Below are 115,343 nucleotides of genomic sequence, written 5' to 3' on the forward strand. Positions count from 1 at the left end.
GCCGACCAGCGCCACGGCGGCAAATCCGATGTTGTTGATCACGTTCATCATCGGCATCATAAAGCCGGAACGGATTTGCGCTTTCAATCCCACCTCGAACAGCTTCCGGTTCACCTTCTCGAATTCATCGATCGCTTTATCTTCGTGGTTGAAGGCTTTGACCACTTCCATGCCCGAAATGCTTTCCTCGATATGCCCGTTCAGCATGCCCAGCTGCACCTGCTGTTCCTTGAACAGCACCTTGGTCTTTCGGGTGACCGTCCGCGTCAGCAGAAACAGGATCGGCACGGTGATCAGGCTCGCCAGGGTCAGGATCGGGCTTAATACGATCATCATCACAAGCGAGCCGATGATCGTGATCGCGCCGGACATCAGCTGAACGGTCGACTGGGAGATGGTCGAGCTTACGTTGTCGATGTCATTCGTCAAGCGGCTCATGACTTCGCCGTGCGACCGCGCGTCAAAATACGATACCGGCAGCTTCTGCAGCTTTCCGAACAGCGCCCGGCGCAGCGAAGCGACGATCCGCTGGGAGATGCCGGCCATGAGCCAGCCCTGCACGAAGTTGAGTACCGCGTCGGTCACGTAGGCCGCCGCCAGCACGGCGATCAGCACGAACAGCAGGTGAAAATCGACGCCGCCGATGCCGGGCGACATGGCGTCGATCGAGCGGCCGATCAAATACGGCCCGACCAGCGTTACGCCGGCATCGACAATGATGAACAGCATAATCAAGGACAGCAGCTTCCGCTCCCTGCCGATATATCCCCACAATCGCCGGAGCGTTCCCGCAAAGTTTTTCGGTTTGCCGCCGGGGCCTCTGCCCATCATTCCCCGCATGGGACCCGGTCTTCCCCCGGGAACGCCCGGACCCTGGGGCGCAGGAGCCTGCGGCTGCTCGCGCGAAGCATCATGGTTCGGCATTCGGCTGCATCTCCTTTCCCATTTGGGACTTGTAAATCTCCTGGTACACGCGGCAAGTTTGCATCAATTCTTCATGCGTGCCGGTCCCGGCGATTTCGCCGCGGTCCATGACGACGATCCGGTCGGCGTCCATCACCGACGTGATCCGCTGCGCGATCAATATGCAGGTCAGTCCCTGCGCGTAGGTCCGCAAAGCCTGCTTGATCCGCCCTTCGGTCGCGACGTCCACCGCGCTGGTGCAGTCGTCCAGAATCAAAATTTCCGGTTGGCGGACAAGCGCCCTCGCAATAGAGAGCCGCTGCTTCTGCCCGCCGGAAAAATTGACGCCGCCCTGGCCGATCCGGCTCCGGTAACCTTCGGGCGAAGCCATGATAAAATCGTGCGCTTCCGCCATCCGGGCGGCCTGCTCCAGCTCCTCGTCCGTCGCGTCCTCTTTGCCCCAGCGCAAATTGTCCTCGACGGTGCCGGTAAACAGCATGATTTTCTGCGGCACGATCGCGATCGTCCCGCGAAGCTTGGCCGGATCCATATCCCGTACGTCCATGCCGTTCACTTTGACGGCGCCCGACGTCACGTCGTAAAACCGCGGAATAAGGTGAACCAGCGACGTTTTGCCGGCGCCGGTCGAGCCGATGATGCCGACGGTTTGTCCCGGCAGGCAGGTCAGCGTAAAGTCCCGGATGACCGGATCGCCCGCCGAACCCGCATACGCGAAGCTGACGTGCTCGAAGTCGATTCTTCCCCGCTCCCCGCGAGAGGGCTCCGTCCCGGCCGCGCCGACCGGCATCCCGCTCTCTTCGGCCATCACTTCGCCGATCCGGCCCGTCGAGGCTTTGGCGCGCACGAACATGTTGAACACGTTCGAAATCATCATGAGCGAAAACAAAATTTGCGTCATGTAATTAATAAAGGCGATGATGCTGCCGACCTGCATCTGCCCGTTGTCGACGCACAGGCCGCCAAGCCATAACACCGCGATGATGCCGAAGTTGACCACCAGGGAAATGCCCGGGCCGAACACCGACATGACGCGCATCGAGGTCATGGACCGGGCCGTGAGCTCGTCGTTGGCCGCATTGAACTTATCCACTTCGTATTCGAACCGGTTAAACGCCTTGACGACGCGAACGCCGGACAAATATTCCCTCATCACGCCGTTTACCCCGTCCAGCGCGCGCTGAACCCGGATAAAAAACGGAAAACCGATCTTCATATTCAGCAAGATGAGAACCGCTACCACAGGCACGACCACCGCGAGCACGACGGATAAATGAACATCGAGACGCACGGCCATGATCAAACTGCCGAGCCCCAGCAAGGGAGCTTTGACGAAAAAGCGCATCAGGCCGTTCACGAAATTTTGCACCTGCGTCACGTCGTTCGTCAGGCGCGTCACCAACGACGCCCGGTCGAACCGGTCCATGCGCTCAAACGAAAGCGACTGGATTTTGCGGAACAGATCCGATCGGACTTCCGCCCCGAAGCGCTGCGACACATGGCTTGAAATCACGTTGCGAATGGACGCGGACACGGCGCCGATTCCCGTCACCAGCAGCATCAGCCCGCCCAGCTCGAATACCTTGTTCATGCTCCCTTTCGCCACGCCGTCATCGATGACCTTGGACATGATGGTCGGCTGCAGCAGATCGCAGAAAGCCTCCAGCGTCAAAAAAAGCACCGCCACGCAAAACAGCTTCCCGTATTTCCGGACATACTTCCGCAAGAAAGACAAAGCAACACCCACCTCCCGCTCGTCAGACCTCAGTCCTTCTTTTCCGAACCCGAAACGGGTTTATGTACATATATACATACTCGCCGATCGGAGCGCTTCCGTCAATCTCTGAGCCAAACATCGAAAAAGTTTTTGTATCCTTCCTTCATCACCCGGCTCGAAAACTGGTCGAACGCATAATAACGGTTGTCCATCGAATGGGACTGCGGCAGCGCGGCCGCCATGTTCACAAGCTCGAACCAGTTCTCCTCATGCCCCGAAAACGAATGGCGGGCGTTAATATGGCGATAGCAAGGATGCTCCGGCTTCACGACGATTTTGCCCATCGCAAGCGCCTCCGTAAGCGGCATGGCGAACGTATCGAAACGGGAGCAGTTCCAATACACCTTCGCGGTGTTCATCAACGCAAACACCTCGTCCTGGCTCAGCGCGAATTGCAGGCGCACGTTATCCGGGATATCGTATTTTTTCATGCTTTCCCGGTAGCGCTCGCCGCCGAATACCATAAACACTTCCTTGTCCGGATTCCGCCTGGCGTAGTCTAGCACCAGGTCCGGCCGCCGGTTCTCCTCGTCCCTGCCGATCCATAAAATCCGGTTATGCACGACCTGCGAAGGATCAAAATGCTTTTGCGCCAAGCTTTCGCTGAATCCGATAGGGATGACGTCGACGTCGGTAATCCCGAAGTTTCTGGCAAATTCCTCTTTCAAAAATTCCGTCTGCACGATCGCCTTGTCCACGATTTGGTAAAAAGGCTTCATCATTTCGTATCCCGTCAAAGCCGGATCCGGGAAGCTGTGCGGAAAAAGGACGCTTTTTTCGATGAACATTTTCAGGTACGTAAAACCGGACACCGTGTAAATGACATGCTCGATGCCTTGTTCGTGGATCTGGTCCAGCACGATGTCGTAATTGACCAGATCCCCTTTTTCATGCTCGTATCCCGGCAGCCAATCATACCCGCTGACATGGCGCTCCGGGGAAATGAACACGATGTCCACGCCCAGCTCCTGCCCGATCGCATTCAGGCGGTCCGCAAACACGCGCGGCCCCTGGTTTTCGCGAAACTGAATTTTTCTCATGACCAGTCCGACTTTTTTCATTGTTCAATCATTCCTTTATGTCTGTATGTTTATTCAAGCCAAAAGAGGCAGGGCGAGCAGCGCCATTTCCAGGCAGACGCGCCGCTCGGGCTCCAAATAATCTTCGCCCAAAATCTCCATCAGTTTATCCAGCCGGTTGTACAGCGTCTGCCTGTGGATATACAGCGCTTTGGCGGTATCGTTTTTGGAGCCCATGCATTTCAAATACATGTCGAGCGTCTGCAGCAGATGCAGATGATGCTCCTGATCATAGGCGATCAAGGCGCCCAGCTGGTCCTGAACGAACGATTCAAGCGATTCCGCCGGGATCGCCTTCAGGAGGCGGTACACCCCGATCCGGTCATAAAAAAGGCCGTCCTGCACGGCCACCCTTGATCGCGCCACTTCGAGCACCTGCTCGGCTTCCTTGAAGCTGCGGTGCATATCCGTCATTCGGTTGCGTACGAGGCCAAAACCGGCATGCAGCCGGAACAAGGGAACTCCGGAAGCCGGATGCTGCAGCCGTTCCACGATTTTGCGAATCGTCTGCTGCAATAAAACCGGCGTATCCTCCTTGGCGGATTTATCCCGCGCGCACAGCACGTAGATCCTTCGGCCTTTTTGCATCAGCAGATTTTGAAGGGCGTATTTTTTCAAAAGCGCGCGCAACCGGACCAGCAAATCCTGCTGACCGGATTCGATCCTGTCCCGGTCCGCCTCTTCTTCTCCCTCGCCGTATTCGGTTTCGATCATCCCGCCCGCGAACCACATCTCGCTTTGCTTCGGCGGCCGCAGACCCATGCGCATCCGCGCCTCCTCTTCGTCTTTAATCTGGTGATTCAAAATGTCCTGGATGAGCTGGTTTTGATCGCGGAGCATTTTTTCCTCCAGAAAAAGCATCCTAAGGAGAAGCGAGGCAAGCGATTTGGCGGTGGAATCCAGCAGCAGCGTCAGCCGCTCCTGCACGTGCCGGTTCGTCAGCACCAGCCCGACATGCGCCAGCGTCTGCCCGAGGCAGATGACAGGCTGCGTCAGCAGCAGCCTTTCCTGCGGCAGCGCAAACATGCCGGCCTCCTGGTGGGCCGATTCGTTTCCTTCTACCCGACCTCTGTACAAGGCCGTAATTTCTTCCGCTGCGGATGCGGAGATGCCGCGGGGCATAAATTTGTTCGTATCCACGGTGGAATAGTACACAACCTGCATTCCGGTGTATTCATATAATACATGGAGGATGGCGTTTACGTCGGTGCTCTGAAGCGTAATTTGCTGAAGCCTGCGGGAGAAAGCCTCCAAATCCTTCAGCATCTGGTGCTGCTGGTTGATCAGCAGCCCGTGAATATCCTGGGTGATTTCCACGAAGCGGACAGGCTGCTCGAACACGATCAGGGGAAAATCGGATGCGTCTGCAAGCTCGATGATTTCTTGGGGAATGTTTTCAATGCTCGTTCCGAGCTCCACGCACAGCCCCGCCGCTTCCTGCCGTATGAGCTGCTGCATGTAGGACAGGCGCTCCTGCTCATAATGCCGAAGCCAAAGCCCGGTCGTCATGATCAGATCGTTTTTCGTTACGTAAGGGGCCACGTTTGCGATTTCCAAGATGTGAACCCATCCGACCTTGCGGCCGGTTCCGCCCGCGCCTGCGATCAGCCGGGCTCTTTGAAACACGGGGCGCTCAAGCACGTCTCTGATATTTAGCGTAAATCCGCCCAAAGCCGTCACATCCCCTCTCTTTAATGGAGTCATTATAGAAGTTTGGCGTCCCATTTTCAATACGGCCGAAAAGCTCGTTCCGCTGAACATAATGTCCTGTCATGTGATCTATTCCATTGACAAGACGTATGATGCTTCACCCTAAAATCGATTGTAAACTTTTACTGTCAAGGTTTTGCGCGATCCGAGAACACATGAATCTTAGGTTTGGAGAGGTGATCTGTCATGAACATCGGAATACCGAAAGAGATCAAAAACAACGAAAACCGCGTCGCCGTCACCCCGGCAGGCGCCCTGGAGTTCGTCCAGCACGGCCACAACGTCCTCGTCGAGCGCGGCGCCGGACTTGGAAGCGGATTCACGGACGAGGAATACCATGAAGCCGGCGCGGTGCTGTTGGCGGAAGCCAAGGATGTATGGGGGCAGGCCGACATGATCATGAAGGTCAAGGAGCCGCTGTTAAGCGAATACGGATATTTCCGCAAAGGGCTGATCCTGTTCACCTACCTGCATCTGGCCGCCGAGCCGGAGCTCGCCAAGGCGCTCGTCGCATCGGGCGTACATGCCATTGCCTATGAAACGGTCAACGTCAACGGCACGCTGCCGCTCCTCATGCCGATGAGCGAAGTAGCGGGGCGGATGGCCGCGCAAATCGGCGCGCAGCTGCTCGAGCGTCCGCATGGCGGCAAAGGGATTTTGCTTTCCGGCGTTCCCGGCGTCGCCCGGGGCAAAGTAACGATCATCGGCGGGGGCATCGTCGGCATGAACGCCGCCAAAATCGCCGTCGGATTGGGGGCGGACGTGACGCTGCTGGATTTGAGCATTCCGCGTCTCCGCCAGCTGGACGACATTTTCGGAAACCAGATCAGCACGCTTGCGTCCAGCCCGGCCAATATCGCCAAGGCGGTCGCGGATACCGACCTGCTCATCTGCGCCGTTCTTATTCCGGGGGCAAAAGCGCCTCGCCTCGTCACGGAAGCGATGGTCAAAACGATGAAGCCGGGTTCGGTCATCGTCGACGTGGCCATCGACCAAGGCGGCGTCGTCGAAACGATCGACCATATCACGACGCATGACAACCCGACTTACGTGAAGCACGGCGTCGTCCATTACGCCGTCGCCAACATGCCGGGGGCGGTGCCGCGCACCTCGACGCTGGCGCTCACCAACGCCACGATGCCTTTTGCGCTCAAGCTTGCAGGCACGGAGCTGCAGCAGCTATTGGCGGCGAATCCGGCCATCCGCAGCGGCGCCAACGTCATTAACGGGCATGTGACGCATGAAGCCGTCGCCCGCGATCTGGGGTATGACTACGTTCCGGCGGAAAAAGCGTTCAGCCAAGTTACAATTTAACGGCTGCCGAAACGGTAATATAATGAAAAACAGGGTCCCTTCCGGCGGCCCTGTTTTTCTTTTCGTATGATGGCGTGCACCTAGATCAAGGTGCCCTTCTTCAGCATTTTGATAGGATGATCGTTGACGACCAAAGGCAGCATCTTCGTGCCGCTGACCATGGGCGAGTTGCAGTGGGCGCAAACCGGCTCCTGCTCAAAGGCAAAGTTATCCCGCATCCAGCCATTGCAGTCCTCGTTCGTGCAGGACCAAATCGCCGTATCCGCTTGAGGAATTTCCTCAACCACTTTTTTACCGAAGTACATTTAATCCCATCCTCATCCTATATTTTCGTCAGCATCCCAGCTGTTCCCTTAGTATGACCCGGAAGAGCCGAATTATGTTCGATCCGGAAAAGAATGGCCGGCCAGCCCTTCCGCCACTAAAAAGGGATGGTCTGTCTTACTATATATATTTCGTCATCCTACTAATATTGCATCTTTTTTACGGCATGGGCGAACGCCGCGGGTTCGTCCAAAGCGAGATAGATGCTTTCGACCTGCTTCGGCATGAACAGCAGTCCTTGCACGGTCGTCGTTTCGGTAAGCGTAATTTTGACATTTGGGGTGACCATCGGCAAAACGGAATGTTTGCTTTCCGCCTTGCTTGGATGAAATTCGAGCGCGGTGTCCACGGCTGCAATCCATCGGTAAGGGATATCGGCCTGAATACGCATGCCGTAGCGAATCCGCAGCCCGTCCGGATGCATTTCGATCGGCTGAATCGCCGAAGCGCGGCAATCCGCCCACAATATAAAAATCAGCCACAAATCCGCCGCCGTCAAAACCCACGCCGCGATTTCGGACCATCGCATCACCAGGACATGGACGCCGAAGGCTTCAATGGCAATGACATGCGTAAACACGGCCGCCATCACGGTTTGTCCTGACTTGCGGTGATAGGAAAACGCGGCGATGCCGGGCTGCTCCGGCTTCACTTTTCTTTTCCATGAAAAAAATAAATAATATGCGGCCAACAGATCATTGACCACCAAAGAGGAGAAGATCGACGTTTGTTTCATGCGTTGATTGAAGCTTAGCCTCAATGCTTCCGCCGGGTCTCCGCCGGTACGAAGCCCCTCGCGAAACCGTTTGGCCAGTCCGTATACCAGCTTTGCTTCCGCGCCGATCAGCGCCGCTTCCAGCGCTGCAATCAGCATCTTCAATGGCAGCGGGGCATGTTGCAGCAGATCCCGTCCGGATGCGGGAAGCGCAAACCAAGCCAACAGAATGCACGGGATCAAAACTTGGAGAACCTTAAGCCATCCTCTTTCCTTTTTTCGCGCAATCAACAACCAATACATAAAAGGAATCACAAGGACAAAATCGAAGAGGAGCGCATAACTTAACCACTTTTGGTCGGAACCGAATGGCGTACTCCGAACAACGTAGCTGTCCGACAACATCATGAGGCACATGCAGCCTATAAATAGAGGCACGGCCCAATTGGCGGATTTGCGCGACGTCATAGCCAACCACCACCTTAGCAAGGAAAATTTTTGACGGTGTTAAAACTTCTGGAAGTCTCCTTTAAATATATAATATGCCTGCGGAATATCCCAGAGGGAATCCGTTGACGGTTCTGTGCAGCTGCAAGAAAAAAGCCACCCGACGGGGTGGCTCTTCATCTCATCATTTCTTTTCCATTTCATAATAGACCTCATCCGCATAGGCCCGGTCGTTTCCCTTCAAGTAAGCCCGCACGATGCCCGGATTTTTAACTAAACACCAATCCCCATACTGGTCGAATTTTCGGCATGAAGTCGTCATCAGCGCTTTCGTGACGGTACCGTATTTTTTTCCGTTCTGTTTGCCCCATTTGTTCAGGCGGCTGGCAAATTCGATATCTTCGGCCATGAGCATCTGTTCGTTAAAACCGCCCACCGCTTCAAAATCCTTTTTGTAACCCCAGAAGAGCCCCACGGTTAACGGCCCGTATTTAAAAAGGAGCGGAACGATCAGCACAAGCGCCGACATGGCGATACCGAGCGAATTCCGTTCAAAAGCCGAGCGGACGCCGCCCCCGATATATTTGCCTGTCTGCAGCATCCGGTCGATTTCCGTCAGCATGTTGTCCGTCACCCAACTGTCGGCGTCGATCGTGACGATGATCTCTCCCCGTGCGGCATGAATGCCGGCGTTACGGATTTGGGACAAATTTTTGTTATCGATCGGCAGCGTGATAGCGCCGTAGGATTCGGCAATGTCGGCCGTCCGGTCCGTGCAGCGGTTGATCATCACGATCACCTCGACCTGTCCCGGATAAGCTTTGGCTGCGGCAGCCAAAGAATCGAGGCAGCGTCCGATATACTTCTCCTCGTTTCGCGCCGGGATAATAACGGAAAACTTGATCTGTTGGTCGGAACCGGATGCAAATGTGCTCATTGTTCATCGCTCCTCAAGGAAACTTAAGTTTATTTTTGAATCCCTTCGAGTAAAAGCTTCGTTGCTTTGCGGAAAAACTGTTTTGCATCTGCCTTGCCCATCATCTGGATATGGTCACTGAGGCCGGAATAATAACCGAGAATCATCATGGAAAGCTCCTGCGCATTGTCGCCCTTCCACTCGCCGCGGTCCAGGCCGGTTTGCACGAGTCTTTCGAAGCGCTGCATATACCCCATCAAAATGCCCAGAAACCGCTGACCCGCCTCGGAATCCGCGCCGACGCGGCTTATAAATTCCTCTCCCGCCTTATTGAGCGGCTTTTCGAGCGTGTCCACAAAATAATCCGCGTACTTATACAGCTGTTCCGTCGCCGTCATCGTTTCGTCGATCGCCTCATCCCAGTTCTGCCATGACACGGTAAACGCCTGATCGGCGATATAAATAAACAGATCCTCTTTGCTGTCAAAATGGTGGTAGAGGCCTCCCCTGCTGCAGCCGGCGGCGCTGCAAATATCGCTCATGGAGGTGGCCGCGTAACCTTTCACCGCAAACAGCCCCTTGGCGGCATCCACAATATCCTGTTTCGTTTGTTCCGCTTCGTCTTTGCTTTTTTTCATGATCTCAATGCCTTTCGAATTAATGCGACCGACTGATCGGTCTGTATAAATTGTATCCCAGGTTTTCCCTTTTTGCAATATGTATTTGTGAAACAGGCGAAAAAACAGGCCTGTTCAATTCACTTACTCACGAAGGCCATGCGGGCAACGGCAAGGAAATGCCTCCTTGTTGTCGAAGAAGTATAATAGACAAACAAGGATAGGAGCAACAAACCATGATTCGCAAACTGGCGCCGGAAGAGCTGGAGGCCATCCTCGCCTCGCTCGACCGCGAAAGACATCTTTTGTATTATTCGTATTTGACGTTCCGCAAGCCGCGCACGACCCATTACGGACAATTTACGGACCAAGGCGAGCTGCTCGGCGTTTTGGCTTACCTGGAAGGGCTTCCGTTCTATGCTTTTTCCGTATTCCCCGTGCAACCGTCGTTTGATTTCCCGGCCGTTCTGGCGTTGATGAAAAAAGAGCTCCGTCTGCCGGACGAGGCGATCGGCAGCTTTATCGTGCACGAGGAGGACATGGCCGATCTTTGCGGACAAATAGCATTCGCCAAACCCCCGGAAAAACTGCTTCTCATGAAGCATATACATCATCAGATGCTGCCTGCGGCCGATCCGCGGGTGCAGCGCTTGGGACCGCCCCATTTTGAACGGATTGAGGCTTTGATGAAAACGATCGGCACCATGGCATTTTCTACCGAAGAGCTTCATTACCCTTTCTATGGTGTAATGGACAATAAACGGCTTGCCGCCGCAGGAGGGTATCACATTTACGGCGGGGATTACGTGGAGCTCGGAAATATCGGAACGGATCCCGCATTCCGGAGACAAGGCTTGGGGAAAATGGTTTGCGCACAGCTCACGCGCGCAGGTGCAGCCGTTTCTCCGAACGTTTACCTGAATGTCTTTGAAGAGAATGAAGCCGCCATCCGGCTTTATCGATCCATTGGCTACGAGACGGTCGCCATTCAGCACATCATCCAATTTTTCATGCCCGCTGATAGCCATAAATAACGCTTGCGAAAGGAAGTGAACCCCGATGTCCGATTTCAACGACGAATTCAGCTCCATGCTCATTCTGGACCGGATGAACCCCGATCCGCAGCAGGACGCGCTGTACCCCTTTGCGCTCGACGAGCTGCTGTGCAAGGAGACCGGCAGGGGCGGACCGCCCTTGCTGCATATTTGGCGCCATCCCCGCTCCTTTATTATCGGGCTGCGCGACAGCCGCCTGCCGGGAGCGGCCAAAGCCTGCGCCTGGCTGGAAGCGCTCGGGTACAAGACGGCCATCCGCAATTCCGGCGGGGCGGCCGTGCCGCTCGACCTTGGCGTCGTGAACCTGTCGCTCATCCTGCCCAAGCAGGGCAAAGGCGACGAGCGTTTTCGCGGCGATTTCGAGCGCATGTATGCGCTGATCCGCGAGGCGCTTGCCTCAACCGGCGTGACCGTCGACAAAGGGGAAATCGCCGGCGCGTATTGTCCCGGCGATTTCGACCTGAGCATCGGCGGCCGAAAATTTTGCGGGATCGCGCAGCGGCGGCAGGCGCATGCATTCGTGGTGCAGGCCTTTGTCATCGCCGACGGCTCGGGGCAGGAACGGGCCCAGCTCGTGCGGGAGTTTTACGACCGGGCGGGCAGAGGGGCGGACCCCGGCGATTTCCCGCAGGTGGACGGCGGCAGCACCGCCTCCCTTGCCGAACTGGCCGGTCTTGGCAAGGGAGCCGCGGCAAGCTTCGCAGAGGCGGTCAAAACCGTCATCCGCAGCCGTCAATCGGCCGAAGGCATCGCGGCTTCGGCCGCGCGGCTGACGCTCCCGGGCACGCGGGAGGTCACGGCGATGGCGGAGCAGCTCAAGCAGCGGTACGCCCCCAAGGAGCAGGTTTGACCCCGGAAAAAGATACACTTCGTTAGGCTGCATTCGATATCGGATGCAGCCTTTTTTCATGCCTTTCGCCTTCATCACGCACCGGGAAAAACCGTTATTGCATAGGCTCCACTTGCGGAGTTATTTGCGAGGTTGCTTGCTGGGTTGCTTTGCGCTGTCGGACCTTCATCTCAGACCACAGACCGAGAATGATTTCCTTCCCGCGCCGTTATCCGGAAAAATCAGGATATTGTACACTCATATCAAATCCTGCGGCCTGGGGATTGTACGGAAGTCAGCCAGGACGCCAGTACCGGATAACATTTTTAAAAAGAAATGAGGCATATCCGTATGGAACTTTTCCGCAACGCTATGTTTGTCAGAATGTTTCTGGCCGCCTTCGCGTCCCAGCTCGGCTCGATGGTCGGCAGCATGGCCTTCGCCTTCTATTTGGTCGACCGGTTCAGCAATCAGCCTGCTTACGCTTCGGTCGCCGAACTGATGTATTCGCTGCCGACGCTGGTCGTCTTCCTGTTCGTCGGCGTGCTGGCCGACCGGCTGGACCGCAAGCGGATCGCCGTGCAGAGCGACTGGATTCGCGCCGTCTTGTCCGTCGTGCTGCTGCTTTGCATTCATCAGGACTGGATTATCCCCGCCTTCGCCATCCTGTTCCTGCGCAGCGCGATTTCGAAATTTTTCACTCCTGCCGAAATGAGCTTGATGCAGGGCATCATGAAACCGGAGCAATATGTGAAGGCATCCAGCCTGAATATGTCGATCATGGGCATCTTCATGCTGTTCGGCATGAGCCTGGGCTCCGCCGCTTACTATTACCTCGGCATTGAAGGAGCCATCATTATCGATACCGTAAGCTTCATCGTATCGGGCATCCTGCTTACGACATGCCGTTTCCCGGCCGAAGTGCGCCAGCCGAACGGCAAAGCGAAGCTGAGCGACCTCAGCCTGAAAAGCATGGCGGCCGACTTTGGCGCAGGCTTCAAATATATCCTCCGTTCCCGGCTGCTCCTGGCCATCATCCTCGGATTCTTTTTCTTCGGCATCGTGAACGGCGTGTTTTCCATTCTCCCCCTGTTCACGATGAAATACGAACTCAGTCCCGACCATTATCAAGTGTATACCCCGCTGGTCATGGTGTTCCTTGGCATCGGCTACCTTGTGGGCAGCGCAATCAGTTCCCTGCTCATTAAAAAATGCGGCAAAGTCGCCGTGCTTATCACCGGGCTTTTCCTGACCATGGCGCTGACGCTCGCTGCCGGCCTTTGCGGAAACATTCAAATCTACCTGGGATTCATGGTGCTGCTCGGCATCATCCTCGCGCCGATCAACGTCGTGCTTGGCGGGTGGCTTCCGGAGCTGGTCGAACCGCAAAGCATGGGCCGCGTCAGCGCCTGGATCGAACCGCTCAACACGACGGGGCAGGCGATTGCCCTCGGCTTCATCTCCGTGGCGTTTCCCGCTATCGTGGGCGTTACTGCGCTCTACTGGATTTTGGCCGTCAGCATGCTGATCGTCAGCGTATATTACCTGATCACCCTTCCGGGGCTTCACCGCAAGCACCAAAACGCTGTAAAGGCCGAGATGACCGCATAAACCGCATCTTGTCCGAATGCAACATTTGACTTTCCGGGAGAAATGTTTATGTTTAGATATCAGGATGCCAACTTTTAAACTCAATAAAACGCAATTCTGATACCGCAACAAAACATGACTCCCGGACGCTTATCCGCCTTTTTTCGGTAAAGAGCAGGCAGGCGTTTGGCTTCGGGAAGCAAAGAGCAAACGGGGTGAACCGGCATGCGGCTCCTGGTAATAGAGGACGATAAGCATTTATCCGACACGATCTGCGCAACGACGCGGGATTTATACGAAACGGAGCAGGCGTTTGACGGCGAAGAAGGCCTGTATCTGGCAGAGCAGAACATTTATGACGCCATCCTTTTGGATTTGATGATGCCGGGTCTCAGCGGCTACGAAGTGCTCGGACGGCTCCGGCAAAAAGGCATTCTGACGCCGGTGCTCATCCTCACGGCCAAGGACGGGATCGACGATAAAATCCGCGGCTTCAAGCAAGGCGCCGACGATTACCTCGTCAAGCCCTTCCACCGCGAAGAGCTGCTGCTGCGCCTGGAGGCGATTTTGCGGCGTTCGGTCGGCGGGTTCAAGCAGCATACGCTTCTGTTCAAAGAACTCAAGCTGAATTTGAAAAGCCGGGAGGTTCAGATCGGCGAAGACCTGATTGCGCTAAACGGCAAGCAGATCGATTTGCTTGAATATTTGATCAACAACAAAAACATCATTTTGACGAAAGAGCAAATTTTCGACCGCGTCTGGGGGATGGATTCCAGCACCACCAACACCGTCATCGAAGTATACATCAGCAATTTGCGCAAAAAATTCAAGCCTTTCGGTTACGACAAATACATCAAAACGATCCGGGGCATGGGCTACATGCTGTCCGAAAACGGAGACGACCATGAATAAAAACAAAGTCATCCGCAGCCAGCAGCTGCGGTTCATGGTCTATACGCTGATTGCCTTTACCATGTTGTTCGGCATTTTCGGAACGATCATTTTCGGTCAGATCAAAGCGACGCTGTACGCCAAAACCGATTCCGACCTGCTTGCGTCCAAAAGGATGCTCGAATCGGGCGGAGCCGCCGTGGAAGGCGGCAACGAGCCGTTCCCGGACAAATACGGCTTTATTCCCCGCTCCAAAGGCCGCTGGCCGCTTACACCGCGGGTCATTCCGCTTTTGTGGAGCGACGGGAAAATCGCCAACGCCCAGCAAATCGGATTTATCGTTTACAATCATTATTTTAGCGACATGACCTTTAACCCCTCTACGATCGGCGTGATTTCCAACGTGACCGTTCAAGGCAAATACCATTTCCGGACCGTCTCCATCCCCTACCCTGAGGCTGACGGAGCCTATGTCCAGCTGTTAATCAACGTGGATTCCGAGCAGAATTTGATCGACAACTTCAGGCGGATCATTATTTTATGCTCGGCGGTATTCATTTTCCTGTCGATCAGCGCGAGCTATATTTTGTCGCGGAAAATGATGAAACCGATCATCCGCTCCTGGGAGAAGCAGGTGGAATTCGTGGAAAACGCCTCGCATGAGCTGCGGACGCCGCTCACGATCATCCAGAACAAGCTGGAGCTGCTGCAGACGATGCCGGAGAAGCGGATCATCGACACGTTTGAAAATATCGCGCTCTCCCTCTCGGAAACCCGGCGGCTATCGCGCATGACGTCCGACCTGCTGACGCTGGCCAGGGCCGATTCCACCGAAACGCAGCTGGAGAAACAAACGATCGAGCTGGACGAATTCGTGGATAAGGTATGCAGTCCTTATAAGGAAATCGCGGAGCTGTCGGAGAAACGAATGTGGCTGAGCCTAAACAGCGGAACCCGGCTGAACGCCGACCCGGGGCGGCTGCATCAGCTGCTGGTCATCCTGCTGGACAACGCCCTGAAATATACCGGCGAGCATGACAGCATCGGCATCAGCACGTACGTCAAGGAAAACAAAACGTTCATCGAGGTCAGCGACACCGGCATCGGCATCAGTGAGGAAGGCCTCTCCCGCATCTTCGACCGCTTTTACCGCGAAGACCGGGCGCGCTCGCGCGAACAGGGCGGCTCCGGACTCGGCCTCTCCATCGCGCAGTGGATCGTTCACAGCCATCACGGCACGATCCAGGCGCTGCACAACGAGCCGAAAGGCGTCATATTCCGGATCCGGCTTCCGAAGCAGTAATCTCTGGATCTTCGAATATCCTGCCGTCTGTTCCAGTTCTTTCCGAGCATGGAACAGGCGGCCTTTTAGCTTTGCCAAGTTTGCCTGGCGATCCTATTTCCCTGGCGGCCCAACAAATAACCCCGCAAAGTGGGACCTATGGCTTCAAAGCCGATCAGGTACTTTGCGGGGACACCGGAAATGATTAATGCTTTTAGATGAGGATTTTGCAAAATCTTGAGATAAGAAAAACGTCTATCGACGTATTTTCCTGGAAGACAGACCGCGAATCCCGTCCGTAGCAATAAGGATCAGAAGGTTTCACGGTCTGCGTGCGGACAGCCGTCCTGACGAGTGCCGGAATCTGCCGCGGGGGCGCTTCATCGCTTTCCGCCTTCCCGCACTCTTCTCGACACCAGTCTAACCAGATCGACGGTGAGCACCGGCAGCGACACCCAGTTGGGGTAGGCCAGGAAACGCGGTTCCCATTCGGGGGCGAATTTTTCTTTGTATCTCCGCAGCCCTTTGAACCCGTACCAGTGCCCGCCGTATTGGAAGACGAGCGCGGCAAGCCTTTCCTCGCGCAGGGCGCTTTTGCTTTCTCCGACGCTGGAGAGCGGCGCGTTGCCGAGGTTGAAGATTTGATACCCCCGCTCCTTGCACCATTCCAGCAGCTTTATAAAAAGGTAATCCATCGTACCGTTCGGTGTGCCGCTGCGGTGCCGCATCAAGTCGATCGACATCGTGCGGCCTTCGTCATACCCCGGAGCAAGCGAAGCGAACGCCAGGATGAGCCCCTGCGGGTTTTTCAGGAGCGCGACCGGAGCCTCCTCCAAATAGATACGATCGAACCAGCCAAGCGAAAAGCCTTTTTCCCGCCTTCCCCGGATCCACTCATCCGATACGGTCTTGAGTTCTGCAAACAACGCATCGGCAAAAGGCGGCGTTACCACTTCAAAAAGATAGCCTTCGCGCTCAAAGCGGTTGCGGACGCTGCGCAGATCGGCCGCTTTTTTGCCGCTGAGCGTGAAGTTTTCCAAATGAACCAACGCTTCTTCTCCCAGCTTGAAAAAACGGTAGCCGTATTCATGATAGATGGGCAGAAACTCGGGTGTCGCCTGATAAAACACGACGGACATGGCGTATTCATCGGCATATTGCTGGAATTCGGCGATCGCGTCCGGCACCAGCTTCGTGGGACCAAGCGGATCGCCAAGCACCACCAGTTTGTCCCTGGCCCTGGCATAGGGAATCAGCACCTGATCCTCCCGGGCCCAAAAAAAGCTTTTGTCTCCCGTAAACAGCATATGGGTGAGCAAATTGCCGTGGTGATCCTGAAGGAACAGCCGCAGCTTCCGAAGGTCCTCCGGCCCGGCTCCGGCCGCCATGCGCCGGTTCGGACGCAGCAGCAGCAGCATCGTAAGCAGCAGCCATGCGCCGGCCAATCCGATGCAAGCGGTCATCGCATAAGGTTTCGGTCCGAACATCCAATGGATGCGGTCCGCCGTCGGAAGATGCCGAAGCCACCCGTGGTGGACATGGCTTCCGATCCAGAAATACAGAACAGCGATAATCGCGGACAACACGTACCACATCAAGTAGCTCCGAACGTCGATGGCGGCGCCTTTGCGGTAAAATCTCGATCGGGCCAGCCAAAGCGTGACGCCGACGATGAGCAGAAAAATCGCCTCCTCGAAATCAAACGCCTTGGTAAACGTGAAAATCGCTCCGGCAAGCAGCAAAATGCCCGTCCAGACGTAGGCCCGGCGAATCCGCAGCGAGATGCCGCGCGAAAGAATGATCAGCATGAAACCGATGATGACCGACAGCAGGTGGGAAATCCGCATGATCGGCATCGACAGGATTTCCTCCGACAGCTTAAGCCGGTACAGCAATCCCGGGGTCGCCGCCGACAGCAGCAGGACGATGCCGCTTATAAACACAAGCTTGCCTAGCGCCCATGCGCCCAGATCGCTGAGGAAGCGGAACTGGCCCGGCCAGCGCCACAGCCGCTGCCAGGCGTTCAAAGGCAGCTCCGTGGCCGGGTCCGCGCTCTCCCCGGCGCGCTTGGCCGCGCTGCCCAGCTCGAAGGCGGAGAGGATCAAGCCGATGAGCCACGGCACGATATAATAAAAGAGCCGGAACAAAACGAGCACCGCCATCGCCCGGCCGGATGGAAAACCCATCTGCTCCAGCCCGAGCAGCACCGTCAAATCGAACGCGCCGATGCCGCCCGGCGCCATGCTTAAAATGCCGGCGATCGCGGCAACCGAATACATGCCGATCACGTCCCGAAAGGCTACGTCATGCAGAACGCTGGCGGTAATCAGCCAGAAGGTGACGCCGGCGCAGGCCCATTCCAGAAACGAAGCGCTGAGCGATACGCCGACGGTCGTCCACGGCGTTCTCCCCTCGCCGCGGTTAAACCATTTCGCAAACAGCGTGGACCGCTGCATCAAAACAAACAAGGGCAAATACAGCGCCATTCCCCACACGGCGAAAACAAGCCATCGATGCTCCTGCAGCAGTCCGCCCACGGTAAACCATCCGAAGATGATCCCCCAGGAAAGGATCGACAGCCCCGTCACAACGACCGGGGAAAGGAACACGACGGCGGAAGCCATCAATGCAGGCGAAATCCCGCTTCTTTTATAAAGGATCGTTCGAAGGCCCGCTCCCGTCAATCCGGCGAATCCGATAATGTTGTTGAAGGTATTGGCGATCCACGCATACCGAAAGGTGCTCCAAACCCCTACCTTTAACCGGAAATGGCGGCGGATCATGAAATCGTAAAGGCTCATCACCGCCACGGAAAAAAGGGCAAACAGGAAAATTTCCGCGACCGAGGAGGCAGGCAGCCTGCGCAGCTCGCCAATTGTTCGGCCAAAGGAAATCTGGCGCAGCTCCCGCTGGCCTTCCCAGTATACGAACCCGATCACGGCGATCGGGATCAGCAGGCGAACCGCCTTGATCCGGTATATAGAAGCCAGAATGCGGAAGATTCTGTACCGCTCCAGCTTTTCCTTCATATCAAGCACCCTTTCACTTGAAAAGATTGGAATTCCAGTCCCCTCCTATCCTAACATAAAGCCTGTCCGATACAAATATTTGGTCATTTTTCGGAATGGATATTTACATTTCTATAAAAATAGATATAATAAGACCCATGGATATATTATTAACGATCAAAGCATTGTCAAACGAAACCCGGTTCAACATTTTGGAATGGCTGAAGCATCCGGAAGAGCATTTTGGACCCCAGGAGCATATGCCGGCATCCTGCGATTTTAAAGGCGGCATTTGCGTCGGTTCGATTTCGGCGAAAACGGGGCTGGCCCAATCGGTGGTTTCGGGTTATCTCGTCAAATTGCAGAAGGCAGGCTTGCTGGAATCCCGCCGCGCGGGACAGTGGACTTATTACAGACGCAATGAGGAGGGAATAAGCCGCTTTATCGAACAACTCAAGAAAGAGCTTTAGGCTTAAGAGCTTTCATAATCATGGTCTGCCGCTAAGCATAAAGCTCCTTCTTTTGATCTTATATATCTATTTTTATAGAAATGCAGAAAAATAAAACCTAAACTTGGGAGGATACCATACATGAGCAATCAGCAGCAAAACGTCCGTTCTACCGCATCTCTATTTGAGCCCTACACGTTGGGCGGCCTGACGATTCCGACGCGTGTCGTCATGGCGCCGATGACCCGCAGCTTCTCGCCGAACGGCGTGCCCGGTCCGGATGTGGCCGCTTATTACCGCCGCCGTGCCGAAAATGGCGTCGGCCTCATCATTACCGAAGGCACGCTTATCGACCACCCGGCAGCTACCGACGACCCGAACGTGCCGAACTTCCACGGCGAAGCGGCGCTGAACGGCTGGGCTGAAGTTGTCAGACAGGTCCATGAAGCCGGCGGCAAAATTATGCCGCAAATCTGGCACATCGGCATGACGCGCCCCGTTGGCGCCCAGCCAAACCCCGAGGCGCTGCCGATTGGTCCATCCGGACTCGACTTGAACGGCAACCCCGTAACCGAGCCGATGACGCAAGCGGAAATCAAGCGCGTCATTCAGGCTTATGCCGATGCGGCTGCGAACGCAAAACGAATCGGCTTTGACGGCGTGGAAATCCACGGCGCCCACGGATACCTGATCGACCAGTTCCTGTGGGAAAGAACCAATCGGCGTACCGACGAGTACGGCGGCGACATGATGAAGCGCGCCCGCTTTGCCATCGAAGTCGTGGCAGCCGTTCGCGCCGCGGTGGGACCGGACTTCCCGGTCGCCATCCGCCTCTCCCAGTGGAAGACGACCCATTACGACGCAAAGCTGGCGGACACGCCGGAGAAATTGGAACAGCTGCTGACCGCCTTGTCCGAAGCCGGCGTCGATATTTTCCACTGCTCGACGCGACGCTTCTGGGAACCGGAATTTGCAGGCTCTGACCTCAACTTCGCCGGATGGGCCAAAAAACTGACCGGCAAAACGGTAATTACCGTCGGTTCCGTCGGCCTGGACGAAGCGTTCACCAGCCTTTTCACCGAAGGCAAAGGCGCCGGCAAAAAGGACATCGACGAACTGCTGAAACGACTGGAGGACCAGGAATTCGACCTTGTAGCCGTCGGACGGGCGCTTCTGGCCGATCCCGAATGGGCTGCCAAAGTCCGCGAAGGACGTTTCGACGAGCTTAAGGCGTTTACGCCGGAAGCGTTAAAAACACTGGTTTAAGGCAGCCCGCTCCCCCTCTGAGGCATCGCCTTAAACCTTGACATAGATTAAGAACCGGAAAGAGCCGAGGCTCCTTCCGGTTCTTTTGCTTTTTGCCTTCCTTACATAGGTTTGCCCCCGGCATCCTTGCCGCTTACATGGGCGACGTGCAGCTTGTTGCCGCTCCGCTTTTGCATCTGCTCCGGCAGTGTGATCATCGCCGGAACGAGCATCGGCAGCAGAATGAAGCACAGCACGACCAATCCCACGATGACCGCCGATGCCAATTCGATCAAGAGGACCAAACCGGACGGAATCAAGGTGGCGAACGTTCCGCCCAAAATCACCATGGCGGAAATGATGACGCCGCCGACGCTTTTGGCCGCTTTGACGATCGCTTCGCCAGGAGCCATGTCGCCATGCTCCCGGTACCGTTCCATCAGGAAGATGCTGTAGTCGACCCCTACCGCAACGATCACGATAAAGGAGAAAAACGGCACGAAGGAGGAAACCCCGTCGGCTTTAATGATATAGGTCGTCACGAGATTGGATGCGCTCATCGCCACATAATAGGAAGCGACAAGCGACGCCACGATGAATACCGACGGCCAGAAAGAACGGATGACAAACAAGAGAACGACAAACACGCTCACGATCACAATCACGGCGGTGCTGTTAAAGGAATTCAGCTGCTCCTTGTTCATATCGTACGTCGTCGAGCTTGGCCCGGCCGCCCCGTACGTGGCGTTGCCCAGCACGGTTCCTTTCAGGCTGCTGTCGACCGTATCGTTGATTTTTTCGATCGTTTTCAGCGCCGCCGGAGAATAAGGATCATTGTCCAAAATGACGAGCAGCTTCGTGATTTTCCGTTCTTTGGACATAAAGCTGTCCTCGGCCTTCTTGAAGTCCTCGCTTTCCAGCGCTTCGCGCGGGATAAAGAAGGTCTTCGAACCGCTGAGCTGGGTCAGGAAATCGCCGGTTTTGCCCAGCCCCTCGGAAATGTCCCCGAGCCCGTTCCCGCTTTTGCCGATGCCGTCCTTCAGCTGCGACATGCCGCCCGTCAGGCCGGACAGTCCGTCGATCAGCCGTTTTTGTCCGCTTTGCACCTCCTCGAGCGCCAGATTCAGCTTTTTCATGTTTGCTTCGATTTCCCGGGAGCCGCTGCTGCCCTGCTGAAGCCCTTTTTGCAGCTCATCCGCGCCTTTTTGCAAAGCCGCAAGCCCTGCGGACATCTGCTTCTGGGCCGCCTGGATTTGACCGAGTCCGCCCGAGGCCTCGCCGAGGGAAGCATTCAATTTCGTGAAATTGGCTTCCAGCTGCTGCAGCCCCCCATTCAACTGGGCCAAGGAAGAGGCCAGCGTCGCACCCGTCGCCTTCAGCTTTGCATAATCCGGATCGTCAGCCAGCTCGCCGTGTTTTGCGCCCAAGCCGTCGATCAAAGCGTTCATGCCCGTCAAACCTTGCTCGATTTGCGGAATTTGTCCGCCGATCTGCTTATAGCCAGCCTCAAGGCCCGCGTAACCTTTGGCGATTTCCGACAGGCCCGCGCTGATTTTGCCGGTATTCGCGCCGACCGTATCCAATCCGCCTTTTAAACCGGCGATTCCTTTGCTCAGCTCGCCCGCGCCGCCGGCACCCTTGCCGATGCCCGCGGCAACCTGGCCGAGGGCGGCCGTAATTTGATCGTAGCCGTCTTTGACCTGTCCCGTGCCGTCCACGAGCTGATTGGCGCTCGACGTATCCGGCGTCGTCAGCTTGCCTGCGATCTGGTCCAGGCCGCTTTTGATTTGGTCCACGCCTTTTTTGGAGGCCGAAATGCCGTCCGTTACCGTTTCCGACTGGTTGCTGATATAAAACTCGTCGATCGGCTTCGACTGCGGCTGCGTCACGCTCGCCACCTGTTTTACCCCGTCGATGGCTTTCAGCTTATCGGTCAGCTTGTCGATGACGCCCAACGCGTCGTTATTGTCCATGGCCTTGTCGGCTTCGATCACGACGCTTGTAGGCAGCGCCTGCCCGCGGCTGAAGTGTTCGGCCACGATGCTGAAGCCTTTGGTGGACGGATAACCGTCGCCAAGCTCCTTGAGCTGGTCGAAGGAAAGCTTTTGGCTGCTCGTAAGCAGGGCCGGAATCATCAAAACGACGATGATCACCGTTACGACGACCGGATATTTAACCGATACGGACGTAAGCTTCGCCCAGAACCGGCTCTCTTTATGCCCCGCTGCCTTTTTCGAAGGCCAAAACAGCTTGGGACCGAACACCTTCAGCATAAACGGCGTCAGCGTCAGGATCTGCAGCACGAGCACGACGGTGCCGATGGCGACCACATTGGCCGATTTGTAGATGCCGAAGCTGGAGAAGCTCAATCCCGCAAAGGCGATAAAGACGGTGGCGATGCTGTAAATGATCGTTTTGCCGGCCGTTTTGTACGATACGATGATCGCCTCGTCGACGGTGCGCCCATGCGACAATTCCTCTTTGAAACGGTTGAACAGCAGGATATTGTAATCCGTGCCGATCCCGAACAGAATGAGCACGAGCAGCATCTGCGTCACGCTTGTGATGGGAAAATTAAGCTTGTCGATGATCTGCGCCGCAATTCCCATGGAGCACAAATACGTGATGCCGACCGTCAGCAGCGAGACGAACGGGGTCAGGATCGAACGGAACATCAAGACCAGCACGACGAGAATGAAAATGACCGTAAGGGCGGCGCTTTTTTCCACGCCCGCGGTCGTCGCTTTAATATAGTCGTTTTGGATGAAATCCTCGCCGCTCAAATAATACGGCACGTTGACGTCCTTCAAGACGTCTTTGAACTGTTTATCGATTTCATCCACGTTGCGTCCCATTTTATCCAGGCTGAAGCTGACCATCAGCGTGGTGTTGTCCGCGGATACGAGGGATGATTTGGCGTCGGGCGTCGTCACCGGATCGATCAGCTGGCTGAAGCCAAGCTCCGATTGGTGCCGGATCATGTTGTTGATCCCCGCCTCGATCTGCTTCATGTCTTGGTCCGTCAGCTTGCTTTCCCGATGAAATACGATGATGTCGCTGGTCCCGGTGGTGCCCGTCATTTTGTTCAGCAGCTTCCCTGCGACCTTCGACGGACTGTCTTCTGTCAGAGGGTCCTGCCCCCGCTCATGCAAAATGGCGTTTACGTCCGGCTGAAACACGGTCAGCAGTACGGTAGCCACAAGCCAAAGCACCAGGATCGCCCAGCGCCATTTGATGATTTGCCGCATGCTCTTGAATTTCCTCCTCGGCTGAAGTGTTAGTAAACAGGTGTTCATTTTTCAAACAAAAAAATAGAGCTTCCTATGCATCATATAAAGACGCCAAAAAAATTATTCGTGCCGAGCCCGGGCGGGGCGCCGCTTTATTCCGGACGCCCGCACATCAAGCCCGTATGGTACAGGCAAATGAACTCGTTGACGAGCCGCTTGACCGTCTCCCCGTCCTCGTGCTCCCGCAAAATCAGGCAGACGCCTTCGACAACGGTGCCCGCAAGCATCCGCGCGCTTTGGCGCTGCTCCGGCGTGAGCTTATCGACATGTTCGCGGCCTGAGGCAAAGGCATCCTCCAAAATCGTGGCGACCAGCTTCACCATGTCGGCCTTCACTCCAGCGTATTTTGAACCTGTGCTGCGGTTCATCAGGATCGTCAGCTCCGCGCTGTACGCGTCAAACAGGCCAACGACCGTATCCTCGATCATGCCAAAATACTTGAATCCGTCGTTTCCGTTAACGTAGCTGCGGTCCAGCTCCTTTTTCAGGTCAAGCAGGTATTCAAGGAGCTTTTCGTAAACGGGTTTGACGAGCGCTTCGAACAATTCCTCTTTGTTTTTGAAATACCGGTAAATGTTGCCCGTCGTGATGCCCGCCGCCGCCGAGATCCGGCGCATGGAAGCATCGGCGTAATCATGGGATTTGAACTCGGTCAGGGCGGCCCGCAAAATGTTGAGACGGACGTCTTCTTTCAGCGTTTGCATAAATAAACACCTGTTTACTATTATTTTGATAAATTTTATTATAAAGCGTCCGATGCCTGTTGGCAAATCGCGGCCCAAGCCGCAAATCAAAAGCGGCATACGAAGAAGGGCTAAGCCCGGCAGCCGCCGGGTTTAACCCTCTGTCGGGGGAGGAATACGTTCATGGGGAACGACCGGGGAGAAATCCGGGGCGCATAGGAGGCGACTTAAGCTTGTTTGCTTTCTTACCATCAGATTAACAAGAAAACGCCCTGAAAAAAACGAACTAAAGTAAGATATTTAAACATCATTTCCTTTTTCCAGGTCATAACTATGCCAATCCTCTCTCTTCTTCATTTCCGCTCGATGCCGTCCATCCGGTATTTCCGTCATTCCGAAAGATCCAAAAACCGGCCGGTACCTTCACGGTATGGCCGGTTTTGAATGCTGGCATTTAAACATCTTCAACATCGATGTGATATCTTCTTTTTAGATAGCGGTGTATCCGTTTGAAGTCTTCCGGCGTCAGCTCCTTCAGCTGCTTCCGGTCCGATTCGTACCCGAGGATAATGCCGATCGTCTGCGCCGCCAGCGCGTTGTTCGCCATAATCCGGGACGAGCCGTAGGCTTTGATGTCGGCCCCGATGTTTTTTCCGACGACAAGCACGTTGTCATACTCCTTCAGCTCGAAGGAGCGCAGCGGAATCCCGTAAGGACCCGGTACGCCTAGCCCGATCCCGTGCGGAATATGGACCGTGCCCTGCAGATCGACCGGATAAGCGCCGATGCTGACGTTATCCCAGAACATTTTGCCGCCCATCACATCCTCGTATTTCAGCACGTATTCCGTTTCGAACCGGTTGAAGTCGCGGATATACAGGTAGCTCGGAAATCCGTTTAATTCCGCTTTTTCGAATCCCGGCAGGTGGGTCCGCAAATAACCAAGGATACGCGGCGCTTCCGCTTCGCCCTTCCGCAGCGCCTCCTTGACGGAGGCATCGCTGGACGGATCGACGTTGTACATGATCAGCCCGTTGATGATCACCTTCCCGTCTCCCTGGTTCGCCATGTTCAAGCCGCGGAGCCGGACGAGCTTCTCGGACGGTGTATATTTGGCCATGACGTTGCTGAATCCCACCGCGAAATTCCAATCCGCATAGGTGTTGGGGCCGTATACCTTCTGAACGTTGGACAACGGGTAATGCTTCAGCACGTCCTTATTCAGCTCTTTCCAGTCCACGTTTTTCAAATTCAGCATGTAAGTCGCACCCATGTAGTCGGGGCTATTGCTTTTTTCGATCGATTCCATGCCCGGAATCCGTTTCTTATGTTTCAGCTTGGCGGTGAGCGCGTTAAAATCGGTGTTTTCCACCCAATACCCGGCTTCCACTTTATACATCTGATGGTTCCGGTCCTTATAGACAAGCGATTTTAAAATATGGCTTTTGCCTGCCGCCGCTTCTTCCACGCCGCTGATCGTAATGCCGCTTTTCAGCGTGACGTCTTGGATCAGCTTATCGTAATAAGCCTGGAATTCGTGCAAATCGCGGATTCGGCCCTTGTTGTAGCCGTCAAACAGGTTTTTGATCTCGCCTTGAACCAGGCTTTGCCGTTTTTGATCCATGGGTTCGTCGAGAAAAAGCATTTGGCCCTGGATCAGCTCCCCGCCGGGTTTCTCCCGGGGGTCGAGGATCAGGACGCTCCGTCCGAGATTTTGGGCTTCCCTGGCCAGAAGAACCCCCTGAATCTCGCTGCCGATGACCACGATGTCATAACGGCTGCAGCCTTCCCCGCACGAATCGGGCTGACTGATTTTCGTCAATCCGCGAGGAAGGAAAAAGGTAAGGATAAGCAGGAATATCATGGCCAGGAGCATAAGCTGCCAAGTTCTTTTTGACCGATGCACAGGCTATAATCAGCTCGCTTCTTGATAGAATGAGAATGAGAGCAGGTTTGCAAAATCATAATGTTCAAGCGTTTATTTCTATTTATTACTTTTTCTTCAAATCGCCTCCGTTCCCAATATACAATATTTAACACTCCGCTTACAATCATCGGGATGATTGTTAAAAAGTATATGCTAATTTTAGGGTTTACCTTCCATTTTGCGAGCTAAAAAAGCCATCCTGTTAACAGGACGGCTTTTATCCGTAAAAAGTTACGTGAATGTAAAAAATATGAAATCATCAGCTTGGCGTTTCTCTTTGTTGATCGCCTTTCTTTTGCCGCGCAATGCGCCCGAAGACGCCCAATACCGGGAGAAGCAACACTCCCGCAGTCAAAATCGATGCCCGAACGGACGCCCTGCTGCCGATCCAACCGACCACGGGTCCGCCTGCGGTTTGGCCGAGCGCGTCGGATTGGCTGACCATGGACAGCACGGTGGCGCGCGTTTGGCTTTCCAGGTTCATGTTCAGCCAGGTATCGTATACGGGCTCGCTGACCGAACGCGCCGCGCTTACGACGAGCACCGAAAGGATCGCCCAAGCAAAATTGGTCGCAAAAGCCAGGGACAGAATCGCCGCAATCCGGATCAGGGTGAACCAAAACATCGCCGCCGATATCGCGCGCCGGCTTCCCATGTCCATTTTTTTCTCGGCAAGACGGACCCCGATCAACCCGATCAACGTGGCGGCCGCGGAGACGACGCCGAACCAGACGGCTATCGGCACGGGCAGACCCGGCATTCCAACGCCGGTGATGAGAAAACTCTGCCACAACCGGTCATATCCCTCGGAAGCCGCACCGCTAAGCAAAGTTACCGCTATCATCGCCAGGAGCAGCGGCTGCCTGCGCACCACTCCGGCTCCGTCAAGCCAAGTGCCAAGCATCCGCCTGAAATGGGATTCGTGCGAAGCATGTCCCTTCCGTACGAACCCGGTCTCCTTCATCCAAAAGAAAAGCGCAATCCCGAGCGCGGCATACAGAATGCCTCCCGTCAAAAAGGTCAGGTTCGGGGCGGCCGCGGACAAGCCTACGCTGCATGCGATGCCCAGAAGCGTAGCGATCAGCGACATGCGCTGCGACTTCATCAATATGGCGCCGGCATGCTCCTCGCCTGCTTCGTCCACCATCCAAGCGGTATTGGCTCCGCTGACGAACGTCCATCCGATCCCGAACAACAATTGCGAGATGACTACCCAAGCAAAAACAGAGATGACCGAAACAAGGCCATGAAGCCACAAAATGCTCCCTTCCACGGCAAAACCGGCACCAAGAATGAACATGCCGATAATGACGGAGATTTTGCGGCTGTAAGTGTCGGCTACAACACCCGTGATGCCCTCAAAAATGAGTACCGTCAACTCCAGTACCGTTCCCATCAATACCAGCTCAAACGGATTCAGCCCCAAAGTCGAGACATGATAAATCCCGCTGGTGGTAAACATGATGCTGTTGCCCAATGCCATCATAAAACTCATAAATATATAGATTTGCGACGCAGATTTACGATTCAAAACAAACTCCGCCCTTCCGGCAGGCGGTGCGTCACGTGAACACATATCGCGAATATCTTTTTTACTTAAAGATCATAAACACTTCTGCTATGACGTGCGCATCACGCTGCCTGTTGTTTTTTTCAAAAAACGATTCCTTTGCGTATGGCATCCGTATAGCTTTTGAGACATGTAGATAACCTCCTGTCGGGATTCCAGGAATCCCTCTGATATTAGGACCTTGCGTAAAAGAAACAACCGATTTACTTTTTTGGCAAAATCCTCAAATTAATTTGATTATAAGCGATTTTATATCGGGGTCACAATAATGTTTCGATCTCTTCCACCGTCAGCGAGGAATACGCCGCCCGGCCAGGATTCGCCATCTTGGACAGCACGTCCGTATCTTTGAGCAGGTTTCCCGTCAATATGCAAAGCGCCGTCTCGTCTTTATCGATGACTTTCTCGGCCAAAAGCTTGCGGAGGCCGGCCAAGGAAGCGGCCGACGCCGGCTCGCAGCCGATCCCGCTTCGATCGATGATTTGCTTCGATAGCAAAATCTCCTCATCCGTCACGCTGCAGGTGACGCCCCGGCAAAATTCCAATACGCGGCGCGCAGCCTTCCAGCTTGGCGGGTTCCCGATGTTCAGCGCGGAAGCGACCGTCTGCGGTTCCGGTTCGGGGCGCAGCTTCTCCGCCCCCGCCGCCATCATTTTATGAAAAGGGCTTGCCCCTTCGGCCTGAACCAGCGCGATCCGCGGGCACTTCGGGATCATCCCGAGCGTCCATAAATCCTCAAGCCCTTTGCCGATTGCAGTGACGTTGCTGAGCGCGCCGCCGGGTACGATAATCCAGTCCGGCAGCTCCCAATTCAAATATTGGGCCGCTTCATAGATGATGCTTTTCTGGCCCGCGATCCGAAACGGATTGATGGAGTTGCAGACATAAAGCCCCAAATCCTTTGCATACTGCTCCAAAAAAACGATGCCGTCATCATATGTGCCGTCAAAACGGATCACCTTCGCCCCGTACGCCAAAGTTTGCATCACTTTATTTTCGGAAATGCCGCTTTCCGGCACGAATACGAACGAAGAGCTTTCCCCCATGGCGGCATACATGGCCAGCGATGCGGACGTGTTCCCGGTCGATGAGCAGGCAAAACGCGTATAACCGAGATGCCGGCCATGGGAAACCGCTACGGTCATTCCGTTGTCTTTAAAAGAACCACTGGGGTTTTCGCTTTGGGCTTTGAAGTGCAGCCCGCGAATCCCTATGTTTTTCCGGATTGGTTCCGGTGCGTAAAGGCCGGTATTCCCCTCGTATTTCGTCACGATTCTGTCCTCGGGAAGCTCCGGAAAGATTAATTCCTTATACCGCCATACGCCGCTTGCGTATATCGACATCCGTTCCCTTAACCGTTCCCGAAAAATCTCCTTCAGCCTCTCCCCGTCAAGCCCGGCCACATCCCGTTTGATCTCCAGCCTGCCGCCGCATGGGCATTTTATGATGAATTGCTGCCAATTCCATGTTTGACCGCAGTTTAAGCACTCCAGTTTCATCCGCCGGTTCATCCTCTCCATTTTGGACTTCGGCTTCGGAAATAGCCCTTGCCCCAAGCCACTTGTCAGGATTAGAATAAGCAGAAACATCCTATAAATCCAATATATTATATTTCTGTTTTCATAAAATTTTGTTATGAGTTGGCCATCGAAGCTGCAAGAAAGGATGGGAAACCCGATGAACCTACATGCTCTGAGGTTTTTTAGCAAAGTGGCGGAAACCGGCAGCGTAACGCTCGCTTCCGAGATGCTTAGAGTCAGCCAACCGGCGGTAACGGCACAGATCAAGAGGCTGGAGCAAGAGCTTGGCATCCGGCTTTGGATTTCCCAGGGCCGCGGCGTGGCCTTGACCGATGCCGGGAGAATGCTGGCCGCCGAAGCGAAAAGGCTGTTTGACCTGGAACGATCGATCGAGGAACGGTTGGACGGAATCAAAGAGGGCAAGGAAGGCAGACTGCATATTTCGGCGACGTATTTGCCCGCCAACTTTTTGCTGCCGAGGCTTGTTGCGGAGTATAAAAAACGGCATCCCGCCGTGGTGCTGGAATGGACGACGACCAACTCCGCCCAGGCGCTTGAGCTGCTCCTCCATTACAAAGCCGACATCGCGATCGTCGGCGGCATTCGCGAGGAACATCCGCTGCTGGTCAAGACGCCGCTGCTGGAGGACCGTATGTGTTTCGTCGTGCATCCGAGCCATCCCCTCGCCGGCAAGAACGTTTCGCTGGCCGAGATGCTCGAAGTACCCTTTATTTACCGGGAAGAGGGGAGCTTCTCCCGGGAGCAGCTCCTGGCCTTGTGCAAAGTCCGGCGCCTGCCCGCCCCGGCCGCCGGCTTGCAGGTAAACGGGCTGCATGAAACCCTTCGGGTGGTGATCGAGGGTTACGGCGCGGCCCTTCTTTCCTCGCTCGAAACCGAAACCTTTATAACGGAGGGACGTTTGGCTGTCGTGCATGTGCAGGACGCGGAGCTGAGCAATCCGATCTCGGCGTATACCCGAAAAGAGCCGCTCTCCCCTGCCGCCCGGCGTTTTTTCGAAACGCTCGCCCGATGAGCCAAAGCATAGATCGTCCATCCGAATACCCGGGCGATGCCTGCCCTTTTCGTGCTGCCGTTTTTCATGATTTCACAGTTCAAAAAAAAAGCGTCGTACAAATTAGAACAACGCCCGTCAAAATCCGTCAAAATGACCGTTTTTGCGCGGTTTGCCGGAAGAAGGAACGAAGGGTCATCAAAGCGAATGTAAGAATGATAATATCCCGGATCGCAGGAACCGGTTGTTGAAAAACCAAATTCGTTCAAGGGATGGAGAATGAGGCATGGATTATCGGATCGTTGAAAAAGGAGCATTTACCGTAACGGGCAAAATTCGCGAGGTGTTTACGCAGGACGGCAGCAATTTGAGGGAGATCCCGGCATTTTGGCAGGAATGCGCGCAGGATGGAACGGCCATGAAGCTGGACGCATTGAATGAGGGCGGGGAAATGTACGGCATCTGCATGGATTTTACGGGGGAAGGCCGGTTCAATTACATGATCGGAGTCGAAACGGCAGCAGGGGGAGAAGAAGCGGAGGGGTTCGTTTCGCGCGAAATTCCTGCGTTAACTTGGGCCGTCTTTACGTCCACAGGTCCGATGCCTGGCGCCATCCAGCAGGTGTGGCAGCAAATTTACAGCGATTGGTTTCCGTCCAGCGGGTATGAGCATGCCGCCGGCCCGGAGATGGAGGTATATCCTCCCGGGGATACGACAAGCCCGGAATACCGGTGCGAGGTGTGGATTCCGGTGGTGAAGGGCCATTAAGTCTTTCTGGGGACGAATTGAAAGGTATGATCATCTTCGCTGAAGATTCCGCATGACTCAAAACAAGCCCCGGAACATGATCCGAGGCTTGTTTGTATCCGGAAGGGAGTAGGCTGCTCTTCCAAATATCGCTTTACGCGAACTTATTTTAATGGCGCGGCGCCTTCCCCTACCTGCAAAGCATTATGCAATTCGATCAATTCATCGCGGAGAGAGGGGGAGGAGGAAAGCTCCGGCACCTTGATCGGCGCTGGTGACTCCGACCTGCGGACTGCCTGGGACATTTCTTCAACAAGCTGCTCCAGACGGCCCAGCGTCTCCGGCGTCTCCTTCCGTTCGAGGCCCTTCTCCGCTGCCGCGATCAGCACGTACCCGAAATGCTGAAGTTCCGCAACCGCCGGCCACCACAGGCTGATCCGCTCGCGCCGGCGCATCGGTTCGGCAAGCGCCGCATTATAAAGCATGCGGACGCGCAGCAGCAGCGTCTCAAGCTCTGCGGGAGACACAAGCTCCGCTTCCGGCCGTCCGCCCGACAAAATTTGCCCGAGCAGCGCGCCTTCTTTGCGGACGGCGTCCGCGATGGCCCCGGGCAACCGGCTGGAGGACGCCCGCCGCCACAGCAACAATACGCCGGCAAGGCCGATGGCGCTGCCGACCAAAATGTCGACGACCCGGGCGGACATGAAATAGCTCATTGCCGTCTCCGGATGGCTGCTTTCGGCAATCAGCAGCGCGCTGGGCGTAATGAAAATGACGGCCAGCGCGTAGTTGCGGAGATAAATGAGCTCGACGATGAACTGCAGCACTGCCATGGCAAGCGCCACGTAAACACCTTCGGGTTTCAAAGACAGCAAAACGCCGCCGACAAACAGTCCGACGATCGTTCCCGCCGTACGCTGCAGCGCCCGGTGGACGGTGCCGATGGCAGTCGTTCCCAGCATGACCGCGGCGCAGGATAGCGGGACCCAGTAGGATCGATGAAAGCCGAATCCGTAAGCGACCGCTGCCGCAACGGCAATCGTCAAACCATAGCGGCATGCGGTGCCGAGCAAGGTCGAGTGGCGGTTGAAGGCGCCGCTAAGCATGAGGCGAAGCCGGTTATCGGGTTCAAGCGGACGGTCAACGGCAGCTTCAGTGCCGCCGAGCAGATTACGAGCCTGCCCGACCTGCACGGCCAGCCTTCCGGCCAAACCCTCGGCCTCAGCCGAGGCGCCGTCGACATGGGGCGTTTCGATTCGGCCCGGGTTACGGATGCCTGCGGCCATGCCGAGGAGTGCCGAAGCCATTTCCTTGTCACCGGTTTGATGCTGAAGCAGCATCTCCGAAACGGTTAAGTAGATTTCGTTGGCCTTCCGCGAGAGCAGCAGCAAACGCTGCGTCGGCTCATAGGAACGGCGCCACCGCAGTTCCCCGCCGGACACGGCTTTGGCTGCATTTTGCAGCGCCACGGCCGCCTGATGCTGCGCCTCGTTTTGATGCTCCGTCCCCATCGACTCCACTAAACGGGCCAACGAAGCATAGGCGCCGGCAACGGCCTTCATCTCCGGATGATGCGGGCGAAGCAGCCAGCCGGCCATGCCGACGACCCATGCCAGCGCGCCGCCGGCCAGCACGAACCCCGTACGCACGGGAACGGCCGACAGATCGAACGGAAGACTGGTGCCGACCGAAAACGTTAATATAAAAAACATCGCCGACGGGCCGGCTACCTGAAATACTCCGAAACAAAATACCGCCGCCGCCCCGATGAGGCCGAACAGCAGCACCATCAGCCAAGGCGTTGTCCCCGTCAGCGCCCCCAGCCCAAAGGACAGGGCCAAGCCGAGGGCGACAAACAACAGCTTGAGCGCCCGCTGCCTGTAGGTTTCGTTGGATACATATAAAAAAGCAAAGCCCCCGATGGAGGCGCAAAGTCCGTATTCCATGTGACCGGCGAGCGCGCCGATCAACACCGGAACGGCGGCGCTTATGGCAGATCCGACGGCCCGGAACCACTGCAGCGGCAGCGGCTTGATCCGGAACGCGTCGCTCACTTTCCCCGCCGCAGGCGCCTTCTGCGCGATTTTTCGGGGGATTGCTGCATTGTGATGCGGTTCGATGATCATAAGGCTTCTCTCCAGTTTATTTCTCTATTTTTCATGATTATTCCGTTCCCTTTGCGGCTTCGACGTTATGCTGGATTTTCGCCAGGGTCGAAACGAATGTCCGCAGATCGCCTTCCGGAATCCCCTTCACGACCTCTTCCCCAAAAAGCCGGTTTACTTGAAGAAACAGCCGCTCCCGCAGTTCTCTGCCTTCGTCGGTTATATAAATAAGAAACGAACGCCGGTCTTCCTTGTTTTTGTCCCTTCTCACAAGCTGTTTGCGCTCCAGAAGATCCAAAATTTTCGTGAGTGTCGCCTGATCTTTATCCGTTACAAAGGCCAGCTCTTTTTGCGTCACTCCGTCCTCTACGCCCAGCCGCTTCAGGACGGTCCACTGCTCGGGCGTAATGTCGTCATCCTTGAAATGCGCCGCCAAATAACGGATCAGCGCCCGGCTCGTTCTGGACACCATTTGCCCATAAAGAAACTCCTTATCCTCCATAACGGAAGGCCGGCCTCCTTTCATTTAAAGCTCACCAATATATTGTATACAAACTAATTGTTTTTGTAAATATAATATGCATACATATTATATTTACAATAACTAAATTCAATATTGCAATTTCCCGATTCGTCAGTCTAACTCCAGCGAATAGATAGATACAAAAAAAGAACAGCCTCCAAGCTGCCCTTTCGTCCTCATACGTATGATTCCCAAGTATGCATGTTTTCATAGGAAATGATCAGTGGGCCGCCTCCGCCTGCAAATGCTGAAATACGAGCCTTGCCGCTCCGATCGCGCCCGCCTTATTGCCCAGCAGCGCGGGACGCACATCCGCGTTCAGCTTCAGGTTCGCCATCGATTCCGTCAATAAAGGCCACCAGATCCGCTGCGAATCGATCAGCCCTCCGCCCAAAATGATCGCCTGCGGATTCAGGCCCAAATGGAGATGGTTGACCGCAATCGCCAAATGCTCCGCAAACCGCTTCATTACGTCGGCCGTTTGCGGCACGCCTTTCACGTAGTCATCCAAAACTTCCATACCGGATGCATACGAACGGCCCGCCGCCTCGCTCGCCGCCCGGACCAGCGCCGTTCCCGACAAATATTGCTCCATGCAGCCGCGAAGACCGCAATTGCATGGAAGTCCGCCCGGCACCAAAATGGTATGTCCAAACTCGCCTCCATTCCAGTGGGCTCCCCGGAACAGCTTGCCTTCGATCATATTGGCCCCGCCGACCCCCGTCCCAAGCGTCAGCATGGACACGTCGTCCAGATCCCGGCCCGCTCCAAGCCAGGCTTCCCCGGCAAGCGCCGCATTGACATCGTTGTCCACGAACACGGGCAGGCCGCGGGCTTGCTCCAAAACCGCCTTCACGTTCGTTCCCTGCCAGCCCGGCAAGTTGTCGGTCGCATACACGACCTCCCCCGACCGCACGTTCACCCGGCCTGCCGTACCAACTCCAATCCCTTGAACGTCCGCATGATGTTCCAGCAGCGTGTCAAGAAGCGACAACACATTGGCCAAAATCCGCCCTTTGCCTTCCCGGGCATCGGTTTTGATTTTCCCATGGTGAAGCAGCCGGCCCGCGCCGTCCAAAACCATCCCTTTTATGGAGGTTCCGCCAATATCGATGCCGATGACCTTCATCATTCCCCATCCTTTCGCCTTTTGGTCGGCCGCTAGTGCACTTGTCCCTTCCTTACGCCGCGAATCGCGTCCGCAAACCTTTCCGTGATCAGCTTCGGCCTTGTAATCGCCGACCCGACGACTACCGCGTGCGCCCCAAGCTTCAAGCTGTTGGCCGCTTGCTCCGGCGTGTTGATCCTGCCTTCCGCGATCACCGGAATGCGGATACGGCGCACAGCCTCCTGCAGCAGGTTGAAATCCGGATCTATTTGCTGCGGAGAATAAGGCGTATAACCGGAAAGCGTGGTTGAAATGCAGCTAACGCCAATCGATTCGGCATAAAGCGCTTCCTCAATTGTCGAAATGTCGGCCATCACTTTCTGACCATGCCCCTTCATGAAGGCGACCAGCTCTTCGAGCTTTTCCCCGCCCGGTCTTTGACGGCCCGTCGCATCGAGGGCAATGACGTCCACGCCGGCTTCCATCAGCTCACGCACCTCGCGAAGGGTCGGCGTAATATAGATCTCGCTGTCCTCGTACTCCCGTTTAATGATGCCGATGATCGGCAGCTTCGTCGCTTTCTTGATCGCGGCGATATCCTGAACGCTGTTGGCGCGGATGCAAACCGCCCCTCCCTGATCGGCCGCCAGAGCCATTTTGGCCATCGTGTCGCTCCCGTGAAGCGGCTCATCCTCCAGCGCCTGGCAGGAAACGATCAAACCGCCGCGAATGCTTTCAAAAAACACGTCACCCATGGATTCATCTCCCATAACATTCTACCTGCACGTTAATCGGAACTTTTTCCCATTGCGGATGGATCCATTATAGCAGTGTTTAGAGATTTTCTCCATTATTTATTTACCAAAGGGAGATTATTTCCCTTTTGTATAAACAGGCGGCCCGTCTCAAATGTTCAAAAAGAAAAGCCCACAACTCCCGAAAAAAAGGGAACTATGGGCTGCATGTTTCCATTTAACGCCGCGATTAATCTTCGTCCACGGCAATTCCTTTATCCATCAGATAATCCATCTCGGCATCAAGCACGGCTTCGACGGTCACTTCATCCAGTTTCACGTCTTTACGGCTCATGACGTAGTCGACCAAATCATCGCTGTCGATTTCCACTTCGCCATGTTCATTTGCTTCCGCCGTATTGATATACGTTTGTTCATGCTTCAGGACAACCCTGATGCTTTCGGGTTCAGCGCCCGTCTCAGCCGCTATGTACTGCACAAGCTCCTGCTCGTTGATTGTGCCGCTCATGGCTTTTTCATCTCCTTATTTCATGTCCTAGGGACCATTGTAACATAAAAAGCGCCCGGTTCCATTTTTTCATGCAGCAATTTTACAAAATTTACAATGGATTAACGATTTAAGGATTCATGATGTTCATATGTCTTATAGAGAGCTATTCCCATTCTTATGCATCTGTTATACGGCGTAGGCGGAATTTTACGCACGCCGCCGCAAAAATCATGTAAAATGGAAAGCGAAATTAGGTACAAGGAAGGCAGGAATGAACTCGTGTTCAAAAAGGTGTTCAACACATACTGGAGCCCTTACCTGGTCATGGCCGTCGCCGGCGTGCTGAGCGCGCTGTACTTTGGGGTTACGGGCACCGTTTGGGCCGTGACCGGCGAATTTACGCGTCTCGGGGGACATATCCTCGAATGGTTCGGCGTAGACATTTCGGGCTGGGCTTATTTTAACTTGATTCACATGCAAGGGACGACGTTCACCCGGACCGACGGCTGGATCGTCTGGGGCATGTTCGTCGGCGCGCTGCTGATGGTGCTGCTCAGCAACAATTTCAAAATCCGGATGCCCCGGCAAAAACGCCGTCTGCTGCAAGGGTTGATCGGCGGATTCGTGGCCGGCTTCGGCGCACGGTTGGCGCTCGGCTGCAATCTGGCGGCGTTTTTTACCGGCGTGCCGCAGTTTTCGCTTCATGCCTGGTTGTTTATCGTGGCGACAGCCGTTGGCACCTTCGCGGGAGCCAAAATCGTCGGCACCTCTTGGTGGAAAGGAAAACCGGTCCTGCAAAAAGGAAACACGGCGCGGATGATGAAGGAACGGAAAAAAATCCAGCCTTACATCGGCGGCGTCCTCGCGCTGGCCTATGCCGGACTGATCGTTTACTTTTACGCGACAGGCAAAACGATGCTTGGCACCGCCGCCTTGTTCGGCGCAGGGTTCGGCATATTGATCGAGAGAGGGCAAATTTGCTTCACGTCGGCCTTTCGCGATTTGTGGATCAGCGGGCGCGCCACGATGACCAAGGCGATAACGCTTGGCATGGCGGTCAGCTCGGTCGTCACCTTGATCATTATCGTTGCGGGGGGGATGGACCCCATCACCAAGATAGCAGCCCCAAGCACGCTGATCGGCGGCCTCTTGTTCGGGATCGGCATCGTCATGGCCGGCGGCTGCGAAACCGGGATGATGTACCGATTGATGGAAGGGCAGGTCGTTTTCCTGCCGGTGTTCATCGGCAACATTGCCGGGGCTACCGTGCTTGCGTACGGATGGGATCATCTCGGCATCCAGAAGGCGCTTGTCGCTATGGGCAAACCCGTCAATCTTATCGCGGTGATGGGGCCCGCTTGGGCGCTCGTCGTTACGCTTGTTCTGCTGGCTGCAGGGTTCGCCACGGCCGTTTTTTGGCAAAAAAATTACCGCTTCGGCGTCGGCTTCAAGAAAGGGGAAACGCACCATGTCCATTGATTACACGCTTGATCTTCGCGGGGAATCTTGTCCTTATCCCGTCATTTACACGCTGGAAACGCTGCAGGGTATGAAAAAAGGGGAGCTGCTCCAAGTGATCGCCGATTGCCCGGCGGCTTTCCGCAACGTGCCGGAGGAAGTCGTCAAACACGGTTACACGCTGGAACAGGAGCCGGTCAAAAACGGCCGCGAGCTGCTGTTTTATATCCGGGCGTAAGCCAAAAAAAGGATTAGGTGCGTCTCAATCGCCCTAATCCTTTTCAATATGGAGATGTTCCGCCACCCATGCCACAAACGAAACCCGGGCGGGCACATCCAGATCCTTCAAATGAATAAACACGTCACGGTCCGCCTTCATCGTAAAACGGATCCAATGGTCGTAAATCAGCACCTTTTCCACGTCTTTGGCCTCAAACGTTCTCGTACCCTGAATATTCACGATTTTGACCCTGCCGTCCTGAATGCGAATAAAACGGACATAGACGTACACGAACCGGAAGGACAGCAGTACGAGCGCTGCCACCAAGACGATATTCCATGCGCCTTGCATCCGCGTATAGTCGGAGGTCCACTGCAGCAGGAGCCGGATCAATGCCGCAACCAGCAGCAGCCCGCACACCGCGATATTCATCTTGTTGCCTTTAAATTGTGCAGTCATCGTCAGAAACATCCTTACCTTATAATTTCAGCCTGCCCCAAAACGGGAACAGGTCTTCACTATAACTCTATTTGGCATGCCTGCACAAGTCGATCGCGAAAAAAAGCCCCCAACCGAAATTGGATCATAAAACAGGGAGGCCCCTTTTCGTAAAAGCAAAAACCCGCATCCGATAGCGGAAGCGGGCTTCGTTTTATTGCATAATATCAGGTAAGCCGCTGATCTCTGCGGCACGTTATTCCGCGGCTGATGATGGCCAGCTTACCCTACTTTAACAAGCATTTTGCCGAGGTTTGCGCCCTCAAACAGCTTCAGGAAGGCGTCAATGACATGATCGAACCCTTCAATGATCGTTTCTTCGTATTTCAGCTTGCCTTCGGACAACCATTTGCCGAGCTCGACCAATCCTTCCTGCTGCCGGGAAGCATAATCTCCGAGGACGAAACCTTTCATCAGCGAGCGGGTTTTGATGATTTTCGCTTGAACGCGAGGACCTACATCCGCATCCGTTGCATTATACGAAGAGATGGCGCCGCACACCGGAATCCGCGCGTAATCGTTCAGCAGGTTCATAACCGCGTCCGAAACCGGGCCGCCGACGTTGTCGAAGTAGACGTCGACGCCGTCCGGGCAGGCTTCCGCCAGCGCTTTGTCCAAATCCGCCGTCTTGTAGTTGACCGCCGCGTCGAATCCAAGCTCGTTTACGAGATAAGCGCATTTTTCGTCCGTTCCGGCAATGCCGACGGCGCGCGCGCCTTTGATTTTCGCAATTTGGCCGACAAGCATGCCGACGGCGCCGGCGGCGCCGGAGACGACGACGGTTTCTCCCGCTTTCGGCTGGCCGATGTCGAGCAGTCCGAAGTATGCGGTGAGCCCCGTCAGGCCAAGCACGCTCAAGTAAGCGGACAACGGCGCGATGGATTCGTCGACCTTGCGGACAAGCTTCGCGTCCACCACGTTGTACAACTGCCACCCCAGCATGCCGATCACTTTGTCTCCCGGCTTGAACTGATCGGATTTGGACTCGACGATTTCCCCGACGATGCCTCCGCTAATCACTTCATTCAGACGATACGGCTCGACATAAGATTTGGCATCGCTCATCCGGCCGCGCATGTAAGGATCGACGGACAGGTAGATAGAGCGCACGACGACTTGTCCTTCGGCAGGAGCCTGGACGGGCGCTTCGCGGAATTCGAAATTGTCCATGGAGGGCAAACCGACCGGACGGGATACAAAAACGATGGATTTATTCATTAGCTGACTCATAAAACTGACACATCTCCTATTTTCGTTTGTTATGGTTCAAGGATGCCGTAAGAGATCCTCATTCAAAAGAAAACATCCGCAGGTTACACAAAATTCTCATGGACGGACCATCTTTAGTGTGATAGTTTTAAAACTTTAAAACTATCTGCCGGAAATAAGGGTTTCCCGTCCATCATAAGGTGTCCAGGAAACCCGGCAAAAATTCGTTAAACGTCTCTTCTTTCAGCTGGCTGAGCCGATTTTGGCCCGCCCGGCTCACTACGATCAGGTCGGCTTCGTACAAAATTTTGAGATGGTACGATACGTTGGACTTGTCCATTCCCATCGCTTCCCCGATCGTCCCGCAGGTGTTGTTGCTGCGGTGCGCATGCAAGTAACGAATCATTTCAATCCGTTTTACTTCCGACAGCGCCTTGAAAATTTTGGCCCGCTTCTCGTCTTCTTTTGATAGTTTGATTGTCATACAACTATACTAGTACTCGCTTTGAAAGAAGTCAAACCGCCAGGGCTTCCTTTTTATGGGTGCCGGGAAATGGAATGATCGGCAAGCGCCGCCGCTAGATTTTTTTATGATTAGGAATCGGCGCTTCCGTCCCGCTTTATTTTCGCTCCATCAAATATTGAACGATCTTCTGCTCCTCCGGTCCCTGGCCCGTAAATTGAGCTTGGTAGCATACGCCCTCGTCCAGCCAGAAATAGCTCACCAGATCGGTTTCGTTCGGGCTGCTTAACGGACCGTCAACTTTGTATTTGTCCGACCGTAGAACTTCCCTGCCGCCAACGAGGATCGGCTGCAGTTTAACCTGGTGACGTTCGCCGTCGATTCGCTCGAAGGAGACCGTATTGCCTTTTTTCATATCCCCATACATCTGTCCGTTCAGCATTTGCGTGAATTTGACGCTTTTAATGCCCGAAGTCTTTTTCTCTTTATTCGTTTTGTCCTGGTCCTTCCGGTTGTAGGTCACAGCAAGCAGCTTTCGCATGGAATCCGCTTGGTTTTCCGGATAGTTGAAGTTTACTTTTCTTGAAACATACGATCCGGTTGCGATGAAACCTCCGGGCAGCCGGCGCGGAAAAGCGGCGTCGTAACCGATCAGTTTTTGCGCCCGCCTAATATCATCGGTATCAAACAGATAGTTGATGGTTTTCCCGTGATAGTCATTGTTTTCATACCGATGGTTCAGCTCCGCATCCGGGGATTTCATCGACGAAATCATCGTCTCTAAATCGCTGCTCGGCAGCCGGTCTAAGCACTTCATTTGATACGTAACGCCTTGATCCTTCCAGACGTAGTAATACTGCTCCGGCTGCCCTTTCCATCCGGTCCTGCGGAGGGTAATTTTGAGCCCGTTTACGCCCGGGAGCGCAATCGGCTCTTTTTCGATGACGAGACCGGCCTTTTCATCGTAGTTGCCTTTTTCGGATACGGCAATCCTTTCATAGGCTTCCTGCAAACCGGAGCCGCGTGTCATGTTCAAGCTAATATGTCCAAAAGTCGTCGTCTCGTTCGATTTTAAGAAGTCAAACCGGATTTCGGAGCCGGCAGACGACGTGTAAGGTTTTAAATCAAACGTCACGGCGTCAAAATGATAGCCTTCCGGGAGCTTCGCGGGCACCTTAAACGGGAAAGGCGCCATACGCGCCGCTTTCTCCAGGTTATCATATTCGCGAAAGTTTTCCGGAAACAGCACCTCATTCCCGCCCCTTTCGGCATGAACCCACTCGGCACCGTCCGCTTCCGTTACCTTTCCGTTGGTCAGCGTTAAGGTGCCGATCAGCAGCATAAGGAGGATCGCCAGCATGGAAAATTTATAGGAGCCCTTTTTATAAGATTGAATCATCCGTATCCTCCTCACAATGTCTTTTTCCCCGGTCAAGCCCTTAAAATACAGCAGCTGAGGTTGGCTTTCCCGTAAAGAGTAACGTTTCAAAAAACTGATGATCGTCATGCCGTAGGCCACGGCCTCCGTTTCGCCCAGCGCCTCGAGGACGCAGGCATCGCATGCCAGCTCGCGGTCGGCCTTCATTCTCCGCATGATCAGCCACGCAAACGGGTTCATCCAATGTACGGCAAGGACCAGGCTGCCCAGCATGTTCCAGGCCGTATCTTTTCTTTTGTAATGGGCCAGCTCATGCGCGATGACATGCTTCAGCCGGGCGGCATCCTCCGGTTCACGACCGAACCCTTCGGGCAGGTAAACGGCAGGACGCCGGATTCCCGTAATGTAAGGGCTGCGAACCCATCGTCCCGAATAAACGGAAACCCTCCGCTTGATCGAAAATAAACCGCGGCATTCCTCGACCACGTTCAGAACGACCGGTTCGCTGACAGGGCTGATGTTTTTATGCTTTCTTTTCATTCGCAGCAGATAAACGAAATGATAAGTCAAGAAAACTGCAGTACCCGCCAGCCAAACGACGGACAATACGCGCACCGCGGGATGCGATTCGGTGTCGGCGGCCGCCGCTCTCTTTGGAGAGTCTTGCGGCAAGAAGGTTTGCGGGATGTTCCCGTCATGTTCTTTCGTTGTATAATGTGGTTGGATCAATGTATTTTGTTTGCTGTTTTCGGCTTCGGTAGCAGGTTCGTCCTGCGAAAACAAAAGCCCGGAAACAGCCTTTTTTATGTCTGCGGCTTCGGGCATCATGTTGAACAAACTGACCGGGCTTTCCGGAACTACCGGCAGCATCAGCCTGGCCAGAACGATCAGCCATAACGCATATCTTAGACGGGCGCTAATACGCCTGCGAAGGACATGCTGGACCGCCATGACCAGCACAGCGGCGAGACTTGCCGTCAACGTGGATAGGGCGAACCATCCGAAGAGGGTTTCGGCTACACTCATTTGGAATGACCTCATTTAATTTCAAATTTCACGGTTTTGGCCGTGATGCGTCCTGCGAACCTTTCCCCTGCTTTTCCGTCAAAATCCGCTGCAAACGTTCGATCTCCTGATCGGACAGCGGGGTTTCCTCCAGAAAATTGGTCATCATCAGCCCGGCCGCCCCGTTAAACACGCGGTTCAGAAAAGACCGGCTTTCCGCCCTCACGCATTCCTTTTCGGATATGCGAGGGAAATACAGGTAACTCCGCCCCGACTTTTCATAACCGAGCGCTTTCTTTTTCACCAGCCGGTTGATGAAGGTGCGGACGGTCTGGTCGCTCCATTCCATGCCTTTCGGCAGCATGTGCACGATTTGCTCCGCCGTCAGCGGATGCTCCTTCCAGACGATTTTCATGATCTCCCATTCGGACTCCGAAATTTTCGGCATTTGTTCCATTCTCATCCCCTCCTTCCCACTTTCGACTTAACTATTACATTCGTAAATATAACGGATTCGGCGAACTATTACAATTGTAATTTTAAAAATCCATTAAAAAAGCCATTAAAAAAGCGTGCCCGGAAAGCCCGAAAGACTTCCTGCACGCAAGAACGGATCAGTGTTTTTCTTTGACGGCAACAAAAATGTCCACGACGGCATCCGCCGGGTCAAATCCGCGCAAATCATACCGCTCGAAGTCGCCCGTATAAGCGCGTTCCGCATCACTGTTTTGGAAATAAGCCCAAATGTCCTGCCACAGCTCAGGCACCACCCGCTGAACCGGCCCCCGTTTGGACGTAAATTTGATGTATGCCGCATCCGGGGTCGTTGCGGTCGCTGCCGTATTCAGACTGGTTTCCCCAGCTAAACGAGGCTCGACCTCATGCCCGAGGAGCAGCGTATAATCTCCGTTCACGTCGCTTTCGTAGTCGGTGTATAAAGCGTAAAGAACATGCGGATTTTTAAGGCCCGGCTGCTGCTGAAGCCCGCCTGCGAAATATCTCTCCCACAAGAGCGGTATTTGCGCTTCCGGACCGCTTTCCCGCAGGTTGGACGTCCGAATGGAGACGCCTGTCAGCACGGTGGAGGGCATATGCGTCATCGTTTCATTCATGGTTACATCTCCTTTTGATCAGATGCGCCCATTGTACCCGGCTTAAGTGGACAGCATCGTGTCCGCATTCCGGTAGCGACGCAAAATATTTTCCGCGCGACGGATCACTTCCTCGGCGGCAAGCGCCGGTTCTTCGACGACCACTTGATCGCCGCAGCCGAGGACCATGCCGTAAAACCATTCATCCAGCGGAAACTCCCCTTGCACGCGCAGGCTTCCATCCTCAAGGATTTGGACTTGGTACCGATCGAAAGCATCGCCGATTCGATGCCTTGCCGAAGGCGAAAATCGAAGCGTCACGTGTCTGACCGGCGCATCGCCCGACCATTCCGGGTTCCAATCGTAGCGATCCTGCGGCGGTAACTCCCGGGGCTCGAATGTTTCATCCAGCATGTCGATCTCCTGTACGCGCGAAAGGCGAAAAAACCTGAATTCTCCGCGAAGCAAGCAATAAGCCTGCACATACCACACATTCCCTTTTAAAATGAGCCTGCCCGGTTCCACCACTCGCCTACTGTCCGTTCCGTTCATGTTGATGTACCACAGCCTAACCCTCCGGGACTGGTTGATGGCTTGCCGAAGCAGGCCCAACTTCTTTCTGGCGTCTTTTCCTTGGCCCCACGGGTTTAGATCGAACAATACATTCTCGGATAAAGCGGCCGCCTGCCCCAAACGGGGTCGGTGAAGCAGCGCCCCCACCTTTTCCAGCAGGCCGTCCAACGTACGGTCGTCGAGAGCCGCCTTGACGCCTTTGACAGCCGTAAAAATAGACGCGATTTCTTCAAGGGTCAAAAACTGTCTTGAAATCGTGTAATGCTCCATCAATTCAAATCCGCCGCTAGTCCCCGGATAAGCCGTCACCGGAATGCCCGCGCGGCTTAAGGCGTCCATATCCCTGTATATGGTTTTGGTCGAAACCTCGAACCGTTCGGCCAGTTCCTTGGCGCTGATCCTTCCCTGATTCAGCAGGAGCACCGTCATGGCTAATAAGCGGTCTATTTTCATCGGTGTTTCCTTGCTCCTTCTCCGCGATTCGTCTCCGCTTCAGAACCATACCTAACTTCGTTATACCGGTCAACGATGCGGTTGACGTCCTTCGGGTCGAGCCCGGTGTAATCACCCTTGGACGTTAGCCGGGTTCCATTCTCGGATGGAGTAAGACTCGCGCGAAACCCGTATCCCTGCTTGACGGCGCGACGAATCAGGCTTTCATAAGCCCTGCGCGGATCGCCGCCCCCGGCTCCGTCCAGGGCGTCCCCGCGCTTTCTCCGCCATCTGCCGGGACGCTTCTGCACGCGTTCGATTTTCTCCACTTCGTCGACGTAAGCTCCTTCGTCCAGCGTTGTTCGCCGGATTTCGCGCATCAGCCGCAGCCGTTGCGCCAGCCGGGCCAGCCAGGCGCGAAGGCTTTCGGGAAGCCAGCGCCGCAGCAGCCGGTACAGCAAGGCGAGAAGGACAAGCGCTACGACGGCCGCCAGCAGGTAAAACAGGATTTGGCTTGCGACCTGCACCCAATGCGGGGTAGGGGACGCCGGCGGAAGCCCCATGTCGGGCTGCTGCGGCTGAGCCGGCGGTTCCTCCACGGCCTGCGGCTGATCCCCGCCGCCCAGGCCGCGCAGCCATTCGGCCAGCCAATGCTTTACATATGCAAGCCCCTGGCCGAGGCCGTTCCATAAGCTGAGCAGGGTGATGACGGCAATCGTAAGCCATGTCATCCGGCGGTTTCGGGCCAAAATGCGGCGGAGAAGCTGACGGTCGGTTTCCTGCGCATTCGAGGCATCGCGGACACGGTCCCCGTTCCACCGCAACAGAACGGTAAACAGCGTAAACAAGCTCATGAAATAGAGCCCGATGCGGTACGGCTCAAGAGCGTCTACCCTCGATGAGACGCCATACACGATCAAAGCGGACCCAAGCCCTGCCAGCGGAAGCTTCAGATCGATTTCCCGCCACAGCTCCTTGCGGCCGACGATGAGTCCGCGAAACACGGCGATGAGCGAAGCGAGCGCCGCCAGAACGCCGGCCCGAAGGCCGGCTGCCGCAAGCGGAATCAAGGCGGCGGCGATAAGCGCCGCAACCGGCAGCAGCGCTTTTTTTCCTCCCGCCTGCCGGATGCCCGCCAGCGTTCCCAAGGCATGCAGCAGCCAAATGAGCGGCGGCAGCCAGCCGGGAACGAGATCCATGGCAAATACCATGTAAAGCAGTACAAAGGGGTAACAGGCCGCCGTCTCAAGGAGCGAGTTCCCAAGCACGGCCAGCACGCGTCGCATAACCATGTCTTTTCCCAGCTTCGTCATGCCCCGGCCTCCTCGATTCCTTCGTACAGATCGGCGATCGACACGCGGTGGCCCCGCTGCTCCAGCAGCCGAACCGCATCCCGAATGGCAGGGGACACATGGGGCGTGACCAGAAAATAATCGATCGTTTCCTCCCTCTCTGCCTCCGCTTCTCCCCTGAGCAGCTCATGAAACGGCCTTTGGACCTTCATCTCGACGGCGGCCATCGCCTCAAATACATCCTCCAGATGGGCACGGCCGTAATCCGGCGTCAAAAACGACCGGTCTGCATCGGCATGCGGCGAAAGATAGGCGTTGCTTGCAAACCCGGCTGCCATTCCCTGCCCAATGAGCGCGGCGGCGCAGGTAGCCGCATAAGACAGCGCCTCTTCGATGACCTCGGGTTTCGTCACCACGTTCCACATCTGCTCCGACACCTCGACGTTAAGCAGGATCATCGTCTTTGGATCGGCCGAATAACCATGCTGATGCACCTGCAGCTCCCCGCTTCTGGCGCTGGCTTTCCAGTGGATGCGGTTCATCCCGTCTCCGGGCGCATAACTTCTGACCCCCGTATACAGAAACGGGTCTTCGACGATCCACCGGCGGACGGCCAATTCGCCCTGCCACGTTTTCCAGGACGACGGCAGCTCGTCGTCCCTCCGCAGCGCCGGATAAACCACCAAACGTTTATTTAGGGTTACCTTCAGCGAAGGCGTGTACATCGCAAACAAATCGCTCCCGGTCATCGTTGCCGTATCCATCCGGAATATACCGCGGCTTCGGCACTGGATCTGATGCGTCCGCGTAATCCTCGTTCCTGCGGGCAGCGAAAAAAGGCTCGTATGGTTTTGGTAGATCTCGCCTTCGCTGACCCAGGTCTCTTTGCTCCGTTTGAACCCCAGCGATGCGGGAAGCATCGCTTCCAGGCGAAGCCACGGGATCGGCACGCGGCGTTTGTTTTCGATGACTTCCACCATTTCGATCCAATCCCCCGCATAACAGGTTCGGGTGCTGAAATGGCGGTCATAGTTCAGCTTGCCAAGCGCGTATTTTCCGAGAACCAGCCCCTGCAGCGCCATCACGATCCCGCAGGCCAAAAACAGCCACAGCACCGCCATTTACTTCACGCCGCTTTCAAGTTCTTTTTCGCTCGGAACCGGGATGCTGTTCAAAATCCCTGTCAGGATGCGTTCGGCCTGACTTCCCGCTTCGTGCCGCTTTCTGAGCACCAGCCGGTGCGACCATACCGGGAGGAGAAGCTGCTTGATATCGTCCGGCAGCACATAATCCCTGCCCTGCAAGGCCGCATAGGCCTGAACGGCGCGGAGCAGCGCTTGGGTGCCGCGCGGGCTGATGCCAAGCGCCGTTTCGTCATGGCTTCGGGTCGCTTCGGCCAAAGCGACGATATAACCCATCAAGTCGTCCGCTACCCGGACCTGCCCGCACAGCCGCTGCGCTTCCAGAACTTCCTCCGCGGTTGCCGTCCGCGCCGTTTCTTCAGGCTTCAGGCTGCCCGCGGCCGCCGTTCTCCGTAAAATCTCCACGCCTTCGGCAGCCGAAGGATATCCCAGCTTCATCCGGATCAGAAAACGGTCCATCTGGGCTTCCGGTAGCGGAAAGGTGCCTTGGTTATCCACCGGGTTCTGCGTGGCGAGCACCATAAACGGGCTTTCCAGCGGCATCGTGCGCCCCTCGATGCTGATTTGCCGCTCCTCCATGCATTCCAGCAGGCTGGACTGCGTCCGCGGCGTGGCCCGGTTGATTTCGTCGGCAAGCACAATGCGGGAAAACAGCGGTCCCGGCCGAAAATGGAACTCCCCGTCCTTCTGATTGAAATAATGAATGCCCGTCAAATCCGAAGGGAGCAGATCCGGCGTAAACTGAATCCGCTGGAAGCTGAGGCTGAGCGATGCGGCCAGGCTTTTGGCCAGCAGCGTTTTGCCCGTTCCCGGCACGTCTTCGAGCAGCACATGCCCTGAGGCAAGCAGCGCCGTCAGCAGCAGGTCGACCTCGCGTTCCTTGCCTACGATGACGTTTGCGATGTTTTGCTTCAATTTTTGCCCAAGCTGGCGAACGATCTCCATATGTTTCCCCGTCCTTCCTTCCCTTTCTCCGTCCCGAACGCCTTCATTCAAACCACAGTGCGGCAAAACCCGCCTCATTAAAGCGTTTGCAAAAAGCGGAGAAGGTTTCCTGTTAAGATCGGCAGTGCCGTGTCTTCCGTTTTCCTCTCCCAACCATTTTAACAAATTATTCTCTATAAATGGAGATGGCTTAAAAATACCGGCAGCATTGACGCCTGCCCCATCCCGTCGGTAATATGGGCTTAAGAGGTGATATCATTTGAGTACGATGCTGATGCTTGGCGGGATCATGCTGTTTCTTGCGGTGGCGCTCGGCGCTTTCGGGGCGCATGCCCTGAAGGAGCGCCTGAACGAAAGCCAACAGAAGACATACCAGACCGGCGTGTTATACCATTTGGTCCACGGGCTTGGCCTTGTGCTGATCGGGCTTTATGCGGGAATGGCGCAGCATGCCTCCATGGCCGTATTGGCCGGATGGTTTATTTTTGCGGGGATGCTTCTGTTCTCCGGCAGCCTGTACGCGCTGAGCCTGACCGGCATCCGGAAGCTTGGCGCCATTACGCCGCTGGGCGGCGTGGCTTTTTTGGCCGGATGGGTTCTGTTTATCGTGGCGGCGGCACAAGGGTGAGCGAAGCTGCAGTATACGCTTTAACCGGAAAAAGCGCATCCCGGCTTGAGGGAATGCGCTTTTTTCATGGAAATGTTCATCTTCCCGTTATTACTCGTTCGCGGCCCGGCTTGCTTTCGCGCTGCGCCCGCGTTCGCTTTGGATCTGCTTGCTGCGCAGCTGTCCGCAGGCCGCATCGATGTCGGTGCCATGCTCGAGCCGGACGCTTACGCTGATGTTGTTTTTCTTTAGCGTATCGTAGAAGGCGGTAATCGTCTCCTTGGAGCTCCGCTGATATTGGCTGTGCTCGTCTACCGGATTATACGGGATCAGGTTGACGTTGGCCAGGTGTCTGCGGCTGCTCACCAGCTGTGCCAGCTCTAGCGCGTGCTCCGGCTGGTCGTTGACGTCTTTTAGCAAAATATACTCCAGCGTAATCCTGCGGTTCGTTTTCTCCAGATAATAATCGATCGCCTCCATGAGCGGCTCGATCGGGTAAGCCCGGTTGATCTTCATGATGCGCGTCCGGATTTCATTGTTTGGCGCGTGCAGGGAAATCGCCAGATTCGTGCCCAGATCGCTGTCGGCGAATTCGCGGATCTTCGGCACCAAACCGCTGGTGGACACCGTGATATGCCGCGGTCCGATGGCCAGGCCTTTATGATCGCGAATAACCCGGATGAAATTCGACATATGCTCGAAGTTGTCGAACGGCTCGCCGATGCCCATGACGACGATATGGGTGACCCGCTCGCCCTTTTGCCGGCTGTCCAGATAAAGCTGGACCTTCATCACCTGCTCGACGATTTCGCCGCTCGTCAAGTCCCGGCTTTTGCTCAGCAGACCGCTGGCGCAGAAGCTGCACCCGATATTGCAACCCACCTGCGTCGTCACGCAGACGGACAGGCCGAATTTATGGCGCATCAGCACGGTTTCGATCAAGTTGCCGTCCTGCAGCCGGAACAAAAATTTGATCGTGCCGTCGGCAGATTCCTGCCGGGTATGCTCCTCCAGCGTCTGGATCGCAAAATGTTCCTCCAGCAAAGCCCGGCACTCCGATTTTAGCTCGGGCATCTCGGTGAATTCGGTCACCCGGCTGCGGTACAGTCCTTCCCATACGAGCCGGGCGCGAGATTTTTTATGTCCATGCTCAGCCAGCCATGCGGCAAGCTGATCCAAAGTGAGTCCATAAATGGATGGTTTATTCATCGGTTTACGTTCCTCTTTTCAAAAAAGCGTAAAATTGTCGTACCTCTCTACTTTAACAGATCGGAACGGAAATCTGTCATTATTGTCCCAAAATTTTATTAGCAAAACAAGGGGAGGCAGGCAGGATTTGCGGCTGCTGAAGCCAAGCGCTGGCCGAAGCATTGGATAGAACCGCAGCAACTCCTGCCGGTTGTGTACGTGCAAATCCACATCGCCGAACCGGGTAATCAGGCTTCCATCCTATTTGTTCGATCCCATTTGATCCGCCAGCTCGCGCAGGTTTGCCAATACCTCTTCCCAACGGCTTTTCATCGCCTCTCTGGCGCTCATGTCCTCAAGCTTCTCCTGATGAAAACTGACGGTCGCTTTTCCCTGCGCCGCAGGCAAAACGCGGATCTGCAGCGTGGACGGATGCTCCCATCCGGGGAGCTTCCATCTCATCCGCAGCTGCTCCGGCGGCTTGACCACCCGAAACTCGCCCGTGATCCCGCCGGCCGCGGCAAAGGTTTGTCCAGGCTTCAGCTCCAGCTTGTCCACTTCCCCGATCCACAGCTTCATTCCTTCGGGAGAGATCAGCAGCGACCAGGCTTGCTGCACGGTCGAAGGCAGGGTTCTTCTTACGCCGATTTGAAAACCCGCCGCGGCCGTCATGCCGACAGGCTTGGCATGCTGCGCCCTTTCGGATTTGCTTTCGTTCCGGGATTGCTTCATGTCACGTTCCTCCTCCGTTTTCGAATCGTTATGATTCCTCATGAAGTATTCGTCTAAACTCCGCGGCGAGTGTCTTTGGAAGCGGCTCTTCTGCAGCTCCTTACCGCTATGGGATCCATCGCCGCGGCAGGCAATGTCGTGAATGCGAGCTTGTTGTTCATCGTCTCCATCCTTTGCTTCGTTTAGGGCGGTAACCTTCACTAACAGCTTGATATTACCTCTCGGTATTCGGGATGTAAATATATGGGTGCATCACAACAAAAAGATCGCCAAAACGGTTGTGGCAAAGAGACCGATCAACACCGGCTTCAAGTTGCGGCGGGCCAGCTCGAACGGGCTGACGCCGCAAATGGCGGCCGCCGGGATCAGCGCCCATGGAATCAGCGTACCGCCTCCGACCCAAATCGCCGCTACCTGGCCGAGGGCAGTCAGCGTCGCGGCTCCCGTATGGGTTGCCGCGGCAAATAGCTGGGCGATAGAGCCGGCGAGTGATATGCCGGAAAAACCCGAACCGTCCAGCCCGGTGATCGCTCCCGTGATGGTCAAAGTGACGGCCCCTACGACCCCGTTGAGCGGCACAAGTCCGGCCAGCGCTACCCCAAGATCGTTGACGATCCCATGCGATGTCTCGGGCAGCACTTTTCCGAACAAATCGGTAAACGCCGAATCGCCAAGATAAAAAAAGGCGGCGATCGGTATGACCGGGCCAAACACTTTAAAGCCGAAAACGAAGCCGTCGATCAAATAAGAGGTGATTTTTTCGAGCCCGCCGTTTCTGTGGGCGATAAGCGAAATGACGATCAGAATGAGCACCGCCGTGCCTCCGACGAGCGCGGTTGCATCCCCGCCCTGAAGCTTCAGCACGAACATGGCCGCCACATCGGCAAGAAAAAGAAGCATAATCGCCAGCGCCAGCGTGTTTTTGGCAGCGGCAGGCAGCCGAAGGGCCTGTTCATCTTCTTCTCCGCTTGCGGCAAGGGTATTCCCTGCGCTTTTGATCTTTACCAATCCGTCTCTCCACGTCCCGTTTTTCATGTCCTTGCGCATCATCCAGAAAGCGGTCACCGTCGTGACAAGCCCCATGCAAACCACGAGCGGCACGCTCGCTTCCATCACGCTTGCCGCGGGCAGCCCGGCCGCGTCGGCCGTGAGCTTCGGCGCGCCCTGAATAATATAGTCGCCGGATAACGCGATGCCGTGGCCGAACAGGTTCATCGCCATCGCCGCACCCAGGGCGGGCAGGCCGACCCGGATTGCAACCGGAAGCAGAACGGCGCCGATCAGCGCGACGGCGGGTGAAGGCCAGAAGAAAAAAGACGTGACCATCATGATGATCCCGATGCCCCAATAGGCCATGGCCGGCGTGCGCAAAAACCTCGTCAGCGGCGCCACCATCGCTTCATTGATGCCGGTCCGGATCAGCACGCGGCTCATCGCCACGATAATGGAGATGATCATGATCGTTCCCATCAGCTCTTTGGTCGCGTAGATAAACGAGTTGAACATCCCGGATACCGAGCCGCTGACCGTGCCCGTCGCCAAAACGCCAAGCGCCAAAATTCCCGCGACGCAAAGCATCGTCGTGTCCCGCCGCCGGATGAGCAGCGCCATAATCAGCACGATAAACGCCAAATACACGTAATGAATTGCCGTTAAATGAATGACCATGTTGTAGGGTCACTCCCTTCCCCTGCTGCAAATTGTGTTATATGTTATGCAGGGGCCTGGGCATGGGTTCATGTCCCGGCTTTCCGGCCGTCCAAGCGAAAGCGGGGACATGGCACCGGCGATTTTATCTCAAGCACTTTGCATAAGACGACTCCTTGCAAACAGCCGCCTATGTAAAAAGCCGCTCCGAAGAGCGGCTTGGCCGTTGATATCTATCTATATAGATTGAACCTGTAAGCTTCATTTCTTTAGTTCATTCTATCTAGGTCAATCGATACGTCGCAAAAGGCTTGCCGTACCGGAACGCCTCGCTAATCTCGTTCAGCTGCCGCAGAACCTCCGAACCCGGATTCAGCTCCAAGCTTTTCAGGTTTTCGTCCAGCTGCTCGGGACGGGTTGCCCCGACGATCACGGTCGAAACGGCGGGCCGCTCCATCAGCCAGGCGATCGACAACGTGCTTGGCGTGCAGCCTTGCTCCCCGGCAATCCGGCTCGCCTGCTCCGAAAGCGTAAGCGTCTGATCATTGATAAACCGGCCAAAACTCGGGTCGGTCTGCGCCCGGGATTTCAGCGGCGCCCGATCGGCAAAGCTGTATTTGCCGGTCAGTATGCCTCCGGCCAGCGGGAAATACGGAATGATGCCCACGCCCTGATCCAGGCAAAGCGGCACCATCTCCTGCTCCGGCGTGCGATCCGCCAGCGAATAGCTGGTCTGAATTGACACGTAGCGGCTTAGCCCTTTCATGTCGCTGATCCCAAGCGCCTTCATAAGCTCCCAAGCTGCATAATTGGAAGCGCCGATGTACCGGACCTTGCCGGCACGCACCATGTCGTCCAGGGCGCGGAGCGTCTCTTCCAGCGGCGTATTCGGGTCGAACGTATGGATCTGGTACAAATCCACGTAATCGGTACGCAGCCTTTTCAGGCTGCCTTCAAGCTCCTGCATCAGGTGAAAGCGCGAGGACCCTCGCGAATTGGGGCCTTCCCCGCGGACCAGCCCGGCTTTCGTCGCCAGCACCACTTCATGCCTTCTCCCGGCCAACGCCTCTCCGATGATCCGCTCCGACTCCGTGCCTGCATAGATTTTAGCCGTGTCGATGAAATTGATGCCTCGATCGATCGCATGATGAAGAATCCGCGTCGAGGTCTCCTGGTCGGCCCTTTTTCCGAACGCATTCGTCCCGAGCCCCAGAAGGGATACTTCCAGACCGCTGTTTCCCAGACGGCGGTATTTCATGAACATCTACTCCTTTGCGCAGTAATTAAAAAGATGGCCATGCGGAAGAAACCGCAACTGCATTTTCCCGCTATGCCTGCCGCTGCGCCGGGGATGCGGCGCCTTGGGCAACCGGCCTGTTGCCCTGCCGGCTTTTTCCGTTGACCAGCCAGATGCCTGCGAGCACCAGCCCAATCCCTGCAAGCGTAACGACGCCGAGCGTTTCATGCAAAAACAGCACCCCGCATACCACGCCGATAATTGGAACCATCAGCAACGAAATGGAGGCTTTGCTCGCTTCGACTTTGGACAGAATGTAAGACCACATCACAAAAGCCAACGCCGAGCCGACGATACCCGAAAAGGCGACGTACACCGCAGGCATAACGCCCCAATGGCTTTCCCCCTGCTCGAATAGCGCCGAATACAGCAGCAGCCCGGCAGCCCCGGTAATCATCTGCCACGTCGTAAACTGGAGCATGTCGCAATGCCCCAGCTTCCGTTTGACGAGCAGATTCGCCAGCGCCCACGACAGCCCCGACGATACGGCCAAGAGCAGCGCGGGGGTACTGCCGCTCCAGTGCGCATCCATGGCGACGAACAAACCGGCCGTTCCGATGACGATCCCGAGCAGCTTCCGCAGGCGAAGCCGTTCGCCCGGCAGCCAAAAATGCGCCATCAACGTCAGCCACAACGGCATGCTGTATGTGAGCACCGAAGTCAGCCCCGCACTCAAATCCTTCAGGGAAAGCTGAATGGCCAAGTTAAAATACATCGTTTGCAATATGCCGCAAAGCATATACCATTTCAAATCCCGCAGCCGGGGCAGCGGCACTTTCTTCGCCAAGCATACCGCAACCAGCACCAGCGCTCCAAGCGCAAACCGGTAACCCGCGAACAGCACCGGCGGAAACACCCCGTTCGCCAGCTTCATAAACACCCAGTTAAATCCCCAGATCAGGCAAAGCAGGCCGATCCACACATTCATAACCACACCTCTGATGTCTCAGGATTTTGCAAAATCCGATTCCGCCCGCCCCCGGGTAAAATCTATAGACGAACGAAACCGTTTCGATCTATATATTGCCGTTTGGAAGCCGCTCTTTGGATTTTTGCAACATCCTCGTCCGAAAATAATATGCCCTTTTAGCGGACCGTTTTGTTGTTAGGAAACTATACGTTCTCCGCCCGGATTTGTCAATGAAAGTCCAAGGTAGTTAGCAATCGCCGCCCCAGCCTCCCAATCGGCCTCTTTTCTGCAATTTGGGCTATTGGTAGATGACCTTGACCGACATTCACCCTCACCGTGTAACGAGCCGCAATGCCTGAGCCGATAATTTTTAGGTTTACAAAAAATGGACTTATTATATAATAAAAACAGATTTGCCTTCAATAAGCACCCTATTTTGTTTGCAAGGGAGGAGATGGAGCGGATCTTTTTTTAAGTGTCCTTAATAAAACGCTTACATTACGAGAATGAGAGGGATTCGACTATGGAAATCACCCCCCGCTCCAATGAGCGTGCACAAACCAAAAGAACGCCTGAAGAGTATTCCGCCATCCGGAAATCCGCCTATTTTCAACAGCTGCTCCGCGAAAAGAAAAGATTTATCATCCCTTTGACCATTTTCTTTTTCTGCTTCTATTTTGCCTTACCGATTTTGACCTCCTACACCACGATTTTGAACAAACCCTTTTTCGGCAGCATCACTTGGGCTTGGGTGCTTGCCTTTTTGCAGTTCGTCATGACATGGGTTTTATGCATGCTCTATTATAAGAAAGCCGCCAAATTCGATCGGCTCTCCGAGCAAATCCGGGAAGAAAACGGAGGTAAAAAATGAATACAGCCGCGTTTTCCATGTTTCTGGTCATTGTCGCTTTTACGCTTCTCATTACATACTGGGCGTCCAAAAAAACGAAATCCGCCAGCGAATTTTATACCGCCGGAGGCGGATTGACCGGCTGGCAGAACGGGCTCGCCATTGCCGGCGACTATATGTCCGCCGCTTCCTTTCTCGGGATCGCCGGGACGATCGCGCTTGCCGGATTCGACGGATTTTTTTACAGCATCGGATTTCTGGTCGCCTATCTCGTCGTTTTGTTCCTGGTGGCCGAGCCGCTGCGGAATCTGGGCAAATATACGTTTGCCGACATGATCGCCGTGCGTTTTAACGCCCCCAAAATCCGGGGGTTTGCGGCGTTTAACACGATCGCCATCTCCATCTTCTACATGCTTGCCCAACTGGTTGGCGCAGGGGCCTTGATCAAGCTGCTGCTGGGCATCGATTTTACGACCTCCGTCATCGTGGTCGGCATTTTGATGACCGTCTACGTCATTTTCGGCGGGATGCACGCCACCAGCTGGGTGCAGATCGTCAAAGCGCTCCTGCTCATGGCAGGTACGTTTATCATCTCAATCATCGTGCTGTATAAATTCAATTTCAGCATTACCGATATGTATGCCAAAATGAGCACCGCCACGCCGCTGAAGGAAGCGTTTCTGAACCCGGGCGTCAAATACAAGGACGGTCTCGACACCCTTTCGCTGACCATGGGTCTGGTGCTGGGTACCGCGGGGCTGCCGCATATCCTGGTCCGTTTCTTTACCGTCCGCAATGCCAAAGTCGCCCGCAGCTCGGTCGTTTACGCCACCTGGATCATCGGCATTTTTTACGTGATGACCATTTTCCTCGGTTTCGGAGCCGCCGCCTTCGTCGGCAACAGCGATATCGTCGCGGCCGACAAAGCCGGCAACATGGCAGCGCCGCTGCTTGCGAAAGCGCTGGGGGGCAACTTCCTGTTCGCGTTTATTTCCGCCGTTGCTTTTGCCACCATTCTGGCCGTCGTCGCCGGTCTGGTGCTGACCGCAGCCGCCGCCTTTTCCCATGATTTTTACAATCAAATTTTGCGCAAAGGCAAAGCGACCGAGAAACAGCAGATCAACATGGCGCGTTACGCGTCGATCGGCATCTCCCTGCTTTCCATCGTGCTGGCTCTGTTCGCCAAAAACCTGAACGTTGCGTTTCTGGTGTCCCTGGCCTTTGCCGTTGCCGCCAGCGCGAATCTGCCGGTCATTTTGTACACCATCTACTGGAAACGTTTCAACACGAACGGCGCCATCTGGGCGATGGTGGTCGGGCTGGTGACATCGGTCGGACTGGTCATCGTGAGTCCGAACGTCTTCAACCCGGTCGAAGGCAAAGCGATGTTCGTCGGCGAGGCGCTGTACCCGCTCAGCACCCCGGGAATCGTCTCGATCCCGCTCGGCTTTATCGCCGGCTACGTCGGCACGCTTGTTTCACGCAAATCCGCAAACCGGAACGATCAGGCCAGTTATGATGAAATTTTGGTCCGTTCCAATACGGGAATCGATACAAGCATTTAACAGGTAAAAAGAAGACCCGGTTGGCTTGAGTTCAGGCCACGCCGGGTCTTATCCTATCGCTCTTCGTTTATGCCGACTGCTGGGCGGACAGGTTCCGATCCGATGTTTTACGGCTCCGTGAAGCCTTGTTCGCCACCAGCGTGATTATCAACGCCAGCAGCAGCGCGGCTGCCATGGAAATCGTAAATCCGATCACGTTGTTCGAAAGCAGCGGCCCCATAAACGAAGGTACGTAAGCCGTTCCCCGGACTTGGAATACGCCGACCAGACCGCCTCCGACTCCGGCCGCCGCGATTGCTCCCCCGAACACCCATTTGTTTGAAAACATGAATGGATAAGCGGCTTCCACGAACGTGCCGAAACCCATATTGATCAGAAAACCGGGGGCGGCTACCGCCGCTTCGCCTTTATCTCTGGGCGCAATCAGGTTCGCCAACGTAATGCCCGCAGATACCATCACAAGTCCGACCATATCGATCGCGCCGAGGAAGCTGTTGCCCGTCTTCTCCATTTCAAGGAGCACGATCGGCAAAATCGCGGCATGGTACACCCCGCCGAGAATCGCAGGCCAGATCAGCAGGCCGCCGATCACGCCCGCTACAATCGGGTTGAAGGAAATGGCCAGATTGATCAGGTGCTTGATCCATTCTCCCGCCTGGAGCGCAAACGGGGCGACCAAATAGTACATGATCAGTCCCGAAATGAGTCCGGCAAAACCTCCCGCCACGATGTTGACCGTTGTCATTGGAAAACGCCACTGCACGCATTTGACGAACAGGAACTGCACCAGCAGCCCTGCGCCGATCCCGCCGAGTATGCCCCCGATAATTCCGCCGTTCATGGACAACGTTCCCGCAATAACGCCGGCCACAATTGACACTTCATCGAGATCGGCGATTTGCTTCGCCGCGATGACCGCCAAAACGACCGGCAGCGCCTTCAGCATGATGTCGAACACCGTGCTTAAACCTTTGAGCGCCGGAATTTGGCTGAGCGCCAGCACGATCGCCATGGCGATGAAACCGGGCAGCGATGACTGCATAATGCCTTTCAGATTGATTCTCCGCCAGGGTTTGCCCGAAGGCAGTTTGGAACCGCCGGGGCTTCCGAGCACCGGAACAAATTTGATGCCCCAATGCTTGCATAACGAAGTCATAAACGATACCGCCCTTGTCCGGTTCGTCGTTCCGGTCGTACCCGAAGTGGCGATGACATTGGCGCCTTTCGAAGCTATCAAAGCCATGGATGTGCCGCCCGTCCCCACCACGGGAATGGCCTGCGCCGCTGCTGCCTGAATCGTCCGGCCGTTCGCTCCTTCAGGATCGGCGCTCATGACGATCAAGCCGTCGATTTTTCCGGATCCGACCAGCCCAGCCATCTCGCCATCCATCCCGAAAGCCGCTTCGTTCACTTCCTTCAACGAACCTTCCGCCTGCTTTATCAGCCGGTTTTCGTCCGGATGCCATGCATACAGAACCGCCGCCGTCGTTTCTTTGGCCGTATCCATCGACTCCGATGCCGCAATAAACTGCACCGCGCCGATTTCAATGCCTGCGCCGTGGCATTGGGCCGCGATTTCCCCAATCAGCTTGTCCGGGTCTTTGCCCCCCAAATTATATAAATTGCCGCCGCTGCTGCCGATGACCGCTATCCGTTTCATGATGTGCCCCTCTATTCGCAGTATTTTCGCTTTATTATGGTACCGTATTACCATATTATAAGAGTAACACGTCATAGGGACAACCTTTTTCGAAATGATGCAGAAGATACGCTTGATTCTTATTCATGCTCCCGGCGCTTCTTAAGGCAGGGTTAAAAATCGCTTTTTGCAATCCGATAGATTCCGCTATAATAGACACATAACCCAAAATGGATATCTTTAACAATTGTGGAGGTTCTATGAATCAGCAAAACGAAGCAACGTTATCGGACGTCATTACGGAGGGCATCAACAAGACGCTCGCAAGGGATCTGCCGAATGCCGGTCCGAATGAACTGGAACAACGCCGAAAACAAATGAATAAGGCGGAATTAATGGACGCTTATCTTCAATCATTCGACCGGGAACCGACGGGGAATGTCATTCATGGGGTCGTTCAGCGGCTTTTCGGCATGGATTTGGATCATGTGTCCCTGCTTCCAGAGGCCGAGCATGAAATTCAGGCAGCCGGCGGACTTCAACAGTCGGGAACTCATCCCGACGGCAGCATGCCCGCGCCCCGCGAGATCATCGACATCAAGCTGGCTACGGGCGGCAAACGTTGGTCCGGCCCGGAAATCCGCCGTCTGCTGAACAGCCTGTTCGGCGTCAACCTCGATGCCATATCCGCGCTGGATCAAGCAAAAATATCGTTGTTTTCCAAAGGCCAATGGGTCGTGCGGAAGGATCATGATCTGTTCGTCGTGTATACGGGCGAAGGAGACGTGGATGTCAGCGTATACCCCACGGCGTATTTCCTTGAGCGGACGGGGATGGACGGGCTGCCGGAAGATCTGAATCAAGCCTTGACGGATCTGGGTTATCGTCCCGATGGGGAGCGGAAAAGCTTATATTACGCCGACCCCGGCGGCCAACCCGTGCCGGATGCCTTTAAAGGCCAAACTATGGGCGCGATCATGGCAGCCATCCGGAACTCATACAGCCATTTATAGTTTGATGTTTCGCAATATGTCGGCTGTTCCCGGCTTCAGCCGGGTTCATTCGGTTTAAGAAAAACGTCTATCGACGTACTTTCACAGAAGACAGACCGCGCTTAGCGGAAATTTTCCTTGTGATATAAGGAAGCCATCGCTTCGAAACTTATACCTTCTTATACCTTCAAAAAAAGGGCCCTGATCCTCGATCAGAGCCCTGTTTGCTTTCGTTATTTGCCGAAGGAAGACAGGAATTTCACGCGGTCTCCCATCGGAGGGGTGTTATTGTCCACCAAAGCGACCTCAAGAACGGCAGGTCCGCCTGCATTCAGCAAGCCGCTCAGCGCTTCTTCATTCAGGTCGCCAAGGTCTTCCACGCGGTAGCTTGGAATATCCATCGCCGCCGCCATCGCCGCAATGCTGATTTCTTTTTGAGCAAAGGAAGCATGCGACCGTTTATACTGCAGCTCGTGTCCGTGGTACACCATGCCCAGCCGCGCGTTGTTCATGACGACGAACAAGATCGGCAGGCGGTATTCCTTGGCGGTCAAAATTTCCATGCCATGCATGAAGAAGCAGCCGTCTCCCGTAATGCACACAACCGGACGGTCCGGATCGGCGAACTTCGAACCGATGGCGGAGCCGATGCCGCTGCCCATCGCGCCGAAATGAACGTTGATGTCGAACGTGTTGTAATCCAGGACGTTCATATAATGGATCACATAGGACATGAACTCGCCGATATCGACGGTGTAACGCGTATCCGCAGGCAGATGCTTTTGCAGGCTTTTCAGCACGTTTTGCGTGTTGTATTCTTCCGTCGCGACATATCCTTGCGGCTTCTCCAGCGCTTTAACGTCTGTTTTCGGCAATCCAAGCGCCCTAAGTTCTTCGAGCAGGAACGTCAGGCTCAGGTTGATATCGCCCAGAACCGGGATGTCGATTTCGTACTTGCGGCCGAATACCGTCTCGTCAAAGTCCATCTGCACGCAGAAACGGTTTTTCGTGAGGTTCATATTCCAGTTGTTTGTTGCCGTTTCGCCCAAGCTGGAGCCGAGAATCAGCAGTGCTTGTCCGTCGCCTTCGTTGACGAGCGCCGACGTGCTTTCGTGTCCGGCAAAACCGAATACGCCGGAGAGAAGCGGATATTCTTCGGGAATCAGCCCTTTCGCCTGCGGCGTCGTCAGGATCGGCCAGTTCAGCAGCTCCGCCAGCTCAAGCACTTGATCCACCGAATTGCGGACGCCTTGTCCGATGAAAATATATCCGCTCTTCCGCTTTGCGAGCTCTTCCGCCGCCTTTTTGACGGTGTCCAACTCCGGCACGATCGGCGTTCTTTTCGGCGGCCCGGGAATGGTGACCTGCACTTCCCCTTGCTGCACGTCGATCGGCATCGCCACATGGACCGGGCCGGGCACGCCGGAAATCGCGATCTCGACCGCTTTAACCACTTCGGCAAGCAGATCCTTGGACTCGCGCACCGTGACGCTGTATTTGGTTACGGAACGGTATACCGGCTCGGCATCCAGCTCTTGCGAAGCGTTAAGTCCAACGGTATTGACCGGAACCGCGCCCGTCAGAAACAACACCGGGAGATGTTCGCGCATCGCGTTGGCCGCGCCGGTCACGAGATTGGTCCCGCCAGGCCCGCTGCAGCCGATGACGACGCTGAGTTGGTTGGCATATTTTGCGTAAGCCGCCCCCATGTACGATGCGGCTCCTTCATGTTTGGTAACGATCGGTGTAATTTCAGGCATCTCCACCAGCTGGTCGAACAAAACGTTGACCGAACCTGCCGGAATGCCGAAAATATGCCTTACACCAAGTCCTTTCAAGTACTCTAAAACTGCGCGTGCTGCTTTCATATGAAAAACCTCCTAAAAAATTCTATTTATCTATGATGTATTGGAGTGAACCGGGCCCGCCGGGACTTAGTTCACTCCGCAGGATAGGTATAGTTCGGCAATGTCCTCCGCCTTCATCGGGCGGCTGAAATAATAACCCTGCATCAAGTAGCAGCTGCGGGCGGCCAAAAATTCGGCCTGCTCCTTCGTCTCCACCCCTTCGGCGATGACGTTCAGATTCAAATTTTGGGCCAGCGTAATAATGGTGTTCGTAATGGCCGCATTATCGTCGTCTTTGATGATGTCCTGCACGAAGGATTTGTCGATTTTGAGCGTGCTGATCGGAAAGTTTTTAAGATATCCCAGAGAGGAGTAACCTGTCCCGAAATCGTCGATGGCGATGCTGATGCCGAGGCCTTTAAGCTGCTCCATCGTTCTGAGCGTAACGTCGGTGTTTTTGATGATCTGGTTTTCGGTAACCTCCAGATGGAGAAATTCGGGCGAAAGGTCCGTTCTTTTCAAAATGTTTTTGACCGTGTTGAACAAATTGTTCTGTTCGAATTGCCTGACCGACAGTTTGACGGATACGCTGATCTGCGGAAACCCTTTTTTATGCCATTCTTTGATCTGCATGCACGCGTTCCGCAGCACCCATTCCCCGATGGGGACGATCAGGCCCGTCTCTTCGGCGATCGGAATGAACTCGTCCGGCGGCACCATGCCCTCGGTCGGATGATTCCAGCGAAGCAAAGCTTCCACACCGACGATGGCATTCGTTTCGTAGTTGATTTGCGGCTGGTAGTAGAGAATGAGTTCTTCCTGATCCAGCGCTTTATATAAGGCGTTTTCAAATTTGACGATTTCGAACGTTCGCGTATCCATGCCCGTGCTGAAAAAATGGTAGCTGTTCCCCGATATCTCCTTCGATTTGTACATCGCCGTATCCGCGTTTTTGATCAGCGTCTCGCTGGTATCGCCGTGGTCCGGGAACAAGCTGATGCCGATGCTCGTTTTGATGTATACTTCGTTGTCTTTGATGTAAAACGGCTCCGCAAAGGAAGCGATGACCTGGTTGACGACTTTCAGGATCTCTTTTTTGCTGTTGATATTCGGCAGGAAAATCGTAAATTCGTCCCCGCCTTGGCGCGAAACGGTGGCGCTTTTCGGAATGGAGTCGACGAGGCGTTTGGCAACGTCGCGCAGAAGCAGATCCCCGTAGGTATGCCCCAGCGTGTCGTTGATAAACTTGAAACGGTCCAGATCCAAATACAGGAGCGCTACTTTTCCCCCATTCATTTGAGCATATTTAATGCCCTGATTGAGCCTGTCCTTGAGCAATACCCGGTTGGGCAGGTCCGTGACGCTGTCGAAATAAGCGTGGTATTTGATTTCCTCCTCCATCTGCTTCCGCTGCGTAATGTCTTTGAACGTCACGACGTCGCCGACGATTTTTTCCCCTTCCTTGATGGAAGAAATGACGTATTCGACGGGGAAGCTGGTGTTATCCTTGCGGTAAAAGACGTCATCCGTATGGCATTTATCCCATTTGCGGCCGCCGTAGCCGTCCTCGTCTTCCTTTTCGTAATCCTTGCCGTAAAAAATGACCCCGGCAGGCCGGCCGATCAGCTCTTTGGTTCCGTAGCCGAGCATCGCCTCGCCGGCAGGGTTGCAGAAGGTAATGTTGCCTTGAAGATCAAGGCCGAATATTCCTTCTCCCGCCGAGTTGAGGATCAGTTCCTTTTCCCGGCTCAGCTGCTGCAGCTCGGCAACAACCCTTTCGAGCTCCCTGTTCTTGAACGTGATCTCCGAGGTCCTTTCCTCGATGATCACCTCCTGCTTTTCCATGTAAAGCAAATTCGACAACGTCGAGGCGGTGGCTTCCACGATCGACTGGCACAGCTGGATGGTGGCTTCGGAATAGATCATCATTTTTTCGCCGAGATTGACCACCGCGATCACGCCCAGCACTTCGCCCATCGATACAAGCGGGAACATGTACATCCCTTTGATTCCGAAATCGCGGCAAGCCTCGTGGTTCGGCCTGCCGTCCTTGGAAACGTCGGGGATGATGATCGCTTTTTTCGTGCGGATCACCTCGTGGAAAACGCGATCATTTTCCGGGTCGATTTTGACCCTCTGATGCGTGCGCATCCAGTCTTCTTCAGACCAGTCGCTGTCCTTGCTCAGCTTGGCGGGTTTGATTCTTTTACCGGCGAGCGGGTCCAGCAAATGGGCCCCGATGTTGTAGTTGTTCAACACTTTGGCGATATAATAAAAGCAAGTGTCCAGTCCCTGCTGCATGGTCGAGCACATCGACAGGTTGCGCGTCACGTCGAGCAGGAGCTGCTTTTCGGCGATCAGGTTTTCCTTATGCGTCAAGTTGTTGGCGTTGCGGATGGCGACGGCCGCCATATTGACGTACGCCTCCACCGTCTGGATCTCCGATTCCGTCAAATTCATCGGAATGCCGTAATCGAACAGAAAGACGAGCCCAAACAGCTCTTGTTCATACGAGATGGGAAGAACGAGCAGCGATTTGATCTCGAAGCCTTCGATCGCCCAGGTGTCGGGACGTTTATCTAGCGATGTGTTCGGAATGTAGATCGTTTTTTGCGTTTCGATCACTTCTTTGGCGAGCAGATCGCGGTTGGTATCGATGATGTGCATATCCAGCGTCATTCCATTGATGGTCTCAGGTTTGCCGACATACCCCCTGAAAGTCCCATCGCCTTGCGGCAAATAAATTCCGACGGAATCGCATTGAACGATTTCCTCCGAAATGGCTGTCGTGACATGCTGCAATACCTCTCGCAATTCCAGCTTGGTGTTGATCAGTTTCGTAATGTTCGCGAGCCGGGAATACCTCGTTTGCTCCTTAACCATCACACGCTCTCTCCTTGTCATCTTCGTTTGACATCGATGTATGGTGCTAAATATGAACTATTCATGTTATATAGGCGTATGATCTCTCTACCCTAGACTTCCGTCTTACATGAAGTGATAATATAAGGTCCTATTTTCCTTATTTTAACTCAGAACCGCATCCTTTTTATATATCGAATGCTAAAAAAATTAGTAATAATTAGTTGTTTTTCCCGCAATACACAAAATCGAGCCGCTAAAAAACGAAATGTGTCGCGGATGAGCGATTTTTTGGATGATAGAACGCATTGGTTTTCATATATAAGAAGAGATGGCCGAGAAAGGGGATGGCCAGGAATGGTTTGCAGGATGGACGGTCAAACGCTAAAAAAGCCCCCTTGTGCGAGACAAAAGGACTTTTGATCCGATCAAGTTACCCCATCATTTTTTTTACGAGTTCTTTATTGCGGCCCTTGAAAGCTTCGTTATGCGAGGAGACCATGGCGATGGCATCGGCATCGGGCTGGATAAACCGCTTCGCCTTATTGACGGCGTTCGCCGCGTCCTGAAAGGCCCCTGCGATCAGATGAAGTTTGCCTTCATGCGTCAGGATGTCGCCGGCAGCATAAAGGCCCGGAACGGAGGATTCGCTGCCCGGCGTGCCTGCTATGTAATCCCCGCCCGCGATATCGATCTTCAAGTCGCTGTTTTGCAGCAAACTCGTGTCGCGTTCATAGCCATGATTGATGATCACGTCGTCCACGTACAGCTCCATGACTTCCCCGGTCTGCAGATGGGTCAGCTCGACGCGTTCGATCACCTCATGGTCGGCCCGGGCATGCAGCTTCGTAATCGTCCGATGGAACAAACATTCCACCGAACTGTTCAGCAGCTGGGTGGCAGTCGCCTCATGGCCGCCGAATGCATCCTTGCGGTAAGTAACGTATACTTTTTTCGCCAGCGGCTCAAGCTCGTTCGCCCAATCGATGGCGGTATTGCCTCCGCCGGAAATAATCACCGTCTTATCCTTAAACCGCTTCAGGGACTTGACCGTATAATGCAGATTTTCCACCTCGAACCGGCTTGCTCCTTCGATGTCCAGCTTCTGCGGATTCAAAATGCCGCTGCCGACGGCAACGATGACCGTTTTGGACAAATGGACGCGCCCCGAGCTGCCGTGGAGTTCGAAAATTCCGTCTTCCCGCCGCGTAATGGATTCAACCTTTTCGTTCAGCACGACCTCCGGATTAAACGTCAACCCCTGCTGCACCAGCTGCTCGATCAGCCGGGCTCCCGGAATCGGCGTCAAGCCGCCGACGTCCCAGATCATTTTTTCCGGGTAGACATGGATTTTGCCGCCCAGCTCAGGCTGAAACTCGATGATTTTCGTCTTCATTTCCCTCAGGCCGCTGTAAAAAGCGGAGTAAAGACCGGCCGGCCCCCCGCCGATGACCGTCATATCGAAAATGTCTTCCTGCACCATATCCGCTCGCTCCTCAAAAATTTATATAGTCACCGCAATTACTATTGATAACAATTCTCATTCTCATTAAAAATATACATTTGTTTTTCTTCTTTTTCAAGATTCTATTGACATCTTCCCGAAATCAACTTATTCTTTAAAACGATATTGAGAATCATTATCAGTTGTTGTCCAAGAACATTTCCGCCGCATCGGCGTGCGGTTCGGCAGACATAACGCGATTTCCAAAAATATAATCCATCTAAGGGGGGCAAGTCATGGTTCGGCTGTACACAACGGAACTGAACATCGGTTACGGCGAACGTTCCATTGTCAAAAATCTCAGCGTGAACATACCCGACAAAAAGATTACCGCCATCATCGGTTCCAACGGCTGCGGCAAATCCACGCTGCTGAAGGCGATCACCCGGATCATCCCGCATCAGGGCGGAGCGGTCGTGCTCGACGGCGAGGATATCGCCAAAGAAAACACGAAGCTGCTGGCCAAAAAAATGGCGATTCTGCCGCAGACGCCCGAAAGCGCTGCCGGGCTTACGGTCGGCGAGTTGGTATCATACGGCCGTTTTCCGTATCAAAAAGGATTCGGACGCCTGACGACGCGCGACTATGAGGTCATCGATTGGGCGCTTGAAGAAACGGGCACCAAAGATTTCAAGTTCCGGGCGGTGGATACGCTCTCCGGCGGACAACGCCAGCGGGTATGGATTGCGATGGCGCTTGCCCAGGAAACCGACATTATTTTCCTCGACGAGCCGACTACATACCTCGATATGGCGCATCAGCTGGAAGTGCTCGAGCTTTTGCAGAAGCTCAATGTTGAGCAGCAGCGCACCATCGTGATGGTCCTGCATGACATCAATCAGGCGGCGCGTTTTGCCGACCATCTCATCGCGTTGAAGGACGGGGAAGTCGTAAAAACCGGCAGCGGCGAGGAAGTCATCTGCCCCGAAGTGCTGAAGCAGGTCTATTCCATCGATGCGGCCATCGGACGCGATCCCCGGACCGACAAGCCGATGTGCATTACCTATGATTTGATCAAAGCCTAGCGGATTTCAATATATTTTTAAAAAGGAGCGTCATCCCAATGAAAAAAGCATTCTTGCCACTTTTGTTTTGCCTTATTCTCGTGTTAAGCGCCTGCAGCAGCAAAACCGGAGCCGACGGAAAAGTCGAAGGCAACGCGGCCGCGAAAGAAGCCGACTCCGAAACGATCACCTATCAATCCGAAAACGGCCCCGTCGAGGTGCCGGCCCATCCGAAGCGTGTCGTGGTTCTGTCCTCCTTCGCCGGCAACGTCCTGTCTCTGGGCGTCAACCTGGTCGGCGTCGACTCCTGGTCGAAAATGAACCCGAACTTCGAAAACAAGCTGAAAGACGCCCAGGAGGTTTCGGATGAAAATTTGGAAAAAATCATCGAACTGAATCCCGACCTGATTATCGGACTGTCCAACATCAAAAACATCGATAAGCTGAAGCAAATCGCGCCGACGGTCACGTTTACGTACGGGAAAGTCGATTATTTGACGCAGCACCTGGAAATCGGCAAGCTGCTGAACAAGGAAAAAGAAGCTCAAGCATGGGTGGATGATTTCAAAAAACGCGCCGACGAAGCCGGCAAAGAAATCAAAGCCAAAATCGGCGACAAGGCTACCGTATCCGTCATCGAAACCTTCAACAAGCAGCTGTACGTGTATGGGGACAACTGGGGCCGCGGCACTGAAATCCTGTATCAGCAAATGAAGCTGAACATGCCTGAAAAAGTGAAGGAAACCGCATTAAAAGAGGGCTACTACGCGCTTTCTCCCGAAGTGCTGCCCGAATTCGCCGGCGACTACATCATTTTCAGCAAAGACCAGGACTCGGGCAACTCCCTCGAGGAAACGGAAACGTACAAAAATATCCCTGCCGTTAAAAACGGCCACGTCTTCGTTGCGGACGCCAAAGCGTTCTATTTCAACGATCCGATCACGCTGGACTACCAGCTCGATTTCATTACAAAACATTTTCTTGGGAAGTAGCGCATCATGAACAAAGTGGCTGGACGTATCCCTTTCACCTATAAAATACTGACCGCGCTGCTGCTTTTGGCTGCCGTCTTCATCCTGTCGATGGTGGTCGGGGCCGCAGACATTTCGGTAAAAGATGTATGGCTCGCTTTAACAAGCAAGGAAGCCGGGGAAAAATTATCGATCATCCGCGAAATCCGGCTGCCGCGCGAAGTCGCGGCGATCTTCGTCGGAGCGGCGCTCGCCGTGGCCGGGGCGATCATGCAAGGCATGACGCGCAACCCGCTGGCCGATCCGGGCCTGCTCGGACTGACGGCCGGCGCCAATGCGGCGCTGGCGGTCACGCTGGCATTTCTGGCATCCGCCAATTACTACGGCCTGATGATCGCCTGCTTTATCGGCGCAGCCGCAGGCGCTGCGCTTGTCTTCGGGATCAGCGCCGTTAAAAGGGGCGGCTTCTCCCCGCTGCGCATCGTACTGGCCGGAGCGGCGATTTCCGCGTTTTTGAACGCCGTCGCGGACGGCGTAGGCATCACGTTCAAAAAATCCAAGGACGTATCGATGTGGACCTCCGGCGGCCTGATCGGCGCAAACTGGAGCCAGCTTCAGACCATCGTGCCCTTCATCGTCCTCGGCATCGTCGTTGCGCTGCTGCTGTCCAAGCAGCTGACGATCCTCAGCCTCAGCGAAGAGGTGGCCGTCGGGCTCGGCCAAAAGACCGCGCGGATCAAAGCGATTCTGTTCGTCGTGACGGTGCTTCTCGCGGGCGCGTCGGTCGCTCTCGTCGGCAGCCTGACCTTCCTTGGGCTGATGATTCCGCATATCGTGCGGGCCATCGTCGGCACCGATTACCGTTTTATAATACCGATGTCGGCCGCCCTGGGAGCCGCCTTCATGATAATCGCCGATACACTCGCGCGAACGATCAGCGCTCCATACGAGGCTCCCGTCGTCGCCATCGTGGCGGTGCTCGGCCTGCCCTTCTTCCTGGTCATTGCGCGTAAAGGAGGGCGGGCAAACTTATGATACATCCGGCACTTATTCGGAAACAGCGGCTTATCCTGCTGATTCTGCTCATCCTTATCGCGCTGACGGCGATCGTCAGCATGGGACTCGGTTATGCGTCCCTCTCCTTCGACCGGCTGATCCCGACGCTGCTTGGCCAAGGCACGTTCAAGGAAAATTTCGTGCTTTTCTCCGTGCGGCTGCCGCGGATCGTCATTACGCTGCTCGCAGGCATGGCTTTGGCGCTTTCCGGTTCGATTTTGCAGGGGATCACCCGCAACGACTTGGCGGACCCAGGCATCGTCGGCATCAACTCCGGCGCAGGCGTCGCCGTATCGCTGTTCTTTCTTTTTGCCCCGATAGAAGCCGGGTCGTTTATTTACCTGCTGCCCGTGATGGCTTTCGTGGGGGCGATGATTACGGCCTGCTTGATCTATGTTTGCTCCTACAGCCGTAAATCCGGACTGCAACCGGTGAGGATGGTGCTGATGGGCGTCGGCTTTTCCATGGCGCTTTCGGGGGTGATGGTCGTGCTGATCTCGTCCGCCGAACGGGAGAAGGTCGACTTCATCGCGAAGTGGATTGCCGGCAGCATTTGGGGAACGGACTGGCCGTTTATTTGGGCGCTCCTGCCTTGGCTTGTGGTGCTGATTCCTTTTACGCTGTACAAGGCGAACAAGCTGAACATGCTGTCGCTAAGCGAACCTGTCGCCATCGGCGTCGGCGTGTCGCTGAATAAAGAACGCGTGGTGCTGCTGTTAACCGCCGTTGCGCTTGCGGCCTCCGCCGTTTCGGTCACCGGAGGGATCGCATTTATCGGGCTGATGGCGCCGCATATCGCCAAAGCGCTGGTCGGGCCGCGGAACCAATTGTTTATTCCGGTTGCGATTTTGACCGGAGGTTGGCTGCTTGTGCTTGCCGATACGATCGGCCGCCAGCTCGCCGACCCGGACGGCCTGGCGGCGGGCATCGTGGTCGCCTTGATCGGCGCGCCGTATTTTATCTATTTGCTGCTGAAAAAGTAACAGGTTTTCTTATAGAAAAAGCTCAAGCAAGACGCGAATTCATTGCGCGGTCGCTTGAGCTTTTTTACACCTGCTATGCTTGGGCATAGTACGCCCAATTTTTTCATGCTATAATTCTCGTAACGACAGATAGCTTATGGGCGGTCGGCTAATCTCCCGGAAGGGAGGTGATGCCCATGGAGGTTAAGGACGCGCTAACCTTGATGATCAGCTTCGGCATGTTCATTCTTGCGCTGCTTACCTACTTGAAAAAGAAATAGACCGCCCTCGCCAAAGGTATGCGGTCTACCATACATCTAGACACCTATTAAGCTGACCGCCCTTACAGCGGCTGTTGTGCAGAGAGTAAGGATGTTCCCGCATCCTTGCTCTTTGTTTATTTATACACGTCTTTACCATGTAGTATACCATCACGGCATGGAACATACAATTCATTTGCCGTATTGGGGCCGCTGTTACCTTTGCATCGGCTCGATCCGGTACACGCCGGGTCTGCCGGGTTCATCGCGGATCACCCAGCCGTACGAAATGACGGACGCAAGGCGCTCCTTCTGTGCGGGAGTCAGCTCCGCGGTCACCGCTTCCTGTCCCGGTTCGCGGTTGACCTCCGGCTCGAAGCCGCAGGCGACCAAGATCCAGGAGCGAAGTCCGCCAAGGGTATTGTATTTGATGGAATAACCGTTCGTTACCGCGGACTCGAACAACCCGGGTTCTGCGGCCGCCAATTCGGCCAATGCCTCATAATCGAATTCGAACATGCTCGTATCCTTCGGCAAATCGCGTTCGCGCACTCTGCGCAGCAGCTCCTCATCCTGCCAGCCGTACGCCCGGAGTCCTTCCAGCATTAACGCATCCCATTGGGACAGTTTGACGCGTTGGTTCTTATCCATGCTTTGTTCGCACCTCTTATCTCTTAATGATCTGCCACAAAGTGGCCCGGACTCACTTCACGCAGCTCAGGCACTTCGCCGTCTTTGGCTGTGGGCACCTCGTATTTCACGGCCATTTTTTCGTTTGCCGTGCGCGGATCGGGAATCGGGATGGACGACAGCAGCGCCTTCGTATATGGATGAAGCGGGTTGTCGTACAGCTCGTCGCTTTCCGCCACTTCGACCAGGCGCCCTCTGTACATGACGCCGATCCGGTCGGAAATGTGGCGCACCATGGACAAATCATGCGCGATAAACAAATACGTCAGCCCGAACTCCTCCTGCAAATCTTCCAGCATATTGACCACCTGCGCCTGCACGGACACGTCCAGCGCCGAGATCGGTTCGTCGCATACGACGAAATCGGGACGAACGGAGAGCGCCCGCGCGATCGAAATCCGCTGCCGCTGCCCGCCGCTGAATTCATGCGGGAAACGGTACAAATGCTCGCGTTTGAGCCCGACCTTTTCCAGCAAGCCGGCCACGAATTCTTTCCGTTCATCGGCTTTTTTATAAAGGCCGTGGATATCAAGCGGTTCCCCGATCAGGTCCAGCACGCTCATGCTCGGGTTCAACGAGGAATACGGGTCCTGAAAAATGGTCTGAATCCGCCGGCGGAACGGCTTGAGCTGCTTGTCCCGCAGCTTCGACAGGTTTTGCCCGTCAAAATGCACTTCCCCGTCCGTATAATCGTACAGCCGGATCAGGCAGCGGCCGACCGTCGATTTGCCGCTCCCGGATTCGCCGACGAGGCCGAACGTCTCGCCCTTGCGGATTTGAAAGCTGACGCCGTCCACGGCTTTCAGCACCTCGCCGCCTTTCGTGAAATGTTTTTTCAGGTTTCGCACGTCAACCATGATCTTTTCGCTCATTGGCCTGTTTCCTCCTCCCCAAGCGCCTCTTTCAGCGTGCTCTTGTCCTGTACGAGCCAGCACAAGGAGCGGTGGCCTTCCCCAAGGTCCGCCGCAGGCGGCAGCTCCGAGCATTTGCCGAACGCGTACGGGCAGCGGTCTTGGAACGGGCAGCCGGGAGGCGGATCGATCAGGTCCGGCGGCGAGCCTTCGATCGGCACGAGGCGCTCACGGTTTGCGCCTACGCGCTTCGGCAGCGAACGCAGCAGCCCTTGCGTGTACGGATGGCCGGTCCGGTAGAAAATATCCTCGACCGTTCCCTCCTCCATGACCATCCCCCCGTACATGACCACGACGCGGGAGCAGACCTGCGCAACGACGCCCAGGTCGTGGGTGATGAGCAGGACGGCCGTATCCGATTCTTCCTTCAGCTGCTTCAGCAAATCGAGGATTTGCGCCTGGATCGTCACGTCAAGCGCCGTCGTCGGTTCGTCGGCAATGAGCAGCTCCGGATTGCAGGAGAGCGCCATCGCGATCATGACCCGCTGACGCATCCCGCCGCTGAATTCATGCGGGTATTGCTTGACGCGGCGCTCCGGCTCGGTGATGCCGACTTTGCGCAGCATGTCCACCGCTTCCTGCAGCGCCTCTTTTTTGCCGAGTCCGCGGTGGCGGCGGATGACCTCCGCCATTTGAAAACCGATCGTCTTGACCGGATTGAGCGACGTCATCGGATCCTGAAACACCATCGCGATGCGGTTGCCCCGGAGCTTCCGCCACTCGCGTTCCGTCAGCCGGCCCAAATCCTCCCCTTGGAAACGGATTTCGCCTTCCGTGATTTTCCCCGGCGGCGCGATCAGCCCCATGACCGCCTTGGCCGTGACGCTTTTGCCGCTGCCGGATTCACCGACGATGCCGACCGTTTCGCCGGCGCCCACGTGAAAGCTGACGCCGCGCACCGCTTGGTTTTGCCCGTCCCTGGTTTGGAATGAGACCTTGAGCCCATCGACGGTTAGCAGTTGTTTTGTCATCTTGGTTTCTCACTCCTTCATCGCCTTACGCCGGCGGTTTATCTTTTGCCAAGCTTCGGTTCGAGACCGATCCGCAGAATATCGCCAAGAATATTGAAGCAAAGCACGGTCACAAAAATAAGCAAGCCCGGGAACAGCGCCATATACGGCGCGTTGACCACGTAACCCTGCGCCCCGTTCAGCATGCTGCCCCATGTCGCATCCGGCGCCTGTACGCCAAAGCCCAAAAAGCTAAGGGACGACTCCATCATGATCGCCGAAGCGATGTTGTTGGTGGCGCTGACGATGATGACCGATAAAAGTCCGGGCAAAATATGCTTCCAAATGATCCCGAATGCACTCTGGCCCGACGCCTTGGCGTACAGGACATATTCCCTCTCCTTCAGCGCCATCGTCTCCGCCCGGACGACCCGGGCGATGCTCATCCACATCAGCAGTGAAATGATGACGATGATGTTGCCTACGCTCGGTTTTAAATACACGCTGAGCAGCAGCAGGATCAGGAAAGACGGAATCGACATAACGATATCGAGCAAACGCATCAGCAGGCTGTCAAGCCATCCGCCGAAATATCCGCTGATAATACCGACCGTTACGCCGATGACCGTTGCAAAAATCATGGACAGAAAACCGACGGACAGCGAAACTCTGCCGCCGTAAAGCGCCCTCGTGAACGTATCCCGCCCGTAATCGTCGGTGCCGAACCAATGCGCCTTGCTTGGCGGCTTGAGCCGCTCCAGCGCATTGATCTGGTTCGGATCCTTGGAGGACAGAAACGCAAAGATCGCGGCCAGCGCGATGATGAATAATAGAATGACGGCGGCGATCCCCAGCTTGTTTCCTTTAAGCTCACGGGCAACATTTATCCATTTACTCCGTTTCATGAGATCACCTCGATGTTGTTTTAATTCTCGGATCGACGATGCCGTATAAAATATCCGCGAGTAAATTACCCAGGATCAAGAGAACCGACGAAAACAGCGTAATGCCCATAATGATCGGGTAATCCATGCCCTTGACGGCCGTCATGCCAAGTGAGCCGATGCCCGGCCACGAAAATACCGTTTCGGTAACGATCGCCCCGGCAACCAGATCGCCCAAAGACATGCCGACCAGCGTAATGACCGGCAGCACGACGTGTTTCAGCACATGCCGGAACAAAATGATCCGTTTGGCCGAACCGAAAGCGTATTGGATTTGCACATAGTCTTCTTTCAACTGGCTGATCGTGCTGGAACGGATATACCGTACATAGACCGTTAAAAAGCCGATCGCCAGCACCGTACAAGGCAATATGCCGTGCCTGATGACGTCAAGCGCGGAATTCATGCCGATCGTGCGCATCCCCATGCTTGGCAGCCAGTGCATTTTAATGGAGAAAAAGTACATCAGCAAAATCGCCACCCAAAAAAGAGGAAGCGAAATGCCGATGTACGCGACCATGTTGACCAGCTTGTCCACCCAGCGGTTGCGGTTGGCTCCCGCGACCAAACCGAGCGGGATCGCCAAAATGACGGCCAGCGCAATCGCCGATCCCATGAGTCCGGCCGTTGCGGGCAAGCGCTCCAAAATCTGCCCCAGCACCGGTTTATGGTTCACGAGCGAATAGCCGAAATTCCCCGTCAAACAATTTTTGAGCCATATGAAATATTGAATGTATGCAGGCTTGTCCAAGCCGAGATTATGCCTGACGCGTTCAATGTCCGCCGCATGCATATTCGGTGTAACAAAAGAACGCACGGGGTCCCCGGGCGCCGCTTTCACCAAAATGAAGCAGACGATCGACACAAAAAACAGCATCGGCACGGTTTGCAACAATCTTCTGACGATCAGTCTTTTCATGCTTTTAGTCCCCTAGCTTAACATCCTGATTTGAAATATGCCTACTGGAGAATCGATTTCATCATACCGTTAGCAGCTTTAATCAATACGATAGATAGAGCAAAACGGTTCTATTTGTCTATATATCGTTTCGTTATCGCATGTTTAATCCATTATGAAATTGATTCTGACGGCAGTTGAAAAAAATAAAGCTGGTTCCGGCACCGGAAGGCGGGTTCTCCCGCCGAGTCCGATGCCGGATGACCGGCCCTCATTGTCGTCTATCTTCCCGGGCTTGACGGCCCGGATTCGAGTGAAACCTTATTTCTGGTACAGCTTGGACGGATCTTCGAAGATCACGACCGGCTTCAGCACGGCTTCGTCCAGGCCGCCGAATTTTTTATCCACGGCCACGATCGTTTTCGTATAGGCAATCGGGTAGATCACCGCATCGGCCGCAATCGTTTCCTGCAGCTTCTTGTAGATCTCTCCGCGTTTGGTGGTGTCGGCTTCGCCGGCGCCTTCCTGGAAGAGCTTGTCTACTTCCGGGTTCGAGTAATGCGCATAGTTGGAGTCGCTTCCCGTCGTGTACAAAATGCTGTAGGCGTCAGGATCGAAGCCCATGATATAACCGCCGACGGTCAGTTCATAATCGCTGGTTTCCGGATTCGTAAACTTGTCGCTGAACGCCGATGCATCCATCGATTGGATTTCCACGTTGACTCCGACGTCTTTCAGCTTTTGCTGTACGTAAAGCGCGATCGCTTCCTGCGCCTTGTTGCCGCTTGTCACGATGAAGCGCAGCGTTTTGCCGACGACGCCGTTTTTCTGCAGCAGTTCTTTCGCTTTTTCCACGTCGTTGTCGTACGTCGTTACGTTGTTGTCGTGATACAGGCCGTCCGGGGTCACGAAGGATTTGGCCGGATCGGCGTAATCGGGCGAAGTGTAGGCCACTTGAATCAGCTCTTCGCGGTTCAAAGCGTAAGATAAGCCTTCTCTCACTTCTTTGTTCTTCATCAGGCCCGTGTCGCTATTTTCGTTAAACAGCATGTAAGCCAGACGGCCTTCGCTGTAGTTCTTCATTTCGAAATTGCCTGTCGCCTCGATCGTCGCCGCATCCTGCGGGTCAACGTATTTGATGTTGATTTCGCCGTTTTGCAGGGCGAGGTTCGACGCGTTGGCGTCCTTGGAAATGCGGTACGTGATCGTATCCAGGTGCGGCTTGCCGCCGAAGTAGTTGTCGAAACGCTCCAGCGTCACGTATTCGCCTGTTTTGTATTCCTTGAACTTAAACGGGCCGGAGCCGATCGGCGCATTGTTTTTAGGGCTCTTTTCGATATCCGCTTCATGCTCGAAAATATGCTTCGGAATCGGCGTCACCTGTACAAGCGTCGCTTCAAACGCCGGGCTGACCTGCGGCAGCTTGAATTCGACCGTCGTGTCGTCGACTTTTACCGCCTTGATCGGTTTGCCGTTAATGATAAAGTTGCTTCGGAGCATGCTGTTTTGCTTCGGATCGAGAATTTTGTCGATGGTGAACACCACGTCGTCCGCCGTCAATTTCTCTCCGTCATGCCAAGTCAGGCCGCTTTTGAGCTTCAGTGTATATGTCAGGTTATCTGCGGACGGCTCCAGGCTGTCGGCGAGATAAAAAGTCTTTTTGCCGTTGTTGACTTGGAAAAGAGGTGCAAAAAGGGCTTGGTCAATCGTCAGGCTGACGCGGTCCCCTGCATAGTTCGGGTTCAAAATGACCGGATCGGCCTGTACCCCGATAATCAGATTGCCTCCGTCTTTAGGCTGGTCGCCGGATGTTTGCGATGCGCCGGAAGACGAAGCGTCCGTAGGCGCTGCCGAATTGCCGGCGTCCCCGGAGCATGCCGTGACCAGCATGGTCAATAAGGCTAAAATAATGACCCCCGAAAAATATTTGCGCATGATGTTTATCCCCCACTCTCTGTAGACTGCTTTCAATTGTATATCGGATTACTAGGAATTACAATCCTTACCCGATGCCTACATGTTTTTCCCAATTTAGTCTTTTAACTGACTAAAATCTCTACTAACTTTATTTTAGTGTTAAACTGTAAAAAATGCTATAACAAATTTTCGAATTTTGTCGAAGTTTCGTGTCGAAATTGGGTGGTTTTATAAGAAAAAAAGCCTCGCCGACTTTTATCGGCAAAGCCAACATATCCGGACGGGCTTATTCAGGTATTTGATGCCGTACCGCGATCGCTTGCAAGCCGACCTGCATCATAACTGCCTGGAGACGACGCCAAACACTTCCCGGACGCGGTTCAGCAATTGGTGCACATAATCGGCATCCGGCGAACGCCGGGCAACGATCCCCAACCTCCTCACGCCGATCCATACCGCCCAAAGATCGATCTCCAGCTGATCCCATGCCGTAAGGGGAACGACGCTTTGGTATCCTTCGACTAAGGCCGGAAATCCTTTATAACGCTGACCGTCATGAAGTTTGAAATGCCCCAGATCGTATAAAGGGCTGCTTCCCTGAATCTCGCCAAAATCGATGATGCCCGTGTAGGTACCATTGTCCTGGAAAATATGCGAATCGTCGAAATCCCCATGAACGAGCCGCGGTTCATATCTGCTCATCAGCGGAAGCCCGCGTTCCATGATCCTGCGAATGATGGAAGCCTCCTCTTTGTTGATTAGCTTTTCCGATAAAAATTGCACGTCGTCCTCCAAAAATTCCAGCAGCTGTTCATCCGCAGAACGATTCTCCCCCCGCAATACCGACTTGTCTTCCTCCCGCCCTCTCCTGATCCAGCCAAAACCCTCTACCGGTATCCCATGCACTAAGGCAATCTGGCTGCCGGCATCCAACATGACCCGTTCGTATGATTCTTGAGACGTTACCCGTCCGGCATGCGCCCCGGGGATTTCCCGCACCAGCATCACGGACAGGCCCAGCTCCTCATGAACAGGCTCGAAATGAAGCACTTCCGGAACCTGCACGCCTTTTTTTCGAAGCAGTTGATGGACGTATACCTCGGGGGCAAAGCTCATGTCCTGCTCCGGAAGAATCCGCAGATAAAAAACTTCGTCATTAGCGTTGATTCGGTATACGTAAGTGGAGACGCCCGACCGTTCCCTCTCGATGCGAAAGTCAGTCGTTCGCAAATATTGGCGGACCAGATCGGAAACCAGCCCGACCTTCGGTTCTTGTTTTTTGTTCACCACGCAGCCCTCCCCAGGTTTTCCTAGGAAGGATTGTAAACGATGAACGAGCGTTTCTCCCGGGAAAGTTTATTTATAATGAAAGATGACGTCTTGGCAGGCAACCCTTGCAAAAACACATAAAGAAAGAGAAGCGCATCAGATCATGCACTCCTCTTCACGGGGTTGATTATTCTTTCGTAAATTCAATCGTGCTGCGTACAGTGTCGATCGGACGAACCAGCTTCTCGATTTGTTCGCGTTTCGGCTCGAGGAACGGAGGCAGCGACAGCTTTTCGCCAAGCGTTTCATACGGCTCGTCGCCCATGAAGCCCGGACCGTCGGTCGCCAACTCGAACAAAATTTGCGGCGCCACCCGCGCGTACAGCGATTCGAAGAAGTGGCGGTTCACATAACCGGAAGTCGAAAATCCGAACTGTTCCATACGTTTGATCCAGTGCTCCAGCACGGTGCGGTCCTCGACGCGGAAAGCCGCATGGTGAACGGTGCCGAAGCCTTGGCGGGACGGCGGCAGCACGGCATTGTATTCGACGACGACCTGCGCCCCGTTGCCGCCTTCGCCTACCTCAAACAGGTGGAAGGAGCCCTCTTTCGCAATTTCCTTGAATTCCATCACTTTCTCCAGCATTTCTTTGAAATATTCGAAGTTTGCGATTCGTACAAAAATCGGGCCAAGACCCGTAATCGCGTATTCCAGCGGAATCGGTCCTTTTTGCCATGGCGTCCCGGACGGTACGCCCTTGTTGTTTTCATCGGAGATGAGCTGATACTGCTGATCGTCAAAGTCTACGAAAGACAGCGTCTTTTTCCCGAACATCCCTTGAATGCCGAAATGCTTGACGTCCAAGCGGTCGAACCGTTTTACCCAATAGTCCAGAGCCGCATCGCTGGGCACCCGAAACGAAGTCTTGGAGATTTCATTCGTGCCGTGAACCCCTTTCGGAATGCCCGGAAAATCGAAAAACGTCATATCCGTGCCCGCGCTTCCTTTATCGTCGGCAAAAAACAGGTGGTACGTTTGAATGTCGTCTTGATTGACGGTTTTCTTCACCAAACGCATACCCAGCACATAGGTGAAAAATTGATAGTTTTTTTCAGCGCTGCTCGTGATTGCCGTGACGTGGTGAATTCCTTTTAATCCATTCATGTGAAACTCCTCCTTAAAATTAATTTTCCCAATCGGGGTATTTAAATTATGTGAATCGACGCCGATAACTCTTAATAAAGAATCTTTAATTCGAGATAAATATACCACGCAAGATCCTTATTGTCAACTCCCTCGGCGAGATGGTCAAAAGGCATGTGGACAAGGGCCGACACGGTTGCCTGAAGACCAGACAGATAAGGCCACCCCTTCGAGGGATGGCCTTTTGCCGTGAACCGCGTTATTCTGTCAGACTTGCTTTCGAATCCGGAACTTTATCGGCGCGCCGGGCGAACCAAGTGGCCAGCAGCGAACCGGAAATGTTGTGCCAGACGCTGAAGATCGCGCTTGGAACGGCCGCTACCGGACTGAAATGCGCCGAAGCGAGCGTCGCCCCGAGCCCGGAGTTTTGCATGCCGGTTTCGAACAATACCGCTTTGCGTTTGCTTAGGTTCATTCGGAACAGCTTGGCGAACAAATAACCCAGCGCATAACCCAGCAAGTTGTGCAGGATAACGACGGCAAAAATCAGCAGCCCGCTCTCGATAATTTTCGTTCTGCTGCCGCTGACGACAATCGCCACAATGAGCACGATCGCCAGCGTGGATACGAGCGGAAGGGCTTGGGCGCTTGCTTCGGCCTGTTTTTTAAACAAAGCCTTGACGATGACGCCGAGAATGATCGGCAAGATCACAACCGTCAAAATATCCTTGATCAGCGCGCCGGCGTCAATCGGCATCCAGCGACCCGCCAGCAAGCTGATCAAAGCCGGCGTGGCCAGCGGAGCGACCAGCGTCGACACGGACGCGATCGATACGCCCAGCGCGACGTCGCCTTTCGCGAGCAGCGTCATCACGTTTGACGCCGTGCCGCTCGGGCAGCAGCCGACGAGAATGACGCCCACGGCGATGTCCGGCGGCAAATTCAGCACCAGCGCCAGCACGTAAGCAAGCAGCGGCATGATAATAAAATGGCCGACGACGCCAATCAGCACTTCAAGCGGACGGCGGAATACTTCACGGAAGTCGGCGGAAGACAACGTGAGCCCCATGCCGAACATCACGATGCCGAGAAAAAGAGATACGTACCCCTTTAAAGGGGTAAAGACCTCCGGCATAAAAAAACCGAAACAAGCGAACAAAATGACCCAGACGGAAAACGTTCCTCCGACAAAACGGCTTACTTTTGCTACGGCGTTCATGGCCTAACCTCACTTCCCATGTCATGTCAACGTAAGAGTATTAGGCATCATTTTACGCCGATATGAAGAAATTGACAATGGTAAAAATTTCATATAATGACTTGCCGACTGAATTAAGACCAAATGAAAAAAGAGAGGCATCATGCCCCTCTCTCCGATTCTATTCCTGCGGTTCGCCCGCCGCTTCCCATTTCGCTACTTCCTCGCGCACGATCGGCGCGACCTTCGTTCCGAGCAGCTCAATGGCTTTCATCACGTCCTCATGCGGCATGCTGCCTACAGGCACGTGCAGGAAAAAGCGGGTAACGCCCACCCGTTTGCGGAGGTGGATGATTTTCCGGGCCACCGTCTCCGGATCGCCGACATACAGCGCCCCCTCGAAGCTGCGCGCCATATCGAAGCTGCTGCGGTCATAAGGGCCCCAGCCCCGCTCCCGGGCGAGAATATTCATGCTGTATTGCGTGGAGGGGAAAAATTTATCCGCAGCAAGCTCCGTATCCTCCGCGACGAAACCATGCGAATGGGAGGCGACGGGCAGCTTCGAAACGTCATGTCCCGCATGAGCGGCCGCTCTTTTGTAAAGCTGTACCAGCGGCGCAAACTGCGTCGGTCTGCCGCCGATAATCGCCAATACGAGCGGCAGCCCCAGAAGCCCCGCCCGCACGACCGACTCCTGGTTGCCGCCGCTCCCGATCCAAACCGGAAGCGGATCCTGAACAGGCCGCGGATAGACGCCGCGATCCTGGATTGCCGGCCGGTGTCCGCCCTTCCAGGTCACCTTCTCCGAAGCCCTGATCTTAAGCAGCAGCTCCAATTTTTCATCGAACAACTCGTCGTAATCGTTCAGATCATAACCAAATAGCGGGAACGATTCGATAAAAGACCCTCTGCCTGCCATGATTTCGGCCCGTCCATTCGAAATGCCGTCCAGCGTGGCGAAGTCCTGGAACACCCGAACCGGATCCGCGGATGACAGCACCGTCACCGCACTCGTCAGCCGAATCCGCTTCGTCTGCGGCGCCGCCGCCGCAAGCACCATCGCCGGCGAAGAAACGGCGTAGTCCTTCCGATGATGCTCTCCGACGCCAAAGACGTCAAGCCCCACCTGATCCGCAAAAATGATTTCCTCCACGACCTCCCGAATGCGCTCGGCATGGCTGAGCACCTTGCCGGTGCGAACATCCGGCGTCGTTTCCGCAAAAGTACTGATTCCGATCTCCATGGGCAGCCCCTCCCTTATCCATATATGTTTCGCCGCCAGGCAGCTTAAACATGTGTATTTTAATAATTGATATCTTCATATTGAACTATTTGGCGGAGTTTTTCAAGCATCGGATTTTATTCTATATATTATGATGGCTCAGCTTCCTCGCGCTCGGTTGGATGCAGCCCTTCCCTTCGCTGCAAAGTCAGCGTCATAAACGAATCTTCTATGATAATCCGCAAATGTCATCGCAATGGGCCCGCAAAGGTTCCGTGCCAAGACCGAGCCTTGCCATCCCCTCTCCCATCATTTGGTACAAAACCAATTCAGCATGACGTCGTCCAACTATACGAAGAGAAATGTTGGGAACTCTTAACATCAGTCAACAAGGAGATGAAAGTATGTCAAAAAGCAAAGCGTTGCTTCTTTCCCTATTAACGGCCTCGCTCCTGCACGCCGCCCCGACGCATGCGGCAAATGCGGCGCAGGTTCAGGAAGAAGCCAAGCCGGTATCGATTTTTCTGGACGGGCGCCAGCTTCAGCCTGAAGTGGAGCCTTACAACGTAAACGGTACCTTGCTCGTTCCGATGCGCGGGCTGTTTGAGGCGGAAGGCGCCAAATTAACCTGGGATAACGCCACCAAAACGGTCACGGCCCAAAAAGGGAATATGACGCTGGTGTACCGCATTGGCGAACATGCCGCTTCCTTAAACGGTAAAACTTTATCCGTCGCGGTTCCCGGACAAATTGCGGACGGGTATACCTTGATCCCGCTGCGTTTTGTCAGCGAGGCGTTCGGAAGCACCGTCAAATGGGACCAAAACGCGCGGACGGTCCGCATCGCCTCGGCGATCGACGCCGAAACGTCCATTTTGTGGGGAGTAAATCTGCGGGACAAGCCCGACGTCGATAAAGGCGCTTCGCTTTCCGTGCTGAACGCCGGAACAAAGGTTCATGTCCTTCAGGAGGTCAATGCCTCGTGGCTGAAGGTGCAAACGCCGGACAACCGCATCGGATACATATCCGCCAAACCGAAATACACCGATTACACGAGCCCAAGCCTCGCCGAACTGCAGGGGGACGCGCTGATCGCTTACGGCAAAACCTTTTGGGGCGCGCCGTATGTTTTCGGGGCTTCACCGGATCAGACGAAAACGTTCGATTGCTCCTCCTTCGTCAAACGCGTGTTCCAGGATACGCTTTCGATCGATCTGCCGCGCGTGTCGTATGAACAGGCCAAGGTCGGCAAAGAAGTGCCTTTGGATCAGCTGCGCAAAGGGGATCTGCTCTTTTTCTCCGCCCGCAACCTTCCGATCGGCCATGTGGCCATCTACGCAGGCAATAACCAAATCCTGCACACCTATTCCAAAGAATTGGGCGTTCACATGGAAGCCTTTGACGGACAGTGGAAAAGACGGTTCGTCACCGCGCGGAGAGTGTTTTAGGCTTCTGTCCTTGTACCGTATGAAGGGCCGTCTGCGGACGGCTCTTTTTCTTTTTCGCGGTACTTTAGCTTTTTCGGCGTATTTTTGCATGTAACCTGAACCCGATTTTTCCGTATATAGGCATATGTATTCTGAAAACCACATGGCATGGGAGGGAAATGATTGATTTTGTCAACCGATCAGGATTGCATTCATGAACGCGCCGATCGGCGTATGGAACCTTTTTATTGGATATTGACCTTCGAGGTCATGACGTTCGTGCTTGCGCTCGGCGCCGCGCTTGTCATCGGCCCGCTTTATTGGGCCTACCGGTTCCAATCCTGGGCCTTCTTGCTCCTCGTCCTGCTGGTGCCGGGCTTGTGGCTTATCCGGTTCTCCGTCCGCTACCTGCGGTCCGCCATCCGCAAAAACCGTCTTCTCAGCCGGTACAGACTGTGCCGCGACCGGATCGAATACCGGATCTACCATCATCCCGACACCAAAGTCAGCGAAGGGACCATCCCGTTGGACCGGATTGAACGGATTTACGTTTCTTATTACGTCGCGCTGTACCATTATGCCTACCGAAAAAGCAAATTCAATGAACAGCAACCGACGTATCACATTTTGCCGATGGTTAACGTCGTTTACCGGGATGAAACGAACCGGCGGGTGCTGGGTGTTCCTTTTTACGAATATTTCGACGCCGAGCAGTGGCTGAAAGAGCTGCAGAGCCGGGACATCCCCATTTGGGCGACCGCCGTGCTGCCAGGCGCCTTGCCGGAAGAGGAGCAGATGCGGCTGCTTGAAGACGAGTCCAATTCGAGGCCGTTTCCTTTTCACCACCACTTGCAAAAAGAACTGGAGCAGCTGGTTAGCGAAATCGAACAAAGCAGACCGGTGGAAGCCGGCGGCGCAGACGGCACCGCTCCCCATCAAGAAGCCGGGGAACGGCCTCCCGCGGGGATTCAAAGATTCAAGCCGCAGTGGTCCACGCTGATCATTTTTGCGCTGTTGTTCGCTTTCATTTATGCTTTTCTCAAAATCGCTTTTAAAGGGAATATCCCTTCGGACGGCTTCGGCATCTGCTTTGCGGTTTCGCTCGCGGGCGGACTGATCTATCTGTTTTTGGCAAAACGCCTGACGTTCTGGGTTCCTCTCCGTTATGCCGTCGCATTATTTCTGGGATGGGCACTTATCGGCGCATTCATGCCGGAGACCGATGCCGGGATCGGCGAAGAGTATTATATCTCCACGTTGACGGCCGGCGTGTTCACGGCGTTTGCCATCTGGCCCGTCTTCGGTATCCTTTACTGGATTCGCAAAAAACGCGGGAGACGCCCTTAACGAAAAAAGCGGGTCAGTGTGAAATAAAGCAAAATGAAAGGAGGCGTCGGCGCTGTCGCTATTTACGGAGATGTTTTTTTCCAAGTGGCATTGGATTACCCTTGCCCTCATCGTGATCGCCTGGGTGGCGCTCATTGCGGGCGGGTATGAACGGCGCGTGGTGCTGCGCAGCGGATTCGGGGCGGTCGTCCTGCTGTACATCGTCACGACGATTCCCATCGCAACGATCACGTATAACGAAAAATCGATGGAAATGAAAATGCGCGGGGAGGTCGCGCGCCACTATCAATATAAAATGGAGCAGCTCGGCGGTTCCGTGCGCGATATCGACCGTTTGGCGCTTGCTGCCGGGTCGTTCCAAAATGACGATTCGTTCAAAATCAAATTTTACGCCGGAAATTACAATGATTCATACCGTTTCACCGGAACCTTGATTGTCACAACCTATGACGAGCAGGACAAAGAGCTGGATCGGAAAACTTACGAAAAACTGACCATCGAACCCGGCGAAGTCAAGGAAATTGACACGTATTACTCATCTTCCTCGTTCGAAAAATACAGGTACGAGTTTATACCGCAAAATCAATAAAACGTTTGGATGGATATCGGCCAAGGGTTCTCGTTATCGCCCTCTTAGATTCGCCTCGTTGTAGGCGTCCAAAACGGCATAGAGAAGCTTGCAACAACGTCCTTGGGGTTCACGTAGCCAACTTCAAACATGAACGGACCGTTGTATCGGTTGTCGACGAGCGCACGCATCGCTCACCCCAGTGTACGATCCCGCGGCCAGGAATCCAACCGTTCGTTCACGCCGTCATGGTCGGAAACATGCAGCGTCCGGATGCGGCTCCTTTGTCGTCCCAATACGTGCCCAGCTTCCATTCCGCAGGATTGATCGCCATCGCGTTTGATCCTCCATTCAAAATTTACAGTCATTATGTGTTTTCCCGGAAGATTGGCGGTCTTTGACATGTACAGTCACCCATTAATCTTCTAGAAAACAACCTAAGCCTAACACTGTTCAGTAACAGTTCACCAACGAAAAACAGCCCCCGCAATAACATGCGAGGGCTGTTTCGATTGAAAATCGGTTTGGAAATCTATTGCCTAGTCAATCAATTTCGTTACTTTCAGTAAACGCTCCATCAATGCTACCGTCTCGGCACGCGTCATTGGAGATTTGGGGCCGAGTTCCTTCGCATTGCCTTGGACCACGTCCTCGGACAGCAAGGTCGCCACGGAAGGTTTAGCCCATTTGGCTACCTTCGATCCATCCCCGTATCCCGAAAGCAGGCTGTTGATCTCCGCTTCGCCGATCGTATGGCCCGGGCGAATCAATTGATATCCGCGGGCAATCATCGCCATGCCTTCTTCTCTCGTGATGTTCTGATTGCCGCGGAACGCGCCGTCATCATAACCGAGGACGATGCCAAATTCGCTGGCAATGGAGATCGCGCTGCGGTACCATGCGTCGGAATGCACGTCATTGAACGTATTTTTCGGCTCCTCTTGGCGCATCAGTCCAAGGCCCAAAACAACAATCTCCGCAAATTCGGCGCGGGTTACGTTGCGGTTTGGCGAGAACGTGTTGTTGCCGTTTCCTTCCAAATCAAGCCGGGCCGCAATGTTGTTGACATTGCGCTGCGCCCAGTGGCTTCTTACGTCATCAAAATCTTGAGGATTCCAAATGACCGAATAAGTACCGCTGCTGCGCAGGTCATGGATTTCCGCATAATAACGGTTGCCGATTTTCGTCACAACCGTCGGCAAATGGAATACGGTTCCGTCAGGGTTGACGACGACGCCGGTCGTAATCCGGTTCGGATCGACGCCTTCCGGCAGCGCGATGTATTTTACGGCATATCCGTTTAGTTGACCGGATCTTACCGTAGAGCCGTTATGCGTAAAGGTCATGTCCAGGTCGACCGGATCCACCAGCAGGTCGTATCCTTTTGATTTCGCCTGGTTTTTGGCGTTTGCGATGACGGCATCCGCGGAACGTTTAATGTCGATATGCACGGCGATATCGCCTGCTGCCGCGTTGCCCAACTGCCGGGCGATTTTGCCTACATCCAGCTGTCCGCCGGGAACCGGATAAATGGCGAGCTGATTGCCGATTTCAAGGCTGGCTTTTTTATCGGCCAGTTTTTGTACATCGGCTGCCGTCAAACCGTCGACGCTCAGATTGCCTTCGTTCGGGGATTGGATGGCAAGCTTTTGCCCATTTCCGCCCGATAAAATGTCGTTCAGTTTGGAAGAGTCGACTTGAACCGACGTTTGCTTTCCATTATCGGTTGTCGTCGTTTTGCCCGTGGCAAACGGCGTATCGTTGCCGTTTACGGACGTATCAATAGCGGAATTGCCGGATGGCGGTGCAGGCGTTGGGCTTGTCGTGCTTCCGCCGCCGTTATTGCCGTTATTCCCGCTGTTGCCGCTGTTGCCGTTGTTGCCGCCATTGCTTCCGCTGAATTCCCTATAGATCGTAATGGTATATTCTTTAACATTGTTATCCGCATCCGTTACGCGAACGACGATCGTATTCTCGCCTGCATGCAGCGGAAGCTTGTCGCTTGCCGTGCCATTAGCCGTTTCCGTGAACGGACCGCCGTTGAGCGAGATTTCGATTTTGGAATTCGGATCAAACAGCTCAGGGTTGATCGTCACGCTATACACATCGTTCGTAACGGAAGCCTGATATTTTGTCGCGCCATTAAATGGTGGAGACAACGGGATTTTCGTTCCGTCCCAGCTGTTTACCTCCAGCCCGGCAAGCGCGGTATGATCCGTGGTGTCGACTTGAATTTCTTTTGCGGCTTTGGACACCTTGGTGTCTTTTTCGGTTGCTGCTTCTACTTTATAATTTTTTCCGTTTTCCAGCGGCTTGGATGGCGTAAAGCTCCAGTTGCCGTTTGGATCGGCAGTCACGTTCTGCACATCGATCTGAGTCCCGGACTCATCGGAGACGGCAACGGTTACCGTGGCGCCCGGTTCGGCTGAACCTGTAATTTCCGGCTGCGCGGACGTTACTTTCTCGATGGCAGGTCCATCGATGGAGAGTTCGGGCAAAACCGTATTGACGGTCAAATCCTTGCGTCCTGTCGTGGTCTCGAGCTGATCCTTTTTCGCGCTGACTTCGTAGGTGTATTTGCCGTCTTTTAATCCCGGTTCGGGAACGTAGGACCACTCCCCGTTCGGGCCGGCGGTCACCTCGACCGGTTGCCCAACAACGTTGCCGGCTTCGTCATAGACAGCGACCGTTACCGTCGCGCCAGGAGCGGATACGCCGCTAAACGCAGGTTTTGCCGTATAAACGGTGTCGCCGCCCGGTTTTGTGACCTCCAGCTTGAGCTTCAGGCTGTCTTGCGCCTTTTTCAAAGCTTCCGCAGCCGCATCGACATCGGCTTGGGTTTTGCTGGTTTGGTTCAGGATGTTTTGTGCTTTTTCCAAAGCACGCTCATAATCCTTCCAGCTGTTGTCGTCATAATCCGCTTGATTCAAAGCGTCGCCGGTTTTGATCTCCTGGTTCAAATCGGTGACATCGACGAAGTTGACCGTTTTGGTGGCGCTGATTTGGATATTGTTATCGTTATCCATGCCGCCGTACTCGACAATATAGCCTTTTACGCCTGCATTGTTGGGGGCGTAGTCATTCCACTTCCCGGTCTTAGCACCCGAGTCCGGCCCGAAAATATGGGCAACATATTCGTTGCCGCCAGTGTCATTTGGCTCGCCGGCATCCCAATTGGCATAACCAACCGCACTGTGGGCTATTTGATAGTACCCTGTATAAAATTGCAATCCGTTTTTGTTGTCCCTTTCACCTTCAGGGCCTGTAACCCAACGCCAATCCCCGGTATTTCGCGGTTGCCCGCTTTTTCTTTGAATATCCTCCGCACCAATCCAGCCGAGGCCTTGCGCTTTTTCCGTTACGAAGTTATTTTCTTCTTGGTCGGTGATCGTCACGAGATAACCTTGACGCCCGAAGTAATTCCTGTTTTCAGCGGCTGCTTTTGCATTAGCCCAGGTAATTGCGGTTTCCTGACCGTTTACGACATTTTTGATATATTCATAAAAATGCCCGTTCCCGTCAAACGGCAGCGCGCTGCCAAGCGAAAACTTAATGGTTCTGTCCGACACCTTGCCTGAAGCAGGCGTAAACAGAACGCTGTTGAGCGCATCGATGTACTGCTGGGCGGTCGCGGCCCCCGTTAATTTAAGGATCCCGTTTTTGGCGTTATAGACGCCCTTGATTTCGTTGGTATCCGTAAATTTCAGCACGTCCCCCGGTACAAATCCTTCAATGAGAACCGTTGCCGCATCCAAAGGCTGATTGTAATCGATGGACAAATCTTTGTCGATGATTACGCTTTGGGCCGATCCATTTCTGTCGTAGTTTACGCTGGTTGTCCCATCCGACGTCTTGATGGCCACAGCGGGTTCCGCTGCCGCATTTGCCGTTAGCGGAGCCCACCCGACGGGCAATCCGCCTACGGTTAGCACGCAGGTCAACAATACTGCCGCCGGCTTTTTCCATTTCAACTTACTTTTTCGTGTAGACACGATCTCTCGTCCCCCAATCATGTTTTCGGAGAAATCGCCTTGCTCTTGATGGTTGACTCCTCGACGGAATTCTACAATTTCTCCATTTTTATCATTGTAACAACCAGGACTATACAGAACCTATACAGGCTATTCTGTGAGTATTTAGAGAAAAAGGGATGCCCCCAATTTAGTCGGAGCATCCCTTTTTTCAATTTCTACAGCTGATTACACATATACGCATGCCATGTCACTGGGCGCCGATCTTCCGACCGGCTATTCATCCTCGCCAAACACCGGCTGCATCTTCACCTCGAACGCAAACGACTTTTCATTTAGCTGGTACGTCTCCATGAGACGCGGCCCGCAGGAATTGGAGCCGACACCGCTCATTTTGTAGTCGAGATGCACGATCGTTTCTTCACGACGCACCAGCTCGACGTTATGCCGGGCCTTCGTCAGATCCCCGGGCGTATAATGGCTCGCATTGAAGGAGAAGCAGTCCGGAGCCGTGAAGCGGAGCCCCATGCCCAGATGATTGCTTACCGCCGCCCATTCGGTATGATAGCGGGAGCCGTTTTCCTGCGGCATGATGTAATCCGTATGCATTTGATCGACGCTCGTATGATATACATCGCGCTTCACGCTCATCTTCTTGTCGATATAGCTTTCATGTGGGCCCAGACCATAATAGGTTACGGCCTCATTTCCTTTAGGCATCGTAAGCTGCAGGCCGAACCGCGGCAGGAAATCGACCGTTTCCGCGACTTCGACGTCGGTTTTGAGCGCAATGGAACCGTCAGCTTGAACGGTCCAAACGGCCATCCCCTTCAGGATGTTCCGGATCGAATATCCGCCTAAGGAATAGTCCACTTTGATCATTACCCGATCTGATGCAGGCTGATCCCAGCTGACGCCGTAGACTTTGGTAACAGCCCGGTCGAGTCCGGCGTTCGTCCAGGCATGTTTTTCGTTGCGGTCATTGTCCGTCGGTGCGCGCCACACCTCAAAATGAGCCGGAGCCGCAAGCATGCTGACGCCCTGCTTCGTGATGCCGGTAAAGGTACCCAAGCTCAAATCAAACGTATGCTTAAAATCGAAACCTTCGAGGACGAGCAGCCGTCCCTCTTCAGCAGCCTGAACCGTTCTTGCAGGGCTTAATGCGCCGCCTTGCCCCGCAGCCCCCCTCGCCGTACGCGGTTTGACTTCAAATTGTACGCATGCAAGCTCATATCCCGCTTCCGCCCAAACCTGATCTTCGTTCAAGACTACGCTGAACTCCAGGTCGACGGCGGCCGCCACCGAGTCGGGAATATTCAGGTCCACCGTTACCTCCGCGCTCGCATGCGGAGCAAGCTCCGGTACGGCGAGATCTCCCTGCTGAAGCAGCGTGCCTTCGGCTTTTAGGCGGTAACGGATCGCAAGCTTGCTCAGCGTGCTGAAATCATAGCGGTTTTTGATGCTGAAACGCCCCTTCGCCGCATCCATCGCTTCGATCGCCACCGGAGCGTATACTTCCTTCAGCTCCAAAAGCCCGATGTTCGGCTTGCGGTCCGGGCTTACCAGGCCGTCGATGCAGAAGTTGCCGTCATGCGGCTTTTCGCCGAAATCGCCGCCGTATCCATAAAACGGCCTTCCGTCTTCGGTATACGTTTGAATACCGTGATCGACCCATTCCCAGACGCAGCCGCCCATCAGCTTCGGATAGGCATACATCACCTCCCAGTAGTCCTTCAGATCACCCGGGCCATTGCCCATTGCATGGCTGTATTCGCAAAGAAACATCGGCTTCTGCTTACTGTCGTCCTTCGCGTAAGCCTCCAAATCGGGAACCGACATATACATCCGGCTCTCCATATCCAGGCAGCTTTGGTCGAATTCATGCTCCGGATCATGGGCCGCGCTCTCGTAATGGACGAGTCTGGACCCATCGCGGGCATGCGTCCACTCCGCCATCGCGACATGGTTCGGCCCGTAATAAGATTCGTTGCCAAGCGACCAGATGATGACGGAGGCATGGTTTTTGTCCCGCTCCACCATACGGATTTGGCGATCCAGAAAAGCTTCTTTCCACTCCGGATTTCTCGGAAAGCTCCGATTGTCTTTGGTTCCGTAATGCAGCGAGAAATCGCCGTGGGACTCTAAATCCGCTTCGTCGATGACATAAAATCCGAATTCGTCGCAAAGATCCAGAAAACGCGGATCATTCGGATAATGGGATGTGCGGATCGTATTGATGTTATGCCGCTTCATCAGCTTCAAATCCTCGATCATATGCCGAAGCGGAATCGTTTGGCCGAGCTCGGGATGCGAGTCGTGGCGGTTAACCCCTTTGAGCTTGATATCTTGTCCGTTTATGCGGAATACCCCGTCTTTGATCTCGATATGTCGGAAGCCGACCTTAAAGCGCAGAACTTCCTCCCCGCTCGAAATATAAACCTCATACAAGTACGGATGCTCGGCGTTCCAAAGCATTGGAGAATTAACCTGAAGATCGAAGGCGTGTCTCCCGTCAACGTCCGCGCGCTGGTTCGCCAGCTCCCGACCGGTTGGATCCGTAAGCAGAACCGAGACGGAAGCCGTACCGGTCGTATCCAGCTCTACCTTCAGCCGGGCGGACTTCAAGTCCTCCGCAAGCTCCGTCCGGCAGAATACGTCGCGTACATGGGCTTTATCGCGAGCCAGCAGGTACACGTCCCGGAAAATGCCGGTATAACGCCACTGATCCTGGTCCTCCAGATAAGAGCCGTCGCACCACTTCAGCACCATGACGGCGATTTTATTGCTTCCTTGCCGCACATGCGAAGCGATGTTGAACTCCGCCGGTACGCGGCTTCCCTGGCTGTACCCCACGTAGGTGCCGTTAATCCATAAATAAAAGCAAGCGTTTACACCTTCAAACATAACGTACGTATCTTTGCCGGACCATTCCGGCCCGATCCGAAACTCCCTGACGTATAAGCCGGCCGGATTGTCGTCGGGGACGTACGGCGGATCATAAGGGAACGGATAATTGACGTTCGTATATTGAAGCTGGTCGTAACCCTGCACCTGCCAGCAGGAAGGAACAAGCAGGTCATCCCAGCCTGATGTATCGTATCGTTCCCCGGCCCAATCGGTTTCGACGTCCTTCGCGCGCGGGCGGTAACTGAATTTCCAGCTGCCGTTCAGCGTTTGATACCATGGCGAGCGTCCTCGTTTGCCTGATTGCGCGCTCTCCATGTCTCCGTAAGGAATATAGGAAGCGCGTGCTTCTTCGCGATTCTCTTGCAATATGTTCGGATTTTCCCAATAAGCCTTTAAGGTCATTTTGATTCCGACTCCTCTCGGCAGGTGAACGACGGCTCGGCAGCGAGATGTCTAGCGGAGCTAAAACCTGCTTCGCGTGACGGCCTTTTCCCTGGCTCCCATCAAACGCCGCGCACTTTCAAAGCTCATCGTTCCCATGTCATCGTTATGTTATATTAACATTATAAAAGGGTCGTACCGCCTGATACAGAACGTGATTTTCGTATTTGTTCAACGATTTTCGCATCATGCGGCGATAACGATGAGGTGTTGAAGACCTATGGCGAACAAGCTTGGATTTCTTATGCAAACCGATACGGTCATGAAGCTGCCTGTCTATATGACGGGTGCCGGGCATTGGGATCATCAGGAGCCGATCCACAGGCCCGACGGTTATCCCCAATTCCAATGGCTGCATTGCGTATCCGGCCAAGGAGAATTGGTGGTACGCGGACAGACCTACCGGGTGAAACCCGGGTCGGGCATGTTTCTGTACCCGGATGAAGAACATGCTTATTACGGAGTTGAAAAACCTTGGGAAGTGTACTGGGTTACATTCATGGGGCAAGAAGCGAAGGCGATGGCGCAGCTTGCCGGAATGAACGAATCCGCCGTCTATTCGGTGCATAGCCAGGAGCTTATTCTCAACCATATGAAAAATGCGCTGTCCTTAACGCTTTCCGACAAACCGCTTGCCGGGCTCGAATGCTCGAAGCTAGCCTACATGTTTTTCATTGATCTGATGACCGACATGACCCTGCATTCACCGTCCACCGACCAAGGGTATTTGCGACTTCAGCCCGTGTTTGACTACATGGAAGAACATTACCGCCGTGATATTCCGCTGCATGAGCTTGCCCGGCAAATCGGGGTGTCCGTCCAGCACTTATGTCTCCTGTTTCGGAAAATACTGAACAAACGCCCGATGGAGTACCTGAATCAGCTCCGCATCCACAAAAGCAAAGAACGCCTGCTGGAATTTCCCGAAGCCCGAATCGGCGAAATCGCAAGGCAAGTCGGATTTACGACGCCGGGGTATTTCAGCACGCTATTCAAGCGCACCGAGGGGATGACCCCGGAGGCTTTTCGCAAGCTGAACGGGGTGAGGTGAACCGCGCGGCGGCTAAATTGCCGTCCTCAGGGCATTGAAATGACTTGCCTCTCCCCATCATTGCCCAACAAAAAAAGAAGCATGGGCCTGCAGCTCCCATGCTCCTTGCGCTTCTTGCGACTACCTGCATCTTTAGAATGTTTTGACCAGTCGAAACCTTAGTTTTTCAAGAAATCCGGCTTCAGGAAGCTGGGATTCGGATATTTGTAGAAACCTTCTCCCGTCGCTCTTCCCAGTTTACCTTTGTCGATATATTCGGTCTTCAGCAAGTCGGCGATCTTTTTGAACTCTTCGTCTCCTGTCGCTTCCGCCTTCGCACGGCCGATATGATATGCGGTATTGATGCCCACGACGTCCAAAATCGCAAACGGCCCCATCGGCGCTCCGGTCGCAACCATCCATGTTTTATCGATCGTTTCGACGTCGGCCACCTCTTTGACCAACAGGCGCTGAGCCGCATCCAGCAAAGGAACCAGCAGCGAGTTCAAAATATACCCCGGCTGCTCTTTATGCAAAGGCAGCGCAACCATGCCGATCGCTTTCGCGAATTCGATCACGTCCTGGAACACGTTCATGTCCGTTCCCGGATGCTTCATGATTTCCGCCGTATTGTTTTTCCAAATCTCGTTGGCGAAATGCAGCGCCAAAAATTTCTCCGGACGACCTGTGGCTTCCGCAAATTGGCTTGGCAACAGCGTGGAGGAGTTTGTCGCAAACACCGTTTTTTCCGGAGCGGCCTTTCCCAGGTTCGCGTAGAAGTCGGTTTTGATCTGCACCACTTCCGGAATCGCTTCAATGACCAGGTCGGCATCCGCTACCGCTTGGGACAGATCGCTGTTGAAGGACATACGGTTATAAGCGCTATCCACCTCTTCCTGCGTCGCGCCAAGATCCGCTTGATAATGCGGCTTCAGCTGCATGATTCTTTCTTTTGCACGTTCCAAAGCTTCGTCATTGATATCGTATACCGTTACTTGAAACCCTTTAAACGCGGTTTGGTACGCGATTTGGCTGCCCAAAACGCCGCTTCCGGCAACGGTAATGTTTCTATAATTCATGATCGTTCCTCCTTAAATCACGATGTCTTTCATGGGATGATTGAAGATGCCGGGCCGCTTGCCGGGAAGCCCGGATCGACGACGGAAAAGGCGATGACTGCACATCCCGTAGTCTCTCCTGCTACAGCCGTCTGCTATTCCGACAAGCTTGCAGCGTTAGCGCCATCCTCTTTTGAGGCATTAATCCTGGCGGAGTTTTTCGAATCCGCCCTTCAGCTTGGCCAATCCTTGAAGCAGCGAATCGATGTCGCTTTCCCCGAATTCGGATACGAGCCGATCCATTAAGGAAAGGAACAACGGGGTCATTTCCTTCACTTTGTTTAAGCCGGTCTCCGTCATCGAAATGACCATGCCGCGCCGGTCGCGGTCATCCAGCTCGCGCGCCACGTATCCGCCCTTTTCGAGGGCGTCGATCATGGAGCTTACCGCAGCCCGGGTTACCTTCAAATGATCGGCCAGCGCCGAAGGATTGGACCGCCCGTCCGGCTGATACCGGAGCACGCACAGCAACATGTATTGCCCGTAGGAAATCCCGAATTCACGTGCTCGCCGTTCCAAGTCCTTCTGAATTTCGGTGGTGAGGAAAAACAGGTCGGCCAGCACTCTCCCCGTCTTGTATTCCGATTCGAAGAGATTTAACTGTCCGGAATAGCGTTCAATCGCATGCAAGAAATGAAACATCTTGTCCTCCCATTCTTTTAGTTCACTTTTTAATAATAAATCAGTTAACTAATTTTCGTCAAATTTTAACCGCCTCGGATACCCCGACAAACACGAAGATGCCTGCCATCGTTTTGCGACGCAAAGCTGCTGTTTCTAAGCACTTGCTTTGAAACATATCCTTAGATAAAACTTACCTGGGATGTGTTTCTTATGAGCGATCGGCCGTTATCCTCAGGCTGCCTCGAAAAACCCAATTTCCTCGTGCTTCTCGTGGATGAAGAGCGTTACCCACCGGTGTATGAAAACAACGAAATCCAGGCATGGCGCAAACAAAACCTTATAACCCACGAGCTGCTCAAAACCCATGGGCTGGAATTCGACAGGCATTACATCGGCAGCGCCGCCTGCTGCCCCAGCCGGGCCACGCTGCTCACGGGTCATTATCCGTCGCTTCACGGCGTCAGCCAAACAGACGGAATCGCCAAACGGGCGGCCGACCCGGACATGTTTTGGCTGGATCGAAACACCGTTCCGACGTTGGGAGACTATTTTCGCGCGGCGGGTTACCAGACCTATTTCAAGGGGAAATGGCACGTATCCTTTGAAGATATCGTCGTTCCCGGCACCCACGGCAGCGTCGCCAGCTACCATCCTTTGACGGGAGTGCCCGATCAAAACGCGGCATTGTACAACCGCGCCGACAGGCTGAACGATTTCGGGTTTTCAAGCTGGGTCGGTCCGGAACCGCATGGCAAAAACCCGCGGAACTCCGGTTCATCCGCTGGTTACGGCATCTCCGGGAGGGACGAGGTTTATGCTGCGGAGGCCACCGGGCTCATCGAAGCTTTGGATCATCAAAAAAGAAACAACCCGGACGCAAATCCGTGGCTGATCGTCGCTTCATTCGTGAATCCGCATGACATTGCGTTATACGGGGCGATCACGGCCGGGCTGCCGTTCTTCCGGTTTGACGTCGAACCTATGCCCGATGTTCCTCCGCCGCCGTCGTTTTACGAGGATCTGCGGACGAAACCCCGCTGCCAGGCCAGCTACCGCGACATTTATCCGAGAGCGCTGCAACCGATCACCGATCAGCCTTTTTATCGAAAATTGTATTACCAGCTTCAAAAAAACGCCGACCGGCAAATGCGTAAAGTTTTTGAGGCTCTGGTCCGCTCCTCCTTTTACGACGACACGATCGTGATTTTTACCTCCGACCACGGGGATTTGCTTGGAGCGCACGGCCGTCTGCATCAAAAATTTTATTGCGCCTATGAAGAAATGCTGCATGTTCCTCTCATCATTCACAACCGTCGACTTTTCCCGCGGCACCGCCATTTCCATTCCTTGACCAGCCACGTGGATCTGCTGCCGACCATGCTTGGGCTTGCGCGCGCGGATATCGACGGCATCCGGTGCAAGCTGCAGGGCCGTTTTACCGAGGCCCGGCCTTTCGTCGGCCGCAACCTGACTCCGTTTCTCCATGGAGCGCACACGTATGGCGTCGATGAGACGATCTACTTCATGACGGAGGATGACGTTACCAAAGGCCAGAACCAGGTCAATCCGCTAGGGGAGCCGTATCCGTCCGTCACGCAGCCTAACCATATCGAAACCGTCGTCACGCCCATTTACCGGAATCAAAAAAGGGAACTGTGGAAATTTTCCCGTTATTACGACGATGCCCGATTCGGGAACCATCCCGGTGCCAAAAATGACACTGCCCAACCGATGACCTACGCAAATGATGAACGGAAAGGCTCTTTTGCAGCCCCAACGAAAACGCCTCCCGTCCCTGACGAATACGAGCTATACAATTTGACCGAAGATCCGTCGGAAACGGTGAATCTGGCACACCCGTCCCGTGCAACTCCCTATACCGCCGCCATTCAAGCTTTGATGATGAAACTGCTTAATGAGCAGCGAATTAATAAACGGTTATACCCCTTCTCAAGCCCGATGCAATGACAAACTGAAAAGATATGTATAAAGAGGGCTTGGCCCTCTTTGGCCCTCTTTTTATTGGTGCTGAAAAAACAATGCTCGACGTAAGAAACTAGGGCAGCCCCTCTATAAAAAAAGTTACCGTCCTTCTCGATCCGCCATCTGCTGTTGCGCAAGCCGGATCATTTCGCGGACCATCGAACCGCCGATTTTGCCGCCGACCTGCCCTGCCGATTCCGTCGTCAAATCACCGTTAAAGCCCGGCTCGAGCGGAACGCCAAGCTCCTTCGCCACTTCGTATTTCACGTCATCCGGATGGTTCGGGTCCACGTGATAACCCTCGCGCCGCATCACTTCGGCCTTAAACGCCTGCATGCCGCGCTCCGCTCCGGGAACCGCATACCTTCTGTTTCTTCTGGACATCCTCTTCACTCCTACACATGTTTTCAACTAACCTTCCCGAAAAGAGGAGCGTTCATCCTTGTTAGTTTCTGCCGGATTGCTTTAAACGTGAAAAAACGAAAAGAGGATGCCCTCAATGGTCATTCCCTTTGAAGTACATCCTCATTTCTTTTATCCTTAAGCTTGTTTCGACGCCCAGATGGATTCGATTTCCTCCAGCGACTTCTCTTTCGTCTCCGGTACCACGCGCCATGTGAACAGGACGGTGACCAGCGACATGATGCCGAAAATCCAGAACGTCAAGGCCGGACCGGCCGAGCCAAGCATTGGAGGAAACGCCTGGGATACCACGTAGTCGGCCGCCCACAAGGCCATCGACGAGATGGAGGTGGCAATGCCCCGGACGCGGTTCGGGAATATTTCCGAAATGACGACCCATACGACCGGCCCAAGGGACACGGCGAAAGCAGCCACATAAATCAGAATGAAAATAAGCACGAGCGGTCCGGAAGCATGTCCGGTGTGGAATGCGATGCCGATCACGGCAAGGCAAACCGTCATGGCGGCAGACCCCACGAGGAGCAGCGCCTTGCGTCCGACTTTATCGATCAGCCAAATCGCGAGAATGGTGAACAGCAAGTTGATCACGCCGACCAGAATGGTTTGGATCAGCGCTGCATTCGTACCTGCCCCGGCTTCTTTGAAAATTTCCGGTGCGTAATACATGACCGCATTGATCCCTGTAACCTGCTGCAAAATGGCGAGCGCCACGCCGACAATCAACGCCATGCGCAGGCTTGGGCTGAACAGCTGCCGGAAGGAGCCTTTTTCCTCCTTAAACGATTCTTTGATCTCCAACACTTCCTGCTTCGCCAGCTCTTCACCGTGAATGCGGAGCAGGATCGGGAGGGATTCGGCGGCCCGTCCCTGCTTGATCAGCCATCTTGGGCTTTCCGGCACAAGGAACAGTAGCACGAGAAACAATACGCCGGGAACGACGCCGGCTCCGAACATCCACCGCCATGCGGTGGAAACATCCCACGCATCGTCGCCCAATCCCGAAATCCACAGATTGACGAAGTAGACGAGCGAAATCCCCGTTACCGTGGCCAACTGGTTCAGCGCAACAAGCCGTCCCCGGTATTTGGCGGGAGCGATCTCCGCATTATAAAGGGGGCATAACGTGGATGTAATCCCTATTCCCAGGCCCCCGATCATCCGCGCGACGATAAACCCGCTGAACGTGTCGGGAATCGCCGAACCGATGGAACCGATCACAAAAAGAATCGCCGCCATAATCAAAATTTTCTTCCGTCCAAACTTATCGCTGAGCACGCCGGTGGCAAGCGCGCCGACGATACATCCTACGATCAGGCTGGAAACGGCCCAGCCGACCTGGAATTCGTTCAGGTCAAAGCGCTTCTGCATAAAGCCGACGGCGCCCGACACGACCGCGGTATCGAAACCGAACAGCAAACCGCCGATCGCCGCGACGATCGATACCAGCGTAACGAACTTCATGCTGATTTGCTGACCGCTAAGTTGCGCTTGTCCGCTTAATTGCTGTATGTTTGAGCTCATCGTCCGATGTCTCCTTCTATGATGTAATGAATTGAATCCGCGGGTTCAACCCGCTTAAAATTCCTTACCACCATTGTAACACCGGCCTTTGCTGCGTATGCGGTTGAATGCCTTCACTTATTTGCGTTATGCAAGCATAAATTTGCCCCCAGGTCTTCTAGGACGAAAAGTCCTTGAGCACTAGCACATTTTTGACCGCCGATAACAAAAAAGTCCATGCCTTCCGGCATGAACCCTCTCCTGCAGTCGGTTCCACATTTAAGACTGAAGCTGGATGCGGTATTCCGATGGGGAAACTCCCGTTACCTTTTTAAAAACGCGGCTGAAATAATTCGGATCCTTGTAGCCCACCGCATAACAGACCTCTTTCAGGCTCAAATCCCCGTTTTTGATCAAGTCCTTGGCCTTGTCGATGCGAAGCCGCGTTACGTAATCGATAAAGGTTTCCCCGGTTTGCTGCTTGAAAACTTTGCTGAAGTAATACGGATTCAAATGAACGTGCTCCGCGGTGTCTTCAAGCGAAATCTCCTCCTGGAACCTGTCGCGTATATATGCCAGCGCTTTATCCAGCATGTTCGTCGTGTTCTGCTCCCGCTCCTCCCGAATCTGCCTGATCGCCAGCTCGACGTACGTGCTCTCTTCCGGTGGACCCCCACCGTTTACTGGTTCCGTTTCATTTCCGCTCCGTTCGGCCGTTTTCAGATCCTCAAACCGGTACAAGCTTCCCCATTTGTCGTCGAATTTGGAGGCAAACACAGCCTCATAATAAGAGCGCCGGATCCCTGCCGTCCCGCTTTGCACCGACCCGATGCCGACGGAAATCGTAATGCCGCATTGATCCGCGAGCGCTTCGGCAAGCTTCGTGCCTAACTGTACCGCGCCTTCACGGACCGCGTCGACGCCGGCGTGCGGATTTACCAGCAGAAATACGGCCATATGGCTGTGGACCATGGAACTGACGACGGCGCCGCAGCGGTCTTTGGCGATATCATGCGTGTACGTTTTAACGGTATCGTAGGCCTTTTTCTTCCTGTCCCCGATTTCCGGAAAAGCAAGCACGATCGCGCAGCCCTTGTCCACGGACAGCTTCAAAATATCCGCCAGCTGCGAGACCTCCGTCTCGTTAACCTGATCGGACATCAGATGCAGCGCCAGTTCCGTTTCCGCAAGCGGCAGCAGCTGAAAAAACTTGTCCCGGACCGCAAGCTGCTCGTTCCGATCCCGCCGGTCCTCCGCGATTTCATCCACGAGCCGCTTCAAAACGGCCGCGATTTGATCCCGCTTGGCGGGTTTGACCAAATACTCCTGCACGCCGAGGGACAAAGCCTGCTTGGCATAGTCGAAATATTCGTAAGCCGTAATCAGTACCATTTTAACCTGGGGATTCTGTGCTTTGATCTCCCTTAGGGCGTCCAGCCCTTGAATGCCCGGCATTCTGACATCCATCATGACGATATGGGGATGGAACTCGGCCGCCTTCTGAATCGCCATCCGTCCATTTTCCGCGTGCATGATCCGGAACGTATCCGGCATCATCCGATTGACGATCCATTCGATCCCTTCCCGCTCCAACGCCTCATCATCGGCGATCAACAGGCGATACATGGTTTTCCTCCTTTCCCGAACGGGGTATCCGCAGCACGACCGTCGTCCCCATTCCCGGCGCGCTTTCGATGCGGACCAGATCCTTTCTGTCGTAAAAAAGCTCCAGCCGCTTGAAGACGTTGCGCGTGCCGAGCCCGGTGGAATGGCCCGTTTTGCCCTCCTCCCCGTCCTTCGGAGGTTTCTCGTCGTAATGGAGCAGCGAATCCCTCACTTCCTCGGTCATGCCGGCTCCGTTATCCGATATCGACACCCATGTCTCGTCGGATTGGCACTTCACAGCCAGCCTGATCACGGCTCCCTCCTCCATGCCTTCGATGGCATGCACAAAGACGTTTTCGAGGATCGGCTGCAGCGTCAGCACCGGCACCAACACATCCAGACCCGCTTCATCGACGTCGGTTTCAAACCGGATCCGCTCCCGAAAACGAGCCTGCTGGATGATGAAATATTCCTTGGCATGCTCCACTTCATCCCGCAGCGGCACCGGACGGTCCAGCTTTCGCAGATTATAGCGCAGCAGGTTCGACAGGGAGACGGTAAGATCGCTCGTTTTTTCGGCGCCTTCGATCAAGGCCAGCTTCGACAGCACGTTCAAGGAATTGAACAAAAAATGCGGGTTGATCTGGTTTTGCAGCACCGCAAGCTCCAGCTCTTTGACCAGACGGTCCTTTTCAAGCCCTTCCTTTTCCTTTTGTATGAGCTGCTTCAAATTCTCCTGCATTTGCTCGAATGCATCCGCTAAAATACGAAACTCGTCATGGGCGCCCATTTGCGGCGGAACGGCTTCCAAATTGCCTTCGGAAATCTGTTCCGCCGTTCGGACCAGCCCCTGGATCGGCTTCGTGATCCGCAGCGAAATCCAGTAGGCAAACACGAGGCTGATCGCCGTATTGGCCACAAAAACGGCCACTCCCCAATGGTTCATCAAATCCGTCTGCGTGAGAATTTTCCGGTAAAACGGCTGGTAGTAGCTCAGCTCTTGATCGATCAATTGGTAAGCCTGCTCCTGAATGAAACTTGCCGTCGTTTCCGCTTCGGCGTAGAAAGGGGCATACGCAAGAGGCGTCCGGCTCCCAAGCGCATCCAGCACGCTTTTTTCCTGCGAAATGAAAGTATCCAGCATATGCCGGTAACTCCGGGCGGCCAGCTCCGCGGCAGCGACCGGCTGCTGGGCCGACAGGCTGGCCTGCAGCGCCTTCAGCTCAACGTTTTGCCGTTCGAAGTCGCGAAGGCTGCCTGGGCTGCGATCCATAATGTAGACGTTGACCGCCCGCAGATTCTCCCGGGTTTTCTCGTCGATTTGTTTATATAATAATACCCGATCCAGCATCATATTATAGCTTTGCTGCACGGTCCGCCCGCTTTGAAAAATAAAAAACGATACCGCGTTATTTAATATAAAAAGCAGCGGAATGACGATAAACAGCATCCTGCGCATGTTCACGGGCCGCTCCCCCCGGTCTGCACGGACTTGCGGTCCAGAAGGGTGGTCGGAATGAAAAGCTGCGCGGGCAGTTTTTGGCCTTGAAACCATTGAGCAAGCAAACGCACCGCTTGACCTCCGATTTCCAGCGGCTGCTGCACGATGGATGCCTCAATGTCCCCGTCGGCGACGCCCTTCCGGGTCGCCTCCAAATCGTCAAAGCCATACACGCGCACGCCTTCCTTGCCCGCCGCCTTGATCCCCTCAACGATTCCTCCGGCATCCAACGAGCTGAACCCGACGATCGTGCCGATCTCTCCATGCTGCCGCAGCATCGCTTCCGCCTGTTCGGCCGCTCCGATCCGCGAAATGTTGGACGAACGGACGTCCACGACTTCATATCCGGCGGCCGTTGAAATGACGGACCGGAAACCCTCGAGCCGTTGCCGCTGGTTGTCCGCGAATTCGCTGCCGACGATGACGCCGATTCGGCCCGATCCGCCCGGATGGTTCAGCACCAGTTCTCCCATCCGCCGCCCCGCTTCCCTGTTGTCCGTGCCGACGTAAGCCAGACGGCGGCTTCCCGGCTCATCCGCATCGACGGTCAGCACCGGAATTCCCTGATCGACCGCTTTGGCGATCAACCGGTCATATTCGGCGTTTCCGACGCCCTGTATCAAAATGCCGTCCGGTTTCGCGGCAATCGCTTTCTCCAGCAGCCTTGCCTGTTCCGCAGGATCGATCCGGATCGGCCCCGTATAATCGATTTTCATCCCCAATTTTTGCGCCGCTTCCGCTGCTCCCTGCTCCATTTCCCGCCAGAACGGGTTGTCCAGCTCCTGCGCGATCAGAACGATATGTTTGGCGGGCTGCGCCGCCGGTTTGACCGGTCCCATCCGATGGATCAAGTCGTCCACCTTCGTCGTGGAAGCAAAAAAACGAATGAGGACATAACCAAAAATAAGAACGACCACGACCAGTCCGATCGACCACTTCCGGTTCGACATGCTTTACCCGACCTTTCTTTCGGCGCACCGTTTCTATCGTTAACTTGCCCATTCCAATAGTATATCATGAAGCGCCGCAGCCTGGTTTCGTGAGCAAACCTTCACGTCGGGATCGTGATCAGAAACGTCGTGCCTTTGCCTTTTTCGCTTTCAACCTCGATGAATCCTTTCAATTTGTCGACGGTGCTGTAAACCATGAGCATGCCAAGGCCCGTCCCTTCCTCTTTGGTAGAATAATACGGTTTGCCGAGGCGGGATATCTCCTCTCTCGTCATTCCGACGCCGGTATCTTGAATGCGGATGACGATGTTTTGCTTTTTTTCCGAAATATCGATGGACAGCGTGCCGCCGCCCTTATCCCTCATCGCTTCGATGCCGTTTTTGTACAAGTTGATGAGGCACTGCTGGACTTGATTCCGGTCGTAATGCTTTTGGAGCGAATTGTTAAAATGGAACTCCACCCGGACTTTATGAATGGACGCATACGGCATGATCACGTTTTTGGTGTACTCCAGCTCCGTGCTCATGTCGGAATAGACCATGTTTTCGGATTGCGGCTTGGCAAACGAAAGGTAATCGCTCACGATTTTTTCCGCCCGCTTAAGCTCCTGCAGGGATAATTCCACGTACTGCATCTCTTCCGGCCCGATGGTTTTGGACTTGTTCAACAGCTGCAGAAAACCGCTGGTCACCGTCAAGGGATTGCGGATTTCATGGGATACGCTGGCCGCCAGCTCGCTGACGACCTTCAGTCTTTCCGACTGCATGATCCGGTCGCGGTTTTTCATGTTGGCGATGATCTTTTCGATCAAAATCATGAGGATAACCATGAATATCACATACGTTGTCAAGGCATTGAGGACGAGGATCCAAAATTGCTTGTTTAACGCCCCTTTGGCAAAGCTGAGCGTAAGCAAGTAAAACCCGGTCGTCAAAAATGAGGCGATCGCAGCCCATAAAATGCGTCCTTTGGAGCTTAGCTTCAGAAATTTGGCGCTATAATACGGCACGATAACCATCATCGTCGTCGAAAAAAGAAAAGACTGCATCGTTCCTTCCCCGCCGACGTAAAGCCGGTACAGATTCAAAATGATATATAAAAGGAAAACGTTCCGGTACCCTCCATACAGAGCCACAATGAGAAAAGGGATGTATCTTAAATCGACAATAAACCCAATGCTGAGCTGGATCGGCATCGAAATGCAAAGAATCATCGACACCGCCGACAGCAGAACAAGGACTTTGCCGTGAGAGGCGTACGGACGGTTTTCAAAGAAAATGAGAAAAATGACGACCGGAACCAATAAAAACAGGAAATTCAAAAGCAAAGTTTCAAACAACGGCTGACTTCCTTTCGAACTTTTGGTAGCTTGTTGGACATCGATCCGTTTTAAATCATTACTATAAGACCTTACGCCAAACCGATGTTATAAGTAAAGTTAAAAATGTTAATTTATGTTTACTTTATTATGGCAACGGCCATCGTGCAACGTTTCGCTCAGACGGCCGCATCCCGTGCCACTTCTTTTTGCAGGCAGGCGCAAAAAACCGCTCCAGTCCTGGAGCGGTCTCGCCGCGATTGTAAAGCCGATTCATATTGATTCGAAAAAGAAGCAATGTCCGCGCCTTCTCTTCTCGTTCCTTCCCGGCTTTGAGTGCATCCTAGTGAACCAATCCGCCAATAAAGGCTTCGAAGTTCGGAGCCAGCTTTGTTATTTTATAATTCTGCGCTTTATCCACGAAGATCACTTCCGGCTCGCCGTCATTGCCCGACGGGCGATAGTCCAGCATGACGATGCCGGATTCCGAAGGACAATGGCAGATCGCGACGCCAAATTCCGGATATCCGCCGTTTTCGATTGAATGCCTGCTGCCTTCGGCGCCGCATAGCGAATAGGTTTTCTCCCGGCCAATCCCCATGATGCCCGAAATCGTAATGTACCCCGCTTCTCCGGACTCGGCTCCGCCGATCGGGAAACGACGGTTGCGGGGAATCCCCCCGTTATGCTGTTTCATCATGTCGATATAAGAGGCGGGCAGCTTAAACACCAGCGATTCTTCCACGGAAGCGATCAAATCGTCCGTCGGCGGATCGGATATATACTGTTCCGCGCCGTCCGCATGGTCATCCCAAAAACCCGCCGGGTCGGAATCGGTGGCCTCGACGGGAACGGCGGCGACAGCAGCGGCTGAAGCGGCGGGTTCCTCCACGGGCTCCAAAACGGGTTCGTCTGCCGAATCCTCGTCCGGCGAAGGCTCCGCCAGCTTTTGCCGAATGGACTCCAGAAACTCCAGCGTATCCTCATCGCCCGGATCCAGCTTGTCCGCAGCTTCAAACTCCCGCAAAGCATCTTCGTACCGGTCCAAATAATAATAAGCGAGCCCTATCCGGTAATGCCAAAGCGGATCGTCTGTTCCTTCTTCGGCTACGGTCAAAAACTGCCCGACCGCCTCTTCGTAACGTCCGAGATTGTTCATCGCCCTGCCCAGTTGGCCGACCAACTCGTAATCCCGTTCTTCCTCCGGAATCTCCGCAATCGCATCCACGATTCGCTCGAATTCGTCCTCTTCATGCCATGCTTCCAGCTGTGCCAAAAGTTCGTCGCTTATCATGATATCCCCCTTTGAAAGCCTTTTTCAGATTATACCATTTTGAAGGCGGGGGGCTCCAGCGCGCGGGGATGGATCGATCGGGAAATGTACAGGATTACCTTCCCGACACGAAAGAAAGAATGGTAATTGCTATTTATTTTTACTTTGCGTGGCAAGGTCTCCCAGACTTTTTCCAGTTTATGCCTTTGTCCTGTAATCTGCGGCACATTATAATGCATCCTAAAGGAGATGATGTCAATGAAAGCTTATAAGTGGAAATTATTCGCTATCTTTATCGTCCTCTTTGTCGTTTATTGCTCAGGTTGGGAGGAGGACAAGGCCGAGGCGGCTTCCATTCTCAAACCGGGCAGCGAAAACCGTGAAGTCCGGGATGTGCAGTATCGGCTAAAAACGTTGGGCTTTTATGACGGGGCGCTTGACGGAAAATATGGTCCAGGTACGTCGTCGAGCGTCATGGCATTCCAAAAGGAATACGGCGTCAATCCAGACGGAACCGTAGGGCCCGCAACATGGAGAAAGCTCAAGAAGTACACTTTAAGCGAAAGCGAAATGGAGATCATGGCTAAAATCATCTATAGCGAAGCCCGCGGAGAATCCTACAAAGGACAGGTTGCCGTCGGAGCCGTCGTGATGAACCGGATCCAGTCGGACGATTTTCCGGACACGATTCAGGGCGTCGTGTTTCAAAAAAACGCGTTTACCGCCGTCAGCGACGGACAATACGGGATGAAGCCGAACCGAACGGCTTACCGCGCCGCCCTCGATGCCGTCCGCGGCTTTGACCCGACCCGCAACTCCCACTACTACTACAATCCAAAGACGGCGACTGACAAATGGATCTGGACGCGAACGCCAACCATAAAAATCGGCCGCCATTTATTTGCCAATTAAATCGTACGAATTTGCGGGGCTGGAGGATGCAGCCCCCAAAAAGAAAAGGCCGCATCAGCGGCCTACATTGCCGGGTTCCCCCGGGCAATACATTTTGATGTTTATTAACTTAATCCCGGCTTGCCAGCTTCGAAAGCAGGCGGATGATTTCCACGTACAGCCATACGAGGGTCACCAGCAGCCCGAAAGAGCCGTACCATTCCATGTACTTCGGAGCGCCCTGCCGGGCCCCTTCTTCAATAAAATTAAAATCGAGCACGAAATTCAGCGCGGCAATAATGACGATGACCACCGAAATTCCGATGCCGATCGGCGTGCTGTCATGCAGATACGGGACCGTCACCCCGAATAAACCGAGGATGAAGCTAAGCAGGTACACAAGCGCGATTCCCGCCGTGGCGGCGAACAGTCCTTTCTTGAAGCCCGCGCTGGCTTTGACCAACCCGGTCTTGTACACGAGCAGCATGGCCAGAAATACGCACATGGTCAACAATGCCGCCTGCATGGTAATGCCGTAATATAAAGATTCGTAAGCTGCCGATAAGGCCCCTAAAAAGAAACCTTCCCCAATCGCATAGATCGGCGCCAAAAACGGTGCCGTTGTAGGCTTAAAGCTGATAATCAGAGCCAGAACCAAAGCCCCGATCGCGCCGCCGATCATGTACGGGTACATATCGTACCCATTAAAAAACATCACCCAGGATACGACCGCCGCCCCGATCAGAAGCGCCAGCAGCATAAACGATTTGTTGACCGTTCCGCCGATCGTCATGGTTTCTTGCCCATTGTAATGCCCGGTTTTCTCGAACGTTTTTTCGTTAAGCGTCGGATTTCCGCTGCGACCTATCAAATTCATTGCCTCCCCAAATATTTTTACTGCCATTCTAGCATATGTTGGGATATATTGGGATATACAAAAATATCATTTAGGATCATTCCCGCGCCCCGGCTTCATTTCGTTCTCTAATATAAGCTTCGATGACCTTCTTATTGTTCTCGTCGATCCGAAGCGGGATCCCGGCGCAATTGACGACGATGCCGTTCATGGTTTCGGACAAGGCCAAAAGGTCGCCGAAAGCGGCGACATTGCTGCTCCACACCGTTTTGTCATAAACCTTCTCGAATTCGGGCCAATCCGTAAACGCCGGCAGCCACGTCGAATCGTTTTCGGCACCCAAAACGCCAAACCGGATCTCCGTTCCTTCCGCGATCGTTTTAATGCCCTGCTCATCGGAAGGTGCCGGCTTTTTTTCTAAAAGCTGCATCGGCAGCAAATACTTTGCCTGCAGGACTTCCTCAAGCATTTGCCCCTCGAGCGCATGAAGAAGCTGTTTATCAGCTTCGCCGTCCTGACGAGAATGCAAGGTTTGAAAAAAACGGATGAGCGCATGCTGCAAACGGGGATTGGTGACGGGAATGTTGATTTCCGGAATGCCGGTCCAGTCCGGCGGCGGCAAAATATCGTCCCTGTCGATTTCGATATGGTATTGCCCATTGTCCAGAAGGACTTTGGAGAGGCCAAGGATATGAAGCTCTGCGAAGGTTCCGAGGATTTCCTCCCGGCCGATTTTTTTCATCTCGAGCATCAAAAGCTGCTGCCGAAAATAATCCTCCGCGCTCGCGGCATATTGCTCGTTCGAAAACATCCATACCCGGTCATCGGCATCGACGTAGGGGTAGTTCGTGTGTTTGTCATAGGCGAGATACAGCGCTTCGGCATCTTTGACCTTTTCTTTCAACACGGTGAAAAATGCCTGTATTTTCTCATCGGCATCCTGGCCGGTTAACGTCTGCTCTTTCCTGAAATGCTTGGCGGAATGAATCAAAAATATTAATTCCTGGATCGCCAGCTCCCTGCATTGCTCCATTGCTATCGGTCCGTTTAACAAAAATTTCACTCCGACTGCATTTTTTCTTTCTTCGTTCATCGATGCGCCGCCCCCTTCACGTGTTTGCCTCATTATAGCTTTATAGCGACGTATATGAAAAGAAACGCCCGGGTCCTATTAAAACAAAAACAGGCGAAATATCGCCTGCATGTAAGGATTTATGCTTACTACATTGTGGCTTGCGTTTTAATTTCCTTGCTTTTCGTGGTTAATAAGCCACTGTTTGCGCGTCAGGCCGCCGCCATAACCGCCAAGTCCGCCATCGCTGTTGATGACCCGATGACAAGGCACGATGATCGCAAGCTGGTTCATCCCGTTGGCTTGGGCAACGGCGCGAAAGGCCGACGGTTTTCCGACCGCAGCCGCCAGTTCGGCGTAAGACCGGGTTTCGCCGGCCGGGATGCTCCGCAGTTCATCCCACACGGACTTTTGAAAAGGCGTTCCGAGGTAATGGACAGGCGTCTTGAATTCTTTTGACTTCCCGTCAAAATAGGCATGAAGCTCCTCCGCGATCGACCGGATCGGACCAGCGGAACCAGGGATGATGGCGCATTTTGTTTTTTGCCTAAGCCTTTCAATTTCACGCTCAAGCCCCTTTCGGTCCACGAATTCCAATAGATAAAGCGCTTCGTCGCCCGCAATGGCAACCATGGGCCCCAGTCTCGTATCCAGCCATTCCGCCTTTAGAACTTGGCCGTTTCCGAGCTGGCTTGGAGCCGCGCCCATAATGCGGGAAAACGCGTCCCTGAATCCGCTGCTTGATTCGTAACTGGCCGAAAGCTGTGCATCGATCACGTTCTCACCCTCCCTGATTTGTTTCATGGCCATCCCGATGCGTCTTGCCCGCGCGTATTCAACGAAAGTCATGCCAAACCGTTTTTTGAATTGGCGGCGCGCCGTCGAAGCATCGATCGACAAATATTCAAAATCCCTCTCCTTCCACCGCTTTTCCGGGTTCGCCTCAATGGCCTCCACCAGCATTCGGACGGTCTCCGGGACATGATTCGGGTGGGATAGGGGGCGACATCGTTTGCAAGGGCGAAAGGAAGCCAACAGCGCCTCCTTGGCCGTCTCGAAAAATTCACAGTTCTCGAATTTCGGCTTTCTCGCCGGGCAGGTCGGGCGGCAAAATACGCCGGTTGTTTTGACCCCGACGTAAAACAGACCCTCATATTCGGAATTTTTTTCAATCAACGCCTGATAATATTTTTGTTTGAGCTCGGCTTTAATCATTCCGCCCCCCCCGGTCGGCTTTCAACGCTTGGATTCTGTTTCTTATTATAGTCTACAGGCTCCGGGCCGTCCGCCGAAAATCAGGCATCAATTTTCTAAAATTGGATCGCGATTGTACAGGTTCATGTTCGCCGCCGAAACAGGCTATAATGGATTCAAAGGACATCCGAACAAAGGCAGGAGATGAAATTCAATGTCTAAATCTATCGTAGAAAAGCTTGGCTTGCAAAAGTACGAGCATGTAGCGATTTTGAACCAGCCGAAAGGAATGGATTATTTTGCGGAGTTGAACGGCTATGATACGGCGCTTACGGAGAACGCGTACGATCTTATATTTGCTTTCGTGCTGGATCTGGAATCTTTAAAGGAACTGGTAAACCGCGTAATCGAGCGGAAACTTCTCCAAAGCAACGGCTATCTTTTTGCCGCCTATCCCAAGAAGGGGAACAAAGTATATCCCACATTCATCCACCGCGATGAACTGTTTCCGGGCTTGGGAAGCGACGAAGAAGGATACATCGGGGACAGCGGCATCAAATTTGCGCGCATGGTCGGACTGGATGAGGTTTTTACGGTTGTCGGCTTCAAGCAGGAGGCCAAAGGCAAAGGCAAAGGAAAAGGAAAAGAACAAGCCGCTTCCCGGCCAAGCCAGCGCGTGGACGATTACATTTCGATGATTCCGCGCGTGGAAAAAGATTTGGAAGATGCGCCGGAGCTGCTTGCATTTTACCAATCGCTTACCCAGGGGTACCAAAAAGATTGGGCGCGTTATGTTTATAGCGCCAAGCAGGAGGCAACCCAAGCCAAACGCCGGGAAGAGATGAAGGCGATTCTTCAGGCCGGTTATAAAAGCCGCGACCTCTATCGCAAAGATCATCCTTAACCCCGAAAAACAACCATTCCCTTAAAACATTTAAAACGGGCTGCCACTGCTCAATGGCGGCTTGTTGAAGATGATTGAAATCGGTTAACACCGGCGTATCCCATGATGGAACAATAAAAGCAAGATGTCCGGACTTATGAAAGGGCATCTTGCTTTTTTTGGTTAATGATTGATTTTCCTCGGGCATCGCATTCCATTCCTTAACGCCGATGATCGAACCTCAAATCTCGCTGCCCCGCTGCGTCGCTTGGGGTATGGTTCAGCTTGCGAGTCTTACCGCAGAAAATCGGACTCGATCACGTCCCGCAATAAGTGCGGTAAGGTTTTGCCGACGTAGGCACCGTGCAGTATTCCTCCTGTTCGGCGGCGTACGCGTAGGGGTCAGATAAAGCAGCGAGCAGACGCTCCATCACGCCAAAGTCGCCCCGTTCCGTTGCGGCTTCCAGCGCTTCCTCGACCCGGTGATTCCGCGGGATGACGGCAGGATTGCTCTTTTGCATCAACTGCTTCGAGGATGCCTCCGATTCCTGCTGCCTGCCGCGTCTCGCCTTCCAACGCTCATGCCACTCCGTGAACTCGGGAGCCTTAAACAGTTCCGTATCTGCGATGGCGCCCATGGTTAATGACCGGAAAGTGTTGGTATAGTCCGCACGGTAAGTTTCCATCACATCCAGAAGATCCTCAAACAGTTTTTTATCTTGTTCTTCTTCGTTAAAAATCCCCAGCTTGGCTCTCATGCCTGAAAGCCAATTCGCTTCGTACAAATCCATGTAACCGGAAATTTCCTTCTGGGCCATTTCGACGGCCCGTTCCTGATCCTCATGCAACAGCGGCAACAACGTTTCGGCGAACCGCGCAAGGTTCCACCCGCCGATGTACGGCTGATTGCCGTACGCATAACGGCCTTGCGAATCAATGGAGCTGAACACCGTGGCAGGATTATAGACATCCATGAAAGCGCAAGGACCGTAATCGATCGTTTCGCCGCTAACGGTCATGTTGTCGGTGTTCATCACGCCGTGAATGAAGCCGACAAGCTGCCAGTTGGCTATAAGCGAAGCCTGGCGTTTGATCACTTCAGCAAGCAGCGCAAGATATCGGTTCCCGCCCGCTTCGATGTCCGGATAATGGCGCTCGATGGTATAGTCGGCAAGAACGCGAAGATTTTCGGTGGTGCCGAAATGCGCTGCATACTGATAGGTTCCGACGCGAATATGGCTGGCAGCTACGCGCGTCAGTACGGCCCCCGGAAGCTCCCTTTCGCGGGTGATGGGCTGCCCCGTCGTCACCACGGCAAGGCTGCGGGTGGTTGGGATGCCTAGCGCATGCATCGCTTCGCTGATGATGTATTCGCGCAGCATCGGTCCAAGTGCGGCACGCCCATCCCCGCCGCGAGAGTATGGCGTTCTGCCCGAACCCTTCAGCTGGATGTCCATTCTGTCGCCTAGAGGCGTGATCTGTTCCCCCAGCAGCAAGGCCCGGCCGTCCCCTAACATGTTAAAATATCCGAATTGATGACCCGCATAAGCTTGGGCAAGCGGTGCCGCCCCTTCCGGCACTTGATTCCCGGCCAGCACAGCCACACCGGCCTCGCTTTGCAGCGCCTGAACGTTTAAACCGAGCGTCTCCGCCAGCGAATGATTAAGAATGGCCAGCTTCGGCGAGCGCACGGGAGCCGGCTCGATCCGGGAAAAAAACGATTCCGGCAGGCGGGCATAGCTATTGTCGAAGTTCCATCCTGTTTCGTTATGTGTTGTCATAGACTCTCCTTATTTTTGTGGCATGTATAACGCTGCTGCCTTATCGCTTTTTTGATGTCCACTTCTTCCCTTTATTATACAGTCTTCGGCGGAATGCGGTGCGAGGATCCTTTTTTCTTTCCGGCGCCTGCAAAAAATTGCAGGCAAAACAAAACGGCCTTTCATTCCCTAAAGTCCAGGATAAAGGCCGGTTAAGTTCCTTTTATTTTGTTATTGCATTGCTACATAACGGATTTCAGTTTCTTTAGGCCAAGCGTCCGCGCCGTCGAAGTCCGAATCTCATGGATAAGCTCCGGATGCTCCACCAGCTGCAAGCCAAAAGAAGGAATCATCTCTTTTATTTTCGGTTCCCACGCTTTTAAATGTTGCGGGAAGCATTTTTCGATGACCTCAAGCATGACGGAAACGGCGGTCGAAGCACCCGGCGAGGCTCCGAGCAATGCGGCGATCGACCCGTCGGCGGCACTCACCACTTCCGTACCAAATTGAAGCGTTCCTTTGCCGGCAGGCGTATCTTTAATGACCTGCACGCGCTGGCCGGCGACCAGCATATCCCAATCTTCGCTTTTGGCGTTCGGGATAAATTCCCGCAGCTCTTCCATGCGTTTTTCTTTCGATAACATCAATTGCTGGATCAGGTATTTCGTCAACCCAAGGTTTTTTGCGCCTGCGGCCAGCATCGTCAACAGATTATTCGGCTTTACAGAGCCTATCAAATCAAACATGGACCCGGTTTTTAGGAACTTCGGCGAGAAGCCGGCAAACGGTCCAAAAAGCAGCGATTTTTTATTGTCGATAAATCTCGTGTCCAGATGCGGCACAGACATCGGAGGCGCGCCGACCTTCGCTTTGCCGTATACCTTGGCATGATGCTGCGCCACAACCTTCGGATTGTTGCACACCATGAATAGGCCGCTGATCGGGAATCCTCCGATATGCTTTCCTTCCGGAATGCCGGATTTTTGCAGCAAAGGAAGGCTTCCCCCGCCGCCTCCGATAAAGACGAACTTGGCCTTATGGCGTTCGACTGTACCGCTGGCATTCTTTATTTTCAATTCCCACGCGCCGTCGCCGGTGCGTTTAATATCATCAACGCTATGTTTGTAATGGATATCGACGTTTTTGGTTTTTAAGTGTTCGAACAGCATGCGCGTTAAAGCGCCAAAGTTGACGTCCGTTCCGGAGTCCATTTTGGTCGCTGCGATCGGTTCGTTGGATGTCCGGTCCTTCATAATGAGCGGAATCCATTCCATCAGTTTTTTCGGATCATCGGAAAATTCCATCCCTTGGAACAGAGGGTTTTTGGACATCGTTTCAAAACGTTTTTTCAAAAAGGCTACATCTTTTTCACCTTGTACTAAACTCATGTGAGGCAATGGCATGATAAAATCCTGCGGATTGCGAATCAGATTGCTGTTTACAAGATAAGACCAAAACTGCATGGAAACTTGAAAATGCTCGTTAACGACGATTGCTTTGCTAATATCTATGGATCCGTCCGGTTTTTCGGCCGTGTAGTTCAGTTCGCACAGTGCAGCATGCCCCGTCCCCGCGTTATTCCATTCGTTAGAGCTTTCCTCTCCTGCGCTGGCCAGCTTTTCAAACACTGTAATTTTCCAGTCCGGTGCTAATTCTTTCAGCAAAGTCCCCAATGTCGCACTCATGATTCCGGCACCAATTAAAATAACGTCTGTTTCGGTTTGTCTGTTACTCATCTTTACCGCCCTTACACGCTAGTATTTGAAGAAAAGATGTAGGCGCTCTCACAGAAATCAGAGTACGAATCGGCACACATCTTTTCAGGATGAATGATAACCTGATCTTAGTATATCACTATTTTATGGACTATTAAATGATTGTTATATGCCATTTACAAGCCGATTACACGGATGAAGCTGAAAATGGGCGGTAAAACCTTGAGAAAACATCAAAAACCGAAGCTTTACCCCGGCAGGCGGAGAAAGGGGTTGGTTTTGAATAAGGACGGAACGGGGAGGAACCCTCAGCCGTATGTCGAATAGAAGAAGATCCGGCAATTGTCCGGCCAGCACCTATAAGAACCGGGGATATCGCTGATGAACCTTCAATTTCTATATCACGAATACTTAAACGTAAAATTCAACAGAGGATTGCCGTCCGTTCAAACGGCCCCCTTCGCGTACTGCCGCTGCGAAGACGACAGGGCGGAATTGGTTTTCGCCGATCATAAACATGAGTCTTTTGCGGAGTGGATGTACGAGTTGCAGCCGAGAGACCCCAATTATGCCCTGAACCCGGACTGGAGGCCCGTGCTCTCGGATTCCTTTTCACAACTGGATGTATATGACGAACTGATCTTATATTATCTGTTGTTTACCATCAACGCGACGACATCCATTGCCCAACTCAATCCGTATAACGCAATGAACGATTTTATGAAGAACTATTGCTTTTTTCAGCTAACGCAAGTGTCGGATGCCGCCCGGTTGAAGGATGAACAGAAACAACAATTAAGGGATTTTTTCTTCTTTTTTTACCTTTACGCGCACCCGGTGAATGAGGAGACCCTATACGCTTTTTCCTTTCGCGGGCAAGATTTGGTTCATACGAAAACCGATATCAATGTAGAGCGCTATTTTTCCGCATACCACGATTACTACATCGCGAACTTCGACAAGTACAGGGGTCAAATAGGCATATTCCCGCATGAAATACAGGCCTGTAAAAATCTCACTATGGAGCTGTTGAAGGCCATAGAGGGTAAATCGGCCAAGTTGTCCATGCCGACGGAAGAAGGTCTGGGGGACGTGCTGCGACTGGTCAATGACGTTGATGTTTTGATGCAAATTTACTCCGAAAATAAAACGATATTATTTGGCATCATGAAGGACTTTCTCTCCGCCAATCGCCCGACTCCATATCAGGATCATTGCTTCAGCACCTTGCTGCAAAATTACGTTTGTTACATCCTATATTTTAAGTTCGACGAAATGAATGATCTGGTGGACTTTTTCAAAGATACTCCGGCTTTATGCAAAGCGATCATCAACAAGATCTTTGCCGATACCATCTTTCTTCAGAAAATCATGAGGCAAAGCGGCATCAATATTACCGAGTATAAGAACGTGGTCGAGTTTTTTGGAGAAGAAGCCAAAAGGATTTATCTGTAACCTGAATAAGCTTGGGAGCGTTATTTTACCGTGGGGAGTAAAAATGAATCGAAAAGGAGGGTTACCACCATCCCTAAATTCAGAAAGGCCAAATATTGGATACCAGCCGCCGCATTCCTCCTGATACTGGCGCTCTGCGCCGCGTGGTTGTCAAAAGGAACGGGAACGGGGAAAAGCACCGGCCCAGGTAAGGATGCCATGGATACCAAAGCGGTTTCCAAGACCGAAAACGCCTCGTTTAAGATAAAAAGATTAAATGACGACTTGTTTAAATGGTTCCACAGCCTCGATCGGGCGAGCAATTTTGCCGGGTTTGATTTTAAAGTTCCGGATTACCTCCCCAAAGGTTACCAACTTGAGAATATCGATTTGAGCAAGTCCTTTTCGAATGCCGACAGGACGGATCTGCTTGATGTCGTCTCCATCCGATTCGTGTCCCAATTCGGTAGCAAAAACGAACAAATCGTCGAAATGCTGGCGGTCAAAGGGAAAGGCAGTATGCTGGAGCACGGTTCGCTGTGGGGAGCCCCGCGCATCCGACAAGCAACAACGACACCTCCTTTCCTTCAAGAGGACGTTGCGATCGGCCACGTCAAAGGCATGTTATTCTCGAAGACGCAGGGCTCCGAGCGCAAGCCGGGAGGAGCCAGGAGTTTCGTATGGCAGGATGGCGGCGTCACGTATGCAATCAATTACTATGCCGAAAACGACGCCTCGAAAGAAAGAATCCAGCGCCGTGGCGGGATCCTCACGCATGAAGAACTGGCGCAAGTCGTGCTATCCTTCGTATTCCCGCAGCAAACCCGGCATGTTCGTTACGATGGCGAGGGAAATTCATTTCCTCTGTATGACGAAACGGATTTGAACGCAGCGAAAAATATCCTAGGC

Annotated in this window: 94 protein-coding genes (2 of these 94 cut by a window edge); 30 read left to right on the plus strand and 64 right to left on the minus strand. The window is 54.1% G+C overall.

Features of this window, described 5'->3' with window-relative positions; translation table 11 throughout:
- The 4 genes from GQY55_RS15965 to GQY55_RS15980 all read right to left on the minus strand — a co-directional run.
- A protein-coding gene (locus tag GQY55_RS15965) for an ABC transporter ATP-binding protein (RefSeq protein WP_160042870.1) crosses the window boundary here: on the minus strand, positions 1–924 show its 5' portion. Its footprint begins 981 nt before the window's first position; the window shows 924 of its 1,905 coding nt (coding positions 1–924); it begins with the start codon at positions 922–924; its stop codon lies beyond the left edge, outside the window.
- Positions 911–2,656, minus strand: coding sequence for an ABC transporter ATP-binding protein (locus GQY55_RS15970; RefSeq protein ID WP_160042871.1), 1,746 nt, complete (start codon positions 2,654–2,656; stop codon positions 911–913). The genes GQY55_RS15965 and GQY55_RS15970 overlap by 14 nt, the downstream gene beginning before the upstream one ends.
- Before the next feature lie 101 nt (positions 2,657–2,757).
- Complete coding sequence (locus GQY55_RS15975; RefSeq protein WP_160042872.1) at positions 2,758–3,759, minus strand: glycosyltransferase; 1,002 nt, start codon at positions 3,757–3,759, stop codon at positions 2,758–2,760.
- A 33-nt stretch (positions 3,760–3,792) separates the two neighbouring features.
- Positions 3,793–5,481, minus strand: a complete 1,689-nt coding sequence (locus tag GQY55_RS15980; protein ID WP_160042873.1) for a PucR family transcriptional regulator — start codon at positions 5,479–5,481, stop codon at positions 3,793–3,795.
- Between the two features lie 192 nt (positions 5,482–5,673).
- Here GQY55_RS15980 and ald point away from each other — a divergent pair, with 192 nt between their 5' ends.
- The gene (gene ald, locus GQY55_RS15985) at positions 5,674–6,801 is read left to right on the plus strand and encodes an alanine dehydrogenase (RefSeq protein WP_160042874.1); all 1,128 of its coding nucleotides are present in this window, start codon (positions 5,674–5,676) and stop codon (positions 6,799–6,801) included.
- Positions 6,802–6,881: 80 nt separating this feature from the next.
- Here the strand turns inward: ald and GQY55_RS15990 are convergent, their stop codons facing one another.
- The 4 genes from GQY55_RS15990 to GQY55_RS16005 all read right to left on the minus strand — a co-directional run bounded on the left by GQY55_RS15990 (position 6,882) and on the right by GQY55_RS16005 (position 9,841).
- On the minus strand, positions 6,882–7,106 hold the full coding sequence (locus tag GQY55_RS15990) for a cold-shock protein (protein WP_160042875.1): 225 nt from the start codon (positions 7,104–7,106) through the stop codon (positions 6,882–6,884).
- 161 nt (positions 7,107–7,267) lie between these two features.
- Positions 7,268–8,308, minus strand: coding sequence for a hypothetical protein (locus GQY55_RS15995; protein WP_160042876.1), 1,041 nt, complete (start codon positions 8,306–8,308; stop codon positions 7,268–7,270).
- Positions 8,309–8,471: 163 nt separating this feature from the next.
- Entirely contained in the window at positions 8,472–9,224 is a 753-nt protein-coding gene (locus GQY55_RS16000; protein ID WP_160042877.1) for a glycosyltransferase, read from the minus strand.
- 29 nt (positions 9,225–9,253) lie between these two features.
- Positions 9,254–9,841 carry a TetR/AcrR family transcriptional regulator gene (locus GQY55_RS16005; protein WP_160042878.1) on the minus strand — a complete coding sequence of 196 codons (588 nt, stop codon included), beginning with the start codon at positions 9,839–9,841 and terminating at the stop codon, positions 9,254–9,256.
- Positions 9,842–10,056: 215 nt separating this feature from the next.
- Between GQY55_RS16005 and GQY55_RS16010 the strand changes: the two genes are divergently transcribed.
- The 5 genes from GQY55_RS16010 (at position 10,057) to GQY55_RS16030 (ending at position 15,488) form a co-directional block, all read left to right on the plus strand.
- Entirely contained in the window at positions 10,057–10,854 is a 798-nt protein-coding gene (locus GQY55_RS16010; RefSeq protein WP_160042879.1) for a GNAT family N-acetyltransferase, read from the plus strand.
- A 25-nt stretch (positions 10,855–10,879) separates the two neighbouring features.
- Complete coding sequence (locus GQY55_RS16015) at positions 10,880–11,725, plus strand: lipoate--protein ligase family protein (protein WP_160042880.1); 846 nt, start codon at positions 10,880–10,882, stop codon at positions 11,723–11,725.
- Between the two features lie 330 nt (positions 11,726–12,055).
- Positions 12,056–13,315 carry an MFS transporter gene (locus tag GQY55_RS16020; RefSeq protein ID WP_160042881.1) on the plus strand — a complete coding sequence of 420 codons (1,260 nt, stop codon included), beginning with the start codon at positions 12,056–12,058 and terminating at the stop codon, positions 13,313–13,315.
- A gap of 204 nt (positions 13,316–13,519) precedes the next feature.
- Positions 13,520–14,206 carry a response regulator transcription factor gene (locus GQY55_RS16025; protein ID WP_160042882.1) on the plus strand — a complete coding sequence of 229 codons (687 nt, stop codon included), beginning with the start codon at positions 13,520–13,522 and terminating at the stop codon, positions 14,204–14,206.
- Positions 14,199–15,488, plus strand: a complete 1,290-nt coding sequence (locus GQY55_RS16030; protein ID WP_160042883.1) for a sensor histidine kinase — start codon at positions 14,199–14,201, stop codon at positions 15,486–15,488. The genes GQY55_RS16025 and GQY55_RS16030 overlap by 8 nt, the downstream gene beginning before the upstream one ends.
- A gap of 359 nt (positions 15,489–15,847) precedes the next feature.
- Here GQY55_RS16030 and mprF read toward each other — a convergent pair whose 3' ends face one another.
- On the minus strand, positions 15,848–18,496 hold the full coding sequence (mprF, locus tag GQY55_RS16035; protein ID WP_160042884.1) for a bifunctional lysylphosphatidylglycerol flippase/synthetase MprF: 2,649 nt from the start codon (positions 18,494–18,496) through the stop codon (positions 15,848–15,850).
- A gap of 137 nt (positions 18,497–18,633) precedes the next feature.
- Here mprF and GQY55_RS16040 point away from each other — a divergent pair, with 137 nt between their 5' ends.
- Positions 18,634–18,945 (plus strand): ArsR/SmtB family transcription factor, encoded by a 312-nt coding sequence (locus tag GQY55_RS16040; protein ID WP_160042885.1) that lies wholly within the window; start codon positions 18,634–18,636, stop codon positions 18,943–18,945.
- Between the two features lie 120 nt (positions 18,946–19,065).
- Positions 19,066–20,190, plus strand: coding sequence for an NADH:flavin oxidoreductase (locus tag GQY55_RS16045; RefSeq protein ID WP_160042886.1), 1,125 nt, complete (start codon positions 19,066–19,068; stop codon positions 20,188–20,190).
- Positions 20,191–20,291: 101 nt separating this feature from the next.
- Here the strand turns inward: GQY55_RS16045 and GQY55_RS16050 are convergent, their stop codons facing one another.
- From GQY55_RS16050 to thrC, 5 genes are all read right to left on the minus strand, one after another.
- Positions 20,292–23,417, minus strand: a complete 3,126-nt coding sequence (locus GQY55_RS16050) for an MMPL family transporter (RefSeq protein WP_160042887.1) — start codon at positions 23,415–23,417, stop codon at positions 20,292–20,294.
- 134 nt (positions 23,418–23,551) lie between these two features.
- Positions 23,552–24,163, minus strand: coding sequence for a TetR/AcrR family transcriptional regulator (locus tag GQY55_RS16055; RefSeq protein WP_160042888.1), 612 nt, complete (start codon positions 24,161–24,163; stop codon positions 23,552–23,554).
- Between the two features lie 433 nt (positions 24,164–24,596).
- On the minus strand, positions 24,597–25,964 hold the full coding sequence (locus GQY55_RS16060) for an FAD-dependent oxidoreductase (protein ID WP_236575652.1): 1,368 nt from the start codon (positions 25,962–25,964) through the stop codon (positions 24,597–24,599).
- Between the two features lie 364 nt (positions 25,965–26,328).
- Positions 26,329–27,600: an MFS transporter gene (locus GQY55_RS16065; protein WP_236575653.1), complete on the minus strand. Its 1,272-nt coding sequence runs from the start codon at positions 27,598–27,600 to the stop codon at positions 26,329–26,331.
- Positions 27,601–27,899: 299 nt separating this feature from the next.
- Positions 27,900–29,138: a threonine synthase gene (gene thrC / locus GQY55_RS16070; RefSeq protein ID WP_160042890.1), complete on the minus strand. Its 1,239-nt coding sequence runs from the start codon at positions 29,136–29,138 to the stop codon at positions 27,900–27,902.
- Between the two features lie 178 nt (positions 29,139–29,316).
- Between thrC and GQY55_RS16075 the strand changes: the two genes are divergently transcribed.
- Together GQY55_RS16075 and GQY55_RS16080 are read left to right on the plus strand one after the other, a co-directional pair.
- Complete coding sequence (locus GQY55_RS16075; protein ID WP_160042891.1) at positions 29,317–30,192, plus strand: LysR family transcriptional regulator; 876 nt, start codon at positions 29,317–29,319, stop codon at positions 30,190–30,192.
- 265 nt (positions 30,193–30,457) lie between these two features.
- The gene (locus GQY55_RS16080; protein ID WP_160042892.1) at positions 30,458–30,940 is read left to right on the plus strand and encodes a GyrI-like domain-containing protein; all 483 of its coding nucleotides are present in this window, start codon (positions 30,458–30,460) and stop codon (positions 30,938–30,940) included.
- Between the two features lie 143 nt (positions 30,941–31,083).
- Here GQY55_RS16080 and GQY55_RS16085 read toward each other — a convergent pair whose 3' ends face one another.
- The 5 genes from GQY55_RS16085 to GQY55_RS16105 form a co-directional block, all read right to left on the minus strand.
- Entirely contained in the window at positions 31,084–33,045 is a 1,962-nt protein-coding gene (locus tag GQY55_RS16085) for an FUSC family protein (RefSeq protein ID WP_160042893.1), read from the minus strand.
- Between the two features lie 37 nt (positions 33,046–33,082).
- Positions 33,083–33,526 carry a MarR family winged helix-turn-helix transcriptional regulator gene (locus GQY55_RS16090; RefSeq protein WP_160042894.1) on the minus strand — a complete coding sequence of 148 codons (444 nt, stop codon included), beginning with the start codon at positions 33,524–33,526 and terminating at the stop codon, positions 33,083–33,085.
- Positions 33,527–33,767: 241 nt separating this feature from the next.
- Entirely contained in the window at positions 33,768–34,676 is a 909-nt protein-coding gene (locus GQY55_RS16095; RefSeq protein WP_236575654.1) for an ROK family protein, read from the minus strand.
- Positions 34,677–34,708: 32 nt separating this feature from the next.
- Positions 34,709–35,410 carry an N-acetylmannosamine-6-phosphate 2-epimerase gene (locus tag GQY55_RS16100; RefSeq protein WP_160042896.1) on the minus strand — a complete coding sequence of 234 codons (702 nt, stop codon included), beginning with the start codon at positions 35,408–35,410 and terminating at the stop codon, positions 34,709–34,711.
- 229 nt (positions 35,411–35,639) lie between these two features.
- Positions 35,640–35,918: a hypothetical protein gene (locus tag GQY55_RS16105; protein ID WP_160042897.1), complete on the minus strand. Its 279-nt coding sequence runs from the start codon at positions 35,916–35,918 to the stop codon at positions 35,640–35,642.
- Between the two features lie 219 nt (positions 35,919–36,137).
- On the opposite strand from GQY55_RS16105, the gene yedE reads away from it, so the two are divergent.
- Positions 36,138–37,379, plus strand: a complete 1,242-nt coding sequence (gene yedE, locus GQY55_RS16110; RefSeq protein WP_160042898.1) for a selenium metabolism membrane protein YedE/FdhT — start codon at positions 36,138–36,140, stop codon at positions 37,377–37,379.
- On the plus strand, positions 37,369–37,596 hold the full coding sequence (gene yedF / locus GQY55_RS16115) for a sulfurtransferase-like selenium metabolism protein YedF (protein WP_160042899.1): 228 nt from the start codon (positions 37,369–37,371) through the stop codon (positions 37,594–37,596). The genes yedE and yedF overlap by 11 nt, the downstream gene beginning before the upstream one ends.
- A 33-nt stretch (positions 37,597–37,629) precedes the next feature.
- Here yedF and GQY55_RS16120 read toward each other — a convergent pair whose 3' ends face one another.
- From GQY55_RS16120 to GQY55_RS16165, 10 genes are all read right to left on the minus strand, one after another.
- Positions 37,630–38,037: a hypothetical protein gene (locus tag GQY55_RS16120; RefSeq protein ID WP_160042900.1), complete on the minus strand. Its 408-nt coding sequence runs from the start codon at positions 38,035–38,037 to the stop codon at positions 37,630–37,632.
- A 261-nt stretch (positions 38,038–38,298) separates the two neighbouring features.
- On the minus strand, positions 38,299–39,306 hold the full coding sequence (locus GQY55_RS16125) for an NADP-dependent oxidoreductase (protein WP_236575655.1): 1,008 nt from the start codon (positions 39,304–39,306) through the stop codon (positions 38,299–38,301).
- Positions 39,307–39,478: 172 nt separating this feature from the next.
- On the minus strand, positions 39,479–39,769 hold the full coding sequence (locus GQY55_RS16130) for an ArsR/SmtB family transcription factor (protein ID WP_160042901.1): 291 nt from the start codon (positions 39,767–39,769) through the stop codon (positions 39,479–39,481).
- A 136-nt stretch (positions 39,770–39,905) separates the two neighbouring features.
- On the minus strand, positions 39,906–42,152 hold the full coding sequence (locus GQY55_RS16135) for a M56 family metallopeptidase (protein ID WP_160042902.1): 2,247 nt from the start codon (positions 42,150–42,152) through the stop codon (positions 39,906–39,908).
- Between the two features lie 28 nt (positions 42,153–42,180).
- Complete coding sequence (locus GQY55_RS16140) at positions 42,181–42,588, minus strand: BlaI/MecI/CopY family transcriptional regulator (RefSeq protein WP_160042903.1); 408 nt, start codon at positions 42,586–42,588, stop codon at positions 42,181–42,183.
- A 157-nt stretch (positions 42,589–42,745) separates the two neighbouring features.
- Positions 42,746–43,243 carry a GyrI-like domain-containing protein gene (locus GQY55_RS16145; protein WP_160042904.1) on the minus strand — a complete coding sequence of 166 codons (498 nt, stop codon included), beginning with the start codon at positions 43,241–43,243 and terminating at the stop codon, positions 42,746–42,748.
- Positions 43,244–43,285: 42 nt separating this feature from the next.
- Complete coding sequence (locus tag GQY55_RS16150; RefSeq protein WP_160042905.1) at positions 43,286–44,248, minus strand: helix-turn-helix transcriptional regulator; 963 nt, start codon at positions 44,246–44,248, stop codon at positions 43,286–43,288.
- Entirely contained in the window at positions 44,245–45,540 is a 1,296-nt protein-coding gene (locus tag GQY55_RS16155; protein WP_160042906.1) for a hypothetical protein, read from the minus strand. Before GQY55_RS16155 ends, GQY55_RS16150 begins: the two co-directional genes overlap by 4 nt.
- On the minus strand, positions 45,537–46,640 hold the full coding sequence (locus tag GQY55_RS16160) for a DUF58 domain-containing protein (RefSeq protein ID WP_160042907.1): 1,104 nt from the start codon (positions 46,638–46,640) through the stop codon (positions 45,537–45,539). Before GQY55_RS16160 ends, GQY55_RS16155 begins: the two co-directional genes overlap by 4 nt.
- Positions 46,641–47,606, minus strand: a complete 966-nt coding sequence (locus tag GQY55_RS16165) for an AAA family ATPase (RefSeq protein WP_160042908.1) — start codon at positions 47,604–47,606, stop codon at positions 46,641–46,643.
- A 259-nt stretch (positions 47,607–47,865) separates the two neighbouring features.
- On the opposite strand from GQY55_RS16165, the gene GQY55_RS16170 reads away from it, so the two are divergent.
- Positions 47,866–48,234: a DUF423 domain-containing protein gene (locus GQY55_RS16170; protein ID WP_160042909.1), complete on the plus strand. Its 369-nt coding sequence runs from the start codon at positions 47,866–47,868 to the stop codon at positions 48,232–48,234.
- Between the two features lie 90 nt (positions 48,235–48,324).
- Here the strand turns inward: GQY55_RS16170 and rlmN are convergent, their stop codons facing one another.
- The 5 genes from rlmN to GQY55_RS16195 form a co-directional block, all read right to left on the minus strand.
- Positions 48,325–49,422 carry a 23S rRNA (adenine(2503)-C(2))-methyltransferase RlmN gene (gene rlmN, locus GQY55_RS16175; RefSeq protein WP_160042910.1) on the minus strand — a complete coding sequence of 366 codons (1,098 nt, stop codon included), beginning with the start codon at positions 49,420–49,422 and terminating at the stop codon, positions 48,325–48,327.
- Between the two features lie 240 nt (positions 49,423–49,662).
- Positions 49,663–50,133, minus strand: a complete 471-nt coding sequence (locus tag GQY55_RS16180) for an SRPBCC family protein (protein ID WP_160042911.1) — start codon at positions 50,131–50,133, stop codon at positions 49,663–49,665.
- Positions 50,134–50,385: 252 nt separating this feature from the next.
- A complete protein-coding gene (locus GQY55_RS16185) occupies positions 50,386–51,801 on the minus strand; it encodes a hypothetical protein (RefSeq protein WP_160042912.1) in 1,416 nt (471 codons plus the stop codon).
- A gap of 262 nt (positions 51,802–52,063) precedes the next feature.
- Positions 52,064–53,038, minus strand: a complete 975-nt coding sequence (locus tag GQY55_RS16190; RefSeq protein WP_160042913.1) for an aldo/keto reductase — start codon at positions 53,036–53,038, stop codon at positions 52,064–52,066.
- Between the two features lie 70 nt (positions 53,039–53,108).
- Positions 53,109–54,005, minus strand: a complete 897-nt coding sequence (locus GQY55_RS16195; RefSeq protein WP_160042914.1) for a DMT family transporter — start codon at positions 54,003–54,005, stop codon at positions 53,109–53,111.
- 505 nt (positions 54,006–54,510) lie between these two features.
- On the opposite strand from GQY55_RS16195, the gene GQY55_RS16200 reads away from it, so the two are divergent.
- On the plus strand, positions 54,511–54,858 hold the full coding sequence (locus GQY55_RS16200; protein ID WP_160042915.1) for a DUF485 domain-containing protein: 348 nt from the start codon (positions 54,511–54,513) through the stop codon (positions 54,856–54,858).
- The gene (locus GQY55_RS16205) at positions 54,855–56,402 is read left to right on the plus strand and encodes a solute symporter family protein (protein WP_160042916.1); all 1,548 of its coding nucleotides are present in this window, start codon (positions 54,855–54,857) and stop codon (positions 56,400–56,402) included. The genes GQY55_RS16200 and GQY55_RS16205 overlap by 4 nt, the downstream gene beginning before the upstream one ends.
- 67 nt (positions 56,403–56,469) lie before the next feature.
- Here GQY55_RS16205 and GQY55_RS16210 read toward each other — a convergent pair whose 3' ends face one another.
- Positions 56,470–58,062, minus strand: a complete 1,593-nt coding sequence (locus GQY55_RS16210) for a PTS sugar transporter (RefSeq protein ID WP_160042917.1) — start codon at positions 58,060–58,062, stop codon at positions 56,470–56,472.
- A 239-nt stretch (positions 58,063–58,301) separates the two neighbouring features.
- On the opposite strand from GQY55_RS16210, the gene GQY55_RS16215 reads away from it, so the two are divergent.
- Entirely contained in the window at positions 58,302–59,054 is a 753-nt protein-coding gene (locus tag GQY55_RS16215) for a hypothetical protein (RefSeq protein WP_160042918.1), read from the plus strand.
- Between the two features lie 212 nt (positions 59,055–59,266).
- Here the strand turns inward: GQY55_RS16215 and GQY55_RS16220 are convergent, their stop codons facing one another.
- The 3 genes from GQY55_RS16220 to GQY55_RS16230 all read right to left on the minus strand — a co-directional run bounded on the left by GQY55_RS16220 (position 59,267) and on the right by GQY55_RS16230 (position 65,225).
- Entirely contained in the window at positions 59,267–60,901 is a 1,635-nt protein-coding gene (locus GQY55_RS16220) for a thiamine pyrophosphate-binding protein (RefSeq protein ID WP_160042919.1), read from the minus strand.
- Between the two features lie 66 nt (positions 60,902–60,967).
- A complete protein-coding gene (locus GQY55_RS16225; protein WP_160042920.1) occupies positions 60,968–63,763 on the minus strand; it encodes a bifunctional diguanylate cyclase/phosphodiesterase in 2,796 nt (931 codons plus the stop codon).
- Positions 63,764–64,175: 412 nt separating this feature from the next.
- Positions 64,176–65,225, minus strand: coding sequence for an NAD(P)/FAD-dependent oxidoreductase (locus GQY55_RS16230; RefSeq protein ID WP_160042921.1), 1,050 nt, complete (start codon positions 65,223–65,225; stop codon positions 64,176–64,178).
- A gap of 257 nt (positions 65,226–65,482) precedes the next feature.
- Between GQY55_RS16230 and GQY55_RS16235 the strand changes: the two genes are divergently transcribed.
- From GQY55_RS16235 to GQY55_RS31445, 5 genes are all read left to right on the plus strand, one after another.
- Positions 65,483–66,271, plus strand: a complete 789-nt coding sequence (locus GQY55_RS16235) for an ABC transporter ATP-binding protein (protein WP_160042922.1) — start codon at positions 65,483–65,485, stop codon at positions 66,269–66,271.
- A 38-nt stretch (positions 66,272–66,309) separates the two neighbouring features.
- The gene (locus GQY55_RS16240) at positions 66,310–67,242 is read left to right on the plus strand and encodes an iron-hydroxamate ABC transporter substrate-binding protein (RefSeq protein WP_160042923.1); all 933 of its coding nucleotides are present in this window, start codon (positions 66,310–66,312) and stop codon (positions 67,240–67,242) included.
- Between the two features lie 6 nt (positions 67,243–67,248).
- Positions 67,249–68,256 (plus strand): FecCD family ABC transporter permease, encoded by a 1,008-nt coding sequence (locus GQY55_RS16245; protein WP_160042924.1) that lies wholly within the window; start codon positions 67,249–67,251, stop codon positions 68,254–68,256.
- Positions 68,253–69,260, plus strand: a complete 1,008-nt coding sequence (locus GQY55_RS16250) for a FecCD family ABC transporter permease (protein WP_160042925.1) — start codon at positions 68,253–68,255, stop codon at positions 69,258–69,260. The genes GQY55_RS16245 and GQY55_RS16250 overlap by 4 nt, the downstream gene beginning before the upstream one ends.
- Before the next feature lie 170 nt (positions 69,261–69,430).
- Positions 69,431–69,520 carry a putative holin-like toxin gene (locus GQY55_RS31445; protein WP_236575656.1) on the plus strand — a complete coding sequence of 30 codons (90 nt, stop codon included), beginning with the start codon at positions 69,431–69,433 and terminating at the stop codon, positions 69,518–69,520.
- 195 nt (positions 69,521–69,715) lie between these two features.
- Here the strand turns inward: GQY55_RS31445 and GQY55_RS16255 are convergent, their stop codons facing one another.
- The 10 genes from GQY55_RS16255 to GQY55_RS16300 form a co-directional block, all read right to left on the minus strand.
- Positions 69,716–70,150 carry a hypothetical protein gene (locus GQY55_RS16255; RefSeq protein ID WP_160042926.1) on the minus strand — a complete coding sequence of 145 codons (435 nt, stop codon included), beginning with the start codon at positions 70,148–70,150 and terminating at the stop codon, positions 69,716–69,718.
- Positions 70,151–70,173: 23 nt separating this feature from the next.
- Positions 70,174–71,061, minus strand: a complete 888-nt coding sequence (locus GQY55_RS16260) for an ABC transporter ATP-binding protein (protein ID WP_160042927.1) — start codon at positions 71,059–71,061, stop codon at positions 70,174–70,176.
- Positions 71,058–72,071: an ABC transporter ATP-binding protein gene (locus GQY55_RS16265; protein ID WP_160042928.1), complete on the minus strand. Its 1,014-nt coding sequence runs from the start codon at positions 72,069–72,071 to the stop codon at positions 71,058–71,060. Before GQY55_RS16265 ends, GQY55_RS16260 begins: the two co-directional genes overlap by 4 nt.
- Positions 72,072–72,109: 38 nt before the next feature.
- Entirely contained in the window at positions 72,110–72,955 is an 846-nt protein-coding gene (locus GQY55_RS16270) for an ABC transporter permease (RefSeq protein ID WP_160042929.1), read from the minus strand.
- 4 nt (positions 72,956–72,959) lie between these two features.
- On the minus strand, positions 72,960–73,913 hold the full coding sequence (locus tag GQY55_RS16275) for an ABC transporter permease (RefSeq protein WP_160042930.1): 954 nt from the start codon (positions 73,911–73,913) through the stop codon (positions 72,960–72,962).
- Positions 73,914–74,213: 300 nt separating this feature from the next.
- Positions 74,214–75,827, minus strand: coding sequence for an ABC transporter substrate-binding protein (locus GQY55_RS16280; RefSeq protein ID WP_160042931.1), 1,614 nt, complete (start codon positions 75,825–75,827; stop codon positions 74,214–74,216).
- A gap of 318 nt (positions 75,828–76,145) precedes the next feature.
- Positions 76,146–77,096 (minus strand): aminoglycoside phosphotransferase family protein, encoded by a 951-nt coding sequence (locus GQY55_RS16285; protein ID WP_160042932.1) that lies wholly within the window; start codon positions 77,094–77,096, stop codon positions 76,146–76,148.
- A 169-nt stretch (positions 77,097–77,265) separates the two neighbouring features.
- A complete protein-coding gene (locus GQY55_RS16290; protein WP_160042933.1) occupies positions 77,266–78,243 on the minus strand; it encodes a ring-cleaving dioxygenase in 978 nt (325 codons plus the stop codon).
- A gap of 238 nt (positions 78,244–78,481) precedes the next feature.
- Positions 78,482–79,441, minus strand: coding sequence for a bile acid:sodium symporter family protein (locus GQY55_RS16295; RefSeq protein WP_160042934.1), 960 nt, complete (start codon positions 79,439–79,441; stop codon positions 78,482–78,484).
- 160 nt (positions 79,442–79,601) lie between these two features.
- Positions 79,602–80,663 carry an LLM class flavin-dependent oxidoreductase gene (locus GQY55_RS16300; protein ID WP_160042935.1) on the minus strand — a complete coding sequence of 354 codons (1,062 nt, stop codon included), beginning with the start codon at positions 80,661–80,663 and terminating at the stop codon, positions 79,602–79,604.
- Positions 80,664–81,046: 383 nt separating this feature from the next.
- On the opposite strand from GQY55_RS16300, the gene GQY55_RS16305 reads away from it, so the two are divergent.
- The 3 genes from GQY55_RS16305 (at position 81,047) to GQY55_RS31450 (ending at position 84,005) form a co-directional block, all read left to right on the plus strand.
- Positions 81,047–82,090, plus strand: a complete 1,044-nt coding sequence (locus GQY55_RS16305; RefSeq protein WP_160042936.1) for a C40 family peptidase — start codon at positions 81,047–81,049, stop codon at positions 82,088–82,090.
- 162 nt (positions 82,091–82,252) lie between these two features.
- Positions 82,253–83,416: a hypothetical protein gene (locus GQY55_RS16310; protein ID WP_160042937.1), complete on the plus strand. Its 1,164-nt coding sequence runs from the start codon at positions 82,253–82,255 to the stop codon at positions 83,414–83,416.
- 70 nt (positions 83,417–83,486) lie between these two features.
- Positions 83,487–84,005: a hypothetical protein gene (locus tag GQY55_RS31450; protein ID WP_236575657.1), complete on the plus strand. Its 519-nt coding sequence runs from the start codon at positions 83,487–83,489 to the stop codon at positions 84,003–84,005.
- A 518-nt stretch (positions 84,006–84,523) separates the two neighbouring features.
- On the opposite strand, the gene GQY55_RS16320 is transcribed toward GQY55_RS31450, so the two are convergent.
- Both GQY55_RS16320 and GQY55_RS16325 read right to left on the minus strand, forming a co-directional pair.
- Complete coding sequence (locus tag GQY55_RS16320; protein ID WP_160042938.1) at positions 84,524–87,976, minus strand: S-layer homology domain-containing protein; 3,453 nt, start codon at positions 87,974–87,976, stop codon at positions 84,524–84,526.
- 255 nt (positions 87,977–88,231) lie between these two features.
- Positions 88,232–91,264, minus strand: coding sequence for a glycoside hydrolase family 2 TIM barrel-domain containing protein (locus GQY55_RS16325; protein WP_160042939.1), 3,033 nt, complete (start codon positions 91,262–91,264; stop codon positions 88,232–88,234).
- Positions 91,265–91,523: 259 nt separating this feature from the next.
- On the opposite strand from GQY55_RS16325, the gene GQY55_RS16330 reads away from it, so the two are divergent.
- Positions 91,524–92,354: an AraC family transcriptional regulator gene (locus GQY55_RS16330; protein ID WP_160042940.1), complete on the plus strand. Its 831-nt coding sequence runs from the start codon at positions 91,524–91,526 to the stop codon at positions 92,352–92,354.
- 158 nt (positions 92,355–92,512) lie between these two features.
- On the opposite strand, the gene GQY55_RS16335 is transcribed toward GQY55_RS16330, so the two are convergent.
- Both GQY55_RS16335 and GQY55_RS16340 read right to left on the minus strand, forming a co-directional pair.
- Positions 92,513–93,412, minus strand: coding sequence for a 3-hydroxyacyl-CoA dehydrogenase (locus tag GQY55_RS16335; RefSeq protein WP_160042941.1), 900 nt, complete (start codon positions 93,410–93,412; stop codon positions 92,513–92,515).
- Positions 93,413–93,592: 180 nt separating this feature from the next.
- A complete protein-coding gene (locus GQY55_RS16340; protein WP_160042942.1) occupies positions 93,593–94,093 on the minus strand; it encodes a MarR family winged helix-turn-helix transcriptional regulator in 501 nt (166 codons plus the stop codon).
- A gap of 192 nt (positions 94,094–94,285) precedes the next feature.
- Between GQY55_RS16340 and GQY55_RS16345 the strand changes: the two genes are divergently transcribed.
- Positions 94,286–96,043: a sulfatase-like hydrolase/transferase gene (locus GQY55_RS16345; RefSeq protein ID WP_160042943.1), complete on the plus strand. Its 1,758-nt coding sequence runs from the start codon at positions 94,286–94,288 to the stop codon at positions 96,041–96,043.
- Between the two features lie 114 nt (positions 96,044–96,157).
- Here GQY55_RS16345 and GQY55_RS16350 read toward each other — a convergent pair whose 3' ends face one another.
- The 7 genes from GQY55_RS16350 to GQY55_RS16380 all read right to left on the minus strand — a co-directional run bounded on the left by GQY55_RS16350 (position 96,158) and on the right by GQY55_RS16380 (position 104,647).
- Positions 96,158–96,442, minus strand: a complete 285-nt coding sequence (locus GQY55_RS16350) for an alpha/beta-type small acid-soluble spore protein (protein WP_160042944.1) — start codon at positions 96,440–96,442, stop codon at positions 96,158–96,160.
- Positions 96,443–96,598: 156 nt separating this feature from the next.
- Complete coding sequence (locus tag GQY55_RS16355; RefSeq protein ID WP_160042945.1) at positions 96,599–98,002, minus strand: sugar porter family MFS transporter; 1,404 nt, start codon at positions 98,000–98,002, stop codon at positions 96,599–96,601.
- A gap of 258 nt (positions 98,003–98,260) precedes the next feature.
- A complete protein-coding gene (locus tag GQY55_RS16360; protein WP_160042946.1) occupies positions 98,261–99,607 on the minus strand; it encodes an AraC family transcriptional regulator in 1,347 nt (448 codons plus the stop codon).
- The gene (locus GQY55_RS16365; protein ID WP_236575674.1) at positions 99,582–101,045 is read right to left on the minus strand and encodes a sensor histidine kinase; all 1,464 of its coding nucleotides are present in this window, start codon (positions 101,043–101,045) and stop codon (positions 99,582–99,584) included. Before GQY55_RS16365 ends, GQY55_RS16360 begins: the two co-directional genes overlap by 26 nt.
- Positions 101,046–101,047: 2 nt before the next feature.
- Complete coding sequence (locus GQY55_RS16370; RefSeq protein ID WP_160042948.1) at positions 101,048–102,037, minus strand: sugar-binding protein; 990 nt, start codon at positions 102,035–102,037, stop codon at positions 101,048–101,050.
- 101 nt (positions 102,038–102,138) lie between these two features.
- Positions 102,139–103,377, minus strand: coding sequence for an ATP-binding protein (locus GQY55_RS16375; protein ID WP_160042949.1), 1,239 nt, complete (start codon positions 103,375–103,377; stop codon positions 102,139–102,141).
- A 322-nt stretch (positions 103,378–103,699) separates the two neighbouring features.
- Positions 103,700–104,647, minus strand: coding sequence for an SMI1/KNR4 family protein (locus tag GQY55_RS16380; protein WP_160043092.1), 948 nt, complete (start codon positions 104,645–104,647; stop codon positions 103,700–103,702).
- 240 nt (positions 104,648–104,887) lie between these two features.
- Between GQY55_RS16380 and GQY55_RS16385 the strand changes: the two genes are divergently transcribed.
- On the plus strand, positions 104,888–105,541 hold the full coding sequence (locus GQY55_RS16385) for a cell wall hydrolase (protein ID WP_236575658.1): 654 nt from the start codon (positions 104,888–104,890) through the stop codon (positions 105,539–105,541).
- Positions 105,542–105,650: 109 nt separating this feature from the next.
- Here GQY55_RS16385 and GQY55_RS16390 read toward each other — a convergent pair whose 3' ends face one another.
- The 3 genes from GQY55_RS16390 to GQY55_RS16400 form a co-directional block, all read right to left on the minus strand.
- Positions 105,651–106,391: a Bax inhibitor-1/YccA family protein gene (locus GQY55_RS16390; RefSeq protein ID WP_160043093.1), complete on the minus strand. Its 741-nt coding sequence runs from the start codon at positions 106,389–106,391 to the stop codon at positions 105,651–105,653.
- A gap of 82 nt (positions 106,392–106,473) precedes the next feature.
- Positions 106,474–107,469 (minus strand): SseB family protein, encoded by a 996-nt coding sequence (locus tag GQY55_RS16395; protein ID WP_160042951.1) that lies wholly within the window; start codon positions 107,467–107,469, stop codon positions 106,474–106,476.
- A 147-nt stretch (positions 107,470–107,616) separates the two neighbouring features.
- Positions 107,617–108,663 (minus strand): bifunctional transcriptional activator/DNA repair enzyme AdaA, encoded by a 1,047-nt coding sequence (locus GQY55_RS16400; RefSeq protein ID WP_160042952.1) that lies wholly within the window; start codon positions 108,661–108,663, stop codon positions 107,617–107,619.
- Positions 108,664–108,856: 193 nt separating this feature from the next.
- On the opposite strand from GQY55_RS16400, the gene GQY55_RS16405 reads away from it, so the two are divergent.
- Positions 108,857–109,546, plus strand: coding sequence for a YdeI/OmpD-associated family protein (locus GQY55_RS16405; protein WP_160042953.1), 690 nt, complete (start codon positions 108,857–108,859; stop codon positions 109,544–109,546).
- A gap of 296 nt (positions 109,547–109,842) precedes the next feature.
- Here GQY55_RS16405 and GQY55_RS16410 read toward each other — a convergent pair whose 3' ends face one another.
- Together GQY55_RS16410 and GQY55_RS16415 are read right to left on the minus strand one after the other, a co-directional pair.
- Entirely contained in the window at positions 109,843–111,306 is a 1,464-nt protein-coding gene (locus GQY55_RS16410) for a protein adenylyltransferase SelO (RefSeq protein ID WP_160042954.1), read from the minus strand.
- 221 nt (positions 111,307–111,527) lie between these two features.
- Positions 111,528–113,021, minus strand: coding sequence for a malate:quinone oxidoreductase (locus GQY55_RS16415; RefSeq protein ID WP_160042955.1), 1,494 nt, complete (start codon positions 113,019–113,021; stop codon positions 111,528–111,530).
- A 360-nt stretch (positions 113,022–113,381) separates the two neighbouring features.
- Here GQY55_RS16415 and GQY55_RS16420 point away from each other — a divergent pair, with 360 nt between their 5' ends.
- Positions 113,382–114,455 (plus strand): hypothetical protein, encoded by a 1,074-nt coding sequence (locus GQY55_RS16420; RefSeq protein WP_160042956.1) that lies wholly within the window; start codon positions 113,382–113,384, stop codon positions 114,453–114,455.
- A gap of 147 nt (positions 114,456–114,602) precedes the next feature.
- Positions 114,603–115,343 carry the 5' portion of a peptidase M56 gene (locus tag GQY55_RS16425; protein ID WP_236575659.1) on the plus strand. It continues 465 nt past the right edge of the window, so the window shows 741 of its 1,206 coding nt (coding positions 1–741); its start codon is at positions 114,603–114,605; its stop codon lies off the right edge, out of view.

The organism is Paenibacillus sp. USDA918EY, from assembly GCF_009870825.1.
Classification (GTDB): Bacteria; Bacillota; Bacilli; order Paenibacillales; family Paenibacillaceae; genus Paenibacillus_AQ; species Paenibacillus_AQ albilobatus.

Excerpts from the sequence above, each read along its gene's own strand:
- GQY55_RS15975 (WP_160042872.1), bottom strand. The coding sequence starts at position 3,759 with ATGAAAAAAGTCGGACTGGTCATGAGAAAAATTCAGTTTCGCGAAAAC.
- GQY55_RS15980 (WP_160042873.1), bottom strand. The coding sequence starts at position 5,481 with ATGACTCCATTAAAGAGAGGGGATGTGACGGCTTTGGGCGGATTTACG.
- ald (WP_160042874.1), top strand. The coding sequence starts at position 5,674 with ATGAACATCGGAATACCGAAAGAGATCAAAAACAACGAAAACCGCGTC.
- GQY55_RS15990 (WP_160042875.1), bottom strand. The coding sequence starts at position 7,106 with ATGTACTTCGGTAAAAAAGTGGTTGAGGAAATTCCTCAAGCGGATACG.
- GQY55_RS15995 (WP_160042876.1), bottom strand. The coding sequence starts at position 8,308 with ATGACGTCGCGCAAATCCGCCAATTGGGCCGTGCCTCTATTTATAGGC.
- GQY55_RS16000 (WP_160042877.1), bottom strand. The coding sequence starts at position 9,224 with ATGAGCACATTTGCATCCGGTTCCGACCAACAGATCAAGTTTTCCGTT.
- GQY55_RS16005 (WP_160042878.1), bottom strand. The coding sequence starts at position 9,841 with ATGAAAAAAAGCAAAGACGAAGCGGAACAAACGAAACAGGATATTGTG.
- GQY55_RS16010 (WP_160042879.1), top strand. The coding sequence starts at position 10,057 with ATGATTCGCAAACTGGCGCCGGAAGAGCTGGAGGCCATCCTCGCCTCG.
- GQY55_RS16015 (WP_160042880.1), top strand. The coding sequence starts at position 10,880 with ATGTCCGATTTCAACGACGAATTCAGCTCCATGCTCATTCTGGACCGG.
- GQY55_RS16020 (WP_160042881.1), top strand. The coding sequence starts at position 12,056 with ATGGAACTTTTCCGCAACGCTATGTTTGTCAGAATGTTTCTGGCCGCC.
- GQY55_RS16025 (WP_160042882.1), top strand. The coding sequence starts at position 13,520 with ATGCGGCTCCTGGTAATAGAGGACGATAAGCATTTATCCGACACGATC.
- GQY55_RS16030 (WP_160042883.1), top strand. The coding sequence starts at position 14,199 with ATGAATAAAAACAAAGTCATCCGCAGCCAGCAGCTGCGGTTCATGGTC.
- mprF (WP_160042884.1), bottom strand. The coding sequence starts at position 18,496 with ATGAAGGAAAAGCTGGAGCGGTACAGAATCTTCCGCATTCTGGCTTCT.
- GQY55_RS16040 (WP_160042885.1), top strand. The coding sequence starts at position 18,634 with ATGGATATATTATTAACGATCAAAGCATTGTCAAACGAAACCCGGTTC.
- GQY55_RS16045 (WP_160042886.1), top strand. The coding sequence starts at position 19,066 with ATGAGCAATCAGCAGCAAAACGTCCGTTCTACCGCATCTCTATTTGAG.
- GQY55_RS16050 (WP_160042887.1), bottom strand. The coding sequence starts at position 23,417 with ATGCGGCAAATCATCAAATGGCGCTGGGCGATCCTGGTGCTTTGGCTT.
- GQY55_RS16055 (WP_160042888.1), bottom strand. The coding sequence starts at position 24,163 with ATGCAAACGCTGAAAGAAGACGTCCGTCTCAACATTTTGCGGGCCGCC.
- thrC (WP_160042890.1), bottom strand. The coding sequence starts at position 29,138 with ATGAAACTGGAGTGCTTAAACTGCGGTCAAACATGGAATTGGCAGCAA.
- GQY55_RS16075 (WP_160042891.1), top strand. The coding sequence starts at position 29,317 with ATGAACCTACATGCTCTGAGGTTTTTTAGCAAAGTGGCGGAAACCGGC.
- GQY55_RS16080 (WP_160042892.1), top strand. The coding sequence starts at position 30,458 with ATGGATTATCGGATCGTTGAAAAAGGAGCATTTACCGTAACGGGCAAA.
- GQY55_RS16085 (WP_160042893.1), bottom strand. The coding sequence starts at position 33,045 with ATGATCATCGAACCGCATCACAATGCAGCAATCCCCCGAAAAATCGCG.
- GQY55_RS16090 (WP_160042894.1), bottom strand. The coding sequence starts at position 33,526 with ATGGAGGATAAGGAGTTTCTTTATGGGCAAATGGTGTCCAGAACGAGC.
- GQY55_RS16095 (WP_236575654.1), bottom strand. The coding sequence starts at position 34,676 with ATGAAGGTCATCGGCATCGATATTGGCGGAACCTCCATAAAAGGGATG.
- GQY55_RS16100 (WP_160042896.1), bottom strand. The coding sequence starts at position 35,410 with ATGGGTGACGTGTTTTTTGAAAGCATTCGCGGCGGTTTGATCGTTTCC.
- GQY55_RS16105 (WP_160042897.1), bottom strand. The coding sequence starts at position 35,918 with ATGAGCGGCACAATCAACGAGCAGGAGCTTGTGCAGTACATAGCGGCT.
- yedE (WP_160042898.1), top strand. The coding sequence starts at position 36,138 with ATGGAAAGCGAAATTAGGTACAAGGAAGGCAGGAATGAACTCGTGTTC.
- yedF (WP_160042899.1), top strand. The coding sequence starts at position 37,369 with ATGTCCATTGATTACACGCTTGATCTTCGCGGGGAATCTTGTCCTTAT.
- GQY55_RS16120 (WP_160042900.1), bottom strand. The coding sequence starts at position 38,037 with ATGACTGCACAATTTAAAGGCAACAAGATGAATATCGCGGTGTGCGGG.
- GQY55_RS16125 (WP_236575655.1), bottom strand. The coding sequence starts at position 39,306 with ATGAGTCAGCTAATGAATAAATCCATCGTTTTTGTATCCCGTCCGGTC.
- GQY55_RS16130 (WP_160042901.1), bottom strand. The coding sequence starts at position 39,769 with ATGACAATCAAACTATCAAAAGAAGACGAGAAGCGGGCCAAAATTTTC.
- GQY55_RS16135 (WP_160042902.1), bottom strand. The coding sequence starts at position 42,152 with ATGAGTGTAGCCGAAACCCTCTTCGGATGGTTCGCCCTATCCACGTTG.
- GQY55_RS16140 (WP_160042903.1), bottom strand. The coding sequence starts at position 42,588 with ATGGAACAAATGCCGAAAATTTCGGAGTCCGAATGGGAGATCATGAAA.
- GQY55_RS16145 (WP_160042904.1), bottom strand. The coding sequence starts at position 43,243 with ATGAATGAAACGATGACGCATATGCCCTCCACCGTGCTGACAGGCGTC.
- GQY55_RS16150 (WP_160042905.1), bottom strand. The coding sequence starts at position 44,248 with ATGAAAATAGACCGCTTATTAGCCATGACGGTGCTCCTGCTGAATCAG.
- GQY55_RS16155 (WP_160042906.1), bottom strand. The coding sequence starts at position 45,540 with ATGACGAAGCTGGGAAAAGACATGGTTATGCGACGCGTGCTGGCCGTG.
- GQY55_RS16160 (WP_160042907.1), bottom strand. The coding sequence starts at position 46,640 with ATGGCGGTGCTGTGGCTGTTTTTGGCCTGCGGGATCGTGATGGCGCTG.
- GQY55_RS16165 (WP_160042908.1), bottom strand. The coding sequence starts at position 47,606 with ATGGAGATCGTTCGCCAGCTTGGGCAAAAATTGAAGCAAAACATCGCA.
- rlmN (WP_160042910.1), bottom strand. The coding sequence starts at position 49,422 with ATGAATAAACCATCCATTTATGGACTCACTTTGGATCAGCTTGCCGCA.
- GQY55_RS16180 (WP_160042911.1), bottom strand. The coding sequence starts at position 50,133 with ATGAAGCAATCCCGGAACGAAAGCAAATCCGAAAGGGCGCAGCATGCC.
- GQY55_RS16185 (WP_160042912.1), bottom strand. The coding sequence starts at position 51,801 with ATGGTCATTCATTTAACGGCAATTCATTACGTGTATTTGGCGTTTATC.
- GQY55_RS16190 (WP_160042913.1), bottom strand. The coding sequence starts at position 53,038 with ATGAAATACCGCCGTCTGGGAAACAGCGGTCTGGAAGTATCCCTTCTG.
- GQY55_RS16195 (WP_160042914.1), bottom strand. The coding sequence starts at position 54,005 with ATGAATGTGTGGATCGGCCTGCTTTGCCTGATCTGGGGATTTAACTGG.
- GQY55_RS16200 (WP_160042915.1), top strand. The coding sequence starts at position 54,511 with ATGGAAATCACCCCCCGCTCCAATGAGCGTGCACAAACCAAAAGAACG.
- GQY55_RS16205 (WP_160042916.1), top strand. The coding sequence starts at position 54,855 with ATGAATACAGCCGCGTTTTCCATGTTTCTGGTCATTGTCGCTTTTACG.
- GQY55_RS16210 (WP_160042917.1), bottom strand. The coding sequence starts at position 58,062 with ATGAAACGGATAGCGGTCATCGGCAGCAGCGGCGGCAATTTATATAAT.
- GQY55_RS16215 (WP_160042918.1), top strand. The coding sequence starts at position 58,302 with ATGAATCAGCAAAACGAAGCAACGTTATCGGACGTCATTACGGAGGGC.
- GQY55_RS16220 (WP_160042919.1), bottom strand. The coding sequence starts at position 60,901 with ATGAAAGCAGCACGCGCAGTTTTAGAGTACTTGAAAGGACTTGGTGTA.
- GQY55_RS16225 (WP_160042920.1), bottom strand. The coding sequence starts at position 63,763 with ATGGTTAAGGAGCAAACGAGGTATTCCCGGCTCGCGAACATTACGAAA.
- GQY55_RS16230 (WP_160042921.1), bottom strand. The coding sequence starts at position 65,225 with ATGGTGCAGGAAGACATTTTCGATATGACGGTCATCGGCGGGGGGCCG.
- GQY55_RS16235 (WP_160042922.1), top strand. The coding sequence starts at position 65,483 with ATGGTTCGGCTGTACACAACGGAACTGAACATCGGTTACGGCGAACGT.
- GQY55_RS16240 (WP_160042923.1), top strand. The coding sequence starts at position 66,310 with ATGAAAAAAGCATTCTTGCCACTTTTGTTTTGCCTTATTCTCGTGTTA.
- GQY55_RS16245 (WP_160042924.1), top strand. The coding sequence starts at position 67,249 with ATGAACAAAGTGGCTGGACGTATCCCTTTCACCTATAAAATACTGACC.
- GQY55_RS16250 (WP_160042925.1), top strand. The coding sequence starts at position 68,253 with ATGATACATCCGGCACTTATTCGGAAACAGCGGCTTATCCTGCTGATT.
- GQY55_RS31445 (WP_236575656.1), top strand. The coding sequence starts at position 69,431 with ATGCCCATGGAGGTTAAGGACGCGCTAACCTTGATGATCAGCTTCGGC.
- GQY55_RS16255 (WP_160042926.1), bottom strand. The coding sequence starts at position 70,150 with ATGGATAAGAACCAACGCGTCAAACTGTCCCAATGGGATGCGTTAATG.
- GQY55_RS16260 (WP_160042927.1), bottom strand. The coding sequence starts at position 71,061 with ATGAGCGAAAAGATCATGGTTGACGTGCGAAACCTGAAAAAACATTTC.
- GQY55_RS16265 (WP_160042928.1), bottom strand. The coding sequence starts at position 72,071 with ATGACAAAACAACTGCTAACCGTCGATGGGCTCAAGGTCTCATTCCAA.
- GQY55_RS16270 (WP_160042929.1), bottom strand. The coding sequence starts at position 72,955 with ATGAAACGGAGTAAATGGATAAATGTTGCCCGTGAGCTTAAAGGAAAC.
- GQY55_RS16275 (WP_160042930.1), bottom strand. The coding sequence starts at position 73,913 with ATGAAAAGACTGATCGTCAGAAGATTGTTGCAAACCGTGCCGATGCTG.
- GQY55_RS16280 (WP_160042931.1), bottom strand. The coding sequence starts at position 75,827 with ATGCGCAAATATTTTTCGGGGGTCATTATTTTAGCCTTATTGACCATG.
- GQY55_RS16290 (WP_160042933.1), bottom strand. The coding sequence starts at position 78,243 with ATGAATGGATTAAAAGGAATTCACCACGTCACGGCAATCACGAGCAGC.
- GQY55_RS16295 (WP_160042934.1), bottom strand. The coding sequence starts at position 79,441 with ATGAACGCCGTAGCAAAAGTAAGCCGTTTTGTCGGAGGAACGTTTTCC.
- GQY55_RS16300 (WP_160042935.1), bottom strand. The coding sequence starts at position 80,663 with ATGGAGATCGGAATCAGTACTTTTGCGGAAACGACGCCGGATGTTCGC.
- GQY55_RS16305 (WP_160042936.1), top strand. The coding sequence starts at position 81,047 with ATGTCAAAAAGCAAAGCGTTGCTTCTTTCCCTATTAACGGCCTCGCTC.
- GQY55_RS31450 (WP_236575657.1), top strand. The coding sequence starts at position 83,487 with ATGTTTTTTTCCAAGTGGCATTGGATTACCCTTGCCCTCATCGTGATC.
- GQY55_RS16325 (WP_160042939.1), bottom strand. The coding sequence starts at position 91,264 with ATGACCTTAAAGGCTTATTGGGAAAATCCGAACATATTGCAAGAGAAT.
- GQY55_RS16330 (WP_160042940.1), top strand. The coding sequence starts at position 91,524 with ATGGCGAACAAGCTTGGATTTCTTATGCAAACCGATACGGTCATGAAG.
- GQY55_RS16335 (WP_160042941.1), bottom strand. The coding sequence starts at position 93,412 with ATGAATTATAGAAACATTACCGTTGCCGGAAGCGGCGTTTTGGGCAGC.
- GQY55_RS16340 (WP_160042942.1), bottom strand. The coding sequence starts at position 94,093 with ATGTTTCATTTCTTGCATGCGATTGAACGCTATTCCGGACAGTTAAAT.
- GQY55_RS16345 (WP_160042943.1), top strand. The coding sequence starts at position 94,286 with ATGAGCGATCGGCCGTTATCCTCAGGCTGCCTCGAAAAACCCAATTTC.
- GQY55_RS16350 (WP_160042944.1), bottom strand. The coding sequence starts at position 96,442 with ATGTCCAGAAGAAACAGAAGGTATGCGGTTCCCGGAGCGGAGCGCGGC.
- GQY55_RS16355 (WP_160042945.1), bottom strand. The coding sequence starts at position 98,002 with ATGAGCTCAAACATACAGCAATTAAGCGGACAAGCGCAACTTAGCGGT.
- GQY55_RS16360 (WP_160042946.1), bottom strand. The coding sequence starts at position 99,607 with ATGTATCGCCTGTTGATCGCCGATGATGAGGCGTTGGAGCGGGAAGGG.
- GQY55_RS16365 (WP_236575674.1), bottom strand. The coding sequence starts at position 101,045 with ATGCGCAGGATGCTGTTTATCGTCATTCCGCTGCTTTTTATATTAAAT.
- GQY55_RS16370 (WP_160042948.1), bottom strand. The coding sequence starts at position 102,037 with ATGTCGAACCGGAAGTGGTCGATCGGACTGGTCGTGGTCGTTCTTATT.
- GQY55_RS16385 (WP_236575658.1), top strand. The coding sequence starts at position 104,888 with ATGAAAGCTTATAAGTGGAAATTATTCGCTATCTTTATCGTCCTCTTT.
- GQY55_RS16395 (WP_160042951.1), bottom strand. The coding sequence starts at position 107,469 with ATGAACGAAGAAAGAAAAAATGCAGTCGGAGTGAAATTTTTGTTAAAC.
- GQY55_RS16400 (WP_160042952.1), bottom strand. The coding sequence starts at position 108,663 with ATGATTAAAGCCGAGCTCAAACAAAAATATTATCAGGCGTTGATTGAA.
- GQY55_RS16405 (WP_160042953.1), top strand. The coding sequence starts at position 108,857 with ATGTCTAAATCTATCGTAGAAAAGCTTGGCTTGCAAAAGTACGAGCAT.
- GQY55_RS16410 (WP_160042954.1), bottom strand. The coding sequence starts at position 111,306 with ATGACAACACATAACGAAACAGGATGGAACTTCGACAATAGCTATGCC.
- GQY55_RS16415 (WP_160042955.1), bottom strand. The coding sequence starts at position 113,021 with ATGAGTAACAGACAAACCGAAACAGACGTTATTTTAATTGGTGCCGGA.
- GQY55_RS16420 (WP_160042956.1), top strand. The coding sequence starts at position 113,382 with ATGAACCTTCAATTTCTATATCACGAATACTTAAACGTAAAATTCAAC.